The following is a 115343-nucleotide window of genomic DNA, read 5'->3' on the forward strand; positions in this document are numbered from 1 at the left end:
AGCCTCTCTTCATGAGCCCCGCAGTCCGCTCCGACTGCGGGGCTTTTGCTGTTGAGGTGACTGTTCATGAGGAGTGCCGCGCGCCGCACCCAAATCACGAGAGTGGATAATCTCCCACTTTGAGCCTGCATACAGGCCAAAAGTGGGAGATTATCCACTCTCATTCCGGGTAGTCATTGGGGACGTTCTTAAGCGACTAGTCAAACAAGAACGTCCCCAACGACTACTCATTTAAGTCTGTCCCCAATGACTGCACAATGGCTGGGAAGGCGCATCCCACACCGACGCATTGCCTTCGGGCCCTTTCCCCAGGCTCTCCATAGCTCAGCTGGACTCCCCGCAACCTGTTCCGAGTTGGCGGAACGAGCGCGACGTGGAGTGTCATTCTTTACCGCGTTAGACTAGACGCAGGGAAAGGAGGAGGACATGGATGCTCGCGTCAAGCAGCTTGTAAATATGATCGAGGACGCTCAGCCTGTCGCTGTCGCGGTACTTGCCAAGCGTCTCGAGGTAAGCGAGCGCGCCGTGAGAAACTATATCCATCGCGCAAACGACAACCTTGCAGGGGTTGCACGCATCGTTGGCAGCAAGGGGCAGTATCGTATCGATGTTGCACGTGCAGATGAGCTTGCTCGCTTGCTAGACGGTGCGGCTCTGGCCCATCCGGGCATTCCTGATACGCGCGACGGCCGTGTGTCCTTCCTTCTTAACGACCTCCTCATGCGGTCCCAGTGGGTGACGATTGAGGAGTATGCGGATTTACTCTACGTTTCGGCGCGAACTCTGTCCAATGACATGCGTCTGGTAGAGCAGAAACTCGCCCAATTTGACTTAACGCTCGAAAAGCGCCCACGCTACGGAATCCGCGTTGCGGGCGGGGAGTCACAACGGCGCCTGTGCCTGGCCTCGCTGGTGAGGCCCGTGTTGCCCGACACCGACGATGCAAAGCTCGCCGAGCGCCTGCGGGCCATCGCCGCATGTGTGGACGATGCCCTGACGGCCTCGCCCGTCACGGTGAGCTCGCTGGCATCCCGCAATCTCATCATGCATCTTTACATTGCTCTTGGCCGCATCGAGCAGGGCTGCTATGTCCCAGCTGCAGAATCGGACGTTCAAAAACTGGAGGGAACGCGCGAATACGCCGCGGCTTTCCAGATTGCCGCAAACATCAAGGATGCCCTGGGCGCGAGCATGCCCCGAGAAGAGGTTGCCTTTATCGCAATCCATTTGCTCGGCAGGGGCACGGGCGTGCCCGAGAAGGGCTCTGCCGTTATCTCGGACGAGATGTGGGAGATTGCTTCCGAGATGGTACGTGCGGTCAACGATGAGTTTAGGTTTGACTTTAGCGGCGATCTTGAACTTCGCATGAACCTTGCTCGGCATATCGGCCCTCTGGGCTATCGCCTTGAATATCACATGCATATGGATAACCCCATGCTGCCCGATATCAAGACGAGGTTTCCGTTGGCCTATTCGATGGCAGCTGGCACCTCGCAGGTACTCGAGCGTCATTTTGGCAGCCAGCCCTCTGATGAAGAGCTCGGCTACATCGCCATGGCATTTGCCCTGGCCCTCGAGCAGCAAGCCGACCAGCCGCGTCGCAAGCGCATCCTGATCGTGTGCGCCTCGGGAGCGGGAAGCGCCCGTATGCTCGAGCACCAGTACCGCAAGCAGTTTGGCATGTATATCGATTCGATTGAGACATGCGATGTCGCCCGCGTGGGAACGTTCGATTTTTCGCACATCGACTACGTGTTCACAACGGTGCCGCTCAACGTCAAGTTGCCCGTGCCCGTCCGCGAGGCCGATTTCTTCTTGGAGACGAGCGATGTCAACGCTATCCGCAAGGTGCTGAGCGACGACACTGCGCAATCGGACTCCGTAGGCTCTTTCTTTAGCCGTGCCCTGTTCTTCAACCGCGTTGAGGCGCCGTCGAAGCAGGCCGTTCTCCGATATCTCTCCGAGCGCGCCGTCGAGAGCGGCCGTGTCGATGCCCAGTTTGCCCAAGAGGTCGCCGAGCGCGAGAGCGCGAGTGCCACCTCGTTTGGCAATGGGGTAGCCATGCCCCATGGGATGCATCCCTTGAGCGCCGAGGCCTTTGTTACCGTGGGCCTGCTCGAACATCCCATTCTTTGGGACGAATACGGCCATGAGGTCGATATCGTCTTTATGGTGTCGTTTGCCCGGTCGGGCGGCGATGAGGCGCGGATCTTGAGCTCACTGCTCGCCGAGATCTTTATGGACCGCCAGGGGGTCGAGCGCCTACGCGAGCGCCGGTCCTGGCATGAGCTGATGGCGCTTGTGCAAGCGCATACGGCTTAAGACTTCTTTTGTCGATAACCCTGTCTGTCTACCTGCAATAAACCTCGAGGATTGCGGGCGGGAGATAGGCGTTTCGAATATTCAAGTACAAACCAAACATCACGGGAGAGGAGACCGTTATGGACGATCAGGGAACCGAGATGGTTTCGTTTCAGCTGGTCGCTGCAGCGGGAGAGGCACGCAGCCTTGCCTTCGAAGCCCTTGAAAAGGCAAAAGCGGGGGATTTTGACGCCGCCGCCAAACTCATGAAGCAGTCAAAGGATGCGGGAATCAAGGCTCACCACATCCAAACGCAGCTGCTTTCGACTGAGGCAGCGGGCGAGCATCTGTCGGTGGATGTGTTGCTGGTCCATGCTCAGGACCACCTCATGTGCTCCATGCTTGCTCAGGAGCTCGTGCAGGAGCTGATCTGCCTGTATGAGTGCACTGCAACCAAGAACGCCTAGCGGCGTGCGGTGACTATCCAACCAATCAATGCGAAGGGAATCCCTTATGAAGATCCTTCTTGTTTGCGCAGCTGGTCTGTCTACAAGCATTCTGATGAAGAAACTCGAGAAATATGCGGAGCAAAACGGCATCGAGCTCGATATCGATGCGGTGGGTATCGGCGAGTATCAGGAGACGTGCGCCAATTATGACGTGCTGCTCTTGGGGCCGCAGGTGTCCTACCAGCTCAACACCGTCAAGCAGGGGAGCGGTAAGCCGACCTCGGTCATCCCCGCACAGGACTACGGCATGGGCAACGCCGCCAACGTGCTGGCACTCGCCCAGTCGCTGTTGGGTTAGGAGGCAACCATGGAGAAGTTCATGACCCTGCTTCAGGAAAAACTGACCCCTATCGCCAATTTCTGCGGCACCGAGCGCCACTTTGCCTCCATGCAAAAGGGCTTTATGAGCGCGATCAGCTTCATCTTGGTATCTGCCGTCTTTATGATCCTCGCCAACCCGCCGGTCACGGCCGACCTGGTGGCGCAGGGCGGGTTCTGGTCCGTCTTTGGCCCTTGGCTCGATTTTGCGACGGCCAATAAGCTCACGCTGCTCATCCCCTTCAATATGACGATGGGCATACTGTCGGTGATCGTGACGTTCGCAATCGCCTATAACCTGGCGGGCACCTACAAGATGCCCAAGCTTAACGCCGGCATGACCTCGCTGGTGATGTTCCTGATCGCCGCGGCGCCGTCGTCCTACTACCAGCTTGCTGATGAGTCCGTGCTCCAGGCGGTCCCCTGCACCTATCTGGGTGCGCAGGGCCTGTTTACCGCCATCATCGTTGCCCTGGTCTCCGTCGAGGTCACGCGCTTCTGCCAGACCAAGGGCATCACCATCAAGATGCCCGATGGCGTGCCGCCGTTTTTGTCCGAAACCTTTGGCGCCATCGTGCCTATGCTCGTCAACATCCTCATCTTCTTTGGTGGCAACCTGCTGATCCAGATGATCGATCCCACGCTGTTCATCCCCTCGGTTATCGAGAAGCTGCTCGCTGCCCCGCTTTCCGTCGCAGTTGACTCTGTGCCCGGCGCACTGCTTATCTGCTTCATGACGCTGCTGTTTTGGTGCTTTGGCGTCCACGGCAACATGATCGTGATGCCCATCACCGCCCCGGTCACGCTTGCCGCCTTTGCTGCCAACGCCTCGCTCTACGCTGCTGGGCAGCCGCTTGAGTTCCACCCGGTACTCATGTCGATGGTCATCAACCTCATCGGCGGCACGGGCAATACGTTCTCTTTTGTGGCGCTCTGCGCGTTTAAGGCAAAGTCGCAGCAGCTCAAGGCATTTGGCAAGGCATCGATCGTGCCGAGCTTCTTCCGTATCTCCGAGCCCGCGATCTTTGGCGCACCCATCATCTTCAACCCGATCCTCATGATTCCGTTTGTGCTGGGCGGTATGATTTCGGCCCTGCTGTATTGGGGTGCAATCTCACTGGGTCTTGTCTCTAACTTCTACATCTTGGTGAGCGGCACGTTCCCCATCTTCGTTCAGGGCTTTATCCAGTGCCTCGACCCGCGTATCTGGGTATTTACGATCGTTTTGATCGTGGTCATGGCTGTGGTCTGGTACCCGTTCTTTAAGGTGTACGACAACCAGCTCCTGGCACAGGAGCAGGAGAACGCCGCGGCAGCTTCTGCCAAGGATACTGAGTAGCATGGGTTACTTTGACAGAACGTCTGCTGCCGGTATGCCCGAGGGCTTTTTGTGGGGTGGTGCCCTCGCCGCCAACCAGGCCGAAGGGGGCTGGAACGAGGGCGGCCGCGGTATGTCGCACTCCGACCTGATTCCACAGGGTCCCGACCGCTGGGATGTGATGTTTGGCAGGCAAAAGCCCGTGGATGATCCGGACAGGCTGTATCCATGCCGTTGGGGCAACGACTTCTTCCATCATTGGCGCGAGGACGTCGAGCTCTTTGCCGAGATGGGCTTTAAGTGCCTGCGTCTTTCAATTTGTTGGAGCCGTATTTTTCCCACAGGGATGGAGGCCGAGCCCAACGGTGAGGGCTTGGAGTTTTACCGTCAGGTATTCGAGGCGCTGCGCGAGCATGGAATCGAGCCGCTTGTGACGCTGTCGCACTACGACTATCCGTTGGCTCTGGTCGAGCGCTATGGTGGCTGGCAAAGCCGAGAGATGATCGAGCGGTATGCGCACTACGTCGAGACCGTCGGACGCGCGTACCAGGGCCTCGTGCGTTATTGGCTTACGTTCAACGAGATCAACAGCGTGGCGCTGTCCTATCTCAACGCGGGTGTCACGCTCGAGGATGAGCGTGACCGTGCAGCCGTGACCGCGGCGTTCTCGCACCATATGTTTATGGCGAGCGCTCGCGCTGTCGAGATTCTGCACAAGATCGATCCCGCAAACAAGGTGGGTTGCATGGTCGCTGCCGGTGCGACCTATCCGTACCGTTGTGCGCCCGAGGACGTATGGCTTGCGTATGAGGAGGACCGCGGCCGCTACTTCTACACAGACGTGATGGCTGCGGGCGCCTATCCTGCTTGGAAGCTGCGTGCACTCGAGAAAGAGGGGGTTCACGTGCCCTTTGAGCTGGGCGATACGGAGTATCTGGCAGAGCATACGGTCGACTTCATCTCGTTCTCGTACTATTGCTCGCGCTTGGTGTGCGCCGATGATCAGGTGGTCGCCGAGAAGGCGGAGGGCAACGTGTTCCCGACGTTGCGCAATCCGTACCTCAGGGATAAAGAGACTGCCTGGAAGTGGCAGATCGATGCGCTGGGTTTGCGCGTGACGCTTGCCGGCTACCACGATCGTTACCATCTTCCGCTCTTTATCGCCGAGAACGGTGTGGGCGGACTCGATGCGCTGGAAGACGGCAAAGTCCACGATGCGTATCATATTGATTACCTGCGAAGGCATATTCTTGCGCTGCGCGATGCAATTGTCGAGGACGGTGTTGACCTGATGGGATACACGCCGTGGGGCTGTATCGATTTGGTGTCGGCCTCGACGGGGCAGATGAAGAAGCGCTATGGCTTTGTTTATGTCGATGCCGATGATACGGGCAAAGGCACGTTCGATCGCTACCGAAAGGACAGCTTCTGCTGGTATCAAAAGGTCATTGCATCAAATGGCGAGGACTTGAGTTAACCCTTGCAAGCCTGCTGCCCCCGTGGCCGTTTCGGCCGCGGGGGCTTTTGCTATTTACCTAGTCCCCGATGAGACCCTCATTCTGTGGGTAGTCATTGGGGACGTTCTTAAAAGACTAGTCATTTAAGTCTGTCCCCAATGACTGCGGAAACCCGGCACTTGGGGACGTTCCTTTTCTGCTGGCAGCTTGGAACAGTCCTTAAAGCCCGCATCAATCAACTGCGGAAAGCGCATCCCAGAATGAGCGTCCAACATGGGACATAGTTTCCCTTGAGGGCCTCAACCGGAAAATGCATCCCGGAATGTTGCCGGAAAGTGGAACGTAGTTTCCCAAACGGGCCGCTAACGGAAAGTGCATCCCGCTATTGAGCTCCAAAATGGGATGCGCTTTCCGTGTCGGCAGTTCCTGGCAGCCTGGGGCTACTCATTTAAGTCTGTCCCCAATGAGTGCAATGAGTGCCCAATGACTAGTAGTAGGCCCACATGGCTTCGACTTCGTTGAGGACCTCTACGACGCCCCAGCGGCGGGCGCTGCGGCTGGCCGAGTTGGGATCGAAGACTTCAATCTGGTCGGCGTCGTCAATACCGTAAAGTACAATGTAGTGGCCCACGTTGGTAAAGGTGCCCGGCCGAACGGCGGCGATGACGGGCGCTCCCGAACGCAGCACCTGAGTCATCGAGTCGCGATCGTTATGAAGCTCCGTTCCGTTAAGTCCCAACTGCCACGCACCGCTCGTCATAAACGACCATTCGGTTGCACCGGTGGGGGCGTAATTGCCTGCCTCGGAAAGCGCGCACATATCGACGGGAGTCATATCGGTGCGTCCCGTCTTAAAGATATAGACCATGGTGAGGCACGTAGGCCCGCAAGCATTTTGGCGGATGGTACCGCCGGCGTAAGGCAGCTCCGACCATGCAGGGTCGATCTGATAGATATGGGGCATCGTGCCGGCTTGCCATTGCGAGCGCGGGGTCGAAAAGGCGAAAGAATAACCGGGCGCGACGGGGGCCTTGAGCAGCTTGTCCTCGGCGGTGGGCTCGAGACCGGCCGAGCCGTGGGACATACAGGAGCTCATAAGCACAAAGACCAGACAGATGAGGATAGAGCACAGTGCGAGGCAAAGCCGACGAGCCGGCAGGGCGGGGGCATTCACGAACGATGTCGAGCGGTAGGGCTTGCCGTCGCGTCCGCCTTGGGGATGCGAAAAGAAGCGGTTGATATGGCTTCCGGGCTGACGTGCGCCGTTGCGGCGCAGTTGCGGAACCTCGGCTTGGCGCTGTCGAGTGCGCGCGCCCAAGCGGCTATCTTGCTGTGCGCTTGTGCCCGTGCTCGGACGGCCACTCTGCCGTGTTCTGTTTGTCTGCTGCCGAGACGAAGGCTTGGGTTGCTCTTGAGGGCGTTGCGGATTGCTGCTCGTGGCACTTCTGGGCGTCGGCGTGGTGCGGCCAGCAAGGCGAACGCTTTGTCGCCGTTGATCACCGTCGTTGTATCCGTATGCCATTCGTACCGCCTTGTCTCATGTATAACCTGTCTATCCTACAAAAAGGATGTGCAACAAATGGGTCCGAGCGTCAAAAGCTCGGTAAACGGTACGAAAGGCGCAAAACACACGGCCTCAAAAACATTTCTATATGCGTCCAATGAGCGTACGCCCGTCGGACGGGCGACAACAATGAGCGGCAAACCGTGCCGTTCGTCCCAAAAACGGCGCCACTCATATGCGAGTTCGGCCTTCGGTCGAGCCATGGGCGGCCATGCTGCGCCAAGGCCGTATTGTAAAGCCACGAAATAAAAGCGCGCGGCAAAACAGACCGCGCAAAGGGTGACGTCAAAGAGGCGTCAATAAGGAAAGGAGGGGAACAATGGCGGACAAGAACGCAGAAGTTGCAGTCGAAGGTAACGGTGGCATGAAGAAAACGCTTTCGCTCTGGAACTTCTTCACCATCGGTTTCGGTGCCATCATCGGAACTGGCTGGGTTCTGCAGGTCGGCGACTGGATGGTCGTGGGCGGCGGTCCCGTTCCCGCTATGATCGCATTCCTCTTGGGTGCAATCTTCCTCGTGCCCGTCGGAGCTGTTTTCGGTGAGCTCACGGCTGCTATCCCCATCTCGGGCGGCATCGTCGAGTATGTCGATCGTAGCTTTGGCCGTACGCTGAGCTACATCACCGGTTGGCTCCTGGCCCTGGGCAACGGCATCCTGTGCCCGTGGGAGGCCATCGCCATTTCGACCCTCGTGTCCGAGATGTTCGGCAGCCTGCCCGGTCTTGAGTGGCTGCGCGCCGTCAAGCTCTACACCATCTTGGGCGCCGACGTTTACTTGTTCCCGACGCTAATCGCGCTCGGCTTTGCAGTCTACGTCATCTTCCTCAACTTCCGCGGTGCCAGCTCGGCCGCCAAGCTCCAGGCCTTCCTGACCAAGGCTCTGCTCTGCGGCATGCTGCTCGCCATGGGTGTCTCGCTGTTCACCGGTTCGCCGGAACACGCCATGCCCGTGTTCTCCCAGGTCACCGGTGCTGGCGGCGGCAAGCCCGCTACCGAGGGCACCAGCCTGTTCGCCGGCATCGTGTCGGTCCTGGTTTTGACCCCGTTCTTCTACGCCGGCTTCGATACCATTCCTCAGCAGGCTGAGGAAGCAGCCGAGGGCCTCAACTGGAACAAGTTCGGCAAGATCATCTCCCTGGCCCTGCTGGCCGCCGGCGGCTTCTACATGGTCTGCATCTACTCGTTCGGCACCATCCTCGACTGGCATGAGTTTGTTAAGAGCCCGGTTCCCGCGCTTGCCTGCCTCAAGGGCATCAACATGCTCCTGTACCTGGCCATGCTCGTCATCGCCACGCTTGGACCCATGGGCCCGATGAACTCCTTCTACGGCGCCACGAGCCGCATCATGCTCGCCATGGGCCGCAAGGGCCAGCTGCCCGAGAAGTTCGCCGAGGTCGATCCCAAGTCCGGCGCTCCCAAGCTCGCCTGCGCCGTTCTGGGCGTCATCACCGTCATCGGTCCGTTCCTGGGCAAGAACATGCTCATCCCTCTGACCAACGTGTCGGCTCTCGCCTTCATCTTCTCCTGCGGCATGGTCGCCCTCGCTTGCCTGCGCATGCGCTTCACCGAGCCCGACCTGCCTCGTCCCTACGAGGTGCCCGGCGGCAAGTTTGGCATCAGCCTCGCTGTCGCTGCCTGCGCCGTCATCATTGGCCTGCTCGTGGTCCCGTTCTCTCCCGCCTCCCTCAACATGGTGGAGTGGAGCATCGTGATCGGCTGGCTGGCCGTTGGCCTGGCCCTCATGGCCTTCACCAATTCCCGCAAAAAATAACGCCTAGCCGGGGCGGATCGGGTGCGCGGACCCCTCTCTTCCGCGCACCGAACCCGGCACCACTTGGGTAGCTTTGTGAGGCCTTAACCCAACATGGCCTCGCCCACTATATGGATCCATAAGGAGGAACCATGTCTACTAAGTACGCAATCGTTGGCGGCAAGCTCATCGACGGTACCGGTGCCGAGCCGGTCGAGAACTCCCTCGTTCTCGTCGACGACAACGGCAAGATCGAGTATGCCGGTGCTATGCAGGACCTTCCCGAGGGCGTTGAGGTTATCGACGCCGCCGGCAAGACCGTCCTTCCCGGCCTGATCGACACCCACCTGCACTTCTCGGGCAACCTGACCGACGATGACACCGATTGGGTTATGCAGCCGCTCCTCGAGAAGCAGGCCGTCGCCGTCAAGCAGGCCTACGACTGCCTCACCCACGGCCTCACCACCGTCTGCGAGATCGGCCGCTTTGGTATCCAGATCCGTGACTGCATCGACAAGGGCGTCTTTAAGGGCCCGCGCGTTCTGGCCACCGGACTCGGCTTCTGCCGTGTTGCCGGTCACGGTGACTCCCACCACTGCAGCCAGGAGCTCAACAAGGAATCGCACCCCTGGGGCGATCAGGTCGACGGTCCTTGGGATCTGCGCAAGGCCGTCCGTCGTCGCCTGCGCGAGAACCCCGATGCCATCAAGATCTGGGCTACCGGTGGCGGCATCTGGCGCTGGGACTCCGGTCGCGACCAGCACTACTGCTCCGAGGAGATCCAGGCCGTGATCGAAGAGGCCAAGTTGGTCGGCATCCCCGTGTGGAGCCACTGCTACAACAACCACGCCGCTGCCTACGATTCCGTCCGCTTTGGCTGCGAGCAGCTGATTCACGGCTTCGATATCGATGAGCGCACCATGGACCTCATGGCCGAGCAGGGCACCTTCTTCACCCCGACGATCGCCTTCCTGCCCACCTGGTACGCCACCTATCCGCCCGTCTACGTCCCCGAGCTGCACGACAAGTACGAGGGCACCCTGGTCGAGAAGGAGCTGCAGCGCAACTACGACTGCCTGCGCGAGGCCAAGAAGCGCGGCGTCGTCATGACGATCGGCTCCGACTCCTTCTCCTTCGTCACCCCGTACGGCACCTGCTCCATCGAGGAGATGTACGAGTTTGTCGACAAGATCGGCTTCACCCCGGTCGAGACCATCACCTGCGCCACCCTCAACGGTGCCAAGATGTGCCACATCGAGGACGAGACCGGTTCCATCGAGGCCGGCAAGTGCGCCGACCTGCTGGTCGTCAACGGTGACGTCGCCGCCGACATCCACGTGCTCAACACCGACAACATGGACGTCATCATGAAGGACGGCTGGATCGTCGAGGCTGGCACCTTTGGCGAGGCCAACAAATACAGCGCCTAAGATACCGTTTGTCGATGGCTGGATGTAAAACACAGTTTTTGATTGCATAATGCAATGGAGAGGGTCGCTTGCGGCCCTCTTTATTGCTGTGGGTGCGGTAGATAAAAGGGGATGACGGTGGACTTAAACAGGCTGATTCTAGGCAAGAGCTACAACTCGACCAAGGTCTTTCGTACGGCCCAGCATGTGGTTCAGGCCATCCTGCTCGGTGTTGTCGTTCCGGCGCTTATCCTGCTGCTTATCTGGGATTTAACCGATAATCCCAATCCCGTTCCGGGCGTTGTCGTTATTGCCGGCCTGGTCATGCTGTGCTTCTTTTTCTCGTATGTCTTTGTGGTCCCCGACGACCTCACATCGAGCGCAACCGACCGTACGCTCGCCATCGCATCAAAAATATTCGCCTACACGTCGCGCGGCCTTACGCCCGAAGCTGCCCTGGGCGCCTCCAAAATCATTCTGTCCGAAACTATCGCCTCGGCCATCTGCTTCACCGACGGCAAGCAGGTGTTGGCAAGTTGGGGCGAGGATTCGACAAAGTGTCCCGCCGGCACCCCGGTCGTGCTCAAGACCACGCTCAGTGTGATTGAGACGGGCGAGCAGAGCGTGTTTTCGCGTGACACCTCCAATGAGACGGGTGGCTATTTTCCCCGCCTGCGCGCCGGTATTGTCGCACCGCTTACCGTGCGCGGGCATTGCGTGGGTACGCTCGAGCTGTACTATCCCCGCCTGAGCAGCATCGATATGCGCCAGACGGCGTTGGCCTCGGGCTTTGCCGATCTCATTTCCACGCAGCTCGCCAGCTTTGAGCTCGAGCGCCAGGACGAGCTTACGGCCCGCGTGGAGCTGCGCGCCCTGCAGTCGCAGGTCGACCCGCATTTTCTGTTCAATACCATCAGCACTATCGTGTCGCTCGTGCGAACCGAGCCCGACAAGGCGCGATCGCTGCTGATCGACTTTTCCAATTACTATCGTCAGACGCTTTCTGACTCCGATACGCTCACCACGCTCGAGCATGAGGTGGAACAGGGCACTCGTTATATCAATCTTATGCAGGCCCGGTATGGCGACGGCCGTCTGCGCGTTTCGGTCGACATCGACTTTGAGGTGCGCGACAGCATGGTGCCGCCGTTTATCTTACAGCCGCTGCTCGAAAACTGCATCAAGCATGCCCAGCGCGAGACCGAGCCGCTTTCTATTCGTGTTGGGGCTTTTGAGACCGATGACGGTCTGGAGATCATCGTCGAAGATGACGGCATCGGTATGAGCGAAGAAGTCTGCGCGCACCTGTTTGAGCAGCATCGCCGAGAGGAGCCCGAGAGCATTACCGCCGACGGCTCCATCAAGCGAGGCTGCGGCCTGGCGCTCTTCAACGTGCTTCAGCGCATCCATTTCTTTTACGGGGAAGATTCTGGCATGCGCGTGAAGTCCCAGGAGGGCGTGGGGACGCAGGTCATCGTCGAGCTGAACGGCGAGCCGCATGAGCCGGCGCCGATGAAGGTGTAGCACGCGGTTGGATTGAGAGAAAAAGAGGGGAAGCACATATGTCCGAAGGCTGGAACATCTTGGTGGTTGATGACGAACCTCCCATTAGGGCTGAGCTACGCTATCTGTTGGAAAAGGATACGCGTGTGGGCCAGATTGCCGAGGCGGGCAATGTCACCGAAGCCGTAGAGTCGATTCTGTCGAACAAGCCCGACGTGCTGTTTTTAGACATTACCATGCCCGGTCGCTCGGGAATTGAGCTTGCCGAGACGCTGCAGAACCTAAAGACGCCGCCGGTGGTTGTGTTTGTGACGGCGTTTGCCGAGTATGCGGCTGATGCCTATAACCTCGATGCCGTCGATTATGTCGTCAAGCCGGTCGAGGACGCACGCCTGTCAAAGGCACTCGACAAGATCAAGGCAGCCTTGGGTGTCCGTCGTGTTATCCACGCTCCGCGCCAGCCTTTGCGTCTGACGGTGGACCGCGGGGGCAAAAAGGTGTTCATTCCCGCCGCAGACGTCTGCTACTTTGAGGCGCGTGCCGATTTTTGCAATGCGGTCTGTGCCGAGGGGACATACCTGATCAATGAGTCGATTTCCTCGCTCGAACGTCGCTTGGGCTCCGAGGGCTTTATCCGCGTTCATCGCAGCTATCTGGTCAATTTGGAAGACGTGCACAATGTTGAGATTGGCTCCACGGGGTTGATGGAGCTCAGGCTCGACCGCGTGAGCTCGACGGTGCCGGTGTCCCGTCGTCGTGCCGCCGAGGTCAAGTCGCACCTGGGGCTTGCGTAAGAGGCTTGCGTGCCGTCGTTTACCATCGCAGGTTTGGTATGGGCGCGCGGTGGGCATAATGGGTGGCATCGAATGAAATCGAAAGGATCATTATGCCCGCGCTTATCACCCATCATCTGTTTGGCGAGGAAAGCATCGACCGTCTTCCGCAGGGCGTCATCACGTCCGATGAAGAGCGCATTGCCTTTATCTTGGGCAACCAAGGCCCCGACCCGTTTTTCTTTCACATTCTGACACCGCGTGTTTCCGACTGCACGCTGCTGGCTCAGGTCATGCACCGCTCGCGCATGTCGCGCCAGTTCTCGTGCCTGCGCGATGGCGTGTCGCACCTGCAGCCGCGCGATGCCAATCTGGGTCGCGCGTTTGCGCTGGGCCTGCTGTCGCACTATGTGCTCGACCGCAATGCCCATCCCTTTGTCTACGAGCAGCAGTTTGGCATTGTTGAGTCCGACCCCGAGCTCGAGGCTTCGGGCAGTCAAGTTCACGCCGTGCTCGAAAGCGACCTGGACGTGCTGATGCTGCAGCTTAAACGTGACGGGGCCACGGTCGAGGATTATCCGCCGGCGGGCGAGATCGTCACGACCGACCGCATCAATCGCGTTGCCGGCGTGCTGATGAGCTACGTCGCCGGGCGCGTGTACGGTATCGACATCCCGGCGGGGGAGTACGCCGGCGCCGTAGCCGACATGCAGCTGCTCTACCGTACTATCGAGCCGGCCGGTTCGGCCAAGACGCGCGCGATTGCCCTGCTCGAGGGCTTGGTGCACGATTATTCGCTGCTCGACGGCCTTGCGCACCGCGTGACGACCGAGCTGCCCGAGCGTACCGGCAACCTGGGCCACTTGGCATGGAAGAACCCCTTTACTGATGAAGTCTCGACCGAGAGTTTCCCCGAGGTCTTTGACCGCGCGCTGGTCGATTACGAGTGCACGGTCGCCCGCTTTATCGAGACCGGCGATATGGAAGCCGTGACCAACCACGTCAATTACAGCGGCCGCGTGCTCGGCGCCGACGAGGAGTTCGACCGCGAGGAATAGGGTCCGTGCCTGTCCCTTTGCCGAATCCTTACCGGCGCCTCTGTGCAATTGGGGTACGATGAACTAACTGCATATCGGGCGAATACGAAGGGTCCCTGTCCATGAAATACACCAAGCTCGAGCGTAACTGGGTCATGTACGATGTGGGAAACTCGGCCCTCGTGCTGCTCAATACCTCGGTGGTGCCCATCTACTTTAACGCCATCAATACCGGTGCTTCCTCGGCAGACCTGGTGGTCGCTTGGGGCAACGCGCAGACGATTGCCTCGCTGGTCATTGCCATGCTCATGCCCATTCTGGGCGCGCTTGCCGATTACGCCGGCAACAAGATCAAGTTCTTCTTGGGCTTCTTCCTCACGGGCCTGGTGCTTTGCCTGGCGCAGGCTATCCCAATGTCCGCCATGGCATTTTTGACCGTGTACGTGCTGTGCACCATCGGCCTTAACTCTTCTATGACATTCTACGACGCCATGCTGCCCGACATTACCACCGACGAGCGCATGGACGCCGTGTCCAGCTCGGGTTATGCCTGGGGCTACATCGGTTCCACCGTGCCGTTCATCATCTGCTTGGCGCTTATCATGGGTGGCCCCGCTCTTGGCGTCCCCACCATGCTGGCAACGCGTCTGTCGTTTGTCATCACTGGTGCCTGGTGGCTCATCTTTACCCTGCCGCTCATTCGCACCTATAAGCAAAAGTACGGTCGCGAGCGCGGTCCCGAGGACACCATCGGCCACATCGTGGGCGGTGTGTTCTCCGAGGTCGGACACACCATGCGCGAGATCGCCCACAACAAGGCCGTGCTGGTCTACATGATCGCGTTCTTCTTCTACATCGACGGTGTGCACACGGTCATTTCCATGGCAACCAGCTACGGATCGGCCTTGGGCATCGATTCGACCCAGTTGGTCCTGGCGCTGCTCGTCACGCAGTTCGTGGCCTTTCCGTCCGCCATCATCTACGGCAAGCTCGCCGGCCGCGTGGGCACGCTCAACATGATCTTGGTGGCAGTCGCCGCCTATATGGGCATTGTGCTGTTCGCCGCGTTCTTCCTAAAGACCGCCTTTGAGTTTTGGGTGCTTGCCATTATGGTCGGCCTGTTCCAGGGCGGCGTGCAGGCGCTCAGCCGCAGCTACTTTGGCCGCATTATTCCCAAGGAAAAGTCCAACGAGTACTACGGCTTCTTTGACATCTTTGGCCGCTATGCAAGCGTTATGGGCACCTTCCTGGTGTCGATCGTCACCTCGCTGACCGGCAACCCGTCGCTGGGCGTCCTTTCCATTGGTGTGCTGCTGGTCGTTGGCTTTATGCTGCTGGTCCGCCTGTCCCGCATGACTCGGGCGGCAGAGCATGCCGCATAGGAGTGAGCGGCTATTGTGCCTGTCCACGGTACTCTTTTGGGGTTATCCGCAATAAACATTCTGACTTTCGAACAATGATTAGCCCAAGTGGGTATGATGGAGTCAGCTAGGTCGCGGGGCGTCGCCTGTGTTTGGCGGCGTCCCGTTTTTGTGTTGCAGGGAGGGTAAGGCATGAACGCCACGGTCGTGATTCCAACGTATTGGGCGGGCGATGACGCTCGCGCAAACGCCCCTGGCACCTATGACCATTCGACACGACTCAACGCCGACAATCCCGAACTCGACCGCTGCCTGGCCTCGCTTGAGCAGGTGCGCGACATCCCGCGCATCATCCTTTTGGTGGTCTGTCCCGTTTCTGCCACAGCCGATGTGTCGCTGCGCGTGCACGAGATTGTCGACGCGCATCCCACGCTCAAGGTCACCGTTGTCACCAACACCCAGGCCTCGCGCATCGCAGACCGGGTTGCTCAGATCGCGCCCAAGGGTTCGGGCGAGTGCGTGAGCCTGCGAGGTTACGGTGCCATCCGCAACATGGGGCTGGCCTGTGCCGCTGTGCTGGGGCATGACGCGGTTATCTTTTTGGATGACGATGAGACTGTCATCGACGCCGATTTTATGAAGCGCGCGACCTACGCGCTGGGTCAGCAGACGCGTCAGGGCCTGCCGATCTTGGTCAAGAGCGGCTATTTCTACGATCGCGACGGCTCGCCGTTGGCTCCCACGGACAAGGCGGGCATCTGCCATCGTTGGTGGACCAAGCGCATCGAGTTCAACCGTTGGATGAAAAAGGCGCTCTCGGGCACCCGCATCTCGCGCTCAAACTACGTGTGCGGCGGCCTGATGGCCCTGCACGCCCGCGCCTTTACGCGTGTGGCCTTTGACCCGTTTATCACCCGCGGCGAGGACTTGGATTACCTCTTTAACATGCGCATGTTTGGCTACGACGTGTGGTTCGATAACGAGTGGACCGTGCGCCATCTGCCTCCGGAGTCCGAAAAGCGCTCACCGCGCTTTATGCAGGATGTATACCGTTGGTACTACGAACGGGCCAAGTTGACGTTCGCCGCGCATCAAAAGGAGCTCATTCCCGTTACGGCGGCATCGCTCATGCCCTACCCGGGCCCGTGGATTTCGCGCGAGCTCGACGACCGCGTGCGCAAGACCGCTATGGTCCGCAGCGTGTTTACCCGCGAGCATGAGGGCTACCTGCGCATCTGGCGCCATGGTATCGACGAGGCAAAAGCCTATGCGCGCCAAAACGCTGCAAGCTACCTGCGTTTCCAGAGTTTTTGGCCCAAGATCATGGACGGGCTTTGGCGTGACGCACAACTGATCAGTATCCTGGAGGGGGCCGAATGATCGACCGCCGCGCCCAGCGCGATAGTTCAATATCAATCTTTCGCATCATTGCCGTTGCCTGCGCCATTTGCGTGCTGATGTACTTTATTTTTGCCTTGGCGACCGGTATCGAGCCGATTGCCACGGTGATTGCCTGCGCGCTGCTGTGCATCTTTCTGTGCATCTTTATCTTTTTGACGCTCAATCCCGATTCGGTGCGCTCCCAGTACACCGAGGAGACGCTCTCGGTGGCCTCGGCCATGCTCGAGGACATTAAGGGCGGTCTGACGCAGGAGTCGGCGCGTTTGGTGTGTCAGCGCATTTTGCCCGAGACGCGCGCCATGACGGTGGCCATCACCGACGAGGACAACGTGCTTGCCTGCGCGGGCGAGTTTGAGGAAAAACTACTGCCAGATTCTCCCATCCACACGCTTGCCACACGCTACGTTATCGAACATGGCATCGTGCAGTCGTTCAACCGTATGGTGGATGTCGTGGGCTCGGACGGCTCGCACAACCAAGTCCCCGCCGGCATTATCGCCCCCATCAAGGTGGGCGATCGTACCGTCGGCACGCTCAAGTTCTACTACAAGACCCCGCGCGCCGTCGACCGTACCCAGTACGCGCTTGCCTCGGGCTTTGCCGAGATCTTGTCCACGCAGCTCGCCATCCACGAGCTCGAGGTGCAAAAGGAACTCACAGCGCGCGCCGAGGTGCGTGCGCTGCAGGCGCAGATTAACCCGCATTTCCTGTTCAACACACTGAACACCATTGCATCGTTTACGCGCACCGACCCGCTGCGGGCCCGCGAACTGCTTCGTGAGTTCTCATCGTTCTATCGCGCCACGCTCGACAACTCGGGATCGCTTATTCCGGTCTCGCGCGAGGTCGCACAGACCAAGCGCTACCTTACCTTTGAGAAGGCCCGCTTTGGCGAGGACCGCGTGCTTGCGACGTTCGATGTGTCCGAGGATGTGGAAGATACGCTGGTGCCGGCGTTCGTGATCCAGCCGATTGTCGAGAACGCTGTGCGTCATGGTATGGGCGATGACGACGCCCTGAGGATCGACGTGACCGTTCACCAAGACGGCGAGGATGCAATCTTGATTGCCGTGGCCGATAATGGCGTGGGCATGGATGAGGGTACCGCCGCCAGACTGTTTGACGAGCGCTCTGCCCGTCCCGACGCCAGCTCTCCCCAGGGTGGCGGCGCCGGTGTGGCCATGCACAATATTTCGGAGCGCATCCATCGCTTTTTTGGGCCGCACTCCTATACGCGTGTCGAATCGGCGCCGGGCAAGGGCACCAAAGTGCTTCTTCATCTTGATTTGTCAGAGAGCATCTTTGACATTCAAGAGTAAAATAAAAGGCTACGGGCCCAACGTCATGCGACGGATGCCCGGCGTAGTTAGTTGACGAAAGGTTTTATCCCTATGCTGCGTGCGATGATTGTGGATGATGAGGCGCCGGCTCGCTCGGAGCTTCGCTTCCTGCTCGAGCAAACGGGCAAGATCGGCACGATCACGGAGGCGTCGAGCGTCCGCTCCGCCATCGAGATGCTTATGGAAAGTCGCGTGGATGTCGTGTTTCTCGATATCTCGATGCCCGGCGCCTCGGGCCTGCAACTTGCCGAGGCACTGCATAAGCTCAAAAATCCGCCGGCGATCGTATTTGTGACTGCGTATAGCGACCATGCGGTCGAGGCATTCGACGTCGATGCCGTCGATTATCTGATGAAGCCTGTCGAGGAAGCTCGCTTGGATCGCGCGATCGAGAAGGTCATGCAACGCGCCAAGCCGGTTACGGACAGCAAAGTGACCATCGAGCGTATCCCGGTGGAAAAGGGCGGCCGCAAGGTGCTCATTCCCGTGGACGACATCCGCTTTATCATGGCCAAGGACGATTACTCCTGCATCTATACCGTCGATGATCGCTTTTTGTCGACGACCTCGCTGGCGCAGTTTGAGGCCAAGCTCTGCGACTTTGGCTTCTTCCGTGTTCACCGCCGCTATATCGTCAATTTGGCGTGCGTTACGGACGTCGAGACGGTGCCCTCGGGCGCCATCCAGCTGGGCATTACGGGCGTCGACGAACGCGTGCCGGTTTCGCGCCGCCGCGTCGTGCCGCTCAAGAAGGCCTTGAGTCTCTAGCGCACTGGCCCCGCAGCCCTGTAGACCCATCGTCTGCGGAGCCGTGGGGCCTTTTTTGTATGTATCTGCCGAATCGTTTTTTGCGGAAGGGATCCCATGAACAGCGCAAGCGCCAAGCGTATCGACATCATCTCGGACACCCACGGCTATTTATCGCCTGCGCTCTTGGATGAGCTTGAGGGCGCAGACCTGATCATCCACGCCGGCGACCTCACGTCAGAGATGGACTACGAGCACCTGTGCACCATCGCCCCTGTACGGGCCGTATTGGGCAACAACGATTACTACCGCGACTACGGCCCCGATGTAGACCGTCTTGCGCTCTTTACCTACGAAGGCCTCAAATTTGCCGTAGCCCACTACCGCGAAGACCTTCCGGTGGGATCCGTAGACGTAGCCATCAACGGCCACACCCACGTAACCAAAGAAGCCCAAGTGGGCCGCTGCCTAGTCCTCAACCCGGGCAGCGCCAGCTACCCCAGAGGCAGCCGAGGCCCCACCATGGCCAGAATGCTCGTCAAAGACGGCAAGATACTGACCACTAAGTTTATTGACTTGGACTAACCGCAACAAAAACGGGGGATGCAGATGCGTCCCCCGTTTCCATTTGAGCCAAAGGCAGAGCTTCAACAAAAACAATCAGACCAACCCCGCCGAGGAGCACGCGGGCTAGCCGCGCAGCGGCGCACGCCCGCAAAACTGGTTGAATAATGTGACGGCAGGGAGGGCTTCCGGGGCTGAGGGCGGGGGTTAAGTTTGTCGCGAGTTCCGCACGCAAAGGAAAGCACTTAATGTGCTTTCCGTCTTGCGCAGGACTGTAGAGCAGCAAACTTAACCCCCGCCCTCAGCCCCGGAAGCCCTCCCGGATGGCCCCAAAAAATTTTTCAAAAAAGTTGTTGCGCGCCGGACAGACTTCTGTGTATACTAATCCCCGCAGCGCACGCGAGCGGAAACAAACGCGAACGACTGCCTGGGGAGTTAGCTCAGTTTGGTTAGAGCGCCGGCCTGTCACGTCGGAGGTCGCGGGTTCGAGCCCCGTACTTCCCGCCAACGCAATTAAAGCCACGTCTTCGGACGTGGCTTTTTGCGTTTGATGCACTTTGTTTCGATAGAACGATCGCCCTGGTGCATCTTCGCCCAGAATCCCCGCGCCTTCGGGAACGCAAGTAAAATCTAATAAGTATATTTGTCTGAACAACAGCTTTGTTGCGCAACACCTGTTCAACGAGACAGGGGGTTAGGTTATACTAAATTGCACTGTAGGCCGCATCTGATGCATTTCGCTCCGAGCGCGGCGTTCAGTGGATATCCGATTTACCATTTGGATGTCCTAGCGGTCATTTAGCGTCTCGACACAAGCTCGGCCCCGGAGCTCGTTCGAGCTGTTCATATTCCTTGAAAGGGGAAAAAATGGACATATCGAGGAAGACTGATTACGCCCTTCGTATGTTGGCGATGCTTGCCGAGGATCCGGAGCGTTTGCTTTCTGTTCGCACCGCTGCCGAAGAGGTCAATGTTCCGTATTCGTTTGCCCGCTCGATTCAGCACGGTTTGGTCCAGGCCGGTATTGTGGAGAGCCTGCGTGGCGTCCACGGTGGCATGCGTCTCAAGGTCAGTCCGGACGACGTTACCATTCGTCAGGTCGTCGAGGCCGTTCAGGGCCCTATGGTTATGAATGATTGCACCGCACCCGATGGCGACTGTGCGCGCATGGGCACGTGCTGCTATCATCCCCTGTGGGCCGGAGCTCAAGCATTGATGCGCGACTACCTCGATTCCGTTTCGCTCGGCGACATCGTCGCTCACCGCCAGTTCCCGGCCGTCGATCCCAAGTTCGCCGACCGCGAAGCGTTTCCCGAGTACGCCACCTGTGCGTATACATGCCGGGAGGAATAGCGCCGCATAAGGAGCATAGATATGATTCAGGACCCCTTTCGTTCGATGATTCGTTCGGAAGGGGTCCTGCGTTATCGCGACCTTCCGTGGCGCCGCACGCGCGATCCGTACATCATTTGGCTTTCCGAGGTCATGTTGCAGCAAACACAGGTGCCACGCGTGGAGACGCGTATGCCGGCGTGGCTCGATCGCTTTCCGACCGTGCAGGCGCTTGCCCAAGCCGCGCCTTCCGATGTTTTGGACGCTTGGCAGGGCATGGGCTACAACCGACGCGCTCTGGCGCTCCACAAGGCCGCTCAGCGCGTTGTGGAGGACTGGGACGGTGAGTTTCCGCGTGAGACGCGTGACTTGGTCGCTCTGCCTGGTATTGGCCCGGCAACGGCGCAAGGTATCCGGTCGTTTGCGTTTGACCTTCCAGGCGTGTATCTGGAGACCAACGTGCGCACGGTCTTTCTGCATCACTTCTTTCCCGATGTACCGGCTGTTCCCGACCGCGAGCTGGTGCCGCTGATTCAGGCGGCCTGTCCGGCGGTCCCCGGTGCGGCGACCGACGAGATCGCTCCCTTTGCCGTGCCGCTCGATGATGCCGACACGCCGCGCGCGTGGTATTACGCGTTGCTGGATTACGGCGCATATCTAAAAAAGACGTTGCCCAATCCGTCCAGGCGCTCGGCGGGCTATAGCCGTCAATCAAAGTTTGAGGGCTCACGTCGCCAAAAGCGCGCGCATATCGTGCGCATGTTGCTGGCAGCGCGCGATGGCCAACCGGCGGGGATTACGCTTGCTGATGCCGTGGTGGGCGTTAACGATATGGAAGCGGCGGCTGGGCGCGGGCCGGTCGAGCGCGAGCTTGTCGCGGGCATTCTGGCCGACCTGGAGCGTGAGGGCTTTTGCCGAGCCGAGGGCGATCGCTGGCTGAGCATTTAGCCCGTGGAAATCTGAAGAACAGGATTGTAAGGTTTAGATTTCCGACATGAGGGCATCCTAAAGACGAGGCCGCTCGAAGCCTACGGGCGGCATGCGTTGAAGGGAAGTACACCTATGGATTTTGAGAATTCCCAAACCAAGAAGAACCTCGAGACCGCTTTTGCCGGTGAGTCCCAGGCACACACCAAGTATCGCTACTATGCCTCCAAGGCAAAGAAGGACGGCTACGTTCAGATCTCGAACATCTTTGCCGAGACGGCTGGCAACGAGTCCGAGCACGCCAAACTGTGGTTTAAGTATCTGCACGATGGCGCCGTCCCCGATACCCTGGACAATCTGCGCGATGCCGCTGCGGGTGAGAACTACGAGTGGACCACGATGTACGACGAGTTTGCCAAGACCGCCGAGGAAGAGGGCTTTGCCGAGATTGCCGCAAAGTTCCGTGGTGTCGCCGCCGTCGAGAAGGCCCACGAGGAGCGCTACAACAAGCTCGTCGAGCGCATCGAGTCGGGCGAGGTGTTTGAGCGTGAGGGCGTAAAGGTGTGGAAGTGCCTGAACTGCGGGCACCTGCACGTTGGTGCCGAGGCGCCTGAGGTGTGCCCGGTTTGTAACCACCCGAAGGCGTACTTTGAGGAGCAGGTGGTGAACTACTAGCGCTTGGCGCTGGCTGCTGCGGAGCGCAGGGCGGGGAGATACCTTTCCCTCTCGCTCACGGCTCCGCAGGGTCGCGCGAGGGAAAGGTATCTCCCCGCCCCGCGCCCCGGCGTTGGGTCGTCACGTGCTCGCTACTGAAAAGCTGATTAGAAGTTTGTGTGCCGCCCCTTTTGGGGCGGCACGTTTTTGTATGGGGCCAGTTGGGGCGGTGATGTTGCTTAGGGGGTACACTGGGTAGCGTTGGCTATTCGTTTCCTCTTGTGAGGTGTTGGTTATGGGTAAGAAATCTCGGGCTCGGGTGGCTGCTGCTGGGACTCATAAGGATCCTGAGCGTCGGGTTGTTGAGGGCGGCAAGGCAGAGCGTGCCGATAAGAAGAAAGCCGGTGCGCATGCTCATTCTGAGTGGGCGCCTCATTTGAATTCGGCTAGTGAGGATTTGACTGCCAAGTTGTTTACTCTGGTCGAGGTCATCTTGGGCGTGGTGCCCGTGGTGGTCATTGGTCTGTTCCTGGCCTCTAAGGATGCCACGAGCGTGGATAAGCTCACCGATGCCTTTTCTCAGGACCCCTCGATGGTGGTTACGTTTATCTCTGCGTGCCTGCAGCCGTTTGTGGCATACATGTTGTACATGATTTATCGCAAATACTGCGAGGGCGATGCGGGCTTTGCCGCCGGCAACCTGATTGGCCTCTTGTGCTCCGAGATTTTGCTGCTCAATATTCCCGGCGTCATCGGCATGGGCATCTTGTTGTGGCGTGTTTGGCGCAACGTCGCTCCGCACTTTGAGAGCTGGCTGTTTGAGCGTCGCGCAATGGGCGTGCTGGTCGACATCGCGGGTTCGCTCGTGATCCTAGTCCTGGCGTTTATGTGTGCCACCGCAGCTCGAGGTCTCGCGGGCATGTAGCCTGTCTTCGCCGTCTTCGGAGCTCGGGGCGGGAGGCCGTGTTGCCTTCCCTCCCCGCTCACGGCTTCGCAGGGTCGCGTTGAGGGAAGGCAACACGGCCTCCCGCCCCGAGCTCCGGCGTTGGGTCGTCGCGTGCTCACTGCAGAAAAGCTGATAATTAAGTTTGTGTGCCGCCCTTTTGGGGCGGCACGTTTGTTTATGTGGGGTCCCTGTCTTCACAATTTCCGTCAAGCTTTTGGTTAGATTTTGGTCAGTTGGCGTAAGGGTGGAAGGCCAAAAGATTGCTGGCGAAAAAAGCTCAGAGAAAGTGCTGGTAGAGGAGTTGTTGAGCTTTTCGACAGCTTTTGAGCAAAAGAAACTTTGTGGCTATTGCCGGCGATTGCGTTGTCGCGGTCATGGCGGTGCGGGATGCTGGTCGTAAGCGTCGAATGCTCCGATTTTGGAGGCCAGCATGGATCTGTTTCTTGAGACTCCGCAGCAACAAGCTGAGCGCATGCTGCGTCAGCAGCAACGGCTCATGGAGATGCAAATGCAAGGGGCGGCAGCCCAGCCCTTTGCGCAAAATGTCGTGCCCGCTGCTGTACCTGCAGCTGTGCCCGGGTGTGAATCGGCGCCAGAGGCCTATTCCGTACAGCAGGATTCATATGCACAGGAGCTCGCGTTCGATAAACGTCGTGCGCGTCACCGTCGCTGGGCCCAGCGCCTGCGTACGCTGGCGATGATCGTGCTGATTCCGCTGGGGCTCGCGACAATCTTCTTGGCCTCATATGCCCTCACGTGCATCCTCAACGGCGCCTCGCCCAATGAGGTACTTCAGCACTTGGCAGCTCTTGGTCAGCGCTTGGGGGATGTCGCAGCAACCATCCGCGCCAGCTGGGAGAGCTAGCGGACCAGCACCCATAGCGCAAAGGTAACTTGTCTGCGCTCGATTGGACATGAGCTGCGTTTGACAGGGTAAGATTGATCGCGGTTTTGATTGGTGCTCGATTGGGTTTGTTGGGCGGAGTTTATGTCTGCTATTGATATTGTGCTTGTTGTGATCGCCTTGGTGGCGGTGGGGGTTGCTGTGGCTTGCGCCCTCCAGCTCAAGAGCCTGCGTGCCGAGCTGCGGGAGCGTGGCGACAGTAGCGCGGAAACGCTGGCAGCGCTCGAGCAGGCCAACAGCACGCTCGACACCCTGAACGTCGCGTTGGCCGAAACCCGCCGCACGGCAAATGCCATCGCGCAGCAGCAGACGACCGACGCCGCCGTAGAGCAGCAGCGCTACCTGACCATTGCGCGCGAGTTCTCGCAGGCCGGCGACCGTATGGATGACCTGCGCCGCGAGACGGCCCAACAGCTTGGCGCCAACCGCGAAGGCATCGAGCATCGCCTGGACAAGGTGCGCGAGACGGTCGATGCTCAGCTGGGCGCCATCCGCAAAGACAACAACGTGCAGCTCGACCAAATGCGCGCGACGGTGGACGAGAAGCTCTCCCGTACGCTCAACGACCGACTGTCGGCATCGTTTAAGCAGGTGAGCGACCAGCTCGAGGCCGTGTACAAGGGCCTGGGCGACATGCAGTCTATCGCCACCGGCGTGGGCGACCTTAAGCGCGTGCTGGGCAATGTCAAGGCGCGTGGCATTTTGGGCGAGGTGCAGCTGGGCGCGATCCTGGCGGACATCCTTACGCCCGACCAATATCTGGAAAACGTCGCCACCAAGCCCGGCGCCTCGGAACGCGTTGAGTTTGCTGTCAGGCTGCCGGTAGACGAGGGCGACCCCGTGCTGCTGCCGATCGACTCCAAGTTTCCGGGCGACGCGTACGAGCATCTGCTCGACGCCCAGGAGTCTGGTGACGCTGAGGCCGTCGCCGCAGCGCGCAAGACGCTCGATACGATGGTGAAACGCGAGGCCAAGGACATCTGCGAAAAGTACCTGAGTGTGCCGGCAACGACCAACTTTGGCATCATGTTCGTGCCGTTTGAGGGGCTGTACGCCGAGATCGTCAGCCGCCCCGGGCTTATCGAGACCCTGGGCCGCGACTATCACGTCAACGTAGCCGGTCCCAGCACCATGGCCGCCATTCTCAACAGCCTGCAGATGAGCTACCAGACGTTTAGGCTGCAAAAACGTACCGACGACGTACTGCGCGTGCTCTCCGCCGTCAAGGCCGAGCTGCCGCGCTATCAGGCGGCGCTGCGCCGCGCCCAGCAGCAGATCGAGACCGCGGGCAAAACGGTCGAGGGCATCATTACCACGCGCACCAACGTCATGGAACGCAAGCTCAAGGACATCGACGCGCTGGAGGATGCTGAGGAAGCCGACGCGATTTTGGGCTTGGAGTCCGCAGGCCTGCTCGCAGACCAAAAAGACGAGGACTAGTCGCAACGGACGGTGGGTCGCCGGCGTAAACGCGGGTGCCCCATCGCTTTTCGCATCGTGCTTGCCTGAAGTGCGCTTCAATGTGCAACAATGGCGTTTCGCCCTATCAGATGCGAAAGGAAGCCCATGTCTCAGAGAAGCACCAGTCCGCTCAGCCGCTCCACCGTGCGCCGCACGCTGCAGCGGTTTTGGGGTGTCACGCGCACACAGCCGCTGATTGTCTTTCTCTCGGTGCTCTCGTCGGCGGGCTACATCTTTTTGCTGACGTTTGCCAATACCTATGTGATGGCCCTCATTGTCGACCGCATTCAAGCCGGTCCCGTGGCGGGTGACCAGGTGTTTGAGGTCTTCGCCCCCTATATCCTGGCGCTCGTGCTCGTTAACCTGGTGGGTCAAATCCTCTCCAAGCTGCAGGACTACACCGTCTATAAGCTCGAGATTGCGGGCAACTATCACCTGGCGCGTCTGTGCTTCGACACGCTCTCCAACCAATCCATGACATTCCACACCAGCCGCTTTGGCGGATCGCTCGTGAGCCAGACGAGCCGTTTTATGAGCGGCTACACGGGTCTGGTGGACGTGACGGTGTATTCGCTCATCCCTACCATCACCTCGGTTGTCTGCACGGTGACGGCGCTCGCTCCGGTGGTGCCCACATTTACCGTGATCCTGGTGGGCATCATGGTCGTCTACATCGCGTTTGTCTGGCTTATGTACAAGCGCATCATGCCGCTTTCGGCCGCGACGTCCGCCGCACAAAACAAGCTCTCAGGTGTGCTGTCCGACGCGGTCACGAACATCTTGGCCGTCAAGACCTGCGGGCGAGAGGACTTTGAACGCGATCTGTTCGACACCGCCGATCGTGCCGCGCGCGATGCCGAAACGGTCTCGATGCACGCCATGATGCAGCGCAACTTTACGACCTCGGGCCTTATCGTCATCACCATGGCCGTGGTGAGTGTGTTCGTGGCGGGCGGCAACGCGTGGTTTGGCATCTCGGCCGGCTCGCTCGTCATGATCTTTACCTACACCTATAACCTCACCATGCGCCTGAACTACGTGAGTTCCATGATGCAGCGCATTAACCGTGCTTTGGGCGATGCGGTCGAGATGACGCGCGTGCTGGATGAGCCACGTTTGGTGGCAGACGACCCGGACGCCCCTGAGCTCAAAGTGACCGAGGGCGCGATCGATTTTGAGCACTTGAGCTTTGCATACCGTGACGCCGCGGCGGGCGATAGCGTGTTCGACGACCTGACGCTCCATGTGCCGGCGGGCCAGCGCGTGGGCCTGGTGGGTAAATCGGGCTCGGGCAAGACGACGCTCACCAAGCTGCTGCTGCGCTTGGACGATGTGCAGGGCGGCCGCGTGCTCGTGGACGACCAGGACGTCTCGCGCTGTACGCAGCAGAGCCTTCGCCGTCAGGTGGCCTACGTGCCACAGGAGGCGCTGCTGTTCCACCGCTCCATTCGCGAGAATATCGCCTACGGCCGCCCCGACGCCACCGACGAGCAGGTCCGCGAGGCCGCGCGCCTGGCCAATGCCCTGGAGTTTATCGACCGCCTGCCCCATGGCTTTGACACCATGGTGGGCGAGCGCGGCGTTAAGCTTTCGGGCGGCCAGCGCCAGCGCGTGGCCATTGCCCGTGCCATCCTCACCGACGCGCCGATTCTGGTGCTCGACGAGGCGACGTCTGCCCTCGATAGCGAGTCCGAGGCGTTGGTGCAGGAAGCTCTCGAGAACCTGATGCGCGGCCGCACCTCCATTGTGGTGGCGCATCGCCTGTCCACCGTGGCGGCGCTCGACCGCATCGTGGTGCTGGCGGATGGCGAGATCGTCGAGGACGGCACGCACGCGCAGCTCGTCGAGGCGGGCGGCGAGTACGCGAGCCTGTGGAGCCGTCAGACCGGCGCATTCTTGGAGGCGTAAACGTCTCGGACGTGGGACAATTGTGCCCATAAGTTTATTGTGCCGTTGAGCCGAGGAGTCGTTATGCCACGCGAGACCAATGCCGCCAAGCGCGAGCGCGCCATCGAGGTGTGTGAGCGCCTCAACCGTCGCTATGGCCCGGTCGAGTGCTTTTTGGACCACGAGAATCCCTTCCGCCTGCTGATCGCGGTGCTGCTTTCGGCGCAAACGACCGATGCGCAGGTCAACAAAGTGACGCCGCGGCTGTTTGCCCAGTGGCCCACGCCCGAGGCCATGGCCGGGGCGAGCGTAGCTGACGTGGCGGACACCATCAAGTCGCTCGGCTTCTACAAGAGCAAAGCCAAGCATGCCGTCGAGGCCGCGCAGATGATCGTCGCCGACTATGGCGGCGAGGTGCCGGCCGACATGAAGGAACTCGTGAAGCTGCCGGGCGTGGGACGCAAGACGGCGAACATCGTGCTCAACGTGGGGTATGGCATCGTGGAGGGTATTGCGGTGGACACGCACGTCAACCGCATTGCGCACCGCCTGATGCTGAGTCCCAAGACGCATGCCAAGGAACCGCTCAAGACCGAGCAGGATCTGCTCAAGATTTTGCCGCACGAGTATTGGGAGTCGGTCAACCATCAGTGGATCACCTTTGGTCGCGAGATCTGCGACGCCCGCAAACCCAAGTGTGACGAGTGTCCGCTGGCAGATTTGTGCCCCAGCGTGCGCGTGGCGGGGTAGGGCGGAACGCATCTTCGTCTGGCGTTTTTTGCGGGGCCGGGTTTGCCCTTGAGCCGGAGTCCTCTCCATGCGCTACCATGACAGACAATGTATTTGACGTACGACCCGCCGAGCTTGCCCCGGCGGGCTTTTGGCGTTGCGATGCCGGAGGAACAGCATGCTCATTCACCGTATAGCCGCGCAGCTCTACACTGCCGAGGCGCTGCAGGCCGTCGAGGCCGGACTCGATGCCGGCGAGGACGTGACGCTGGCCGTGTCGCAGTCGGGCCGCACGCTCATGGCGGCAGCTCAGTTTGCGCGCCGTCCGCGTCCCACGGTCTACATCGTGAGCGGCGAGGACGCGGCCGATCGCGCCGCGCGCAGCCTGGCCGCCTATGTGGGTCTGGCGCATGTGTGCCGCTTTCCCGAGCGCAAAGACTATCCATGGCGTGAGCAGGCGCCCGACGACGCCGTGGTGGCCCAACGCTGCGAGGCTTTAGGGCGCATCGTGCGCGGCGATAACTGCATCATGGTCGCCTCGGCCCGCGCGCTACTGCGTTGCGTGCCGCCGGTCGAGAGCCGCTATTGGGAGTCCACCACCTTTGCGGTGGGCGAGGAGATTCCCTTCGACGAGGTGCCGCAGCGCCTGGTGGGCATGGGCTACACCAATGCAGGTGCCGCCGACGCGCCCGGCCTGTTCCGTGTGCACGGCGATACCGTCGAGGTGTTCCCCGCGCAGGAAAAAGCACCCGTGCGCATTGAGTTCTTTGGCGACGAGATCGACCGCATCCGCCGCATGGTGAGCTCTACGGGTCAAACCATCGGCAACGAGGACAGCATCGAGATCTTCCCGTGCCGCGAGTTGGCGCTCACCGACGAGGCCGTTCACAACATGCACGTGGCGCTCTACCGTGCCAGCCAGGACGACAGTAAGCTGGCGGCGCTGCTCGAGATGGTGGATGCACGCATCGTCACGCCCGAGCTCGACCGCTTTTTGCCGGTGATGTACGGCCAGACCGTGAGCCCGCTGTCGCATGTGAGCGGCAAGGCGCTCGTGGTGCTGTCCGAGCCGCGCTCGCTGTTCGACGACTGCCTGCGCGCCTACGAGGATATCGAGGCGCGTGCCGGCGAGGCGGGGGTCGACCGTCTGGACGGCCTGTACGTGCGTGCCCAGCAACTCGACTTTGGTGCCCAGCAGCGCCTTAACTACGTGAGCTTGATTCGTGCCGGCGGTGCGGTGACGGCAGAGCTCAAGATTGAGCAGCCGGCCATCGCGGGCTCGGACAATCGCTTTATGACGCGCATCCAGGAGGTCGTGGGCAAGCGCTATGCCTGCGTGTTTGCCATCCCCGACCGCGGTGCGCGCGAGTCGATGGAGCTCACCTTTGGCGATGAGGGTATTACCTTTGAGGAGTCGCTGACGGCCGCGCCCGAAAACGCGGGCGTTATCGGCGACCGCGTGCGCGTGGCGGCGGCGGATTCTGCCGACCGTGCTGCTCGTCAGGCGGCCCATGCTTCGATTCGCGAGCGCCATGCCGATGCGCTCAACGCCCGCTCGCTCGAGGCGGGCGCGGCCCAGGCTGCCGCCGGTGCCGCTGTGCCCACCATCTCGCGCGGGCGCGTGACCTTTGTGGATGCCGCTCTGCCGCAGGGCGTGGTGGTGCCCGATGCCAATCTGGCCGTGTTCTCGATCGCCGACCTCAACGCTCGCATGGACGCCAACCGCGCCCGCAGCCGCCGCAAGGTCGATATTACGCAGATCACCTTCCCCTTTAAGCCAGGCGACTACGTAGTGCATGCAACGCATGGCATCGCGCTCTTTAGCGAGATCGCGCGCCAGGAAGTGGGCGGCAAGGAGCGCGACTACTTTTTGCTGGAATATGCCGACGGCGACAAGCTCTATGTGCCGCTTGAGCAGGTCGACCGCATCACGCGCTATGTTGGCCCCGACGGCGACAAGCCGCGCCTGACCAGGCTCAACACCGCCGACTGGACGCGTGCCACCAACAAGGCGCGCAAGAACGCCAAAAAGCTGGCGTTTGACCTGGTCGATCTGTATACGCGCCGCTCTTCGATTACCGGTATCGCTTGCCCGCCCGACACGCCCGAGCAGATCGAGATGGAGCAGAGCTTCCCCTACGACGAGACGCGCGATCAGCTGGAGGCCATCGCCGATATTAAGGCCGATATGGAGGCGCCCAAGCCCATGGACCGCCTGCTGTGCGGAGACGTGGGCTTTGGCAAGACCGAGGTCGCCCTGCGCGCGGCGTTTAAGTGCGTGGACTCCGGTCGCCAGGTCATGGTGCTCTGCCCCACGACCATTCTGGCCCAGCAGCACTACGAGACGTTCTTTGAACGCTTTGCCCCGTTTGGCCTTGAGGTCGAGGTGCTCAGCCGCTTTCGCACGCCGGCGCAGCAAAAGCGCGCACTCAAGGCGTTTGCCGAGGGCACGATTGATGTGCTCATCGGCACGCATCGCCTGCTTTCGGCCGATGTGAACCCCAAGAACCTGGGCCTGGTGATCATCGACGAGGAGCAGCGCTTTGGCGTGCAGCACAAGGAGCAGCTCAAGAACCTGCGCGAGCAGATCGACGTGCTCACGCTTTCGGCCACGCCCATCCCGCGTACCATGCAGATGGCCACGAGCGGCGTGCGCGATATGAGCCTGATTACCACGCCGCCGACTGGGCGCCGCCCCGTGATCGTGCACGTGGGGGAGTACGACCCCGACGTGGTGAGCGCGGCGATTCGCCTGGAGGTGGGTCGCGGCGGACAGGTGTACTACGTGTCCAACCGCGTCAAGACCATCGATGACGCTGTGGCACGCGTGCACGAGGCCGCGCCCGAGGCGCGCGTGGGCGTGGCGCACGGCAAGATGAGCCCGCGCGAGGTCGAGGACGTGATGATCGAGTTCGCGACCAAAAAGATCGATGTGCTCATCGCCACGACCATCGTGGAGAGCGGCATCGACAACGCGACCGCCAACACGCTCATCATCGAGGACTCGCAGCGCCTGGGTCTGGCACAGCTCTACCAGCTCAAGGGCCGTGTTGGCCGCTCGGCCACGCAGGCATACGCGTACTTTATGTTCCCGGGTGAGCTGCCGCTCACCGAGGAGGCCACGGCGCGTCTGACCGCACTTTCCGAGTTCCAGGACCTGGGCAGCGGCATGCGCATCGCCATGCGCGACCTGGAGATCCGCGGCGCCGGTTCGCTGATGGGTGCCGAGCAGCACGGCAACCTGTCGAGCGTGGGCTTTGACCTGTTTACGCAGATGTTGGGCCAGGCCGTGGCCGAGGCGCGCGGCGATGACGATGCCGGCGTGGAGGCGGCGAGCGTGGGCATCAACCTGCCGGCCGACTACTTCTTGTCCGAGGCGTACATGCCGGCGGTGGACCAGCGCGTGCTCGTGTACCGCAAGCTCGCGGCGGCTGAGGACCTGGAGAGTGTCGACGAGGTGCAGGAGGAGACCGAGGCCGCGCATGGTGAGCTGCCGCTGGCGGGACTCAACCTGTTCAACCGCGCGCGCATCCGCATTCGCGGCGAGCGCCTGGGGCTCGAGAGCGTCACGCTCAGCGGTGGGCGCATTACCTTCCTGGGGGTTGACGTTCCCAAGAAGGTAGCCTTTGAGTTCAAGAATCGCTATGGCGCGGTGAACTTCCCCAAGAGCCGCAAGCTGTCGGTGCCCTACAAGGCGGGCGCCGGTGCGGGCAGCGGCCTGGGCCGAGGTCTCGACGCCAACGACGGCACCGGCCCGGTGGCGGCCGCGCTCATGCTACTGCAGCAGCTGGGTGCGAGCGACGACGACTAATTGGGTCGACGCTGCAAACGCCCCATTTGGGCAATCTGACCCCATCGAAAGGAAAGCATGTTCGGATACATCTATAAGAAAGATGTCGCCATGATCGCGGTTGTCCTGTGCCTTTGTCTGGGCGTGGGCAGTTTCTTCGATTATCAGATCTCGAGCGCGCTGTTCAATATCGGCAGCATGTACGGTCGCTTTATCGAGGCCGCTGGCGAGCTGCCGTTTGAGCTGACGGCGAGCGTCGCGGGCGTTATGCTCGTGCGTTCGGCACGCCCCGATTCCAAGACGAGCAAGTGGCTTGCCGCGCTGGGCGTTCTGGTCAACGTGGGCCTGACCGGCTACGAGATCGTTTCGTCCCTGAGGGTTGGCGGCAAACTCATCGCGGCTCAGTTGGTGCTGACGTTTGTGCTGGTCATCGTCGCCAACCTTATCGTCTATCGCCTCACGCGCGCGACCGACCCCGACGAGCTCACACGCTGGGCGTTGATGGTGCTGGCCGTGTGGGTCGCTCAGGCCATCATCCTCAACGTGGTTGTCAAGCCGCTGTGGTCGCGCCCGCGCATGCGCGTGATCGAGGTCACGCCGGGGCTCAATTATCAGCCGTGGTGGGTGATTGGCAACCCCGACAAGTGGAGCTATATTGCGGCCGGCGTAATCAAGGACGGCTTTAAGTCGTTTGCGAGCGGACACACGGCGCACGCGGCGATCGGCCTTATGCTCGCCGGGCTTCCTGCGGCGTCCTTTAAGGAAAAGCCGTCGCGACGCCGCGTGGTCTTTTGGGTCGCTGCCGTGGTCGCGGCGCTCGTCGCCTTTGGCCGTATCGTGATCGGTGCACACTTTTTGACTGACGTGAGCTGCGGCTTTGCCCTGGTGTTGGCACTTGAGTGCCTTGCCGCACGCATTGCCTATCCGGGCGGCGTACAATAGCGGCGTTTAAATCATCGGGCCCATGCCCGGCTAGAGAGGATTGCCATGCTCGCGTTCAACAACGACTATTCCCACGGTGCTCATCCGGCAGTGCTGCAGGCGCTCGTCGATACCAACATGGAGCCGCAGCCCGGCTACGGTACCGATGCGCACACCGAGCGTGCCAAGCAGCTGATTCGCGAGGCCTGTCAGGCCCCCGATGCCGACGTGTTCTTGCTGGTGGGCGGCACGCAGGCCAACGCGACGGTGATTGACATGCTGCTCGCGCCCTACGAGGGCGTCGTTGCCGCCGAGACCGGCCATGTCGCTTGCCACGAGGCGGGCGCCATCGAGTTTGGCGGCCACAAGGTGCTCACCATCCCCGGCTACGAGGGCAAGATGCACGCCGAGGATCTCGAGAACTATATCCAGGTGTTCTACGAAAACGAGAGCTACGAGCACACGGTGTTCCCGGGCGCCGTGTACGTGAGTCTATCGACCGAGTACGGCACGCTGTACTCCAAGGCCGAGCTCGCGGCGATTCACGCGGTGTGCCAGAAGCGCGAGATTCCGCTGTTTGTGGACGGTGCTCGTCTGGCCTATGCACTGGCGGCCGATGAGTGCGACATTACCCTGCCCGAGCTGGCGCAGCTGTGCGACGTGTTCTACATCGGCGGCACCAAGTGCGGCGCGCTTTGCGGCGAGGCTGTGGTGTTCTGCGGCATGCACGCTCCGGCGCATCCCATTCCGCGTATTAAGCAGCACGGCGCGCTGTTGGCCAAGGGCCGCCTGACGGGCGTGCAGTTTGAGGCGCTCTTTACCGATGGCCTGTATTTTGAGATTGGTCGACAGGCGATTCAGGCGGCCCAGGCGCTGCGTCGTGTGCTGCACGAGCGCGGCTACCAGTTCTTTTTGGAGACGCCCACAAACCAGCAGTTCGTGATTCTGCCCAACGAGGACATGGCCCGCATTCGCGAGCATGCGGCGATCGAGTACTGGGAAAAGTACGACGATACCCACACGGTGGTGCGCTTTTGCACCAGCTGGGCCACGACGCAGGAGGACATCGACGCGCTGGCGGCTGTCCTGTAGCCTGATGTAATGACGAGGGGCCGCCTTGCGCTGGGTTTGGCGCAAGGCGGCCTTTGTTTTTGAGAGAGAAGGGTTGTATGACCGAGATGTCCGAGCCGGCGATTCGCCTGGCGACGCCCGAAGACGCGCCGGCGTTGCTTGCCATCTATGAGCCGTATGTGCGCCAGACGGCGATTACCTGCGAATACGAGGTGCCGAGCGTTGAGGAGTTCGCCGGGCGCATCGAGCGTACGCTCAAACGCTATCCGTATCTGGTGATGGAGCTGGACGGGCGTCCGGTAGGCTATGCCTATGCGAGTCCGCTCAACAGCCGCGAGGCATACGACTGGTCGGTCGAGACGTCGATTTACCTGGCACGCGACGTGCGCCACGGCGGGCTGGGCCGCAAGCTGCACGATGCGCTCAAGCAGTGCCTGATCGCGATGGGCATCACCAACATGTGCGCGCTCATTGCCGTGCCGCACGACAAGGACGACGAGTATCTAACGCACAACAGCCAGGACTTCCATGCCCATATGGGATATCGCTTGGTGGGTGCTTTCGACCGCTGTGCCCAAAAGTTCGGCCGCTGGTACGACATGTGCTGGATGGAGCTGGTCCTGGCCGAGCGCACCCCCAACCAGCCCAAACCAACCTGGTTCCCCGACCTTCCCGCCTAAAACCACCACGAAGGTGCCTGTCCCTTTGTGGTGGTTAGCCGATGGGCTCGGTGTATTTGGCGCGGTCGGTGCGCTGGATACGCTTGGAGATATGGAGCGGGCGGCCGTCGGCGTCGTAGACGTAGTCGGTGATCAGGATTAGCGCCTGCCCGCGCTCGACGTTGAGCAAAAACGCCTCGTTTTGCGATGCATAGCACACCTCAAAGGTCTTGTGCCCCTGCGCCGGCGCGCGATGGAACTCCTGGCGCAGCGTGGCGTAGAGCGATCCGTTGATATCGCGATCGATGAGCGGGGCAAAGCTCGGCGCCAGGTAGGTGGTCTCCAGGCACAGCGGGGCATCGTCCAGATAGCGCAGGCGGACAAGTTTGACGAGCTTGCTGCCCGCGGGCACATCAAAAAACTTGGCCACGTCGCCGGCGGCCTTGGCAAAGCCCGAGTCAACCGTGCGTGTGGTGGGCTTCATGCCCTGACCCTGGACCTGTGCCGTGTAGCTCGAAAACACCAGGTTGTTCTCGTGGAGCGCCGGCGTGTCGGCCACAAAGGCACCGCGCCCGCGTTCGGTGCGAAGCAGACCCTCATCAACGAGTACCTTAAGCGCGTGGCGCACGGTGCTGCGCGACAGGCCCGATTCGTCCATGAGTTCCATCTCGGACGGCAGTTTATCTCCGCGGGCGTAGGTGCCGGCGGCAATGCGGTCGCGAAGCGTTGCCGCCAGACGCTCGTATTGGGTCAAGTTCTTTTTCGACGAAGTGCTCATGCGAACAACCTGTATCTAACTTGTATGCTTACAGAACCAAGCATGTATCCAACATGACAACAAAACCGCTGGTAATGGCTTGCCGAAAACTTTACCAGCAAAATTTCTAAGACAAATATAGCATACAACTAGTCGACATAACCAAAACATGTATGTAACTTGTATGCCATCGAGAGCATCAAACGAGAAGAAAGGCTGATGCACGATGACTACTCAGGAACAGGTTAAGGACGTCGTCTCCCAGGTTTTGGCTGACAAGGCAGACAAGGGCGGCATCAAGCGCGTCGTGTGGATTGGCGCCGGTGGATCCAACGGCGGCAACTATCCTGCCCAGTACTTTATGGAGCACGAGGCCACGCAGGTCGTGAGCTCCAGCTACACCAGCAACGAGTTCGTGCACGCCACGCCTGCCTACGTCAACGAGAACACCCTGGCCGTCGTCGTGTCCATGCGCGGCACCAAGGAGACCATCGTCGCCGCCCAGGTCGCCAAGAACCACGGCGCCAGCACCATCGCCATCTATGTTGACGAGTCCGGCCTCACCGAGGTCTGCGACTACAAGATCCAGTACGACAGCCTGGCCATCGACGAGTCCTGCATGGGCCGCACCAACTCCGCCGTCGTGACCATGATTGCTATGGAGCTTACGCAGCAGACCGAGGGCTATGCCGAGTACGAGGCCGCTATGGCCGCCTTCGACTTGGTCGACCCCATCTATCGCAAGGCTGTCGAGTACACCCGTCCGCTCGCTGCCAAGTGGGCCGAGCAGAACGCCGACAAGCCCTGCATCAACGTGATGGCTCAGGGCCCGCTCTTTGGTGCCGCCTACGTCTTTAGCATCTGCAACGTGCAGGAGATGCTGCAGATCGACTCCTGCACCATCAACACCTGCGACTTCTTCCACGGCCCCTTCGAGATCCTGGACAAGCGTACCTCGCTGTTCCAGCTCATCAGCGTTGGCCGCAGCCGCTGCAACGACGAGCGCGGCATCCGCTTCGTCAACCAGTACGGTGGCGAGCGCGTCTATCAGCTCGACGCCAAGGAGCTCGGCCTCAACGACATCAAGGACAGCGTGAGCGAATACTTCAACCACCTGATCTTCGCCCCGATCCTCAACAACGTCTACATGCGTGCGCTCTCCGCCGTCACCCACAAGGACTACATGACGCGCCGCTACATGTGGAAGCTGGACTACTAGGGGATAGAGCGGCCTAACAGCTCGATGTCCTCATAAGTTGCGGTGGAATAGTTCCTGTTTGGGGGCTTGAAGCCTCTGTTTGAGAACTATTTCACCGCAACTGTTAGAGCGGCACTTGGGGACGTTCCCTTTCTGCCGGCAGTTAGGGACGTTCCTTTTGTGCTGGCAGTTGGGGACACTCCTTGTGTCGAGAGATTTCCCGCTCACCGATTTGTGCCTTGAAAAATGTATATAACGACTATAACGTAGTGTGAAACATATTGGAAACAATACCGAGGAGGCTGCGTTGAAGAGGAGCAATCTGGGCTATGTGCTGGTGCTGATCGCCGCGCTTATGTGGGGCAGCATCGGAATCTTTGTAAACGGCATCTCGGCCATGGGCGTTTCGTCCCAGAGCATGGCTGCCTTTCGCTTGTTGGTCGGAGCGCTTATCTTGGCGCCGGTCCTGATGTTTATGGGCTGCCGTCCGGGTGAGGGGTCTACCGTGGTTCAGGGTCCGCTGACCCTGTTCAAGGCAAGCCCTAAAGAGCTTGTTTCCTGCGCGCTTGTCGGTATCGTCGGTTTGGCTGCCGCCAACACCTGCTATTACGAGTGCATGCGCGAGGTGGGCATGTCCACGGCATCGGTGCTGCTCTACACGTCGCCGGTGTTTGGCGTCGCGCTCGGCCGCGTCCTTTATCGCGAGGACGTGACCCTCAACAAGCTCGTTGCCATTGTCTTTAACATCGTTGGCTGTGTGCTTGCGGTGACCAATGGTGACCTTTCCGGTTTTCATTTTTCGGTTTGGGGCGTCACGTCGGGCGTGATTGCAGGCCTTTGTGGTGCGTCGCTCGCGGTGTTTAGCCGGATAGCAACCAAGACGGTCCACCCGCTGGCTGTCACGTTTTGGGGCTTTGTTTTTGGCGGTGCGGTTATGGCAGCTATCGCGGCTCCGTGGCCGGATGTCGCCGCGGCAATGTCGCCACAGCTGCTGCTGCTGTTCCTTGGCTTTGGACTCATCCCCACAGCCGTGGCTTACATCTTATATATGCAGGGTCTGTCCATGGGGCTCGAGACGTCGAAAGTTCCCGTCGTAATGTCATTCGAGACAGTCGTCACCGTACTGCTGGGCATTGGTGTCTACGCCGAGCCCGCCGGCGCGATCAAAGTTCTGGGCATCGTTTTGGTGCTCGCGTCCATCGTGATTATGAACACCGACTTTTCCAAGCTGCGCAACAGTGTGTTTGTCGGCCATGTCGTTGAGAGCATGACCTTTAAGCCCAACGCGTGGTGGACGGAGAAATCGCAGGACATGGATCTCTTCCGCGAGCGCACGGGCATTGCGCTGGAGCCCACCGTGCAGGAAAGCCCCTGGTACTTCGTGCGATAGGGGATTGGCGGTGTGTTTGAGCAGGTAGCGCCCGGCGTTTGATCGGGCGGCGCCTAGCCAGCGCCGACCTACCCAAGACCATCGTTTCGATTGCGTTAAACCCGCCAACGGTCGTTTTTCACCCGCGAACGGTTTATATACTAATTATCAATATAAGCAACGTATAAGACGTTATAATGACCATAACGAAAAGGAGGAGGCAAGATGAATCAGATCATTCTCGCATCTCATGGCGGCCTGGCCGCAGGCGCCAAAGACACGCTCGAGATGGTTCTCGGCGACGTGTCGAACGTCCACGTCGTGTCGCTTGCTCGTGACGACAAGGAGCCCATCACCAATAAGGTTGAGGCTATGATCGCCACGTTCAACGCGGACGACACCGTGTATGTGCTAACCGATATGCTCGGTAGCTCGGTCAACAACAACATGGTCGAGCTTTCCAAGAACGGCACGAAGTTCACGGTTGTCAGCGGTTTCAACATCCCGCTGGCGCTCACGCTTGCTATGAGCCCCGCCCCCGTCAAGGGCACCGAGCTCGCGGCCCTCGTCAACGAGGCCCGCACCGGTCTGACCAACCCCAACGCACCGGTCGAGGTCGCCGCGGCTCCCGCCAAGAAGGCCAAGGCGTCCCGTCACAGCTCCGGTCCCGCCAAGATCGTCCTCGCACGTCTTGACTACCGTCTGCTGCACGGCCAGGTCGTCTTTACCTGGACCACCAAGGTTCAGGCCGAGCGTATCATCGTCGTCGACAACGCTGCTGCCAACGATGACATCAAGAAGGGCGCTCTTAAGCTGGCCAAGCCCCAGGGCGTGCGCCTGAACGTCTTCACCGTCGAGCGTGCCCTCGCCAAGATGGACAAGCTCAACACCCTCGGCGAGCGCGTCATGTTCGTCTTTGGCAACACTGCCGAGATGCTGCAGTTCTGCCAGGGCTACAAGCTCGACGCCATCAACCTGGGCGCCACCGCCAACCACGACGGTGCCGATCAGGTCGGCGGCAAGGACAGCTCCGTCTTCCTCGACGCCAACCAGAAGGCCGACGTCAACCAGCTGCTCGACATGGGCATCAAGCTCTATGTCCAGCAGACCCCTACGTATCAGAGCGTCGACATCGACGCCAAGCTGTAATCAACCAGGCTTTTGCCTGACTGAAAGGAGAAGGGTATGAATACGTTCATCAGTGCGGTGCTCGTCGGCCTCGTCGGCGTGTTCTGCATGTGGGACTCCCGCCTGCTCGGTCGTCTTAACTTCGAGCAGCCCCTCGTTGGCGCTACGCTCGTCGGTCTGCTGCTGGGCGATGTGCCCACCGGCCTTGCCGTCGGTGCCGCCGTCGAGCTCGTGTCCATGGGCCTGGTGCAGGTCGGCGCCGCCGTTCCGCCCGATATGGTCCTGGGCGGCATCGTGGCCGCTGCCTTCGCGTGCCTGACCGATGCTTCCGCCGAGACCGCCATGACGATCGCCATCCCGGTCGCCGTCCTGGGTCAGCTCCTCGGCATCGTGTTCCGTTCCATCATCGCCGCCCTCACCCATGTGGCCGATAGCGCGATTGATAACGGCAAGTTCAAGACCGCCTACCGCATGCACATCTGCGCCGGCTCCGGTCTGTACGCCATCATGTACTTCCTGCCGATCTTCCTGGCCGTCTTTGTCGGTACCGACCTGGTCCAAGCCATCGTCAACATGGTTCCCGAGTGGCTGTCCGTTGGTCTGAACGTCTCGACCAAGATCATGACCGCCTACGGTCTGGCCCTGCTGCTCACCATGATGATCAAGAAGGGTATGACCCCGTTCCTGTTCATCGGTTTCCTGCTCGCCGCCTACCTCAACCTGTCCGTCATCGCGGTCGCTCTGATCGGTGTGTGCCTGGCTATCGTCTTCATGGGCTTCAAGTTCAACGGTTCCCATGCAGCCGCCGGTGTCGATTCCGACTACGATCCGCTCGAAGACGACGAAGACTAAGGAGGAACACACTATGGCAACCGCAACCAAGGACGTGTCCCTGAACAAGAAGGTCAGCCAGTTCTTCTGGCGCTCCTGGGCCATCCAGGCCTCTTGGAACTACGAGCGTCAGATGAACATGGGCTTCCTCTACGGCATGGTCCCCACGCTCGATCGCCTCTATCCGGACGAGTCCGACCCCAAGCAGCTCGCTGCTAAGAAAGAGGCTTACCACCGTCACATGGCGTTCTACAACTGCACCCCGCAGACGAGCGCTTTTGTCCTAGGCCTCGCCGCCTCCATGGAGGAGGAGTACGCCAAGGATCCCGAGAACTTCGATCCCGATTCGATTAACGCGGTCAAGACCTCCCTCATGGGCCCGCTTTCCGGCATCGGTGACTCCTTCTTCCAGGGCACCATCCGCGTTATCGCCTTTGGCCTGGGCGTTCAGCTGGCTCAGCAGGGCTCCATCATGGGCCCGATCCTGGCCATGCTCATCTCCATCGTGCCCTCCGTGCTGATCACGTGGTTCGCTGCCAAGATCGGCTACCAGGGCGGCCACGAGTACCTGAGCAAGCTCCAGGGTGGCGACCTCATGGAGAAGCTCATGTATGTCTGCGGCATCGTGGGTCTTATGTCCGTGGGCGGCATGATCGCTACGCTGATCGGCGCCACCACCCCGCTGCAGTTCGCTGAGGGCACCGTCGTGATCCAGGACATCCTGGACGGCATGATGCCCCAGATGATCTCGCTTGGCCTCACCGGCCTTATGTACTGGCTCATCAAGAAGAACGTCAACACCGGTTGGCTTCTCGTGATCGCCATCGTGGGCGGCATCGCCCTCTCCGCGGCCGGCATCCTGGCCTAGTCGCGACCCAGTGCTTCCCCCGGGGGCCTGCCTGGCATCCCATACCCCAGGCAGGCTTCCATCCCTGAACGTGTCAAAGGGACAGTCCCTTTGACACATCCTCAACGGGCCGGCGACTCGGTCCAAACCACGGTAACCCTGCGAGCGTCCGGCAATGTGGCGCCGCAAAAAATCGAAAGGAATGTGTCAGATGTACGAGATCGACCTTAACCTCCCTAAGCAGATCGTCGCTGACGTCCTGTCCAACCACGAGATCCACAGCGTCGCCTTCGTCGGCTGCGGCGCTTCCATGTCCGACCTTTACCCCGCCAAGTACTTCCTGGCCAACAACACGGACAAGCTGAACGTTCAGATCTTCACCGCTAACGAGTTCAACTACGACACGCCTTCCTGGGTCAACGAGCACACCTTCGTAATCACCTGCTCCCTCGGTGGATCCACGCCCGAGACCGTCGAGGCCAACAAGACCGCCAAGAAGCACAACTGCCCGGTCGTCTCCCTCACCAACAAGGCCGGCTCCGCTCTGACCGTCGACGCCGACCACGTCATCGTTCACGGCTTCCACGCCAACTACGCTGCCAAGTGCGAGAAGCCCGGCTACGCCATCGCTCTTGCTGTCGAGATCCTTCAGCAGACCGAGGGCTATGACCACTACGAGGACATGATCACCGGCCTCACCAACGTCTTCGATCTCTGCGAGAACGCCGCTCAGCACTGCAAGAAGCTCGCCAAGAAGTTCGCCGAGGACTTCAAGGACGACAAGATGATCTACTTCATGGCTTCCGGTGCCTCCGAGAAGATGGCCTATTCTCACGCCGCCTTCCTGTTCACCGAGATGCAGTGGATCGACGCCGCCGCCTACAACACCGGCGAGTACTTCCACGGCCCGTTCGAGGTTTCCACCGAGGGTAAGCCCTACGTCTTCTTCATGTCCGATGGCGCCACCCGTCCGATGGACGCCCGCGCCCTCACCTTCCTTGAGCGTATGGGCGCCAAGGTCGCTCTGATCGACTCCAAGGACTACGGCCTGGCTGACGCCGTGCCCGCGAGTGTCATCACCTACTTCAACCCGCTGCTGCACCTCGCCGTTATGCGCGAGTACGGCAACCAGATCGCCGAGGCCCGTCAGCACCCGCTGACCATGCGTCGCTACATGTGGAAGCTTTCCTACTAATCACAAGTAAGTAGACCTTACGGGTTGATTGAGAGGGGATGGGGTTTGCGCCCCGTCCCCTTTTTGCTTTGGGGGCGTGTCTGTCGCGTCGCAAAACACCAGATAAAACCTACCAAAATAAACCTGTCCCTTTTTGGCAGGTGGGAGGAGATGCGTATGATCAAGGCAGTGCTGTTTGATATGGACGGCGTGCTGGTCGATACCGAGTGGTTCTACAACCGTCGCCGCGTGGCGTTTATGGAGGAAAAGGGGTTCCACTTTGACGAGATCCCCGATCTTTCGGGGTCTAACGAGCCTGCCATCTGGAAGTCGCTGGTGCCCGACGATGTTGAGCTGCGCGAGCGCTTGCGCGTTGAGTACAAGCAGGTCTACAGCCCGGTTCACCCTGTTCCGTATGCCGAGCTGCTCAACGAGCAGACGGAGCCGGTGATGCGCGAGCTGCACGAGCGCGGCGTCAAGTGTGCCATCGCGAGCTCGTCCTATCGCGAGCTCATTGACGAGCTGGTGGAGATTGCCGGTATCACCGACGTGCTGGACTACACCATCAGCGGTCACGAGTGCAGTGCATTTAAGCCCGACCCCGAGATCTACCTGCGTGCCATGGAGGCGCTGGGTGTGGAGCCTACCGAGTGCCTGGTTATCGAGGACTCGCCTTTGGGCATCGAGGCCGGCAAGCGCTCCGGCGCGCGCGTCCTGGCACTGCGTCCGCACGAGGGCGTTAACCTGGACCAAACGGGAGCCGACGCCGTCATCGACAACCTCGCCGACATTCTGACCGCTTTGTAGCGTCAATTCGCCGCAAGAAGTGCGGATTCACACGTCTCTTGCGGTGGATTGGCTCATTTTGGCTTCGATTTAGATCCGTTTGGCTTCGACTCGGACTAAGTGAGTAGACTTTTTGGCACATGCCGAGCACAAAGCGTATCTGCCTTAGTAAAACCGCAGGTCGGAGAGGTGGCTGTTTTGAGTGCGCTTGGTAGATCGCGAAAAGTCTACTCACTTAGAATTTGGCTCTTTGGTTGGGGAGCTGCTGGCTCGTTTTGGTTGTCGAGAGAGGGTGAATTGAAGCGCCCTCTCGCGCTCCATGCTACAATCGCCGGCATGCCCCACAATTACATCTGCCTTCGAAAGGAGCCTACGTGGCGAACGCCATCGATCAGCTCACGGACCGCGTGCTCGTGCTCGGCCGCCTTACCATCGTCCGCCGCGCCATTACTGCCGTGGCGGTCACGATTTCCGCCGTTCTCCAGACATTCCTGATCCAGGCGTTCATTCAGCCTGCCGACCTGCTTCCGAGCGGTCTCACCGGCGTCGCGGTCCTGCTCGATCGCGTTACCTCGCTTGGTGGCGTTCACATCGACATCTCGCTCGGCATGCTCGCGCTCAACATCCCCGTGGCGCTCCTTTGCTGGAGCGGCATCAGCAAGCGCTTCGTCATCTTCTCGATGATGCAGGTCATGCTCTCGTCGCTGTTCCTCAACATCTTTCACTTCGCCCCGTTTTTGGGCGACAAGATCATGCTCATCATCTTTGGCGGCGTGGTCTCGGGCCTGGGCGCCGCCATCGCGCTTAAGTCCGGCGCATCCACCGGCGGCACCGACTTTATCGCGCTGTGGGTTTCCAACCATACAGGCAAGACCATCTGGGGCGTCATCTTTGGCTTTAACTGCGCTATCCTGGCGATCTTTGGCTTTATGTTTGGCTGGGACAATGCGGCGTATTCCATCGTGTTCCAGTTTATTTCGACCAAGACCATCGACAGTTTCTACCGACGCTACGACCGTGTGACGCTGCAGATCACGACACGCAAGGCAGACGAGGTCATGACAGCCTATGTTGACCATTTTCAGCATGGCATTAGCTGCGCCGAGGTCATTGGCGGATACAGCCGCGAAAAGATGTATCTGCTGCACGCCGTTGTCTCGACCTACGAGAGCCAGGACATTATCAAGCTGGTGTGCGATATTGATCCCGGCGCCGTGATCAATGTGTTCCACACGCTCAACTTCGTGGGCGGCTGGTGGGGCGGTCATGTCGACGAGCCCATGCCCACGGCCGTACCCGATCCCGACAAGCCCGCGCGCATGGCCAGCAGGCAGGCGCGCCTCAGCGAGCAGGACAGTCTGCAGCAGGACGACGGCAAGTAAGGATTTGCTGTATGTGGTGTATCGTTTTATCAAACTTAGATAGCATATAAAAAGACGTTATATACGTATTAGTTATTTCGCTATTTTGATAAGAGTGATCAGATATGCCCGCACCCAAAAATGCACCGCTTTACCAGCAGATTTACGACGAAATCAAGGATGCGATCGAGAAAGGTGTTTATGCACCCAAGGAGCGTATTCCGTCCGAACTTGAGCTTGCCGAACAGTACGAGGTGAGCCGCATTACGGTGCGCCGCGCCGTCGAGGAACTGTGTTCCGACGGCTATCTGGTTAAGCAGCAGGGCCGCGGCACCTTTGTCTCCACGCCGCACATCAACCGCCAGTTCCACGCTTCGACGCTGCAGACGTTCACCGAGCTTTGCGCCGATAACGGCATGAAGGCGGGCGCGCATGTGATCGATCGCCAGATTGTGCCGGCACGTCAAAACGAGATGGAGTTCTTTGGCCTGCAGAAGGACGCGTTGCTGCTGCACATCAAGCGCGTACGTACAGCCGACGGCGAGCCCATCTTTGAGGAGAACATCTTTGTGCCGTTTGACGCCTACCGTGAGCTGTTGACGGCCGATCTTGAGGACAAGTCGATTTTTGCCGAGGTCGAGCGTGTTAGCGGAACGCCGATTGTCTCGGTTGGCTACCGCACGGTCGAGGCCGTTCGCGCCAACGCCGAACAGGCCGCCGAGCTGGGCATTGCCCCGCACGACCCGCTGCTCAACCTGCGCGCCGGCTTTATCGGCCCCAATGGCGAGCCGGTCCTGATGGGTAAGCAGTACTACGTGGGATCGCGCTACGTCATGGTTATGTAAGTTACGCGGTTTTACCAAACCGCGTAACGGCTCGACGCTGCAAGCCCACCAGAGCGGCAATCTGCCTTTCAACTTCGGCGGCATGACCAGAAGGTCAATGCCGCCTTGTTTCAAGGCACCTTGCTCGCTCTGGCGGGCTTTCGCTGACATTGCCAAAACATCGACTACCCGCAGAACGAGCGTGGATAATCTCCCGTTTTTGGCTCCATATCGGGTCCAAAGTGGGAGATTATCCACGCTCGTTTGGCAAGTGTCCGAAAATCCACGCTCGTTCCCTTCGGATTGCATCGCCCGTGGCCGGCAGCCGTGCGGCACCGGTCCGCGTGGCGGCGTATAATCGGCGGCAGATGACTTGGACGTTAGGAAACCATGACCGATAGCATGCAGCAGACGGCGCTCGACACGCTCGGCGCCTATTTTGGCTACACCTCGTTTCGCCCGGGGCAGGACCGTATGGTCGATGCGATCCTTGCCGGCCGCGACGCGCTGGGCGTTATGCCCACGGGCGCCGGCAAGTCCATTTGCTACCAGGTGCCCGCGCTCATGCTGCCCGGTATCACCTTTGTGGTGAGCCCGCTGCTGTCGCTTATGGAGGACCAAACCCGTGCGTTGCTCGCGGCGGGTGCGCGGCCCAGCTATCTCAACTCCAGCCTTACTCCGGCCCAGCAAAATACCGTGCTCAAGCGGGCGCGCGAGGGCCGCTACCAGCTTATGTACGTGGCGCCCGAGCGCCTGCTCGAGCCGCGCTTTCTGGCCTTTGCGCAGGAAGCTGCGGCCGAAGGCGGCATCGGCGTTCCGCTCGTGGCCATTGACGAGGCCCACTGCGTGAGCCAATGGGGCCAGGATTTCCGCCCCGCCTATCTGCAGATTCGTGAGTTCATCGATTCCCTGCCGCAACGCCCTATCGTGGCGGCCTTTACCGCCACGGCGACCGAGCGCGTACGCGCGGACATTCAGCAGATGCTCGGCCTGCAAAACCCGGCGACGGTGGTGACGGGCTTCGATCGCAAGAACCTCTACTTTGGTTGCGAAGAGATGGGCGACAAGGCCAAGACCGCCTGGGTGCGCGACTACGTGATCGCGCATTCGAGCGAGAGCGGCATCGTGTATTGCTCGACCCGCAAGACGGTCGATGCGCTGGCAGGCGATCTTGCCGAAGCGCTGGGCCCCAGCGGCATTCGCGTTGGCCGCTACCATGCCGGCACGGGCAATGACGCCCGCCGCCAAAGCCAGCGCGCCTTTATCGACGACGACATCCAGGTGATGGTTGCCACCAACGCCTTTGGTATGGGCATCGACAAGCCCAACGTGCGCTACGTGATTCACAACAATGTGCCCGAGAGCATCGAGGCCTACTACCAGGAGGCGGGCCGCGCCGGCCGCGATGGCGACCCGGCCAGCTGCCACCTGCTGTGGAACGGCAACGATTTTCGCATGCGCCGCTTTTTGATCGACCGCGGAGATGCTGCCGACGAGGCACTTGACGACGAGCAACGCGCGTGGGCGCTCCAGAATCGATATCGTCTGCTCAGCCAGATGGAGGGCTACTGCAATACCACCGGCTGCCTGCGCGAATACATGTTGCGCTACTTTGGCGACGAGGCCGCGGCCGAGCATGCGGCAGCCGCCGCGGGCGGCACCGCCACGGACGAAGCCGAGGGCTGCGGCAACTGCAGCAACTGCCTCACGCAGTTCGAGGTCGAGGACGTCACCGATATGGCCCGCGCTGCCGTGCGCTATGTGGCCACGCGTCCCATGCGTTTTGGCAAGTCGCTCATCGCCGACGTGCTCCACGGCGGCAACACCGAGCGCATTCGCCAGATGCATCTGGACGAGGACCGCGGCTACGGTGAGCTGTCGAGCGAATCGGTCGGGCGCATCAAGGACATCATCGGCCAGCTGTGCGGCCGCGGTTATCTGGCCACCTCGCAGGGGCAGTACCCGGTCGTTGGGCTGGGCCCGCGTGCCGGCGAGGTCGAGGATGAGGCGTTCGCCTTTACCGTTAAGCGTCGCGCGTCCAAGCGCAAGGCCTCGGCCCGCGCCCGCCGCGCGGTGGATCTGCTGCGCGAGGAGGCTGAGCTGGATCAGCGCCCGCGCGTGGGCGACGATGCCGAGCTGTTCGAGCGCCTGCGTGCCTTGCGCAAGGAGATCTCGACCGAGCTGGAGATGGCGCCGTATATGGTCTTTTCCGACAAGGCTCTGCGCGGCCTGTGCCGCCTGCGCCCTCAAACGCGCGAGGAGCTGATCCGGGTCAACGGCATTGGCGAGAAAAAGGCCGACGCCTTTGGCGAGCAGTTTATGGCGGCGATTGAAGAATTTGAGTCCGAGCATGCGCGGGATGGAGCGTAATGATGGCAGCCGATAGCAAGACCGAACGTTCCGAGCGCGCCGAGGTGTCCGCCGTGCCGCTGTACCAGCAGGTTATGGACGACCTAAAGGGCGAGATCGCGCGCGGCGTGTACGCGGCCGCCTCGCGTATTCCTTCCGAGATGGAACTCGCGAAGTCCTACGGCGTGGGTCGCGTCACCGTGCGCCGCGCCATCGAGGAACTGTCGCGCGCGGGCTACCTCAACCGCCAACAGGGGAGGGGCACCTTTGTGTGCGCTCCCAAGCTCAAGCGCAAGATTGTCCAGAAAGGCGACGTCCAGAGCTTTTCCGAGGGTTGCGCCGCCAACGACATGGTGGCCGGAGCGCGCCTGGTGTCGCGCACGGTGGTTGCGGCGACGCACGAGGACGCGGCGTTTCTTGGCGTGGAACCCGGCTGCGAGCTCATTGTGGTCGAGCGCGTGCGCACGGCAGACGGCGTGCCCGTCATGCTCGAGAACAACGCCTTTGTGCTCGCCGACCATCCCTACCTGCAGACGCTTGCCGATAAGGACCTCGCCGACAACTCGATCTTCTCGCTCGTTGCCGAGCATTCGGGTCGCGCGCCGCTCAAGTCCGACCCCTGCACCGTGGAGATTGCGCTGGCGGATGCCCACGCGGCCCCGCTGCTGGAGGTGCCGGTCGGCGAGCCGCTCTTCTATATGGAGGCCTACTTTACCGACGCCGGCGGACGCCCTCTACTGCTCGGACGTCAAAAGATCGTGGGCTCGCGCTACGTGTTCGACATTTAACGTCCACAGATAGAACAACATAGAACAAATTTGCCGGGATGACTTCACGGGCGTTATTACACGTGTTATAAATAGGACAACATAGAACGACCGCAGGTACGAGCTGCCGTCGCTCAAAGCCGCCACACAAGGAGGAGCGTCACCGTGAACGCACACGATCTGATTCAGGAAATTATCGAGCGCAAGGGTAAGATCGAGAACGTCTTTTGGATCGCCTGCGGCGGTTCGATGATCGACCTGATGCCGGCTAACGAGCTGCTCAAGCGCGAGGCCACCACGTTTGCCTCGACGGTCTACACGGCACGCGAGTTTTGCCTGATGGCGCCCAAGAGCCTGGGGCCGAAGTCGCTCGTCGTCGCCTGCAGCCACAGCGGCAATACGCAGGAGGTCGTCGATGCCTGCGAGATGGCGCTGGCTGCCGGCGCCGAGGTCGTGACCATGACCGACTACGCGGGCTCCAAGATCGACAACGGCAAGTGGACCACCTGGGTCTATCCGTGGGGCAAGGGCGAGTCGCAGGCCGAGGTCCCGCAGGGCATCGGCGTGCTGATGGCTGCCGAGCTGCTCGACCAGCAGGAGGGCTACGAGGCGCTCGCCGACATGTACACCGGCCTTAAGCAGATGGACGCGCTGCTGCCCGCCGCCCGCGAGAAGGTTAACGCCGAGCTGGGCGATCGCTTTGCCGAGCTCTGCCAGCAGCACAAGTTCTTCTATATCCTGGGCTCCGGCCCCAACTTTAGCCAGACCTATGCCATGGCGATCTGCTCGCTCATGGAGATGCAGTGGCAGCACTGCTGCTACATCCACTCTGGCGAGTACTTCCACGGCCCGTTCGAGGCTACCGAGCCCGGCGTGTTCTACTTTGTGCAGCTCGGCTCGGGCGAGTGCCGCCCCATGGAGGAGCGCGCACTTGCGTTCCTCAACACGCACACCGATATGGTTATGGTTCTCGACGCGCTCGAGTACGGCGTGGGCGAGGTGCCCGCCAGCGTTCGTTCGTTCTTGGAGCCGATCTTCTTCTATGCGATGAGCTGCGAGCTGCGCGCCGCCCGCGGCAAGGTGTTCGACCACAGTCCCGAGATTCGTCGCTACATGGGCATCGAGCAGTACTAAGTAACGGGAAAACCATTCACCTTCGATTCGCAAGGGCGCAGCGCGAGTCAAAAAAGCGGGCCGCGCCGGGGATTTCCGGCGCGGCCCGCTTGGTATTGCGCTTAGATTCGCGAGGTGTCGCGGCAACCGACGCTTACTTGGCGTCGTAGGCCTCGGCATCCCACCAGTCGAGCTGGGCGATGTTGTCACGGATGTGCTGGCAGCTCTTGTGGAAGCCCTCGAGCTCGTACTCGGACAGGTCGAGCGTGTAGACCTCCTCGACGCCCTCGGCGCCGATCACGCACGGCAGGGACGTGAAGATGCCCTCCTCGCCATACTGGCCGGTCATGAGCGTGGAGGCGGAAAGCACGGCGTGCTCGTGGTGCAGAACGGCAGCGCAGACGCGCGCGGCGGAGTTGGCGACGGCGTACTCGGTGCACTGTTTGCCCTGGTAGGTTACGTAGCCGCCCTTGCGCGCGAGCTCCTCGACCTCCATGTGGTCAAAGGCGTACTTGTCGGGATTCTCGGCCTGAAGCTCGTTGAGGCTCTTGCCGGCGATGGTCGCGGCCTTAAAGGCGGCCAGTTGGCTAAAGCCATGCTCGCCAATCATGTAGGCGTCGATGGACTTGGGGCTCACGCCGACCTTCTTGGAGATCTCGGTGCGCAGGCGGGCGGAGTCCAGGCCGCAGCCCGAGCCGATGATCTTCTTGGGATCGTAGCCGGTCAGGTGCCACAGCTCGGTGCACACGACGTCGCAGGGGTTGGAGATGCTCACGAAGATGCCGTCGAAGCCGGCGTCGACGATGCGCTTGGCAAAGGTGCGGGCGGCGTCGGTGGTAAAGAACAGCTCGCCGTCGCGGTTGCTGGCGGCCAGCGCGACCTTGCCGGCGGCGTTGACGATGACGTCGCAGCAGGCCAGCTCCTCGTAGTGGTCGTAGCAGTTGACGATCTTGGTGTTGTACGGGACAAACGAAAGGGAGTCGCGCAGGTCCTGGACCTCGGACGTCACCTTGGCCTCGTTGATATCGCATAGGTACAGCTCATCGGCAATGCCCTGCATGAGCAGGCTGTTGGCGACATGTGCTCCTACGTGGCCCTGGCCGACCACCCCGATCTTACGCGTCTGGTACATATATGTATCCTTTCGGCCGAGTTTTTCGCGTCGAACCATTGTAGCGTCCTGTTGCCACTTTGCTAGGCTAAAGCGCCACAGATTTTGGGACATGCCGTAATCTCTACTTTTGGAGTGATTTGGGCCGCTGACGGCATCGCTGGGCGATGTGCTCGCGCGGATGGGGCCGGTCGTTGTACCATAGCTGCAACTGACTCGTAAGGAGCATCCATGCCCATTCGCATCCCCGACGCCCTCCCTGCCGCCGCGCAGCTCGAGAGCGAGAACATCTTTGTCATGACCGAGTACCGCGCGCTGCACCAGGACATCCGTCCGCTGCGCGTGCTCATCCTCAACCTCATGCCCACCAAGATCGCCACCGAGACGCAGATCATGCGCAAGCTCTCCAACACGCCGCTGCAGGTGGAGGTGGACCTGCTGCGCACCAAAACGCACGAGGCCACGCACGTGAGCGCCGGCCACCTGGAGACGTTCTACCGCACGTTCGACGACATCCGCGACATCCACTACGACGGCCTGATTATCACGGGCGCGCCCGTGGAGCAGATGCCGTTCGAGGAGGTCGACTACTGGCCCGAGCTCTGCCAGATCATGGATTGGTCCACCACGCACGTGCACTCTACGCTGCACATTTGTTGGGGCGCGCAGGCGGGGCTCTACCATCATTACGGTATCCAGAAGTACGATCTGCCGGCAAAGGCGAGCGGCGTGTTCGAGCATTATCTGGTGAAGCCGCAAAGCCCGCTGGTCCGCGGCTTTGACGACCGTTTCTATGCCGTGCATTCGCGCAACACCGATGTGCGCCGCGAGGACGTGGAGGCCGAGCCGCAGCTTGAGGTCGTGGCCGTGTCCGACGAGGTGGGCCTGTACATCGTCAAGTCGACCGACAGCCGTCGCTTCTTTGTCTTTGGCCATCCCGAGTACGATACCGACACGCTGCGTCTGGAGTACGAGCGCGACGTGAAGCGCGGGCTCAACCCTCAGGTGCCGGCGCATTACTTCCCGGGCGACGATCCCGCTGCCGAGCCGCGCAACGTCTGGCGCAGCCAGGCTCAGCTGCTCTACACCAACTGGCTCAACTACTACGTCTACCAGACCACACCCTACGACCTGGCCCGCGCCGGCGAGGAGCACTAGGCCGCTGTCGTGGCTGTGGCTGCGGCGGTTACCGTGGCCGCTACGCGACGAGCGTGGATAATCGGACACACGGGCGTGGATAATCGGACGCATGTTGAATGAGCGTGGATAATCTCCCGTTTTTAGCTCGTAAGGGGGCCCAAAGCGGGAGATTTTCCACGCTCGATTTTTCTGCAGCTGTTGTACCGGCGGCAGCATCATGCGTCGAGTACATACGGGCCGCATCGCAAACTAGGTAGTTTTGATCCACGGCATATTTTCTTTCAATGAAGTCGGTGGCTTTTGAGGCTCAAAATGTGGAGACAGGGACCTCTCGACAACCGTTCTACCTGCAGATATAAGCCATTAACCTAAAGCGTTCAAAACCGTCAAGCATTTGGTCAGCTTTTGGTTGGCATTTGGTCAGACTTCGCATGAAACCGCCTGGTACGTTGGCGCCGTTCCAAGAGTTGGGAGGCGACATGGCAAACATGACGGCGAATCAAAGACTCACAAGCCACATTAAAGCTTGCGAGCAGCAGATGAGCTGCGTGTACGCGCGCACGACGGCGGAGGCAAAGCAGATTGAGCGGCGGGTGGTGGCGGGAAGTCTCGAGGTGGTCATGCCGGGGTTGTATGCGCGTCCGGAATACTGGTCCGAGCTCAAGTTTCGGCAACGTTATCTGCATCGGGTGCGGGCGCTTGCGCAAAAGCACCCCGACTGGACGTTTTGCTCCTATACGGCGGCTGTTATCTATGGTCTTTCGGTTTCGCATGCCAATTTGACGCACATCCATATCGCCGCGATGCCGGCGCAATCGACGACGCCGGGCTCTCAGGTCATTCGCCATCGTTATGCTTATCGAACGCGGGCCAGTCAAATGGATATTGCCATGACCGATATCGATCAAACGATTACGGATTGCCTGGTCGACGCGTCGTTTGTCGAGGGGCTGATCATTGCGGACTCGGCGCTCCATGAGCAGCTTTTGTCGAAGGAGCACCTTGTTGAGGCAGTCAACAAGCTTGGTTTGAATCGTCGCGGTGTTGTGACGGCGCGCAGGGTTGCGCGGTGTGCCGACGGCTTGTCGGAAAGCGGCGGCGAGTCCAAGGCGCGTGCGCTGATGATCGAGCGCGGCTGGCAGGTTCCGGAGCTGCAAGTTGAGCTGTTCGACCCGGTTGAGCCGGGAAAGCCGTATCGCGTTGACTATCTGTGGCGCGTGGGTGACCGGTTGATTATTGGGGAGTTCGACGGATTCGTTAAAAGCGAGAAGGCGGCGGAGGAGGGCAAGCTCGCAAAGGCGCAATTTGACGAGCGCCAGCGCGAGTCGAGGCTTTCGATGCTCGATAACTGTAAGATTGTGCGCTTGTGCTGGGATGATCTAAGGGACCCGACAAAGCTCGATCGCAAGCTCAAGGTTGCCGGCGTGCCGCGTGCCTGCTGAGACGGTTACAGGACGTTAGGCTGCACGAGCGTGGATAATCGGACACACGAGCGCGGAAATCTGGACGCGTATTGGTTGAGCGTGGATTTTCAGACATACGAGCGTGGATTATCGGACGTTTGAATAATGAGCGTGGATAATCTCCCGTTTTTTGCCCCCGAACAGTCCCAAAGTGGGAGATTTTCCACGCTTATCTTGCGGGTGCGATACAACGACATTTAGGCGCTGACGATGTTGGGCAGCGGCAGGTCGTGGACGTCGGTGGGGACGTGGTCGATGCGCTGTTCGTCAAAGGCGATGCCGACGATTTGACATGCGGGCGAGAGCATGGACAGGTAACGGTCGTAGCAGCCGCCGCCGTAGCCCAGGCGCGCGCCGGTTTGGTCGAAGGCCACGAGCGGCACAACAATCATGTCGAGTGCTTCGGCAGGCACGATGGGGAAGCGGTTGCTGCCGATGTCCGCGGCAGCGAAGGCTCGCGTGGGATGAGTGATAAACGGAGCCGCGGACGCATCGTCGGCGGCAACTGCCCGCATGCACATACGCTGGCCACAAGCTGCGGCTTCGGCTGCCGAGAGCATGCACGGATAGGCTGCGCGCCAGCCGCGCGCGGCGGCCGCAGCGGCAAACGCGGCAGGGTCTGCCTCGGAACCCATCGCGGCATAGACGGCAACGGTGCGCGGCGCCGCGGCATCCAAGCGGCCCAGCAGCTCAACCAGCCGTGCACAGATATCAGCAGACTTCGCTGCCCGCAAGTCCAAATCAAGAGCATCGCGCCGAGCAATCACCGCCCGCCGCAACTCAGCCTTATCCATTCCAGCCCCCTCTCCCAAACCTACCAAAAAGGGACAGGTTTATTTTGGCAGGTTTTATCTGGGCAAATGTCGAAACCACCACAAAGGTGCCTGTCCCCTTTGTGGTGGTTTTGCTTGCTGTGGCTAGCTCAGCAGGTCGATGACGTTAAAGCCGGCGTTGCTCTTTGCGATGACGTCGCGGCCGCCAAAGACGCAGGTGGGCGACTCGGCTGCGATGCGCGTCACGTCGGTGCCGAGCGAGCGCAGCTCACCGGGCGTGGCGGCGAGCATCTGGGCGCGACGCTCCTCGCGCGCATGCGGATCGAGCCCGGCCAGGTAGGTCGTGTTGCGGCGCTTGGTGAGCGCGTACGGCTTCACCGGCGCGTCCATGCCGCTCACGCAGCTCACGATAAAGCCCTCAAAGGCGGCTTCGTCGGGCTCAAAGCTGCCGAGCCATTCGCCTGCGCGCGCCACGCGCTCAATCGAAGGATCGATCGCCGGGTCGCGGTAGGTGTAGAACGCCGCCTGACGCTCACCTGCCGCGCGGAATCCGCAGCCGTACGCCCCGCCCTTCACGCGGATCTCGTTCCACAGGTAGTCGTAGGAGAGCGCGTTGGCGGCAACCGCCCAGGCGCCCGTTACGTCGATGGCCAGACGGCGCGGATCGCACGCGCGTGCCGCAAAGCAGATGTCGCTGGGGATGACAAAGGCCTCGTGGCGGTCGCGCGGCGTCGGCACCACGAGCACGTCGTTGCCGGCAACGCCCGCCGCACCCGCACCCAGCCCCAGGCTGCCCGCGGCATCCCAGTACGCGTCAAAGTCCTCATCGCTGCCGGTAAAGCTCGCCATGCAGCCATCGGCCACAAAGATGCGGCCTGCCAGCTCGGCAAGCTTGGCGCGCAGGTCGTCCAGGCGCTCGTCAAAGTGGTCGAGCAGATCGCGCAGGAACAGGTAGAAGTCCACGCCCGAAAGCTGCTCGCGCACCACGGCCGAAGGCGAGCTGTAGCTCATCGCGCGACCGAGCGCCGCCGAGTGACCGTTGTTGATAAAGCCCTGCTCAAGCCCAATGCGAATCTGCGTGAGCACGTCGCGCACGCGGTCGGCGTCGGCATCTGCCAAAAGCGTGCTCGACCACACCTCGCGCGGCAGGCTCGCCAGCGCACCGATCTTCTCGGACAGGGCACCGGCGCTCACCAGCAGGTAGGGGTGCGCGCCGTTTACGTCGGGCTGGGTCATGACCTCGGTCGTAAAGCTCAAAAAGCCTAGCTTGCCGGCGAGCAAGTTGTCGAGTTCCTCGGCCGAGTGCTCGCTCGTGGGCAGCTGCTTGAGCAGGCGGCAGAGCAGCGTTACATAGGGCAGGTCCTCAAACGCGACGCAGCTCAGGTCGAAATACTGCATGGCGTAGGCCAAACGGTTGGTAGGGATGCCGTGGCGCAGGCAGGGGATGGGCGCGGTCGTGTCTACGACCAGCGGCGGCTCGGGGCGCGCCTCGCCAATGTCGGACACGCGCAGGCGCGGCAGCGTGGCCTTGGCCTCGGGCGTGTCCTCCGCCTCCTGCGCGGCACGCAGCGCGGCCGTGCGCTCGACCACGTCGGCCAGCTCGGCATCGGTCATGGCGTCGCGTTTGGCTGCCAGCTCGGCGGCTCCGGCGCCCTCCGAACCCTCGGCGGCATCCACCGGTACCAGCTCGACCAGCGCCATGTGGTCGTTTTCCAGCACGAGCTCGCGCAGCAGGTCCTCAAAATAGCTGCCGTCCAGCTCGCCGCGCAGTTCCTCGTACACCGGACCGTACTTGAGCGCCAGCGTTGCAGCATCGTCATCGTAGAGCCAGGTGCTCAGCGCGTCGCACGCAATGGCCACGCCGTCAGCGATACCGTAGTCGCGCTGGCGCAGGTCGTATTCGTTGCTACTGATGATAGCTTCCAGGCGCTCGCGCGGAACGCCGTGCTCGCACAGGTCGCGGCAGGCGTCCTGGAACACGCGACGCAGCTCGCGCGCCACGCCGGGCTGCGCGTTTTGCAGCATGATGAGCTCGTAGGGCTGCAGGCTCTCGGCCGCGGTATAGCTCACCACGTTGCCGCCCAGGCCGGCGGCCAGAATGGCCTTCTTAACTGGCGCCTCGTTAGAACCCAGCAGTGCCTCGAACAGGATATCCGCCGCGATCGTACGCTTGCGGTCGAGCGCGCTGCCCAGCACAAGGCCCAGGCCCACCAAGGCGTTCTCGGGCGTGGTGGACATCTCGATGCGTTTGTACTCGCAGGTCACGGGCGCCTGCACGCCCAGCGGATTGGGCGCCAGCGCGGACGGGTCCTCGCCGGCGGCAACGGCTGCGTCCATGCGGCGGCTTGCGGCACTCGGCTGCGACAGATAGCGCTCGTCCAAAAAGGCCAGTGCGCGGTCCACGTCCAGGTCGCCGTAGAGCGTGATGTAGGAGTTGGAAGGATTGTAGTGGCGCGCATGCGTGTCCAGGAACTGCTCGTAGGTGAGCGCGGGAATCGCGCGCGGGTCGCCGCCGCTTTCGTGCGCATAGGCGGTGTCGGGATAGAGCGCGGCGTTGACGGCGTCGTCCAGCACGCTCATGGGGTCGGACAGCGCGCCCTTCATCTCGTTGAACACCACGCCGTTATAGCGCAGCGTGCCCTCGCGCAGGCTCGCGGAGCTGCTGTCGCCTTCGCCCTCGGCGCTCTCCGGCAGGTCCAGCTCGTAGTGCCAGCCCTCCTGCTCAAAAATGGTGGGCTTGGTATAGATGGCCGGGTTGAACACCGCGTCCAGGTACACGTCCATCAGGTTGTACAGGTCCTGCTCGTTGGTGGTGGCAACGGGGTAGATGGTCTTGTCGGGGTAGGTCATGGCGTTGAGAAACGTCTGCATGGAGCTCTTGATCAGGTCGACAAACGGCTCCTTGACGGGAAACTTGGCCGACCCGCACAGTACCGAGTGCTCAAGAATATGGAACACGCCGGTGGAATCGGCCGGCGGCGTCTTAAAGCCAATGGCAAAGGCCTTGTTCTCGTCATCGCATGCCAGGTACAGCAGGCGAGCGCCCGAGGCGGTGTGGCGCAGCACATAGGCGTCCGAGTCGAGCTCGGGCACGGTCTCGCAGCGCTCGACGGCAAAGCCGTGGCAGGTAGTGCCGGGCACTAGCAGCGCGGCGGCAGCGGCGCGCGGGTCGGTTGAGGTGGTGGGCATATGCAGTCTCCTTTGACGCCCCAGCGGGGGCGAATCGAGTCGAATCCCCGAGAGTATACCCATATGGGGCCTTCGACCAATCTGCCGCACGAGCGTGGATTTTCGGACACACGAGCGTGGATTTCCGGACGCATGCCGAATGAGCGTGGATTTTCGGACGAAATCGGCCGCCAAAAGCCCAAAAACCGTCCAAATATCCACTCTCGATATCCGACCGTTCATAATCCACGCTCATCCGCCGCCCGCACAACTCTCATATCTCATTCGTCTCTAATACGAGAGATAACAGATAGATGAGAGATAAATATGAGAGATAACAATGCTGCAAAGAGACGGGCAACCATGGTATTGTCTCAATATAGATTGTTTTACCAGCAACAACATGTTTAAATGAAACAGATGACAGACATCTTATCTTTCATCTCTCACTCATCTCTAATATGAGAGATAACAGAAAGATGAGAGATAATTACGAGAGATAACTGAGAGACGAGGGAAATCTATCCGCGGCATTCTTCGCAGAACCGAGCGAAAGGACGTGCAGATGAACGAAAACGAACTAACCGGTCTGCTCGAGTCTTTAAGGCGCATGGGCTCGGACGATCTTAACGTCGAGGTCAAGGAGAGCGCCACGACACTTTCCCGCGACGTATGGGAAACGGTCAGCGCTTTCGCAAACACCGCCGGCGGCATCATCGTACTCGGAGTGAGCGAGCACGCGGGTTTTGTCCCAGTTACAAACTTTGAGACCGAGAAAGTGCTCAACCAATTCGTGGCGGGCATGGGCGATGCCGGCGGTCGTGGAAAGCTGGCCAATCCGCCCAAATACACCATTGAGCGCGTGGAGCTCCAGGGCACCGTGGTTCTGGTCATCACGATTGAGGAGCTCGACCCGTCGAGCAAGCCTTGCTATGTCATAGAGCGGGGCGCTCAAGGTGGCAGCTACAAACGCATCGATGACAAAGATGTCCCGCTTTCGTCGACCGAGGTTTTGGCACTGTCGTCATATGAACGGACGAGTCCTAGCGATCGCGATGCGGTGCCCGGTACGAGTGTGGGCGATCTCGACGAGTCGATGGTCGACCGCACGATAGAGCGTGCCTATTCGCTGACGCCTCGAGCGATGCGCGGTGCGGCGGACAAGAAGACAAAGATGGAGCGTCTGAATTTCCTCGACTTCCAGGGCAATGTTACCAAGGCCGGCCTCCTTGCCGCGGGCGTTTACCCTCAGCAGTTCTATCCCAAGCTCTTCATTGATGTGGCTGTCCACGTGGGAACTCAAAAGGGAGCTGCGGGGCCACTAAGGTTTATGGACCGCACAGTCTGCGAGGGCACCCTAGGCGAGATGATTTCGGATGCCGTCGCAGCTGTCGCCAAAAACCTGCGCCGCATCTCGACCGTCCAAGGCGTCTCGCGTATCGACTCGCTGGAGATTCCCGAGGAGGTTCTGCGCGAGGCAATCGCCAACGCCGTAATCCATCGAGAATACGGGGATCGGTTCTGTGGACAATCGATTGCCGTCGACGTCTTTGACGATCGTGTCGAGGTGACGAATCCTGGCGGCCTTTACGGGGGAAAGACTCGCGAGAACTTGTTTGACGGCAGCTCCCGATGCCGTAACGCGACGCTCGTGAAACTCATGTCGATTGTCCCGCTGCCGGATGGCGCAGGTTCGCCGGCTGAGGGCAATGGCTCGGGCATCCCGATGATGATCGATGCCATGCGCGCGCATGGTCTGGCCGAGCCCCTGTTCTGCCCGGGGTTCGATCGGTTCAAGGTCGTACTTTACCGTCCAAAGATCGAGCCGGTCGATCATGGCGGGGACTTGATTATGACGGCACTCAAGCGCTACGGCGAATTGGGGACGCGCGAACTGGCGGAGCGCACGGGACTCACGGTTTCCCAGGTTAGGGCACGCGTCAATGCGCTCATTGAGCAGGGTGAGCTTGAGCCGACGGCGCCGTCGACAAGCCGCAACCGCAAATATAGACTGTCAGAGCGCGTGGAATAAATGCGTTAGTGGACGAGGCGACCCAATAATCGACCCTCGATTGGCGCCCACTAAGGTAAAGCGGTTGTTGCCCAGTCGACGGTGATGCTAAAGACTCGGCTTACGCCGGCATGGCCCCGAACCCGTCCATCAAGAACAGCCTAAGAACCAGCTTGATGACATATCCCGGTTTGATTTCTGCCGTGCCAAAGACGCTGCGCTCGGCGAGCTCGCTGCAGTATGCGTAGATGTCGCGGATAAGGTCCGCGCCCGAAAGCGTAAACATGTAGCCTGCGTCCGAAAGCGCATTGGGCGCGGCGGGCAACTTGGCCATGTGGCAGAACGTTTGCAGGTCGGGCGCCATGGCGTTCTGGTAGTCAAGGTGGCTGCCGTCTTCTTGCGCGGCGAATTCCAGCTGGCGTACTCGATCAAGCGCCGCTGCCAGCACAAAGCTCGGTGTGGGAGCATTGACGTCCTCCGTGCTCGCCACAAGCCTGCCCGCCGCCTGCGTGACAAGCCAAGCGACCTCGCGCTGGCAACGCACGGCCTTGCGCGTAACCGGCTTGATGGACGAAGAAGAAACGCTCCCCTTAGGCGGATTCGAAGCAGCCATAAGACCCTCCCATGAACGACCCGGTCCAACAAGCCCGGATGAAACACGTGCTACATCAGTATACAGGGGAGTGGGGTAGCGGGGTACAAGCGCGCCAGCGGCAAACCGAGAGCATCAACAATGTGCCTCCGCTCTATTTGGACGATGGTACGTGGGTCATTAAGTACTCGGTTCAAGCGTCGGGTACCGTTGGTTTTCGAGACCAGAATTACAACCGTAAAATGCTCAACTGCATGGAATGTGACGTCCCAGTCGGAGTCATATTTGCAACCGAGGTGGGCTATAAGGTGCTCGGCCTTGCGTTTGTTGAGCGGTCCGAGCCCGAAAACGGATGGTTTGTTCTGCACGGTCCTGTTCATAAAGGCGGACCGGACCCTCGTTTTGCGCCCGACATGAGTTATCTGAAGCACATACCCGTCGATATTGAGTTTGCCGGACAGGGTGCGACCGACGATGAAATTTGGCTTTGGCGGTCTTTTACGATCGTGCTGTTTGATCGGATCGCGTGGCGATGCAATCTCGCGCACGCCTGCCGGTGCATGCTCTTCCTGATTTGTATAGCGAGAGGGGAGCGAACGTGAGCTGGCGAGGCGATATTGCGATGGGGAAGTACGGAAAACTGCCGTGCGCCCTTATAGACAACAAAATGTTTCCGAGCGTAGAAGTTGATTGCGGGTCGTTTGTCGTCGCCTGTCCTTGCTGCGGCTCGCAAATACCGTGCCTCGACATTCGGTTCATCGATGCGTGCGACAGACTTAGCGACGAAGTGAGAAAACGGACAGGCGTTCATATGCCGGTGTATCAGGAGAAATGCCCTGTTTGTGGCCTCGATATCGTGTATGACGCCGGCGACGAGGGATAGGTGACGCGGAGGAGCTGGCTGTGAAGACATCTCTGTCCCTATAAATAAACCCCCTCACCGAGCTGCTTGTGGAACTCGGCGTGATGGTCGCGTGCCCAGGTAAAGAGCGCCTGGTCAAAGTCGGTGCGCGTGGTCGGGACGCCAAAAACGCCGGCAACTTCGACGCGCACAAACTCCAGTGCCGGCAGCTTGTTGATGGCAGTGAGGGCAAACGGGGACGAGGGCTCCTCGAACAGATAGCGGCTGCCTTGCAGCGCGTCGCAACTGGTGCACGTGTTGCCGAGCGACGGGGTTTTGGAGGCTCGCGCGCCTACGGGCTTGTAGCCGCAGCGCTTATGAAGGTAGTCGCGGATCTCGCCCGGCGCGCAGCCAAGAGCGGGCACGATGGCGAGTGCGTTGGCGTTGGCCGTGTCGATGGCAATGTGCCCGGCCTTGTTGGGCGCGTGCGCGATGGCGATGCTCTGGTCGTTATCGGTTCGATAGGGAATGCCGAAGGCCGCGACCGAGGTCTCTTTGTGACACTTCCAGCACTCGCGCTTGCCCAGTACTAGATATATATACGGCGCTGAGGGGTCGGATCGGTCAACACCGGGCAGCCACTCGGCAAAGGGCTCGGGGTTGACGCCGCTGGGTACATACCAGATCTTCTTGGTCCGGTCCCATTTGGCGCCCAGCGCCTTGGCTTCTTCTTTGTGCGAAAAGGGGACATCGAGCTCGGTGCGCATGGCGGCTCCTTGGTGCTGCAGGTGCAAGTGGCTCAAGGATACCGCAGGGCGCAGACATCGCGGCGTTTTGCTTAGAAGTTGCGGTGCGGACTGATTGGTTATGCCGATGGATAGATCGGCAAGTAGATGGTCGGCTTTTGGCCAGTTGGGCGGTTGGAGCAGCTTGCGGCGCAGTTTTGTGCCTGGCTATTGTTGATGTTGGGGTATTGAATTTGTTTGGCAGCCATTCGTCAGGTGAATTGATGCTACGTTGCGATGACGGTTGGAACTGCCAGCGGATTTGGCGACATAAAACAAAACAGCCCAGAGGACATAGTCTCTGAGCTGCGAACATATGGTGGGCGTTAGAAGATTTGAACTTCTGACCTCTTCCGTGTCAGGGAAGCGCTCTCCCCCTGAGCTAAACGCCCGATCAAGGGTGCGCAAGCGCGCAAGGGATAATATAACGGAGCCTGAACTCGGTGGCAAGAACATTTTTAAAAATCGCTTACATTGTGGAATTCGGGGGCTTTGTCATATCCATTTCAAAAGAGCCTGCTGCCGCGATTTGACTGTCGCATAATGCAAGGCCATTGCGGTATCGAGCTATGGAAAGACGTCTGCGGAATTGTCCTACCGATAAGCGGACAAGCCTCCAGCTGGTGCCTTCGCCGTGGTAAGGTAAGCCGAATTGTTTCCAGGCTGCTTCGAGGGAATGGAATGAGCAAAGAGCGTGTCGAGCAGGTCGAAGGCGCAGGGGCTTCGGTGCCGATGACCGATATATCGAACATTGATGTGCCCGAGGGCACCGATGAGCTCAGCCGTAGCACCCGCCGCGCTTGGCGCGAGCGCCTGAACAGCGCTTCGACGCGCAAGATGATCACGGGCGTCTTGGCTACGCTGGTGGGCGGTTCGTTTTGGGGCTTCTCGGGCACCAGCGCGAGCTTTCTGTTCGATACCTACCACGTCGACACCTTGTGGCTTATGAGCGTGCGTCAGATTCTCGCCGGTCTACTCTTTATGGCCGTGGTTGTTACGCGCGACCGCGAGCGCCTGATTAAGCTCTGGACCACACCCGCCGATCGCAAGCAGCTGCTGCTCTTTACCGCCTTTGGTCTGCTGTTCAACCAGTTTTGCTATCTTTCGGCCGTGCGCCTGACGAACGCCGGAACCGCGACGGTGCTCCAGTGCCTGCAACTGGTCATCATTATGGGCTACACCTGCGTGATCGACCATCGCATGCCTCGCGTGCGTGAGGCCGTTGGCATTGGGTTGGCCCTGGGCGGCACCTTTTTAATCGCTACCGGCGGCGACCCTACCAGTCTGAGCATATCGCCGCTTGGCCTGGTCGCAGGCCTTATGTGTGCGGTCAGCGCCACGTGTATGGCGGTGATTCCCGCCAAGATCCTGCCCGAATACGGCAGCCCCATCGTCACGGGCTCGGCAATGCTCACGGCGGGCGTGGTCTCGTGCGTCTTCGTGCAGCCTTGGGCGCATATGCCGGCACTCGACGCTGCCGGCGTCGAGGCGCTCGCGGTATTCGTGGTTATCGGCTCGTTTTTTGCTTACATGCTCTATATGCAGGGCGTTAAGGACATCGGCTCGGTGCGTGCGAGCCTCATCGGAACTGTGGAGCCGGTTTCGGCGACCATCACCAGCGCCGTTATGCTGGGCACGGTGTTTTTGCCGACCGACCTTATCGGCTTTTCCATGATCATCGTGATGATGTTCCTCACGGTGTAGCTGGCGCCGCCGCCAAGACAGAAAAGGTGTTGTGCCGCATTTTCGCCAATTGATGTCCGTGTCTGGAGTTTAGCTGTCGATGCTCAAAATGCCATAGACTAGTAACGTTATGGACTTTTTCATTGCGACTCAATTGCGAGGATTTCTTTATGGCTGGTAATCACTTTAAGGGCAGCGATAGCGGCCGTCCTGCAGTTCCGCCGCGTCCGAACGGGGCTGGTAAGGCCGGCACGCCGGGCGGCGCTGGACAGGGCGGTTCCGGTAAGCGCGTGTCCCCGGGCGAGACGGCGATGTTTACCGCTCTGTACGAGCAGTCACAAAAGGCAAAAAAGACCGGCCGTGCAAGAGGGAATGTCTTTGCGGACGGTGCAACCTCCGCGTCGCAGCCGAGCGGGGCTCCTTCGGTACCTGCGAACAACGCAGGTGCTACCAACGCCGCAAATGCCGCCGGCAACGTTAATGCCGGCAAGGCCGCCAACAATACTCCCTCTGCCGGTGGCGCGGGGCTTACGGGTAACCTTGGCACGATTTACACCGGTGCCTCCGAGACTGGCACGTTCGCCCGCCTGGATGATAGCGGTGCCGAGTTTGCGGGCTCGGGTTCCAAGGAAGATTATTACGATTTTGGCTTGAACTACGGTAGCGACGCTTCGTCGAGTTCGACCTCTGACGGTCTGGTCCGTCATCGCCATCGCAAGGGCGAACGCAAAAAGCGTCACACCGGTGCCATTATTGCCGCTGTAGTCGCGGTGCTTCTCGTTGCGCTTGGCGCAAGCGGCTTTATGCTGCTTAACTCGGCAAAGACCGTAAAGAGTGAAGCGAAGGAGGCCGTCGAGATTGTCGGTGGCCTTAAGGACAAGGTCACGTCGGGCGATTTTTCGACGCTGCCTGACGACGCGAAGAAGATTGATGAGCTTTGCGACAGCATGAAGGCGGAGACCTCGAGCCCGCTGTGGACGGCGGCTTCGTTTATCCCGGTGTATGGCAGCGACATCAATGCGGCCCGCACCATGATCGACGCCCTGTCCGATGTCTCGAGCAATGCGCTGGTTCCCATGGCCGATAACCTTTCGCAGGCCACGCCCGGCAAGCTGTTTCAGGACGGCATGATTAACGTGTCCGCGCTGCAGGCGGTCGCCGATTCGCTTTCCAGCAGCTCGAAGGTGTTCAAGAGCGCCAACGAGAAGATCCAGGGCATTGGCGATACTCATATTTCCCAGGTGACCGAGCTGGTCGATAAGGCCAAGGACGGCTTTGCCACCCTCAACGGCGCGGTTGACGCGGCGGAGAAGGTCGCCCCCGTCCTTCCCCAGATGCTCGGCGCCAACGGCCAGACGCGCAACTACCTTGTGTATGCCATGAACAACGTCGAGATTCGTGCCTGCGGCGGCTTTGGCGGTTCGCAGGGCCTGATTTCGGTCACCGACGGCCAGATGTCGATTGGCGAGTTTGTTCCCCGCATTGGACTCAGCGAGGATGAGGCAGTCGAGAGCGTCGACGAAGAGGATGAGGCGCTGTTCGGCAACCACAGTAACCTGTACAACTCGGGCAATACCTATTCGCCTGATTGGCCCCGCAACTCGCAGCGTGTCGCAGCCCTGTGGAAATCTCAATATGGCCAGGACGTCGATGGCGTCATTGGTATCGACCCGGTGTTCCTGCAGTATCTGCTGGGCCTGGTCGGTAACGTGTCGCTGCCCGACGGAACGGTTGTCGACGGCACCAACGCCGCAAAGGTCCTCATGCACGATGTGTACTGGAACTATCCGGTCGAGGAGTCGGACGGCATCTTTGCATCCGTCGCCAGCGCTGCCTTCGACAAGATCCTTGGCGGTATCGGCGATGTCGATGTTACGAAGCTTGTCAGCGCCGTTGAGCGCGGTGCCGAAGAGGGCCGCCTGATCGCGTGGATGAAAAACGATGACGAGCAGAACGCTATCAAGGAGATAAACATCGACGCCTCGCTGCCCGATCCGGATGACCCGAGTGAAGATCCCGTTGCTGGTGTCTACTTTAACAACCTGAGCTTCTCCAAGCTCGACTGGTACCTGAATGCCGATACGCAGATTGGCCAGGGCATCAAGAACGGTGACGGCACATGCTCGTATCGCATCGCCGTTACCCTGACGAACATCATGACGCAGGAGGAGGCCGGCAAGCTGCCCGACTACGTCGCGGCGAGCGCGCCCGATGCCGCGCGCGACGACGAGCGTCTGAATGTCTCGTTGTTTGCCCCGACGGGCGGCAACATTACTGATCTGACCGTCGAGGGCACCCAGTTTGGTCTTGGCGCCGCTACGTGGCATGGAATCCCCTTCTATTCGGGCACCGTTGACCTGCATGCTGGCGAGACGACGACGATCACATATACGCTGACCACGTCAGCCGAGGCGGGGGACAAGCCGCTTACGCTGCGTCAGACTCCTACATGCCAGGCGGCTCGCGACAGCGCGTCGGCGTAGGGTTTTTCTGGTAGCGCAGATAATCGAGTACCATTTTGGGGCGGACAGGCAATCTGTTCGCCCCTATTTTGTAAGGAGAGCGCATGAAGTACTTTGGCACCGACGGCTTTCGCGGTGAGGCTAACGTTGGGCTGACGGTAGAGCACGCTTATAAGATTGGCCGTTTTGTGGGCTGGTATTACGGCGCCAACCGCGAGCGCAAGGCGCGCGTCATCGTGGGTAAGGACACGCGTCGCTCGAGTTATATGTTTGAGGCGGCGCTGGTGAGCGGCTTGGTCGCGAGCGGCGCGGACGCCTATATGCTGCACGTGATCCCCACGCCGGGCGTAGCGCATCAGACCGTGGAAGGCTGCTTCGATTGCGGCATCATGATCAGCGCGAGCCACAACCCGTTTTGCGATAACGGCATTAAGCTCGTCAATAGCGACGGTTTTAAGATGGACGAGGACGTACTGGAGCTCATCGAGGACTACGTCGATGGCAAGAGCGAGGTGCCGCTGGCCACGGGCAACCACATCGGCGCCACGGTGGACTACATGCAGGGCCGCAACCGCTACATTGCCTCGCTCATCGCCAGCGCGAACTTTTCGTTACAGGGCGTCAAGATCGGCATCGACTGCGCCAACGGCTCGGCGTCCTCGGTGGCCAAGCCGGTGTTCGACGCGCTGGGCGCCGACGTGCGCGTGATCAATGCCGCGCCTGATGGTTTTAACATCAACGTCGACTGCGGCTCCACGCATATGGAGCGTCTGCAGCGCCACGTGGTGGAGCAGGGCCTGGACGTGGGCTTTGCCTACGACGGCGATGCCGACCGCTGCCTGGCCGTGGACGAGCGCGGCCGCGTGGTCGATGGCGACCAGATCCTGTACGTGTGCGGCGTGTACCTGAACAAGCACGGTCGCCTTTCGGGCGGTACCGTGGTTCCGACGATTGCCAGCAACTTTGGCCTGATCAAGTCGTTGGAGCTTGCCGGCCTAAGTGCCGTGACCAGCGGTGTGGGCGACCGTCACGTGTATGCCAAGATGCGCGAGGGCGGTTACAGCCTAGGCGGCGAGCAGACGGGCCATACGATCTTTGGCGATATCGAGCGCACGGGCGACGGCATTATGACCTCGCTGCGCGTGATGGAAGTGATCCGCGCCGAGCGCGAGACGCTCTCGCAGCTCACGGCTCCGTGCAAGCTGCTGCCGCAGGCGCAGGTGGCCGTGCGCGTGGCGGACAAGGACGCCGCGCTCGAGAACATGGGCGTGCAGAACGCCATCGCCGAGGCCGAGGCTGCGCTGGCAGGCGAGGGCCGCGTGCTCGTACGCAAGAGCGGAACCGAGTCGGTTATCCGCGTGCTGGCCGAGGCGCCCGACCAAGCATCCGCCGATGCCGCCATGAAGCGCATCGCCAACGCACTCGAGGCTCTGTAGTTACGCGGTTTTACCAAACCGCGTAACTGCTCGACGCTGCAAACGCCCCTAAGCGGCAATCTGACGTTCAATTTCAAGGGCGCGACCAGAAGGTCAGCGCCCTTTCATTTCACGTCGCCTTGCTCGCTTAGGGTCGTTTTCGCTGACGTTGCCAAGACATTGGCGTCAACATGGTTGGCGTTGGCGATGGCGTGCTGGTCAATCCTTACAACTCGTACAGCGTGGTGAACTTGTCCTGCAGGTAGCTGCAGTAGTAGCGGGCGTCAAAGGCCATGCCGCAGGCGCCCTTGATGAGCTCCGGCGCGTCTTTGGCGCGACCCCACTGCCAAATGTGCTCGCCCAGCCACGCGCGAACGGGTGACAGATCGCCACTCGCGCAGGCACCGGTAAGGTCGACGCCGTCGCGGCACATGGCCGGCACAAACATGGCGTCGTAGGCGCTGCCCAGCGCATAGGTGGGGAAGTAGCCAAACGAGCCGCCGCTCCAGTGCGTGTCCTGCAGACAACCGCGCGTGTCGTCGGGAACGGGAAGGCCCAGGTACTCGTCCATAAAGCGGTTCCAAAGCGCGGGGATGTCCTTGGCCGTGGCCTCGCCGGCAAACAGCATGCGCTCAATCTGGTAGCGCACCATAATATGCAGCGGGTAGGTGAGCTCGTCGGCTTCGGTGCGGATCAGCGACGGCTGCGCAATGTTCACGGCGCAGTAGAGCGTGTCCTCGTCCACGTCGCCGTAGACCTCGGGCGCGTGACGGCGCAGTACCTGCAGCAGCGGTCCCATAAAGGCGCGGCTGCGGCCCACGGTGTTCTCAAAGAAGCGGCTCTGGCTCTCGTGGATGCCCATGGAAGTGCCGCCCTCCAGGCACGTGCGCGCATAAGCCGGATTGACGCCCAGCTCGTACATGGCATGTCCCGCCTCGTGGATGATGCTGTAGACGTTGGAGATGCAGTCGTCTTCGTAGATGTGCGTCGCGATGCGCGCATCACCCACGGCAAAGCCCTCGCTAAACGGGTGCTCAGTAAAGGCAAGCGTGGTGTCGTTCAGGTCCAGGCCGACGAGCTTCATAAGGTCGAAGCTCATGGCGCGCTGGGCAGCCTCGGGCACGCGGGCGTGCAAAAAGTCGGCAGCTGGCTGCTGGCCGCGCTCGCCGATGGCGTGCACGAGCGGAACGACCGTGGCCTTGACCTCATCGCAAAACGCGTCGAAGCTCTTGGCGGAAAGGCCACGCTCGTACTGGTCGAGCCAAACATCGTATGGGTCGCGCTTGGGGTCCATGAGCTCGGCCTGATGCTTAAGCTGGCCGACGATTCTATCCACATAGGGCTCAAAGCTCGCCCAGTCATTGGCCGTCTTGGCCTTGTGCCACACGGCGTCGGCCTCGCAGGTGAGCCTGGTCCAGGCCTCGGCCTCCTCGGTGGGAATGGCGCTTGCCTCGCGCTGGTCGCGGCCGAGCACACGGATCTCGTCGAGCAGCTGCGGGTCGTCGATCTTGCCTCCGGAGACGGTCTCGCGTGCCAGCGAGCGCACAAGTTCGACAGACTTTTCGCTGGTCAGCAGCTTGTGATGCTCGCCGGCAAGGGTGCCCATGGCATCGGCGCGGGCCGCGGCGCCGTTGGCGGGGGCAATGGTCGCGCCATCGAACTCGGCAATCTTGAGCAGGTACTCGCGGGTCCACAGTTTGCCCTCGAGCTTGCGGAATTTTTTGACGGCCTTATCGACCTTCATGCCTTTGGATGTCTTGCCCGCTGCGGGCTCGGCCTTCTTATCGAGTTTCTTTCCCATACCATATCCTTGATCTCGTGAGCCGGGCGCTTCGGGTGGGCGCGCGGCCAGTTTGCACAGCTACCTGCCTTGTACCCAGCACGAACAAAACGGAACGCGGCGATACGCCCACACAATGTGGTATCCTGTAGCCCAATGCGTTGACGGAGAGGGTTTTGCCCGCCGCGTCGCCGGCAAGAGAGGGAAGGTCATGGGCTGCAAGCCTTCCTGCGGTGACAAGGGCCAAGCGTTCACTCCCGAGCAGCGACCTCAACGGGCACGCGGCCAGCGGCGGCGAAGCCCCAGTAGGGAAGCCGTGAGCCTCGCGATAAGGGGCGCAGAGTGGGCACGGCGGGCCAGACATCCGCCGCGTCAAACAAGGTGGTACCGCGGAATTCAACCGTCCTTGGGCAATGCACATGCCCGAGGGCGGTTTTTTGTTACCGAACCGGGCCGCGTTTTCGCAACGTCAGGCGGCGGTAGTCGCCTCGGCAAGCGGGGAGCGCGAGAGACGAAAGGGAAGACATGAGTCTGATTGATGATCTGGTCAAACTCGAGGAAGAGGCCAAGGAGCTCGTCGCAGGCGCCGACGACGCCGAGAAGCTCGAGGCCGCGCGCGTCGCGCTGCTCGGCCGCAAGGGCCGCATCACCGGCCTGATGCGCATGATGGGCAAGCTCGCTCCCGAGGATCGCCCCGTCATGGGCAAGCGCGCCAACGAGATGCGTCAGCTGATCGAGGGCATGCTCGACGAGCGCAACACCGAGATGAAGGCCGCCGCCCTCAAGCGCGCACTGGAGCACGACGCCGTCGACATCACGCTGCCGGGCATCCGTCCGCAGATCGGCCACCAGCACCTGATCAAGCAGATTATCGAGGAGGCCGAGGACATCTTCTGCGGCATCGGCTACACCGTCGAGTCCGGTCCCATGGTCGACACCTCCTACTACAACTTCACCGCGCTCAACGCCCCCATGGATCACCCGAGCCGCTCGGCCCGCGATACCTTCTACGTGGTCGACAATAACCCCGGCAGCGTCGCGCACCCCGAGGCCCACGCCCACGGCGAGTCCGACGTGCTGCTGCGCACCCAGACTTCGGGCGTGCAGATCCACACCATGGAGTCGCAAAAGCCGCCCATCTACATGATTTGCCCGGGCACCGTCTACCGTCCCGACACGGCCGATGCCTGCCACCTTCCGCAGTTCAACCAGATCGAGGGTCTGGTCGTCGACGAGGGCATTACCTTTGGCGACCTTAAGGGCACGCTCGACTACTTTGTTAAGTGCATGTTTGGCGAGGATCGCAAGACGCGTTACCGCCCGCACTTCTTCCCCTTCACCGAGCCCAGCTGCGAGGTGGACGTGAGCTGCCACGTGTGCGGCGGCAAGGGCTGCAACTTCTGCAAGCACAGCGGCTGGATCGAGATCTTGGGCTGCGGCATGGTCGACCCCAACGTCCTGATCAACTGCGGCATCGACCCCGAGAAGTACACCGGCTTCGCCTTTGGTATTGGCGCCGAGCGCGTCGCGGCCCTGCGCTACGACCTGCCGGACCTCAGAACGCTCATGACGGGCGATATGCGCTTCCTGAACCAATTTTAGGCTTGCCCAGGCACCCCATCTTGGCGTTCAAACCGTCGCTCGCGTACCTTTAGTACGCGTCGCTCCTCTTTCACGCCAACCTGGGGCACCTGGACAACCCTAAGGCGAACGTCTTCATTTGATATTTCCTCCCTATGCGGAGATTAAGAACTAGGAGAGCTACATGCGCGTTTCTTACGACTGGCTCAAGACCATGATCGATATTCCGGAGGATCCCAAGACCCTTTCGGACGAATATATCCGTACCGGCACCGAGGTCGAGGCGATCGACACCGTGGGCGAGTCCTTCGACCACGTGGTGACTGCCAAGGTGCTCACCAAGACCCCGCACCCCGATAGCGACCATATGTATGTGTGCTCGGTCGACGTGGGTGACAAGAATCTCGACGCCGACGGCAACCCCGCTCCGCTGCTGATCGTCTGTGGCGCGCAGAACTTCGAGGCCGGCGACCACATCGTCACGGCCATGATCGGCGCCGTGCTTCCCGGCGACGTCAAAATCAAGAAGAGCAAGCTCCGCGGCGTCGTGTCCATGGGCATGAACTGCTCCGCACGCGAGCTCGGCCTGGGCGGCGACCACTCCGGCATTATGATCCTGCCCGAGGATACGCCCTGCGGCATGCCGTTTGCCGAGTACGTGGGTTCGAGCGACACTGTGCTCGACTGCGAGATCACGCCCAACCGCCCCGACTGCCTGTCCATGATCGGCATGGCCCGCGAGACCGGCGCCATCTTCGACCGCGATTTCCACGTTGAGCTGCCCGCCATCAAGGCCGAGACCGGCCGCGCGACCGACGACGAGCTTTCCGTCGAGATTGCCGACGAGGGCCTGTGCGACCGCTACGTCGCCCGCATCGTACGTAACGTGAAGGTCGGCCCCTCGCCCGACTGGATGGTCAAGCGCCTTAACGCCCTGGGCGTGCGCCCGCACAACAACATCGTCGACATCACCAACTATGTGATGATGCTCACCGGTCAGCCGCTGCACGCCTTTGATCTGGACACCTTTGCCGAGCGCGATGGCCACCGTCGCGTGGTGGTTCGCGCCGCCCAGCAGGACGAGAAGTTTACGACGCTCGATGGCGAGGAGCGCGTGCTCGACGCCGGCATGGGCCTCATCACCGACGGCGAGCGCCCCGTGGCGCTGGCCGGCGTTATGGGCGGCATGGATTCCGAGATCGAGGACGACACCGTCGACGTGATGGTCGAGAGCGCCTGCTTTAACGCCGGCCGCACCTCGCACACCAGCCGTGACCTGTCGCTGATCTCCGACGCCTCCATTCGCTTTGAGCGCCAGGTTGACGAGACTGGCTGCGTGGATGTCGCCAACGTTACCTGCGCGCTCATCGAGGAGATCGCCGGCGGCGAGGTTGCTCCCGGCTATGTCGATGTTTTCCCCGCGCCCAAGACCATCGACAGCATCAAGCTGCGCCTGGCCCGCGTGCATGCCATCTGCGGTGCCGACATCGAGCCCGATTTTATCGAGCGTTCGCTTACCCGTCTGGGCTGCACCGTCGAGCGCGACGGCGAGGACTTTATGGTTACCCCGCCGAGCTTCCGTCCCGACCTGCCGCGCGAGATTGACCTGATCGAGGAGGTCCTGCGCCTATGGGGCATGGGCCGTGTGACGGCGACCATCCCGGCTGCCAAGAACCACATCGGCGGCCTGACCCGCGAGCAGAAGCTCACCCGCAAGGTCGGCGAGATCCTGCGCGCCTGCGGCCTCAACGAGACCACGACCTTTGGCTTTGCCGCCCCGGGCGACCTGGAGAAGATCGGCATGCCCACCGAGGGTCGCGGCTGCCCCGTGGTGCTCATGAACCCGCTGGTGGCCGAGCAGACCGAGATGCGTCGTTCGCTGCTGCCGGGCCTGCTGCAGTCCGTGGCCTACAACGAGGCGCACGGTACGCCCAACGTGCACCTGTACGAGGTCGGCAGCCTGTTCCACGGTCGCGAGAACGCCAGCCTGCCCAAGGAGACCAAGTCCGTCGCGGGTGTGCTCTCGGGCCAGTGGAGCGAGCAGTCTTGGAACATGAAGTACCGTAAACTGCGTTTCTTCTTTGGCAAGGGTATCGTCGAGGAGCTGCTCGCCCAGCTGCGCATCGAGAAGGTTCGCTTCCGTCCCGTCGAGGGCGAGGGCTATGCCTTTTTGCAGCCGGGTCGTGCGGCCGAGGTTCTGTCCGGCGGCACCGTGCTGGGTTGGGTCGGCGAGATCCACCCCGAGGCGCGCGAGGCCTGCGGCATCGACGAGGTTGTCGTTGCCTTTGAGCTTGACCTGGACAAGCTGATCAAGGGCGCCCGCAACCAGGAGAACTACCGCGAGTTCTCGCAGTACCCGGCCGTTGAGCACGACCTTGCCATTGTGGTCGACAATGCCGTGACCTGCGAGGATCTTGAGCGCCGTATTACCAGCGCCGGCGGCAAGCTGCTCGAGGGCGTGCGCCTGTTCGATGTCTACCGCGATCCGGTTCGTATCGGCAAGGGCAAGAAGTCCATGGCCTTTGCGCTCACGTATCGCTCGGACGACCACACGCTTACTAGCGAAGAGGTCGAGAAGGCGCACCAGAAGATCGTCACCAAGGTGTGCAAGGGCGTAAACGGCGAAGTCCGCTCGTAATCTTTGCTGTTCGGAACCCGCCCCCTGCGGGGTTTTCACGGCAACGTCCTCGCCACTTCGCGGCTGCGGGATGTTGCCTTAGAAAACCCCTCTCGGGGGCGGGTTCCTGCGTTAACCTTGTTGCGAGCGGATCGCACCTTCTTCCGGGTGACCGGAAAGTTGGGAGTGCATGGGCCCTTTATTGGGCGGTGCGTGGACCTGGGCTAATAACGTACGTATTGCAAGGGCGTGCTGCGTTGTGGGCGGTGCGCCTTTTTGTTAGTATGCAGAGTCGGTGTTACGGATTGTTGGAAACGTAACACACAACGTTCTGATTGAGAGGGCTCATGCATATTCCCGATAATTATCTGTCCCCGCAGACCGATGCCGTTATGGCGGTGGCGATGGTGCCCGTATGGGTTCACTGCATCAAAAAGGTGCGCGCCACGCTCGATCGCGAGCATATGGCGTTCCTGGGCATCTGCGCCGCATTCTCCTTCTTGCTCATGATGTTCAACGTTCCGCTGCCCGGCGGTACCACTGGTCACGCCGTCGGCGGCGCACTCATCGCGCTGCTGCTGGGCCCCGAGGCCGCGGCTATCGCTGTCTCGGTCGCTCTGGCGCTGCAGGCGCTGCTGTTTGGCGACGGCGGCGTTCTGTCGTTTGGCGCCAACTGCTTTAACATGGCCTTTGTGCTGCCGTTTGTCGCTGCTATCGTGTTCCGTGCGCTCAACAGCCGTCTGCACGACAAGAGCTGGGGCACCTCGGTTTCTGCCATCGTGAGCGGTTGGGTCGGCCTGTGCCTGGCGGCCCTGTGCGCGGCAATCGAGTTTGGTATTCAGCCGATGCTCTTCACCAACGCTTCGGGCGCCCCTCTGTACTGCCCCTTCCCGCTGTCCGTGGCTATTCCGGCCATGTTGATCCCGCATATGCTGGTTGCCGGCGTGATCGAGGGCGTGGCGACGGCCGCCATCTACGGCTTCATTAAGAAGACGGCGCCGAGCATTATCGTCGGCCCCGAAGCCGCCGATGGCCAGCTTGCCGCCGATGGTACCGCCAAGAAGACTTCCCTGATTCCCACGCTCATTCTGGTCGCCGTGCTTGTCGTGGCTACGCCGCTCGGCTTGCTCGCCACCGGTGACGCCTGGGGTGAGTGGGACGCCGAGGGCGCCGCGACCGCCGTTCAGGAGGCTGGCGACGACAGCCTGCAGGCTTCGGTCGGCCTCGACACCCCGACCTTTGCCGACGCCCTGCCCACGGGCGATTATCTGCAGGCCTATTCCGAGGAGCAGGGCCTTGGCTTTGCCGGCCAGGCTGCGATGTATATTCTTTCGGGCGTGATTGGCGTGGCGGTGCTCACCATCACATTCCGCCTGGTCTCGCTGACGGTCAAGGAAAGCGGTGCTCATGGCAATAGCCGAGCTGCCTAGTTGGCTTGCGGCCGAGGAGCGATATGAGCCCGTGGGGGCTCGGCATCGTGTGATGCAAAAGAATGTCCTGCACCTGGCGAGCCTGCTTGAGCGGGTTCGCCTGGGTGGAGGCGCGAACGAGGGCGGGTCGATGGTCGACCGCGCCCTTTCTTGCGTTTCGGCTCCGGTGCGCCTGGTGGGGATGTTCGTCTGCGTTCTGTGCGTGTGTCTGACGCAAAGCCCGCTGTACCTGATGTTGATGGCGGCGATCGCGTTGGTGCTGGTCGCGGTGCGCCCCGTACGCGGGCTGCGCGCTACCTTTGTGCCGGCGTTGGCTGCCGCGGGGTTTGCCGTGGTTCTGGCGCTGCCTGCCCTGCTGCTGGGTGCTTCTGCCACGGGCGCCATGCTCAAGATTGCACTCAAGACGTTCATTAACGTGTCGCTGGTGCTGGGTGTTTCGTGGACGCTCACCTGGAGCCGCATGTCGGCGGCGCTTAAGATGCTGCACCTGCCCGACGAGGTCATCTTTACTATCGATATGGCGCTCAAGCATATCGAGGTGCTGGGACGCACGGCGCACGATCTGTGCGAATCGGTCATGCTGCGCAGCGTCGGTTCCGCGCCTGCGGGTTTTTCGCGCACCGACTCGCTGGCGGGTATCATGGGCATGACGTTTATCAAGGCGATGGAGTGCAGCCGCGCGATGGACGAGGCTATGCTTTGCCGCGGCTTTGCCGGCGTGTATCCGGCGCCTGCACGCGCCGGGTTTGGCTGGCGCGATGCGGTCTATGCGGCCGGCGTGGTTCTGCTCGCCGTGTTGTGCGCGGTGCTGTAGGCGCTGCTGGTTCCGGCTGGGGATGCAACTAGGGAAGGGCGACGTTTTGACGATCGATATGAATAGTGCGGCGGGCACGAACGGTGCGGGCGGCGCCGAGGCCACGCCGCTCATCGAGCTGCGCGACGTGGTGTTCTCCTATGCGGGCCATACGGTTGTCGATGGTGTGTCGCTGCAGGTCGATCGTGGTGAACTCGTTGCCCTGCTCGGTCCCAACGGCTGCGGTAAGACGACGATTATGCGCCTTATTAACGGCCTTGAACTCGCGGACGCAGGGGCATACCTGTTTGACGGGCACGCGATCGACGCGGCGTTTCTAAAGGATTCCGCGGCCGCTCAGCGTTTTCATCAGCGCGTAGGTTTTGTGTTTCAAAATGCCGACGCCCAGCTGTTCTGCGCTACGGTGGGCGAGGAAGTTGCTTTTGGTCCCGCGCAGATGGGGCTGCCGGCAGACGAGCTCGAGCGCCGCGTGCGCGATGCCATGGAGCTGTTCCAGGTTGCCGATCTGGTCGATGCCTCGCCCTATCAGCTTTCGGGCGGGCAAAAGAAGCGCGTGGCGCTGGCTGCCGTCGTGTCGATGAACCCCGATATCCTGGTGCTCGACGAGCCTACCAACGGACTTGACGAGGACTCGTGCGACATCGTGGTCAACTTTCTACTGGCCTATGTTGCTGCCGGTAAGACGGTCTTGATGAGCACGCACCATCAGGATTTGGTACGACGCCTGGGTGCCCGCGCCATCTATATCGATCGATATCACCATGTGGTCGAGGCGCCGGTGTCTTCGTATGGAACCGAGAGCGGCGCTGCGGAATAGTTGCTGCGTAGAGCGTGCGTAGCGGCCCGCGCGGCTTTGCCGTGATGGTATAGTTATCCAGGTTTTTATGGGGGTGGCTATGCCAAGCTGGAACATTCATATCGCTCAGACGGAGCGTTTGCTGGAGTGCACCGGCGCGCTTGCCAATAGCGTGCGCGACCGCAATGCCTTTTTGTTTGGCTGCGTGGTTCCGGATATCTTCGTGGGCTATATGGTCCCTGGTATCGCTGATCCCATTCCGTATCGCATTACGCACTTTGCAAACCCCGAGCCTATCCCTAAGCCGCGCGAGCACGAGTTCTGGGATACCTATGTGGCGCCGCTGCTCAAAGGGGCGTCTGTTGGTACGCCGGCTGCCGCGACCTCGATCGCCGAGGAGCGCGAGCGACTCAATCGGGTGCATTATCCCCAACGCTACAAGGACGCCGAGCCGGTTGCTGGTCCCGGTGCTAGCGAGCTTTCGCTCGCGCCCGGTGACGTGGCGCAGTCGCTGCTCGATTTGACGCTGGGCGTCTGGTCGCATCTGGTGGCGGATACCGTATGGAATACGCGCGTGAATCAGTACCTGGAGGCGCACGGCGGCAAGCCGTGCGAGGAATTCCGCATTAAAAAGCAAGGCGACTTTGACTGGTTTGGCAAGACGCTGGGCATCGTTTCCATTCCGCGTGCGACCGATCGCCTCTATACCGCTGCGACGCGTTTTGGGCAGTATCCCATCCATAAAGAATATGTGCTCAAGACTATCGGCGTCATGCACGAGATTGTACGCGAAAACCCCGGCGAGCCCGATCATCCGCCGTATCGCCTGCTAACCGAGGAGTTTTTCGATGCAACGTTTACCGAGGTCATCGAGCTAACCGAGGCGGGATTTGCGGTTCGCGTTGCTGCTTCTGACGTTCCCGCAGTCCCCCTGATCGCTAGCTGCTAGCCGGCCGGCTTAACGGTGAACAGTTCATCCCAATTGACCAACAGCTCCCGTCGCAGGGCATATTCGGTGGTACGCTCGACATCGGAAAGGTTCGCGACTGAACACAAATCGATGATGCGGCATACGAAGAAGGTCTAAAAAAGGGCCCGGAAGGCAATGCCTTCCGGGCCCTTTGCAATGCAAATCTGCTTGCAAGTGCGATTTAGCGCACCTGAGCGACGTAAGCGACGTTGGTCGAGGAGACCTTGTCCTCGAGCTGGACGCTCATGCGGGGATCGCCGGCGGTGGCGACGGTCAGGTCGCCGGCCTCGACGTAGCCGAGCTCCTTAGCGGTCTCAATCGCCTTGACGATCGTGCCGTTGACGGTACCCTGGGTAATCTCGGCTTGGTGCGGGATAACGCCCCAGTACATGATCATCTGCTGGACGGCCCACTCGTGGCGGGAGAACGCGCAGATCGGCATGTTGGGACGGAAGTGCGAGATCAGGCGAGCGGTACGACCGGTGGTCGTCGGCACGGTGATGCACTTGGCGCCAACGGTGGTGGCCATGTTCACAGCGGACATACCCACAACGTTGTTGACGACGCGGGTGCCGTGAGCATCGGCCGGAACCTCGAGCGGAGCGTGGGCCGGGAGGTACTTCTCGGTCTCGAGAGCAATGCTGGCCTGCATCTTGACGGCCTCGACCGGGTACTTACCGGCAGCGGACTCGCCGGACAGCATGACGGCGTCGGTGCCGTCATAAATGGCGTTAGCAACGTCGGCAACCTCGGCGCGCGTCGGGCGCGGGTTCTGCTGCATGGAGTCGAGCATCTGCGTAGCGGTGATAACGGGCTTGTAGGCCGCGTTGCACTTGGCGATGATCTCCTTCTGGATGTGCGGAACGAGCTCGGGCTTGATCTCGATGCCCAGGTCGCCACGGGCGACCATGATGCCGTCGGAAGCCTCGAGAATCTCGTCGAAGTTCTCGACGCCCAAGGCGCACTCGATCTTCGGGAAGATCGTCACGTGCTCGCCGCCGTTCTCGCGGCAAAGCTCGCGGATGCCGCGGACGGACTCGCCGTCACGGATGAAGGAAGCGGCGATGTAGTCGATGTTCTCGGTCAGGCCAAAGAGGATGTCCTGACGATCGCGCTCGGTGATGGCGGGCAGCGAGATGTTGACGTTGGGCATGTTGACGCCCTTGCGCTCGCCGATCAGGCCGTCGTTCTTAACGACGCAGGTCATGTCCTGGCCACTGACGGACTCGACCTCGAGGGCAACCAGGCCGTCATCGATCAGGATGAGGGAGCCCTTCTCGACCTCGGAAGGCAGAGCCAGGTAGTCGAGGGAGATGTGCTCAGCGGTGCCGTGGAAATCCTCGGACGTGGGCTGAGCGGTGACGACGATCTTATCGCCGGTCTTGACGGCAACCTTCTTGCCGTCGACCAGAAGGCCGGTGCGGACCTCGGGGCCCTTGGTGTCGAGCAGGATGCCGACAGGCAGACCGAGCTCCTTGGAAATACGGCGGACGCGCTCGATGCGACCGTGGTGCTCGTCGTAGGAGCCGTGCGAGAAGTTAAAACGGGCGACGTTCATGCCCGCCTTGATCATCTCGCGGATGGTCTCGTCGCTATCGCAGGCGGGACCCATGGTGCATACAATCTTAGTGCGCTTGTACATTCAGACCTCCATCTGACATCGTCTTGCGCTGATAGATAAACCATAAGAAATAAAACCGAGATGATTATAACGAAATGCCGACCGAATACCCCAAAAAATCGACCGTATGCCGAAATGGAAGTTCATTTTTTGCGGGAAAAACGGTATATGAAAAATCTTTACCAACCACTCCAAGCGCTGCTATCTGGGCGATATGTCAGTTTGGCGATGTGCCGAAGAAAAAACGTTTTACCAATGTTGAGCATCACACGGTCTGCACCGTTGCGTGCGGACCATATTTCCAAACCGATTGTTTTGGCTAGACGCGTCGCTTTGGGGTACCATAGCTCCACTATCAACTGCCGCTCAGCACGGCAGCCTTGATGAGCCCTTGCCCTTCTCCTGGGAATTATGATCGGGCATCAATCTGCTGAGTGGCCCGAATCCCAGGAGGGGACTCTATATGCAAAAGGAATACCTGTCCGCCGCGGCGGAGGTGCTCAGCGACCAAGGCGTCGATGAGAACCTCGGCCTGAGCAACGACGAGGCGTCGTCGCGCCTCGCCAAGACAGGCCCTAACAAGCTCGAGGAAGCCGAGAAGACGCCGCTGTGGAAGCGTTTCTTTGAGCAGATGGCCGACCCCATGGTCATCATGCTGATCGTTGCCGCCGTCATCAGCGCCCTCACGGGCATGGTCAAGGGCGAGCCCGACTTTGCCGATGTCGCCATCATCATGTTCGTCGTTATCGTCAACTCGGTGCTGGGCGTGGTCCAGGAAGCCAAGAGCGAGGAGGCCCTCGAGGCCCTGCAGGAGATGAGCGCGGCGCAGTCCAAGGTGCTGCGCGACGGCAAGCTCGTGCACCTGCCGAGCGCCGAGCTCGTGCCCGGCGACGTGATCATGCTCGAGGCGGGCGACTCCGTCCCGGCTGACTGCCGCGTGCTCGAGAGCGCCACGATGAAGATCGAAGAGGCCGCACTCACCGGCGAGTCTGTGCCCGTAGAGAAGCACGCCAACGTGATCGAGCTTGCTGCGGGCACCGATGACGTGCCGCTCGGCGACCGCAAGAACATGTGCTACATGGGCTCCACCGTCGTGTACGGCCGTGGTCGCGCCGTCGTGGTCGGCACCGGCATGGATACCGAGATGGGCAAGATCGCCGGCGCCCTGGCCGAGGCCAAGGAAGAGCTCACGCCGCTGCAGGTGAAGCTCGCCGAGCTCAGCCGCATCCTCACCATTATGGTGATCGTCATCTGCGTCGTGATCTTTGGCGTTGACATCCTCCGCCACGGCGTGGGCAACGTCCTTACCGATCCGACCGCCTTGCTCGACACCTTTATGGTCGCGGTCTCGCTCGCCGTCGCCGCCATTCCCGAGGGCCTGGTCGCCGTCGTGACCATCGTGCTTTCGCTCGGCGTGACCAAGATGGCCAAGCGCCAGGCGATTATCCGCAAGCTCTCTGCCGTCGAGACCCTCGGCTGCACGCAGACTATCTGCTCCGACAAGACCGGCACCCTTACCCAGAATAAGATGACCGTCGTCAAGCACGAGCTCGCCGCGCCCAAGGAGAAGTTCCTGGCCGGTATGGCCCTGTGCTCCGATGCCCAGTGGGACGAGGAGCTGGGCGAGGCCGTGGGCGAGCCGACTGAGTGTGCGCTTGTCAACGACGCCGGCAAGGCAGGCCTCACCGGCCTGACTGCCGAGCATCCGCGCGTGGGCGAGGCCCCGTTTGACTCGGGGCGCAAGATGATGTCCGTGGTCGTCGAGACCCTGGACGGCGAGTACGAGCAGTACACCAAGGGCGCGCCTGACGTGGTGATCGGCCTGTGCACCCACATCTACGAGGGCGATAAGGTCGTCCCCCTGACCGAGGAGCGCCGCGCCGAGCTCGTGGCCGCCAATAAGGCCATGGCCGACGAGGCTCTGCGCGTGCTGGCGCTGGCAAGCCGCACTTACACCGAGGTCCCGAGCGACTGCAGCCCCGCTGCGCTCGAGCACGACCTGGTCTTCTGCGGCCTGTCCGGCATGATTGACCCTGTCCGCCCCGAGGTCGCCGACGCCATCCGCGAGGCCCACGACGCCGGTATCCGCACCGTCATGATCACGGGTGACCATATCGACACCGCCGTGGCCATTGCCAAGCAGCTGGGAATCGTCACCGATCGCAGCCATGCCATCACCGGTGCCGACCTCGATCGCATGAGCGACGAGGAGCTCGACGCGCACATCGAGGACTACGGCGTGTACGCCCGCGTCCAGCCCGAGCACAAGACCCGCATCGTCGAGGCCTGGAAGTCGCGCGATCAGATCGTGGCCATGACGGGCGACGGCGTCAACGACGCCCCGTCCATCAAGCGCGCCGACATCGGCGTGGGCATGGGCATCACCGGTACCGACGTCACCAAGAACGTTGCCGACATGGTGCTTGCCGACGACAACTTCGCCACCATCATCGGTGCCTGCGAAGAGGGTCGTCGCATCTATGACAACATCCGCAAGGTCATCCAGTTCCTGCTTTCGGCCAACCTTGCCGAGGTGTTCTCGGTGTTTATCGCCACGCTCATCGGCTTTACCATCTTCCAGCCGGTGCAGCTGCTGTGGGTGAACCTGGTCACCGACTGCTTCCCCGCGCTCGCGCTTGGCATGGAGGATGCCGAGGGCGACATCATGAAGCGCAAGCCGCGCAACGCCAAGGACGGCGTCTTTGCCGGACATATGGGTCTGGACTGCGTGGTCCAGGGCCTAATCATCACCGTGCTGGTGCTGGCGAGCTTCTTTGTGGGCGTGTACTTTGACATGGGCTACATCCACATCGCCGATATGATCGCCGGCAATGCCGACGAGGAAGGCGTGATGATGGCGTTCATCACGCTCAACATGGTCGAGATTTTCCACTGCTTCAATATGCGCAGCCGTCGTGCGTCGCTGTTCACCATGAAGAAGCAGAACAAGTGGCTGTGGGCTTCCGCCGCGCTGGCGCTGGTGCTGACGGTGATCGTAACCGTGCAGCCGACGCTTGCCGAGATGTTCTTTGGCCCCGTGACGCTTGAGCTCAAGGGTGTTCTTGCCGCGCTGGGCCTGGCCTTCCTGATCATCCCGCTGATGGAGATCTACAAGGCGATCATGCGCGCGGTCGAGAAGGAGTAAGTTAACCTGTCCGGGCCCGCCCCTGCGTGTTTTCTTCTTCGCTGGTCCTCGCGCTTCGCGCTGCGGGATCGCTCAGAAGAAAACACTCCCGGGGTGGGCCCTACGGTATCCTTACTGGCTTTTCTCCCGCGCGGATGAAAAAGGGCTGAGGGAAAGAAGGTGAGCGGCCGAGCAATTGCTCGGCCGCTCGTTTTGAATAAAGGATGTGCCCTTTGGAAACCCCTCTCGGCGGGCGGGCCCTGCGGTGACGTTGCTGACTTTTCTCCCGTGTGGATGATAAAGGCTGAGGGAAAGTGTGTGAGTCGGTCGAGCATTTGCTCGACCGACTCTTTTTTGTGGGAAAATACCTGCTCAGTTGTGATTTGTGGTGCTGGGAGGCGCTTGTGGGCAAGGCTAAGGCTAAAGCGAAGAAAAAGACGACGGGGGCGCGGGCTAAGCGCGATCGTCGTCGGAAGCTCGCGACCGAGGCTCCCGCATCTGCTGAGGAGTTGCTGGCGAGTGTACCGGGGCTTGACGCGCTGCGGGACGTTCCGGCGTTTGATGACCTGCCGGTCGATGAAGCCCAGCAGGCTGCCTTTGATGATTTCTGCGCGCATGCCGAGGAGCCCGAGCAGATGCAGCTTGGCGCCGTGGTGCGCTTGGATCGTGGGTTTCCGCTGGTGGCGACTGCCGACGATACCTTCCGCGCCGAGCATGCCGTGGGATTTGCCAAGTCGCGCGGTGGGGACGAGGTCCTGCTGCCTGCCGTGGGCGATCGTGTGGCGGTGCGCCGCGCTCCCGGGCACGATATGGGCGTGATTGAATGCGTACTGCCGCGCCGTACGAGCTTTGAGCGTTGGCGCGGCCGTGCCCGCGGTGAGCGCCAGGTGCTCTGCTCCAACGTTGACAGCGTGCTGATCGTGCAGGCGCTCGGCGCCGGCGAGGTGCTGCTCGATCGCGTGGCGCGCTCACTGGTGTTGGCGCTCGATTGCGATGCCGAGCCGGTGGTGGTGCTCACCAAGGCCGACCGCTGCGAGGCCGATGAGCTCGAGCGCGATCTGGACCGCGTGCGTCGTCTGGTGGGTCCGGACGTGCGCGTGATCGTGACGTCTTCTGCCGAGGGCCGCGGTCTGGATGAGGTCCGTGCCTGCGTGCCTGCCGGGAGCTGCGCCATGATTCTGGGCGAGTCGGGTGCCGGCAAGTCGACGCTGCTCAATGCACTGCTGGGCCACGATACGTTGGCGACCGGCGGTGTGCGCGAACGCGACGACCAGGGCCGTCACACTACCGTCGCGCGCGTGATGGTGGCGCTGCCGGGCGACGCCGGCGTGATCGCCGATGCCCCGGGTCTGCGCAGTTTGCCGCTCGTGGGTCACGAGCGGGGTCTGGCACGCGCCTTCCCCGAGATTGTCGAGGCATCGCGTGCGTGCCGGTTTGGCGACTGCACGCATACCCACGAACCGGGTTGCGCCGTTCGCGAGGCCGAGGACGCCGGGCAGATCGACGGCCTGCGTCTGGAAACGTTCCAAAATCTGGCGTCATCCATGCGCGTGAGCGCTCAAATGCTCGATCCCGATGTCCATCTGTAATTGAATTTATCTATGACAGCCGTCTCCCAACTGTTCGGGAGACGGCTTTTTTGCTGCGGAAAAGCCTCGAAACATGCAGTTTGCTGACGTGCTGACCAAAACCTTGCCACGAGCTTGACGGGCTGGTCAGCTTTTGGTCAGCGATTGGTTTGACATCGAAAACCAAGATCGCGATTGCGCCGCTTTGCACTCTGACCGCTCAGACAATGGTGGTACGGGCATTCGCCCGGCACTGCCATGAGAGGAGCGGCTGTGAACAAGAGCAAGCGCATCGCCATCAGTCTGGTCGCGGGCGTGCTCGCTGCTCTGCTCTGCATGGTTTACGGCTCGTCGATCCGCTCGCAAGCCGAACAGGTCCAGGCTGAGACCTTGGCCAAGTACGGTGGCGATCGCGTCGAGGTATGCGTCGCGGCGCGCGATATCGATGTGGGCGAGACCCTCGATGAGACCAATGTCATAACCCAGGAATGGCTGACGAGCCTGCTGCCGCGTGACGCGGCGACCGAGCTGCGCCAGGTGCGCGGCGACGTGACGACTTCGCGTATTCCCAAAAACGCCGTGATCTGCAATGTCTACACCAAGGCCGAGAGCCACAAGCTCGAGGTGCCTAAAGGCAAGGTCGCCGTTTCGGTGGCGGTCGATGCCGAGCACTCGGTCGGCGGCGCCACGGGCGTGGGCAGCTACGTGGATGTGTATGTGCAAAAAGACGGCGTAACCGATCGGCTGTGCGGCGCGTACGTGATCGATACCAGTGAGGATTCCGGTGCCACGCGCGAGGGCAAGATCGAATGGGTGACGCTGGCGGCTGACCCCGAAGACGTCAAGGAACTGCTGGGCGCCTCGGGCAAGGGAACGGTCAGCTTGACGATTCCCGCCACGGCGCGCGGCAAAAAGAGCGGAGGCGACGAGTGATGAAGGCGATCTGGCTTGCGTGCTGCGCGTGCGGCGATTACGGGCTGTTGCAGCGGGAAGTCGAGGGCCGTGACGCGGGTGCACAGGTGCTTCGCGTGGGTGACCTGGACGGGCTGGTTTCCATGGCGCGGGCGTTTCCGTCGCGCCGCGGGGCTGCCATCATCGCGGCGTCTCTGTTTGATACCGAAGATGTGCGCAGGACTGTTGCGCGCCTGACGGCCGAAGGCCGCGTGAGTCGCGTGGTCGTGTTGATAGAAGCGCTCGATCCGTCGGATATCGAGGGGCTGTTTCGCGCGGGGGCGACCGAGGTCATCGCTGCGCACAGTATATGCGGCAACAGGCGCGCGGGCGAGGGAGCGGTTGATTCCGATCGGCGCATGACGATTGAGCCCGATGCTTTTGTTGATAGGGAACCCGGGGCGCCTCGCGCTACAAGAGGCCCGCGTGTTGATGATTATGGAAAAGCGGAAGCCGAGCATGGTCGGCGCCCCCGGAACCCCCTTGTATACGATGACGCTGGAGGGCCGGCGCAGCATGCTGGCGACTCCCCGGCTGTAGATATGGGATACGTGCACGGCGTGAATCTGGCGGATGAACTCGACGAAGTTGAGGGCTTTGCCGGGTGCGGCGAGTTGTCGCTGATGCAGCATGAGCAGATTGTACAGAACGAGCCTGCCTCGCAGACCGAACAAGCTGCCATGCCGGCTTGGATGCAGCGTGTGGTTGCGGCGGGGGGGACGGGGGCGCTGCCACCGACGCCCGCCCCGCCGCCTCCGATGCCGCCGGCAGACGCTACCGCTCCGCCGCATCGAGCTCCAGTCATCTGCGCTATTTCGGGTTCGGGCGGTTGCGGCAAGTCGACGATCGTTGCCACCATGGCACACACATCGTCGCTGTTGGGCTTGCGTGCCGCCGTGCTCGACCTGGACCTGATGTTTGGAAACCTTTACGACTTGTTAGGCGTCGATGCTCCGCGCGATATGGCGGCACTTATCGAGCCGTCGGCGGCGGGCACGCTCACCGAGCCGGATATCGTAGCCACATCGATGCGCGTGGCGCCGGGCGTTACGCTCTGGGGTCCCGTCGCGGCGCCCGAGCAAGCCGAGCTCATGGCGCGTCCGGTGGAGCTACTGCTTGATGTTCTGCGTCGCGAATCCGACGTGGTCTTTATCGATACCTCGGTCTTTTGGGGCGACGCCGTGGCGGCTGCGGTGGCGGCGAGCGACCGTTGCCTGGTCGTTGGCGATGCGGCGGTGTCGTCCGCGACATCGGCGTCGCGCGTCATCGAACTGGCAAGTCGAGTAGGTGTGCCGCGCACGCGCATGAGCGCCGTGTTCAACCGGTTCGGTGCGCGCGGGGCAGACGAGGACGTCGCCATGCGCTTTGAGATTGCCTGTGCGTTGAGCTCCAAGATTCGTATCGCCGATGGCGGGCAGGATCTCGCCGCGCTCATGGCGTTTGGGCGCGCTGACGAGGCGGTGGGGCAGACCAGCGCTTTTGCGACTAGCATGCGCGAGGCCACGCGCGAGATGCTCGTGGAACTGGGGTGCGCCGTCGGCCCTTGGAGCGATATGGTCGCCGACCGTGCAACGCGTACCGAACGCCCGCGTATCCGCCTTCCCTGGTCGCGCGAGGGTCATCAGCGATGAGCCTGCAAACGAGGATTAAGGCTGCCGGCGCTGCAGCGGCGGCAGCGCCTGTAGATGCGGGGCGTCGCCGCGCGGTGAAACGACGCACCAAGCGCGCCGTGATGGACCGCATGGGTTACGACGAAGTGGCGCGTATCAGCGCCTATATCGACCCGGCACTTGCCCGCTCGGAATTGCGTCCTGCGGTGGAGGCGGCGCTCAATGTTGAGGAGTCGACCGATCTCGCGACGCCCGAGCGCGAGACCATCATCGACGAGATCTTGGATGACGTGGTGGGCTTGGGGCCGTTGCAGCCGCTCATCGAGGACGACACCGTTACCGAGATCATGATCAACGGCTGCCGCTCGGCTTTCTTTGAACGCGGCGGCGTCTTGTACCCCATCGAGCATGCGTTTGAGGATGATGAGCAGATCCGTGTGCTTATCGACCGCATTATCTCGCCACTTGGCCGCCGTATCGACGAGCGCAGCCCCATCGTCAACGCCCGCCTCAAAACGGGTTATCGCGTCAACGCGGTGATTCCGCCTGTGGCGATTGACGGACCGATTCTCACCATCCGAAAGTTCTCGGACCGTATCTGCTCGCTGGACGAGCTCGTGGGGTTGGGATCGCTGCCGCTTTGGTATGCGCAGCTGCTGTCGTGTGCGGTGTCGCTGCGACAGGACCTGGCGGTTGCGGGAGGCACGGGATCTGGTAAGACCACCCTGCTCAACGCGTTGTCATGTGAGATTTCCACCGGCGAGCGCATCGTGACGATCGAGGACTCTGCCGAGCTCAAGTTTGCGCATCATCCGCACGTGGTGCGCTTAGAGGCGCGCGAGGCTTCAATTGAGGGCGAGGGCGCGGTGACGATCCGCGACCTGGTAACTAATGCCCTACGCATGCGCCCCGACCGCATCGTGGTGGGCGAGGTGCGCGGTGCCGAGTGCTGCGACATGTTGCAGGCCATGAACACGGGCCACGACGGGTCGCTCACCACACTTCATGCGGGTTCAGAACAGGAGACCGTGGTGCGTCTGACGTTGCTTGCACGTTATGGCATCGATCTGCCGAGCGAGCTCATCGAGGAGCAGATTGCCATGGCGCTCGACGGCATCGTGATGTCCGAGCGCCACGCCGATGGCAGGCGTTTCGTCTCCTCGTATTCGGGGGTGCGACGCGCCGCATCGGGTGGCGTAGAGCTCGAGCGCTATGTGACGTTCGATGCCGCCGAGCGCACCTGGACGCTTGACCGCGAGCCGCCGTTTATCGCAGAAGGCCTGCGGTCGGGGACGCTCACACAAGAGGAGGTGGACGAATGGAGATCACTGTGCCCCTCGTCGTAGGGGGCTTGGCAGGGCTTTCTGTCGCGACGGCGTGCGGAGTGGAACCTCGTGTGCCGCAGGTACCGCCGGCGGAGCTGGCACGTCAGGCGCTCGAGACGGTGGCAGAGAAGCTGCCGCGTGAGCTGGTGGAAAACGATCTGCTGAAAAAGATCGCCCGTTCGTGGGCATCGCTGGCTCCGGCGCATCGCCTTGGCCTCGTGATCGAAGATGCTTCGGGACGTTTGGCGTTTCTGCTGCTATCGAGCGGTGTCTGCTGCGTTTTACTAACGATGGTGTCGTTATCGCCCCTCGGATTTGCCACGGGACTTGTTGCTCCGTTTGCCGTTGGTGCCGCTTGGGATGGCTTTGAGAGCCGGCGCGAGCAACACGATGCAGAAGAGGCAATGCCCGAGGCGTTTACCGCACTTTCCATGTCGCTTGCCTCGGGACATTCGCTGGCCCAGGGCATGCGCTTTGTGGGCGCTCATGCGCAAGAGCCAGTGCATACCGAGTTTTTGCGGGTGGCGGCGGCGATCGATTGCGGCATCTCGGCGACCGACGCGCTCGATGACTTGCTCGTACGTATCGACGCCCCCGGTCTTTCGCTTGTGACCTTGGCGCTTAAGGTGTCTCAGCGCACCGGCGCTCCGCTTGCCGACTTACTGTCCGAGGCGTCGAGCATGGTGGGGGAGCGCATTGAGCTCAAGCGCCGCCTGGATGTTAAGACGTCGCAGGCCCGCATGTCTGCGCATATGGTCGCGGCGATGCCGGCGGGCATGTGCGCGGTGTTGGCGCTGCTTTCGGCAGATTTTCGTCGCGGTCTTGCGACGCCCGCCGGCGCGGGCGCTGTGGTGCTGGGTCTTGCCCTCAACGCCGTTGCCCTGGTGGTTATCCGGCGCATTATGCGGGTGGAGCTATGAGCGCCCCGGTTGCAGTTGCGGCTTGCCTGTGCGCCCTGAGTGTATTTGTCGCGACGGGTTTGGATCGGGCGGATGCACGCAAGATCGCAGGGGCCTGCAAGCGCGAGGCGGTGCTGGTCGCTGCCGCGGGTCGCTCGGTGGTCGATGCTCTGACCGCGCGAGTGAAGGGCGCGGTTGGAGCGGGCGGCCCGGCGCGAGTGTCGCTCGGCGAAGTTTCCGAGATGATCGATGTTGTGCGCTTGGGTCTTTCGGCCGGTCTTTCGTTTGATGCGGCGCTTGAGATTTTCTGCGCCAACCGCCGGTCAGTGCTGGCTCTTCGCCTTGAGCGCGCCTGCATGGCGTGGCAGGTGGGCGTGGGCACGCGTGAGGACGAGTTGTTGGCCGCCGCGCGCGACCTGGACGTGCGAGCGCTCGAGACCTTTGCCATCACGGTGGGGCAGGCGCTCGCCCTGGGTGCCCCACTTGCCGAGACGCTGGCCGCTCAAAGTCGCGAGATCCGTGCGGCTCATCGCGCCGCGGTCGAGCGCGAGATCGAGCGTGCGCCCGTCAAGCTGCTGATTCCCACCGGCACGCTCATCTTGCCGGCGTTGCTTCTGTCCATATTGGGCCCGCTGCTGGGAGCAGGCGGGATGATGTAGGGAGGAATACATGAACACGATGACTGACACTGCTGGCAAGGTGCAGGGCTGGGCGTTTTGCCGGGCGGCACATGTTCGTCAGCGCGCCAAGGAACTATTGCAGGAGGAGAGTGCGCAGGGTACCACCGAGTATGCCATCTTGGTCGGCGTGCTCGTGGTGATCGCGATTATCGCCATCGTCGCATTTAAGGGCAAGGTCCAAGATCTATGGAACGCTATCAGCGAGGGCATCAACAGCCTGTAGAGGGCGAGCGCCCCGTCGGGGTGCTGCTGGTGTTTGCTTGCCTGACCGTGGCGATAGCGGCGGTGCTTTGGGGGCTTAACGCCGCGCGGCAGCAGCGTCCTGGGACCGCCTCCGATTTGGGCTCAGATTCGGCGGTGGCGTCTCAAAAAGATGAGATGCGAGATGCGGACGATTCGGATGTCGCTGTCACGGCGCAAACCTTTCTGCGGACGCTCGACAAGCGGTCTGGCACTGCGACGGATTCGCCTGGGGGCAACGCGATTGTGGTCCGGCTTGCATGGTCCGAGGACCGACCGATGACCGAAGCGGCGGCGGATATGCTGCGTTCCTATCGCGAGGTACCCACGGCGCAACTTGCTCTGAGCGGCTATCTCGACATCAAGGGAAACGTGTGGGGCGCCATCGTGCGTGACGGACGCGGCTGGGTCGATATGGTGACGGTTGCTGCGGATACTGGCGATGCTTCGTGTCGTCTGCGCGCCGTGCGCCTGGTCCCGCAAACAATAAGCTCAAAGGAGGGGTCGTGAAATGCATGGCGTTCTGCGTGAGGAGGTTGCCCAAGCGACTGTGGAATACGCCATCGTCACGGTGGCGCTGTTATCGATCGTGCTGGCGATTGCGGGACTTTGGCGTGCTGGCACCGATGGGCGCTTGGCGGCGCTGGTTGAGCGGGCGGCATCCCATGGCGTTGCCTCGACGTCGGTTATCGACGCCGCTGCGGGTGCTGAGGACATCGCGCTGTATTGATATCGCGCGCGAGGACCGGGCGCAGTCTACGGTCGAGGCCGCTTTTTTGCTGCCGACGTTTCTGGCACTCATCCTTCTCGCGCTGCAACCGGTGTGCCTGCTCTATACGCGCGCGGTCATGGAGTCTGCCGCCGCCGAGACCGCGCGGCTCATGACCACGACGACGGCGGAGGACGACGATCTTAAGGAGTTCACCCGCCGCCGACTTGCCGCAGTGCCCAACGTTTCGATCTTTCATGCCGGCGGGCCGTTGTCGTGGGATATCGAGCTTGGCCGGGCCGGTGCGGGTGGCGTCTCGTCCGTGTCCGTTTCCGGCGAGGTCAAGCCGTTGCCTGTGATCGGTGCGTTTGCGCAGGCTATGGGTGGTACCGCCGAGGGCGGCTACGTTGAGCTCAAGGTCGATGTCTCGTATCAATCGCGTCCCGAATGGCTGGAGGGAGATTATGATTCGTGGATTGCTGCATGGGATTAGGCGCTGCCTGTTGCGGGTGACGCAAGGGTTTGCGGCCCGCCGTCGACCAGGCGCTCTCCGCAAACGAGGCGGCTTTATGGGTCGAGCCGGTGTCGATCTGTTTATCGAAGACGGTGCCTATACCACGCTTTCTTCTGCCGTGGTCATCCTAGTGGTGCTCACATTGTTGTTTTCGTCGACCGCGGCGATATGGAGCATGTCGCGTGCCGGGGACACCCAGGTGGCGGCTGATAGCGGCGCGCTGGCGGGTGCCAACGTGGTGTCGTCCTATCACACGGCTGCCACGGTGGTTGATGCGAGTATCTTGAGTCTGGGGCTGGCGGGGTTTGCCACGATCGGGACGGGCCTGGTCGCCATCCTCATCCCGGGTGCCGAGCCGGTTGCCGGCAATATGGTCGACACCGGGATCGAGATCATTAAAACGCGCAACAAGTTTGCCAAAAGCGCATCGGAAGGCTTACAGAAAATCGAGACGGCTCTGCCGTATCTGATCGCCGCGCGTGCCACGCAGGCGGTGTCGGCGCAGGATACCGATAGTGTGACCTATACCGGTACGGCGCTTGCCGTGCCCAGGACATCCGAGTCGGACTTTGCTGCGCTCAAAGGGTCAGAGATCTCGACCGATACCATTAAAGACACATCAGATGATTTAGAGCGTGCGGCCGAGGAGCTGCGGAAGGCCTCGGAGGAGACGGCGAAGGCAAAGGAGCGCGCTTGGCTGGCGGATTGTGGTGGGTCTGACAAGGGCTCGGTCGGCAGCTGTTCTTGTATGTGGGAGCGCGCAAAAAGCCTAACGGATCTCTCCGGTGTTCAAAATCCGCATTACTCATCGAGCGTTACGTGGGAGCCTCAAGTTGCCCTTGATCGCGCGAAGGACTACTACCATTGGCGTCTGACAAATGAGAAGCCCCAGGGCTCGAGTGTCGAGATGAAGGCAGAGTCTGCGGCGCGTAAGGCGTTTTATACCTATGCGAACGCGGAGGTCGATCGGGCATATATAACCGAGAACGGAGACAGGGTTTCCTCCTATATTCCGCTGCTGCCGCGCAACTCTGATGAGGTTCGGGCGACGGAACTCTATACCGATGCGGTGTGGCCGACTAGCGTGAACGATGACAAGGCGTATCTGCATTACGGGACGACCTGCCCTAACTATAAGAAAGGGACGCCGAGCGGATTTGCTTCGGTTGCCGATTACGATGGACAGGATAAATGCAGCAAATGCCATTTTGGCGTTTTGTCGCTTGGTGCTGTTGCGGCGCCTTCAACCTCTATCGAAAACGGCTTCGAGTATCACTTTGACAAGTTTAAAGACGCCCTGGAGGACTACGTCGACTGTCGCAACAAGGAGCTCGAGCTCGAGCGTCAGACCGAGGACGAAGCCGACCGTGCGGGCAATGCGTTCGATACCGCCATCAAAGAACTTTCCGGTGAGCGCCCGCGTATCGCTCCGCCCGGTCGCAACGGCGTGGTTGCCTTTGCGGTTTCGGGTGCCATCTCGAGCTCCGATGAACTCAACTCTTCGTTTAACACGGCAGTTAGGCTTGGCGATCGCGGTGCCATCTCTGCCGCGGTGCTGGCGCCCGATGGGGCGACGGCGCAAAACAACGTGCTTTCGCGATTTTTCTCGACATTGAAGGAACGCTCGGGCGGCGTTGCCGGCGTGCTCGACGGCGTCATGGATGTCTGGGGACGGCTGCTTGTGGGATACGGAGACATCCAAGGTTCGGCCGACGAACTTATGGACGAGATGATTAAAGGCCTAGGAGGGGGCAGCGGCGCGTTGGGCTCCATTGCATCGTGGCTCGGCGATACCGTTTCGGCGTCCGTGGCGGCGCTGGGTTTGGAACCGTGCGACTTGCGCCTGCGAAAGCCGGTGCTGACTGATTCCGCCAACGTCATTAAGAGCCCGGGGTCTGACATTGCTGGTCTCTCTCAAGCGCAAGACAAACTGCGAAGTATTCCGTTGGGCGTGACCGATCCCAAGGCGCTTTGCGAGGCGTTGGAATATCAAGTCGAACGCACCATCAGCGGTACGGTGTTCACGCTTGCGGAGATTCCTCTGCCCGGCGGCGGCTCCATCCCGCTCACCGTCGATGTCGCCACGCTGGTTGGCGCTCTGGGCGGTGGGTCGTAATGAGTATCCGCATGCGTCTGCGCGAGGAGCGCGCCCAAGCGACGGTGGAGATAGCAGTGGTTACGCCCGTTTTGCTGGTGCTGGCACTCATCGTATACAACGTCATGATCTATGCCAGCGCTGTCGCGCGCTTCGACCGCGTGGTGCCCGACATCGTGTTGGCGCACGCCGTGGCGCCGAGCGGGGAGGGCGACGAAAGCTCTGTCGATGCCTCGGCGACGGTCCGGACTCAAATTCTGAATGCCATGGAAGGCTATGACTTGCAGATCGAAGTGTCGAGCGAGCAAGGCGCGGAGGCATCGGATGGTGGCCTGCTCTCCCTATCCGGTACGTTTAGGACCTACACCTGCACCATGCACTATGAGCCGTGGCCGACTTCTCTCAGCATCGCTGGCGTTCCGCTGGGGGCGCCGACAACGTTGTCGCACGAGCGCGCGGTGACGGTCGATCCATGGCGTCCGGGGGTGGTCATGTGACCGCGGTCTCGTCCTACATCGCCTACGCGCGGGCACTCAACAGGCTGGGTTGGACGCCGGCCGAGTTTGCGGTGGCGGAGTCGTTTGTCGTGCGCCTGCGCGGCATGCTGGGACGGCGTCCGGTTGCCGCCAACGGCTTGCCGCTCGTCATGGCGTTTCCACGCTGCTCTTCGGTCCATACGTGTTTTATGGCCTATCCCATCGACATCGCCTTCATCGATCGCGACGGCAATATCCTCGCGCGCTACGAAAACGTATGTCCCTGGCGTATGTGCTCCTGCCCCGGCGCCTGGGCCGCACTAGAGCGCTCTTCAATCATTGTTTCGACCCCTGCTCTCCAACGCGTGCCGGCTTAAGAATTGGCGACAGCGGACTTTCGTCATACGAAATTGGGTAAGATGGAGGAGAAGATGCATGGATGTTGAGATCCATCCCAACGCTAAAAAGCACCTGACGGAAAAGCAGGTGCTAAGCGCTTGGCTTGCGGTTACTGAGTGCATTCGTCGCGAGTCGAAGGACGAGCCGCCGAGATGGCTTGCGATTGGATGGCTCCCAGACGGACGAAGCGTGGAGCTTGTCGCGGTCGAGCTTGTCCGTGGGTGGCTTATCATTCATGCCTTGTCTCCAGTCCAGAAGAAATTTTGGCAGGAGATTGAACAGGCTCGGCAAAGGGGTCGATGATGGGCAAGACGTATACGGCCGCTAATGGTCAGGTTGTAACGGATGAAATGATTGACGCGTGGTGCGAGTCGTACGAGCGCGGAGAGTTTCCGGATGGCGAACACACCGTTGGTGGGATCGTGCATGGACGGCCCCCACTCTCAGGTGAGGGGACGGCAACGCTGTCGGTCAAGATTCCTCTGGGAATGAAGGAGGCCATTCGTCGACGGGCGGCTGCCGAGGGGATGACGCCAAGTGAGTTTGCCCGTGCGGCTCTGAGCGAAAAACTTCTTGCTGCCGGCTGATGCCTCTGACGTGCCGATTTATAGAACCGAGGCTGTGCTCAAAAACTTTTTTAAAATTCTCGGTTGACCGGAACGCGTCCTTGGTTATACTAATCAAGCCTTGAAACAAGGCACACCTCAAATGGCTGGGTAGCTCAGTTGGTAGAGCAGAGGACTGAAAATCCTCGTGTCAGGGGTTCGATTCCCTTCCCCGCCACCTTGAATTGACTAGGACCTCTGCAAAGGGGTCCTTTTCTTTTATGCAGCCCCCACATGGAATCGAGCCCCGTGAGGGCGCGGAGCTGAGTAAACGCGTAAGCGTTTGCCAGCGCAGCTCGCAAGGCGCGTAAGCGCCGCAGCGGTCCGTCCGCGCAGCGCGCGGACGCGATTCCCTTCCCCGCCACCTTGAATTGACTAGGACCTCTGCAAAGGGGTCCTTTTCTTTTATGTAGGGTTCTGCGGAAACTGCGTCCCAGAATAAGGGCTCAGAACGGGACATGCTTTCCGGTGCCTGCCTCTGGCGCGCGTACACACCTCATCGCACCATCCCGAGCCCGCCTGTTCCCAGACATTCCTCCCACTTTCGCGTCACTTTACAGACCGTTCGGTCGCCTGTCCGCACACGCGGGTATACTCAAAACGATACTTATCCTATGCAATACGATGCGGGTTCGACCTGCATGATCCGAAGGGGGCAGTGATGGAGAGGATACTCGGCGTTAATCTCTCTGGCTGGTTTATTCCCGAGCCTTGGGTGACCCCGTCGCTGTACGCGGCGACCGGTGCATCCAACGCGGCCGAGCTACAGGAGGCCATGGGTACCGCCGCCTATAACGAGCGCATGCGCCGCCATTACGAGACGTTTGTGAGCGAGGACGATTTTCGTCGCATGGCGCAGATCGGTCTCAATGCCGTGCGTCTGCCGGTGCCTTGGTATGCCTTTGGCTCACAGGAGTCCGATGCCTCCTACATATCGGTTGTCGATTACATCGACCGCGCGATTGAGTGGGCTGCCAAGTACGACATCCGCGTGCTGCTCGATCTGGCAACTGTGCCCGGTGGCCAGGGCGATTCCAACGATTCGCCCACCACGCCGGAGGCTGTTGCCGAGTGGCATTCGTCCACTAACGGCCGCCATGTCGCACTCGACGTGCTCGAGCGCTTGGCCGATCGCTACGGCGAGGCCGAGAGCCTGCTGGGCATTGAGCTGCTGGACACGCCGCAGATGAGCGTTCGCAAGAGCCTCTTCACCATGACGGATGGCATTCCCGCTCACTACCTGCGCAATTTCTATCGCGATGCCTACGAGCTCGTCCGTTCGTATATGCCCGAGGATAAGATCGTCGTCTTCTCGTCGTCGGGGCATCCCAGCGAGTGGAAGCATTTTATGCGCGGCGCCAAGTACAAGAACGTCTACATGGACCTTCACCTGTACCATTACCGCGACGAGTATGCGCTCGACATCACGAGCCCTCGCGGGCTGACGACGGCGATTTCGCGTAACAAGCGCGAGCTTAAAGAAGCGATTTCGACTGGGTTCCCCGTGCTGGTGGGCGAATGGTCGGGCGCGGCGATCTTTGCCAACTCGTCGGTTACGCCCGAGGGCCGCAATGCCTACGAGCGCGTGTTTATCGCCAACCAGCTGGCTTCGTTTGCGCCGGCTGCCGGTTGGTTCTTCCAAACGTGGAAGACCGAGAAGCGCATTGCAGCATGGGACGCCCGCGCGGCGCTCGGTACGCTCGAGCGCGGCATGATTGAATAGGTTGATATGACGCAAAACAGCGCCCATACGGGCAAACTCTATGTGGTCGGCACGCCCATCGGCAACCTGGGTGACCTGTCCCCGCGCGTTGGCGAGGCCTTTGCCGCTGCCGATGTCATCTGCTGCGAAGACACGCGTGTGACGTCAAAGCTGCTGATGCACCTGGGCATTTCCAAGCCGCTTGTCCGTTGCGACGAGAATGTGATCGCTAGCCGCGCTGCCGGCCTGGTCGACCGTCTGCTGGCGGGGGAGACCCTCGCCTTTGCCTCGGACGCCGGCATGCCGAGCGTGTCCGATCCCGGCCAGGCGCTGGTCGAGGCGGCGCGTGAGGCCGATTTGCCCGTCGAAGTTATTCCCGGGCCCTCTGCTTGCGTCACGGCGCTTGTTTCGTCCGGCATTCCCTGCGAGCATTTTTTCTTCGAGGGCTTTTTGGGCCGAAAGCACGGCGACCGTGTGCGCCGTTTGCAGCGCCTTGCCGTGGTGCCCGGCGCACTCATCTTCTACGAGTCTCCACATCGCATCGTGGCGACGCTCGAGGCCGTGGCGGAGGTCTTTCCCCAGCGTGAGGTTGCCGTCTGCCGCGAACTCACCAAGCTGCACGAGGAGGTCTTGCGCGGGCCCGCTGACCAGCTTGCCGAGGAGCTGCGTGCTCGCGGCGAGGTAAAGGGCGAGATTGCGCTGGTCATCGCGCCGCCGAGCGAGGATGAGGAGGCCGGCATCGCGCCGGTTGGCGCTGCGGTAGCGGATCCCGACGAGGCCCTGCGCGAGGATGTCCGCGCCGCGCTCGAGGAGGGGGAGCCCGCGTCTGCGGTGGCCAAGCGCCTGTCTCAGAAGTATTCGCGCCGCAAGCGCGATGTCTATGCCATGGTGCTCGATATGCAATAGATGGAGGATATCCAGCCCTTGCGCTAGAATCATCCTCTGTATGCAACGTTTTTCTGGAGGACAAACCCCATGGATCAAAGCAAGCCTTCGTTCTTTATCACGACGCCCATCTACTACGTCAACGCCGATCCGCACCTGGGCACGGCTTATTCCACCATCATCGCCGACGTTCAGGCTCGCTATCGCCGTTCCGCCGGCTATAACGTCAAGTTCCTGACCGGCATGGACGAGCACGGCGAGAAGGTCGCCGAGGCCGCAGCCAAGCATGGTATGACGCCGCAGGAGTGGACCGATAGCCAGGCCCCGCACTTCAAGGAGCTTTGGAGCAAGCTCGAGATTTCCAACGACGACTTCATCCGCACCACCGAGCCGCGCCAGCATCATGCCGTGCAGTATCTGTGGGAGCGCATGAAGGAGTCCGGTTACCTGTATAAGGGCAGCTACGACGGTTGGTATTGCGTGCCTGACGAGACCTACTTCACTGATACGCAGGTCCAGAAGGGCGACGAGGAGTACGGCAGCGTCGGCCAGCATCTATGCCCCGACTGCCACCGTCCGCTTGAGCGCGTGCAGGAGGAGTCCTACTTCTTTAAGCTTTCCGCCTTCCAGGACAAGCTTCTCAAGCTCTATGACGAGCACCCCGACTTTGTCGAGCCTGCGTTCCGCATGAACGAGGTACGTAGCTTTGTCGAGGGCGGCCTTAACGACCTTTCCGTGAGCCGCACGAGCTTTGACTGGGGCATTCAGGTCCCGTTTGACGAGGGTCACGTGACCTACGTGTGGTTCGATGCGCTGCTCAACTATATGACGGCCGTCGGCTACGGTGTCGACACCGACGAGGCGCGTGCCGAGCTGGCCTATCGCTGGCCCGCGCAGTTCCACATCGTGGGTAAGGACATCATCCGCTTCCACTGCGTCATTTGGCCCGCCATGCTCATGGCCATCGGCGAGGCCCTGCCCGAGCACGTCTTTGCCCACGGCTTCCTGACCGTGCGCAATGCCGAGACAGGCAAGGCCGAGAAGATGTCCAAGAGCCGCGGTAACGCCATCGCTCCGCAGGACGTTATCGACATGCTGGGCGTCGAGGGCTATCGCTATTACTTTATGACCGACGTGGTCCCCGGCACCGACGGCGCCATCAGCTTCGATCGCATGGAGCAGGTCTACAACGCCGATCTGGCCAACAGCTGGGGCAACCTCATTTCGCGCTCGCTCAACATGAGCGCAAAGTACTTTGACGGCTGCGCCCCGGCTAAACCGGCGTCTGCCGACGCGTTCGATAACCCGCTGGCAAAGATTGCCGACGGTTTGGTCGAGCGCTACATGGCCAAGATGGACATGCTCGATTACGGCGGAGCCAAGGATGAGGTCATGGAGCTCATCCATGCCGCCAACCACTACATCGAGGACTCCGAGCCCTGGGCGCTTGCCAAGGACGAGGCCAAGGCTGACGAGCTGGCATTTGTGATTTACAACCTGCTCGAGGCCATCCGCATCGCCGCCCACCTGCTGATGCCGCTCATGCCCCAGACTTCTGTCGAGGCTCTGCGCCGCCTGTCCTGTGAGGGCGAGGCCGCGAGCGACGACCTCAAGGGCATTTGCGCTTGGGGCCTGCTTGCTGGTGGTCAGCCCGTCGAGAAGGGCGATCCGCTGTTCCCGCGTCTGGCGTAGAGACCGCGCGAGCGCCATATCGGCAATTTGCTGTTTAGCTGTAAGGGCATGGCCGCCACGGTCCATGCCCTTTTGTTTCAAGACGCCGCCATCATGCTAAGGAGGCAACCATGACAACTTCGCCTTTGGCAAACCCCACGGCCACCAGGGAGCTGCTGGAGGAGTTTGGCCTTGCGACCAAGCATCGCCTGGGCCAGAACTTTCTAATCGACAATCATGTGATCGAGCGTATCTGCGAGCTTGCCGAGCTTGCAGGTGACGAGCGCGTACTCGAGGTGGGTCCGGGTTGTGGAACGTTGACACTTGCGTTACTGCAGGAAGCGGCGTGCGTTACGTCCATTGAGGCCGATCCCGAGCTTGAGCCGGTGCTCGATGCCCACGCCGCCGACTATGCCAACTTCCGCTTTATCATGGGCGATGCGCTCAAGGTGACGCCGGAGCAGATTGAGCAGGCCGCCGGTGGTGAACCCACGGTGTTTGTCGCGAATCTGCCCTATAACGTGGCGGCGACGATCATTCTTCAGTTCTTCCAGACGATGCCCACGCTTAAGCGCGCTGTCGTCATGGTGCAAAAGGAGGTTGCCGATCGCATTGCCGCAGTGCCGGGCAACAAGACCTATGGCGGCTATACGGCAAAGCTCGGCCTGTATGCGCAGGTGACGGGTCGCTTTGAGGTGCCGCCGCGTTGCTTTATGCCGGCGCCGCACGTGGACTCGGCCGTCGTGCGTATCGACCGTGTTGACGGTGTGGTGCCCGAAGAACTCGATCGCGAATTTGTGGCCCGCGTGATTGACGCTGCATTTGCTCAGCGTCGCAAGACCATCCGCAATTCCATGAGCGCCAACGGTTTTGCCAAGGACGTGCTCGATGCCGCCTTTGAGGCTTGCGGTATCGCACCCACCACGCGCGCCGAGACGCTTGATGTTGCCGACTTTGTCCGTCTGGCCCAGGAGCTAATCCATGATGCCTAATGCCGAACGCGTGACGTTTACCAAGAAAAAGAAGACGGTTGCTTGTCCCGTGCCCTTGGCACCGCTTGCTGACACGCATGCGCATCTGCTTTCGTTTTGGGGCAAAGAAGTGCCCGAGACACTCGTGCGCGCCAAAGCCGCGGGCATCGACCTGTTGGTGACGGTCTTCGATCCCATTGCCGATAAGCGCAGCGTGACGGACTATAGCGACTGGCTGACGCGCGAGATTCTGCCGATGCAGGATATCCCGCAGATCAAGTATCTTGCCGGCGTGCATCCGTATGGCGCGCCGGACTATACCGACGACGTTCACGCACAGGTCGTTGCCGCACTCGATGACCCCTTATGCGCCGGTATTGGCGAAATCGGCCTGGACTACCACATGGACTATGACGACGACATTGCGCCGGCACCCCATAACGTGCAGATTGACTGCATGGCGCGCCAGCTCGAGCTTGCCGTGTGCCATAACGTGCCGGTGGAGCTGCATCTGCGTCACGAGGACACGGACCAGGAGCGTACCTCGCACGTGGACGCCTACAACGTGCTTCGTGAGGTGGGCGTGCCCCAGGCCGGTTGTGTGCTGCACTGCTTTGGCGAGGACCGCGCCACGATGGAGCGCTTTGTGGAGCTGGGCTGCTATATCGCCTATGGTGGTGCGGCCACCTTTAAGCGCAACGACGACGTGCGCGAGGCATTTGCGGCAACCCCACTCGATCGAATTTTGTTCGAGACGGATTGCCCGTATATGGCTCCGGAGCCCATCCGCGGTCTTGAATGCGAGCCCGCAATGATCTCCATTACGGCAAACGCGCTGGTTAACGACCGTGTCGATCGCACAGGTGAGGACCCCGAAACAATCGCGCAAGCCGCTTGGGAAAATGCCTGCAAACTTTTTCAAAAATAGTTCTTGCGTTCGCGGTGGCGCTCCGTTATTCTAATTCCTGCACGCGGGCGTGGCGGAATTGGCAGACGCGTACGGTTCAGGTCCGTATGGGGGCAACCCCATGAAGGTTCAAGTCCTTTCGCCCGCACCATTAAATGAAAGAGCTCCCAGCAATGGGAGCTTTTTTGTTATGGGCCCATCGCGGGGACTTGAACCTGCGAAGGAGCGAGCGTAAAGAAAACGCGGAGCGTTTTTAGCGAGTTGACGAGTCCGCCGGCAGGCGGTCGAAGCCGGTGCGGATCCGCGAAGCGGATACGCGGACGTCCTTTCGCCCGCACCATTGATTGAAAGAGCTCCCAGCAATGGGAGCTTTTTTGTTATGCACGATCTCCTTGGACGGGTATCCTAATGCCAACGTGTGCCTATCAGAGGAGAGACCATGCTATTTTCCGGTATCATCGCCGCCCTTACCAGCCTTTTGATTCCCATCATCATCCTGTTGCTGCTGCTCCCCAACGCCTGTTATGTCGTTGAACAGCAGCACGCCGTAATCATCGAGCGCTTGGGTAAGTTCAACCGTATCGTCAACGCGGGCTTCCACATGAAGGTACCCGTGATCGACCGCAAGGCCGCCACGGTGAGTCTGCGCACCATGAAAAACGGTTTTGGCATCGACGTTAAGACCCAGGACAACGTGACCATCGGTCTTGAGGTCTCCGCTCAGTACCACGTGAGCTACGACATGGGCGCCGGCCCGGCAGATTCGGGCATCTACAAGAGCTACTACATGCTGCAGGAGCCCGTCGACCAGATGCGCGACTTCATCACCGACGCCCTGCGCTCCTCCATCCCCGTCTACACACTCGATGAGGTCTTTGCCAAGAAGGATGACATCGCCAAGGATGTCAACGCTACCGTTTCCGAGCAGATGGCCGCCTACGGCTTCACCCTCGTGTCGACGCTCATCACCAAAATCGCACTGCCGACCGAGGTTGAGAACTCCATGAACGACATCAACGCTGCCCAGCGCAAGCGCGCTGCCGCGCAGGAGCTCGCCGAGGCCGACCGCATCAAGCGCGTCACCGAGGCGACCGCCGAGGCCGAGGCTATGGAAAAGGCGGGCGAGGGCATCGCCAACCAGCGCAAGGCCATCGCGCTGGGTATCAAAGATTCGCTCGAGATCATCCAGGAGACGGGTGTCGGCAATGACGAGGCCAACCAACTGTTCATGTTTACGCAGTGGTCCGAGATGATGACGGAGTTCGCTCGCACGGGTAAAACCTCGACGGTCGTGCTGCCGAGCGACTTTTCGCAGTCGGCCTCGATGTTCGAGCAGATGCTGGCCGCCGGCAAAGTTCAAAACGATTCGAAGGAGTAGACGCGCGTGAAATACACCGTCGTTTGCGTCGGTAAGCTCAAGGAGCGCTTTTGGAAGGACGCGTGCGCTGAGTACACCAAGCGCCTAGGTGCCTATGCCAAGGTGGATATCCGCGAGGTGGCCGATATCGACCCGGCTAAGGCGGGCGGCGTGGATGCCGCGCGCGACAAGGAGGGGGCGGCGATTCTTGCCGCCTTGCCATCTCGAGCGCATGTGATCCTGCTGGCTATCGAGGGCAAGGAGCGCTCGAGCGAGGAGTTTTCGGCGAGGCTCGACGATCTTATGCTGCGAGGCAGCAGCGACATTGCCTTTGTAATCGGCGGTTCGGACGGCGTGAGCGATGACGTGCGCGCACGAGCCGACGAGATGCTCAGCTTTGGACGCATTACCTTGCCGCATAACCTGGCGCGTGTGGTGCTGCTGGAGCAGATTTACCGTGCCTGCAAGATCAGTCGTGGCGAGCCGTATCACAAATAGGTCGGCAATACGAAACAATGGCGTGGGACAATACCTTTCGTTTTGAGGAATGTGTCTGAAAGGACTATGCGATATGAAGATTGGATTTGTCGGTTTTGGCAATATGGCGAGCGCTATGGCCGATGGCTGGATCGCTGCCGGTGTAGCTGCGAGCGACATGTGCGCCTGCGCGGGTCGCTACGACGCACTGGTTGAGCGCTGCGAGGCGCGCGGCATGGTCGCCTGCCACGATGCCGCCGAGGTTGTCGCCGCATCCGATATCGTGGTCGCTGCGGTCAAACCGTACATGATCGAGAAGGTATTCGCCCCGCTCAAGGATGCTCTTGCCAAAAAGGTCGTTCTGTCGGTTGCCTGGACCTGGGACAGTGCCAAGTGGGAGCAGGTCCTGCCGGGCGTCGCGCATATCTCGACGGTGCCCAACACGCCGGTTTCGGTGGGCGAGGGCGTCATCGCCTGCGAGAAGGCTTCGACGCTTAACGACGAGCAGCGTGCTGTGGTGCTCGACCTGCTCGGTAAGCTTGGCGCTGTCGTCGAGCTCGACACAAGCCTGCTGTTTGTGGGCGGCACGGTGGGTGGTTGCGCTCCGGCGTTTGTCGCCATGGCAATCGAGGCCCTGGGCGATGCGGCGGTCAAGCACGGTATCCCGCGTGCGGATGCTTATCGCATTGTGAGCCAGATGGTGCTGGGTACGGCAAAGCTGCAGCTTGCAACTGGCCAGCATCCTGCGGCGATGAAGGATGCCGTATGCTCGCCCGGTGGTGCCACCATCAAGGGCGTCGTTGCGCTCGAGGACGCCGGCATGCGCAGCGCCCTGGTCAAGGCAATCGACGCAACCCTCCAGTAAAACCGACCAAAAAAGGGACAGGTTTATGTTGGCAGGTTTTTCCTGCGGTTTTGTCCTTTTAGCGAAAAGTGCCCCGCAACTGGCTCAATTCCAGTTGCGAGGCACTTGCGTTTGCCCAGATAAAACCGACCAAAATAAACCTGTCCCTTTTTGGCAGGTTAGTCCCAGAAGCTGTCTTCTTCGTCCTCGGACTTGGGGCCGCGGTCGACATACATCTTATGGGTGCGCTTCTCCATTACAAAGGCAATAATCGCAAACAGCAGGATGCCGCCGGCGAAAAGGATGGCAAAACCGGTGCGGGTGCCAAACAAAAAGGAAAAAACTGCGTCCATTGGGTGCCTTCTTGCGTAGTTGAGTTGGGTCGTAAACGCTCATAAGTATATACTTGCCCATACATGTACAAGGTTGCAACCTAAATGGAATGTATATCGCCGGAGGATCTAATGCTTGATATCAAGTTTGTTCGCGAGAACCCCGATGCCATCGATGTCGCCATGGCTAACCGCCAGACGTCTTGGGATCGCGAGAAGTTCTTTGAGCTCGACGACGAGCGTCGTGCCGTCATCACCGAGGTCGAGGAACTTCAAGCCACGCGCAATGCCGAGTCCAAGAAGATCGGCGCCCTGATGAAGGAGGGCAAGAAGGACGAGGCCGAGGCCGCCAAAGAGGCCGTGCGCGCCGTCAACGAGAAAATTGACGGTCTGGCCGAGCGCCGCACCGCCCTCGAGCAGGAGCAGTACGACTTCATGGCTCACCTGCCCAACATTCCTTGCGAGGCCACGCCGTACGGCAAGGACGAGGACGAGAACATCGAACGCCGTCGTTGGGGCACCCCGCGCGAGTTCGACTTCGACTTTAAGCCGCACTGGGATCTGGGCACCGACCTCGACATCCTTGACTTCGAGCGCGGCAACAAGCTCTCCGGCAGCCGCTTCACCGTTCTCGGTGGCGCCGGCGCCCGTCTTGAGCGCGCCCTCATCAACTTCTTCCTCGATACGCACACCAGCCGTGGTTTTAAGGAGTGGTGGCCGCCCATCGTCGTCAAGCGTCAGACCATGTTCGGCACGGGCCAGCTGCCCAAGTTCGAGGACGACGCCTATCACGTCTCGGGCGACAACTTCCTGATCCCCACCGCCGAGGTCGTGCTCACCAACCTGCACGCCGGTGAGGTCCTCGACGCCGATACCCTGCCGCGCCGCTACACCGCCTTCACCCCCTGCTTCCGCGAGGAGGCCGGCTCCGCTGGTCGCGATACCCGCGGCATCATTCGCCAGCACGAGTTCGACAAGGTCGAGATGGTCAAGTTTGCCAAGCCGGAGGAGTCCGACAAGGAGCTCGAGAGCATGACCGCCGAGGCCGAGTTCCTGCTGCAGCAGCTGGGTCTTCCGTATCGCGTGATTAGCCTGTGCACCGGCGACCTGGGCTTCTCTGCCCGTCAGACCTACGACGTCGAGGTCTGGCTGCCGAGCTACAACGCCTACAAGGAGATCAGCTCCTGCTCCAACTGCGGTGACTTCCAGGCCCGTCGCGCCAACATCAAGTATCGCGACCCCGAGAACTTCAAGGGTTCGCGCTACCTGCACACCCTTAACGGTTCCGGCCTGCCGGCTGGCCGTACCATGGCTGCCATTCTGGAGAACTACCAGAACGCCGACGGCACCATCACGATCCCCGAGGTCCTGCGTCCCTACATGGGCGGCCTCGAGAAGATCGAGCCGGTCGCGTAACTTGGCTGCATAGGCGATATGCAAGGGCGCTCCTTCGGGGGCGCCCTATTTCGTGCGCAGGTCCATACCATGTCGTGCGGACAGCTCAATAGAAAACACACGAACAACTGTTCTGTATACAGCAATCTACCTGCTATGCTTTTGCTAAATAAGAGCGAGAGAAAGGGGACGCGATGGAGCTGTTTGATGATCGGGTGGTTTTGTTTGAGAGCGACGAGGGCGGAGAGTACCTGCTTGTGACGTGTGAGCCGTCTGGCATGGGTGGCCTGGTGGTTCGACAGACGAGTGAGGGTCCGTTGACCCAATGGTGCTACGAGGAGTCGCCGCATGTGGTTGAGACGTTTGTGGCGCACGAGGGGCTTGTGGCCCTGGAGCATTTCTATGGGGTCCGGACATCTAACCAGGTTGCTCGCATGTTGAGTATCTCGTTTGCCGATTATGATTGTGCCCAGCGGGTGAGATCGCTCCTGAGGGAACTTGATGCTAAGTTTGACGTGATCGAAAAGCCAATCGATCGTACGGGGAATGGCGGTATATGCGGAGCAGCATGACAAGACTGCGTTCCACAAAAAAGTTTGAAATTGTGCTTGACTCCAATAAGCTAAAGTGGTTTTATATGTCTTGCGCTGCGGCGTTACCTCAGCTGGATAGAGGGTCTGACTACGAATCAGAACGTCATAGGTTCGAATCCTATACGCCGCACCAATTGAAATTGAAAGCCTCCGGCAACGGGGGCTTTTCTTTTAGGCGGACGCCGCATGGATTCGAACCTCGGTCGAGGCGCGGGCGTCAAGAAAACGCGGAGCGTTTTTAGCCCGCGGGCGAGTCCGCCGGCAGGCGGGCGAAGCCGGTGCGGATCCGCGAAGCGGATGCGCGGAATCCTATACGCCGCACCAATTGAAATTGAAAGCCTCCGGCAACGGGGGCTTTTCTTTTATGGCAACACCGCATGGATTCGAACCTCGGTCGAGGCACGAACAACTTAATTATCACTCCGTAAAATTTTTTCTAATTGTCGCTTGACCCATCGGGGGCTCGCGTGCATAATAATCCGTGCGTTGCGGCGTTACCTCAGCTGGATAGAGGGTCTGACTACGAATCAGAACGTCATAGGTTCGAATCCTATACGCCGCACCAACTGAACTTTAAAGCCTCCGGTAACGGAGGCTTTTCTTATATGTCGACATACTTGAGGAGTTGCTTTCGCCGTGTTTGAAAGTATCGATTCGATCGACTGCATCAAATGAGTAAAAATCAAATTCGATAACTTTTTTTGAAAAAATGCTTGACCATTATTCAGTCCATGTGCATAATAATCAACAAGTCGCGGCGTTACCTCAGCTGGATAGAGGGTCTGACTACGAATCAGAACGTCATAGGTTCGAATCCTATACGCCGCACCATTTGAGATTAAAGCTCCCGGCAACGGGGGCTTTTCTTTTACGTAAACACTGCATTGATTCGAACCTCGGTCGAGGCGCGGGCGTAAAGAAAACGCGAAGCGTTTTTAGCCCGCGGGCGAGCACGCCGGCAGGCGGGCGAAGCCGGTGCGGATCCGCGCAGCGGATGCGCGGAATCCTATACGCCGCACCATTTGAGATTAAAGCTCCCGGCAACGGGGGCTTTTCTTTTACGTAAACACTGCATTGATTCGAACCTCGGTCGAGGCGCGGGCGTAAAGAAAACGCGAAGCGTTTTTAGCCCGCGGGCGAGCACGCCGGCAGGCGGGCGAAGCCGGTGCGGATCCGCGCAGCGGATGCGCGGAATCCTATACGCCGCACCATTTGAGATTAAAGCTCCCGGCAACGGGGGCTTTTCTTTTGCGTCAGCTTGAGTGCTTTCGTCCAAAGGGACGATTTCCTGTCGACTCGTGTAAGATTCCGAGTAGATGTCGCGACTTATTCGCGACCACTCCTTCTTCAAGCGACCGATCAGGGTGATATTTCGTGGCAGAGCGTCCGACATACAAGCTCAGGTTTCTCGATCCCAAGAAGCGCTTTCCGGCGATGCCCGAGCAGCCTGCGGGACGCTCATATGGCGTAGTCTGGAAACTCTTTGGCGAGGATCAGCATGAATCTTGCTATGTCGTCGAATTCGTTGGCAAAAGTCATGTGTCGCTTTTGGGCTACGTAAGCGTTTCGGGCGAGGTGTACAAGGTGGACCGCCCCGTTAGCGAGACTCCGCTGCCCAACGATCCCGACATGGAACTGGTCCTTGACGAGTCGGACTCCGGTATTGGTGAGATTGTGGTTCGGGGAGCCAACGGCACAATGCGCGCGTGCGCGCGAACCGTCGGCTCTCCCGAAGGCCCCATGCGCGAGCAGTCCGACCACGAGACATGGAATTCGACCCGCTCCCTTCCTTACGGTGAGTTCATGGCATCGATGTTCCTGCGCTACGTGATATTCGCTGACTCCGAAAATACCATTGCGAGCACGGCGGACGCCGACGGACTCGACGAGGGTATGCAAAACGTTGTCGACAAGATCAAGCTCGTAAAGTTGCCCGAGCCGGTCGAGGTGTTTTTGGGCTTTAACACGGCACCGCTCCCTGATGCTATCGAGACGCTGCTTTACCGCATTGACCATGCCGAGAATCCGAGCGGTATCGAGCGCTATGCCGCCGCCCTTATGAGTGAAATTGACTTGCCCCGCTTGCGCACCATCGCCGCTAAGTCCGAGATGAGCCTGGCTCGCATCGATCGCTCAAAGCTTTTCTATCTCAATTTTGATCGCAGCCTGCTGGACCAGGACGAGATTGACATGCTGCTTGCCATCGAGTGCCGTCTTAACCGTCTCTCCGCCATCCTTGAGCACATCGGGGCCGGATTGGTCCCTGCGGCATCCTCGCCGAGCCTTGAGGGCTGCGCGCTCTTTGATGCGTGGCATATCGCCAAGACGACCAACGATGTTCCCCGACTGCTCGATACGGCCTCGAGCGATAACCCGTGGGGCAAACCGGGTACGGTGGCTTGCCAGCCGGGCGGTGAGTGGGATGTGCGTACCCGCTTCGCGCGTATTGTCGAGGCACTTAACGTGGTCACGCGGCTCGACTATACCTATCGGGCAAACGTTGCCGAGGGGATCATGCTCGTTCGGTTTGGGCAGTCTGTCGTTGATGCTATGCCACAACGTGAATACGACGCTCAAGATGACGCCTGGCGCGAGTTGGACGAGGACACGCGCGCGATCTGGGCTGCGGAGCACGATGCGCGCGTGGCGCTCACGCTTGCGGCAGCGTGTTTTGCCGCGGGCACCTGCATCACGCGCTGCTATGTGCAGATTGCTGCTCCCGACAGTGAGCAGGGCGAGTGCGTTGTCGCAACGTATTTCTTTGGGCGCGCGGCCTATCTGGCCGATTGCGTGCCTGTCGCCAAGGATCTTGAGAGCATGGACATGGACGATATGCCGTGCAAGCGTGTGCTTGAGGCATATGAGTCAACCGCTCCGGAGACGATTGAACCTGCGGAGGTTCATGCTCGTCCGCGTGATGACCATCGCATGCTGCCGCGGGCGCTGCGCGATCTACTGCTTGCCGATACGGCTGACGAGCTGGAGGTCATGGAAGAGGACGACGACCCATACGTGGCCCGTGTTGTTGAATTGCGCGAGCAGGCAAAAGTCGACCGTACAGGTGCTTTTGAAGGCTTTTCTCGTCTTGTTGAGGAGTTGGAGGCTAAGTGCGCCGTCGCCGAGCTTTTGGCGACAGGTCCGGCTCAAACGCAGTTTTGCGATAACCAGCTGGTGCGCATGGTGCTACCGGTGTTGGAAGAAGACCGCTCTGTGCGAATCCTTCGTGCGCCCGATGCGCTGTACTTTGCCCAGCACGAGATCTGCAGCTTTTACGCCGAGCAAGAGGACTTTGAACGAGCACTGCCCGAGGTGCGCCATCTTTACGATCTGGCGCGCTCGTCCATGCAGTCGCACTTTGCGCTCATCAACGTGCTTGCGCGTCTGGAGCGCTTTGACGAGATTATCGAGGTGGCGCGCCACGGCCTACGTATTGCCAGCGATCGTTCTGCAATCGGCTACCTGTTCTATCGCTTGGCGTTTGCCTATTGGAATTGCGATCAGCTCGACCTGGCGCTGGCTTGTTACCGTCTGGTGCCGCGCGGCGAGGAGTCGGGCAGCAGCGCGCTGGAAGAAATGCAGGGCCTTATGAACGAGATGGGCGTCAGCGAGCCTCCGACGTTCGAGGAAGCGGTCGAGACCATCCACAAGGCTGGACTAGAGCTGCCGCCAGTGTCCGCCGTGACGAATCAGTTGGCAGATGCCGCTGTGCAACTGGTCGACAACGGTTTCTTTTTCCTGGCGCGCGGTTGTATCTTCCAAATGTGGCGCACCATGGGCAACGACGAGCTCGGCTCCCTCAACCGCTCGCTGGGGTAGGCGAAGCTTTCAAGAAGGAAAGGCTGCTAGGCAATTAGAAAATTTCCTCTTGCTCATCCTTGGCTGTTTGGTTACTATAGAACGGCTGTTACGGAGAGCTGACCGAGAGGCCGAAGGTGCTCGCCTGCTAAGCGAGTATGCCCCAAAAGGGCATCTGGGGTTCGAATCCCCAGCTCTCCGCCAGTATGACTTGAAAGAAGGGTCCCATTTGGGGCCCTTTTTTGTGCGGAGAAAGGAGGCTGGGGATTCGAACCCGAGAGGGCACGGGCGTTAAGCAAACGCGAAAGCGTTTGTAGCCCGTGGGCGAAAAGCCGCCAGGCTTTGAAGCCGGAGGGCATGCGCAGCATGCCCGGACATCCCCAGCTCTCCGCCAGTAAGACTTTAAAGAAGGGTTCCGAAAGGGACCCTTTTTTAGTTGAACCACGTTAGCTGGGGATTCGAACCTCAAAAAAGGAGGCATCCTTTCGGACGCCTCCTTTCAGCGGACTTATTATTCTTGCGCCCTACACCTCGGGCGCCTTGGCGACGGTCTCGCTTTCTGCCGTGAGTGGGCGGTTGTCGATGCGACGGCCCAAGCGATCGAGCTTCACGAGTAGCCATTCAATGGGATTCGGCCCTGCGCCTTCCTCGTCGGCAACTAGGTCCATGACGGCGATCTTGGTGCCGTCCTGCTTGAGCGTGACGCTGCCCACCTTGTCGCCCACATGCACCGTGCCCGAAAGATCGTCGTAGCTAACCTTTTCGGTCACCTCGCCGGCAAGGGAAAACACGGTCGCTTGCGCCGTAGGATCGGCGAGTGTGGCGTCGATCGTCTTATCCGTCCAGTCGGTTTGGCCAATGCGCGCCATAAGCGGGTTGCCGTTGGCAGTCTTTTCCTGCGTGTTGGCGATTGCGACCGTCACCTTGTGACCGTAGTACCAATTGGCAAGGGTTGCGGTATCGGTAAAGCGCTGGTCGGTGGTGGTGGAGTTCAAAACGACGGTGTAGATCTCGTCGCCATCGCGGTTGTAGGCACCCGCAAAGCAGTAGCCCGCGTCGTCGGTGGTGCCGGTCTTGCCACCGATGTTGCCATCTTGGCCCAGCAAATAGTTATGCGTGTCCATGGAATGCGAATGGTCGGTGCCGTCGGCGCCCGTGACCTCGATCCAGGAATCCTCGCTCGCTACGACCTCGCGGATCGTGTCGTTTTTCATGGCCACCTGCATCATCAGCGCCACGTCATGTGCGGTTGAGTGCATGTCGCCGGCCCATTCATCAAAGTCCAGACCGTGTGGGTTCTCAAAGACCGTGCCGGTGCAGCCGAGCTTTTTGGCGCGCTCGTTCATGGCCTTCACAAAGGTTGCCTCGGCGTCTTTGGTCTTAGGGTCGATCTTCTTGCCCACATATTCGGCGAGCACGACGGCGGCGTCGTTGCCCGAGGGAATCATCAGGCCGCGCAGTGCCTGCTCCACGGTAAGCTCGTCACCTTCGAGCAAGCCGGCGGTCGAATTACCCACGGTGGCTGCGGCGTTGCTCACCGTGACCTTCTCGTCCATCTTGCAATTCTCGACGGTTAGGATTGCGGTCATGACCTTGGTGATCGAGGCAATCTTGACCTGCTCATCGGCGCCGCGGGCATAGTAGACGGTGCCGTCTTTGCCCATGACGAGGGCATTGGTCGCATCGATATCGGGCAGGTTTTCGGCCGTGATGCCGCGCGCATCGGCGGTTTTGCCGCAAACATTGTCGGTCGTGAGCGCTTGGGCGCCGGCGACGGTGGGCACGCCAGCGGCAAGGGCGATGGCGCAGACAAAGCCGGCGGCAAGCTGGGCTGAGCGCTTTGCAAAAGAGGTGAGGGACTTCACGGATTTCGCTTTCGACGGGATGGTCTCTTCTGGAACTAGAGTATATCGTTTGCCGGCGTCGGCGATCATCGCGTGCGTGCGTGGCCCACATCCGCGCCTGAACGGGCACAAGGGTGCTTAAGGCCGACTTAATCACCCACGCTTGTTGTGTGTGGCGTGCGTCGCCTCGGGCATAATGGAGCGCGAGAGGAGCACGCATGAACGAGCGCATTTTGGTAGTTGATGACGAGAAGGCCATCGCCGACTTGGTTGGTATCTACCTTACAAAAGAAGGCTTTGACGTACAGGTCGCCTATAGCGGGGCCGATGCTGCCAAGGCAATCTTGGGGCAGGAGTTCGATCTGGCGCTGCTGGATGTCATGCTGCCCGATATCGATGGCTTTGAGCTGCTGCGTACGATCCGTTCCAGCCATACCTATCCCGTGATCATGCTGACGGCGCGCGATGCCCAGCAAGACAAGATCGAGGGCCTTTCGCTTGGCGCGGACGATTACGTGGTTAAGCCGTTCCGTCCGCTGGAGCTCATCGCGCGCGTGCACGCTCAGCTTCGCCGCTACACCAGCTACGGTAGCCGCTCGCAGGCGGCCGAGTCGCCGACCATCCAGCTCGACGGACTGGAGATCAACCGCGATGCTCGTTCCGTAACGGTGGACGGTGCACCGGTGCGCCTCACGCCCATCGAGTATTCCATCTTGCTGTATCTGGTCGAGCATCGCGGCAGCGTGGTAGCCGTGGAGGACCTGTTCCGCGCGGTGTGGAACGAGGATTTTATGCCCGGCTCCAACAATACGGTGATGGTGCACATTCGCCACCTGCGCGAAAAGATTGGCGACGACGCTCAAAAGCCGCGCTTTATCAAAAACGTCTGGGGCGTCGGCTACATAATTGAATAGCGCCTTTGATGGTGGGGAAGTGGATATGACAAAAGACGATAGGCAGGCATTCGAGGTGCCCGATCGACTCTTTGAATACGTACGGGCAGTCGTCGACAACCGTGCACTTGCGACGGTGCTGCTCTTTTTGCTGAGCCTGCTGCTGATTGGCATCGACAACATCGCCGGAATCTTAGCGGTGCTGCTTGTCGGCTTTTTGCTGATCGATCGATTTGAAATCGTACGCCGCTGCGTGGTGATTGGCGGTGCCGCGTGGGCCATGACGTTGGCGATTGGCGCCATGGCACTCGGCGGCATCGAAGGGCCGGTGCTGTTCGATGCCGGCTTTGTATTCAACATGCTTGGCTTTGTGCTGGCGCTTGCCGTGTGCGTGCTGTTCTTTTGCGGCCGCGCCCTGTACTACCAGGGCTATGAGCAAGGCGAGCAGCATGCCGATTGTGTGCTGGCCGCTCGTATTCAAGATCGCCTGATCGATCACCCCGACACCTGGGACAACATCGACGGCGACTTCCTGGAGGTCGAGGGCGCACTCAACCGTGTGCGCGATCGCGAGCGCAAGGTGCAACAGGCCTTGCGTGACGAGTCTCATCGCAAGGACGATCTGGTCACGTACTTGGCACATGACCTACGCACCCCGCTTGCCAGTGTGGTGGGCTATCTTTCGCTGCTTCAAGAGGCTCCTGAGCTGCCGGTTGAGCAACGTGCGCACTTTACGGGCGTGGCGCTCGACAAGGCGCACCGGCTCGATGCGCTCATCGAAGAGTTCTTCGATATCACGCGCTTTGACTTCCACGATATCGTGCTCACGCGCGGCTATGTTGATCTGGGGTTGCTGCTGGCTCAGGTGGCTGACGAGTTCTATCCCATCCTTAACGAGCAGCATAAGGAAGCCCAGGTTGATATTCGCGAGGACCTGACGGTGCTCGTGGATGGCGATAAGATGGCCCGCGTGTTTAACAACATCATGAAAAACGCCGTCGCCTATAGCTATGAGGGCTCGACTATCACGATTGAGGCCAGGCGCCAAGACGATGGCGGCGTGCGCGTGCGCTTTATCAATCAGGGCGATCCTATCCCTGCGGCTAAGCTCAAGGTGATCTTTGAGAAGTTCTATCGCCTGGATGCGGCGCGTGCGACCAATCGCGGTGGTGCCGGTTTGGGCCTTGCTATTGCCAAGGAGATCATCGCGGCACACGGCGGTACCGTTGCATGTGAATCGACGCCCGAACACACGATATTCACCATCGAGCTGCCCGCCGCATAGCTAGCGTGCCCTTACAAACACTTGACAATGTGCTCACGTGCGTATGAGCCGCGATTCCTACTATCGATACTGCTGAATTGATATCGATATGGAGGTGTGCGGTATGACGGCTGCTGCGGCTGTGGAGCCCACGGAGCTTGAAGAACTCATGGAAGCGCAGGCCGAGGCCGCGCATGAGCGCGAGGTTGGGGATGCGACTCGCCCCACGGCAGAGGATCTTGCCGCCTCGCCGACGCGCATCGACGTCGAGGGCCTCGACCTGTTCTACGGCGACCACCATGCGCTCAAGGACGTGAATATCAAGATCCGCGACAAGCAGATCACCTCGTTCATCGGGCCTTCGGGCTGCGGAAAGTCCACGTTGCTGCGCTGCTTTAACCGCATGAACGACGGCATCAAGGATTGCCGCATCGAGGGCAAGATTGCGCTCGATGGTCAAGATATCCTGGGCGATTACGACATCTGCCGCCTTCGCCAGCGCGTGGGCATGGTGTTCCAACGCCCCAACCCATTTCCCATGAGCATCTACGACAACGTCGCCTACGGTCCTCGCGGTATGGGTGTGCGCGACCGCGCCGTGCTCGATGAGCTGGTCGAGGACTCCCTGCGTCGCGCTGCCCTGTGGGACGAGGTCAAGGACAAGCTCAAAGAGTCGGGCCTGGGTCTTTCGGGTGGACAGCAGCAGCGCCTGTGCATCGCCCGCGCACTTGCCGTGCAGCCCGACATTCTGCTGATGGACGAGCCGACCTCGGCGCTCGACCCCGTGTCGACGCTGGTGGTGGAGCAGCTTGCCTGCGAGCTCAAGGAGATCTGCACGTTGGTGGTCGTTACGCACAATATGCAGCAGGCGGCGCGCATCTCCGACTCGGTCGCGTTTTTCTTGCTGGGCGAGCTGGTGGAGCACGCGCCCACCGCTCAGCTCTTCAAAAAACCGACCGATTCGCGCACAGCGGATTATTTGACGGGACGTTTTGGCTGATACCATCTCGTAAAGGTACCTTTAGGGTTAAGATGCGGTCATGCCGGCCGCAAAGGGGTTCAACATGATCTACTACGTCGAGGACGATGACAACATCAGGGATTTGACGGTCTATGCGCTGCGCAAGCAGGGAATCGAGGCCGAGGGCTTTTCGTGCGATGGCGAGTTTAAGGCTGCCGTGGCGCGACGGGTGCCCGATGCTGTGCTGCTCGATATCATGCTGCCCGACACCGATGGCCTGGCGATTATGCGTCGCCTGCGTGCCGATCGCCTGACGGCGACGGTGCCCATCATGATGCTTACCGCCAAGGACACTGAGCTCGACAAGGTGATGGCGCTCGATGGCGGTGCCGACGATTACCTGACTAAGCCGTTTTCGCTCATGGAGCTTGCGAGCCGCTGCCGCGCACTGCTGCGTCGCGGCGGCATGGTCAAGCAGGCGAGCGATGTGCTCAGCGTAGGCGACATCGTGCTTTCGCCCAGCCATCGCGAGGTGACCGTTGCCGGCGAGCCGCTTAAGCTCACCCTGCGCGAGTTCGACCTGCTCGAGTACCTCATGCGCAAGCCCGGCGTGGTCTTTACCCGCGAGTCGTTGCTGCAGAGCGTGTGGGGCTGGGACTTCGACGGCGGTTCGCGCACCGTTGACGTGCACGTGCAGACGCTTCGCCAAAAACTGGGCGAGCATGCCAGCGCCATCGAGACCGTGCGCGGCGTGGGTTATCGCCTGGCCGAGCCTTCTGCCGGTGATGGTGCCGAAGGCGACGACACCGCGGCCACCGCATCGGAGGAGTAACCCGTGGTCTTCGCCCCCCAGGGAAAACATACGCTGTCGCACCGCGTTTTTGTGACGATCTTTGTCTGCGCCATGGCGGTTATCGTGGCGTTTACGGTGCTGGGTGCGTTCTTTGTGCAAAACACTTTGGCGGATGCCACGAGTGCCAATCTGGCGCAGGAAACCGAGCTCATTGCTGCCGCCCTCGACGAGCAGCAGGAGCCCATCCCGTTCTTGCGTAGCCTCGATCGCGAGGACTTGCGCATCACGCTGATTAACAAAGATGGATCGGTTGCCTACGACAACGAGGCGTCGCCTTCCACACTGCCCAACCATGGCGATCGCCCCGAGGTCATCGAGGCCTTTGAGAGTGGTTCGGGTTCCGCGGAGCGCGCAAGCTCTACACTCGACGAGATTATGCTGTATCGCGCCGTCACCCTTGATAACGGCCAGGTCGTTCGCTTGGCGCAGGCCCAGCCTGGCGTTGCGGCGATTTTGCTGTCGATGCTGGCGCCGATGCTGCTTATCGCAGCAGCGGGTGCAGTACTCTCGTTTTTTATGGCGCGCCGTGAGTCCCGTGCCATCATCGCGCCGTTGCAAGAGGTGGATTTGGATCACCCACGCCGTAGCTATGAGCACGCCTATGCCGAGATGGTCCCCATGCTTGAGCGCATCGAGTCGCAGCGCCAGGAACTCAAGCGCCAAATGGCGGTGCTAGCGGACAACGACCGTATGCGCCGCGAGTTCACGGCGAATATCACCCATGAGCTCAAGACGCCGCTTACGGCGATTTCGGGCTATGCCGAGCTCATCGCAAATGGCATGGTCGAGGGCGAGGACGACCTGCGCAACTTTGGCGGTCGCATCTATCGTGAGGCGGGCCGCTTGGCAGCGCTTGTCAACGACATCCTTACGCTGTCTAACTTGGACGAGGCCGAACGTGCAACTGAAGGCGAGGCAGTGCCCATTGGGTCCACGGAGCCTATTGAGCTCTCGCGTGCGATCTACGCTGTTGAGCAGCGTCTTGAACAGGTTGCCCGTCAGGCGAATGTGACGATAAGTCATGAGACCAAGCCTGTGGTCATCGAAGGCGTGTCGCGCTTGGTCGACGAGCTCATCTATAATCTGGCAAGCAACGCCATCCGCTACAATCGGCCCGGCGGTACGGTTACGCTGCAGTGCGGCACCAACGACGAAGGCCATCCGTTCCTCGCTGTCGCCGACACGGGAATCGGTATCGCGCCTGAAGAACAGGG

At 60.8% G+C, this 115343-nt stretch carries 95 protein-coding genes and 8 tRNA genes (1 of these 103 running past the window's edge); 91 read left to right on the top strand and 12 right to left on the bottom strand.

Going from position 1 to position 115343, the window contains the following annotated elements; translation table 11 throughout:
- The first annotated feature begins 426 nt into the window (after nt 1-426).
- The 5 genes from DWW73_RS03575 (at nt 427) to DWW73_RS03595 (ending at nt 5923) form a co-directional block, all read left to right on the top strand.
- Nucleotides 427-2322, top strand: a complete 1896-nt coding sequence (locus tag DWW73_RS03575; protein ID WP_117778779.1) for a BglG family transcription antiterminator — start codon at nt 427-429, stop codon at nt 2320-2322.
- A gap of 119 nt (nt 2323-2441) precedes the next feature.
- The gene (locus DWW73_RS03580; RefSeq protein WP_117648559.1) at nt 2442-2768 is read left to right on the top strand and encodes a PTS lactose/cellobiose transporter subunit IIA; all 327 of its coding nucleotides are present in this window, start codon (nt 2442-2444) and stop codon (nt 2766-2768) included.
- Nucleotides 2769-2814: 46 nt separating this feature from the next.
- Nucleotides 2815-3108, top strand: coding sequence for a PTS sugar transporter subunit IIB (locus DWW73_RS03585; protein ID WP_117778780.1), 294 nt, complete (start codon nt 2815-2817; stop codon nt 3106-3108).
- 9 nt (nt 3109-3117) lie between these two features.
- On the top strand, nt 3118-4467 hold the full coding sequence (locus DWW73_RS03590; RefSeq protein ID WP_117778781.1) for a PTS sugar transporter subunit IIC: 1350 nt from the start codon (nt 3118-3120) through the stop codon (nt 4465-4467).
- Between the two features lies 1 nt (nt 4468).
- Nucleotides 4469-5923: a family 1 glycosylhydrolase gene (locus tag DWW73_RS03595; RefSeq protein WP_255413118.1), complete on the top strand. Its 1455-nt coding sequence runs from the start codon at nt 4469-4471 to the stop codon at nt 5921-5923.
- Between the two features lie 467 nt (nt 5924-6390).
- On the opposite strand, the gene DWW73_RS10270 is transcribed toward DWW73_RS03595, so the two are convergent.
- Nucleotides 6391-7221 carry a C39 family peptidase gene (locus DWW73_RS10270; RefSeq protein ID WP_233509111.1) on the bottom strand — a complete coding sequence of 277 codons (831 nt, stop codon included), beginning with the start codon at nt 7219-7221 and terminating at the stop codon, nt 6391-6393.
- 565 nt (nt 7222-7786) lie between these two features.
- Between DWW73_RS10270 and DWW73_RS03605 the strand changes: the two genes are divergently transcribed.
- The 23 genes from DWW73_RS03605 (at nt 7787) to DWW73_RS03715 (ending at nt 34654) form a co-directional block, all read left to right on the top strand.
- Entirely contained in the window at nt 7787-9238 is a 1452-nt protein-coding gene (locus DWW73_RS03605; RefSeq protein ID WP_117646630.1) for an APC family permease, read from the top strand.
- Between the two features lie 131 nt (nt 9239-9369).
- Nucleotides 9370-10647: an amidohydrolase family protein gene (locus DWW73_RS03610; protein WP_117648122.1), complete on the top strand. Its 1278-nt coding sequence runs from the start codon at nt 9370-9372 to the stop codon at nt 10645-10647.
- 117 nt (nt 10648-10764) lie between these two features.
- Complete coding sequence (locus DWW73_RS03615; protein WP_233509112.1) at nt 10765-12150, top strand: histidine kinase; 1386 nt, start codon at nt 10765-10767, stop codon at nt 12148-12150.
- A 38-nt stretch (nt 12151-12188) separates the two neighbouring features.
- On the top strand, nt 12189-12923 hold the full coding sequence (locus DWW73_RS03620; protein ID WP_117778783.1) for a LytTR family DNA-binding domain-containing protein: 735 nt from the start codon (nt 12189-12191) through the stop codon (nt 12921-12923).
- 92 nt (nt 12924-13015) lie between these two features.
- Nucleotides 13016-13960, top strand: coding sequence for a zinc dependent phospholipase C family protein (locus tag DWW73_RS03625; protein WP_089573246.1), 945 nt, complete (start codon nt 13016-13018; stop codon nt 13958-13960).
- A 101-nt stretch (nt 13961-14061) separates the two neighbouring features.
- Entirely contained in the window at nt 14062-15321 is a 1260-nt protein-coding gene (locus DWW73_RS03630; protein ID WP_117778784.1) for an MFS transporter, read from the top strand.
- A 171-nt stretch (nt 15322-15492) separates the two neighbouring features.
- The gene (locus tag DWW73_RS03635) at nt 15493-16680 is read left to right on the top strand and encodes a glycosyltransferase (RefSeq protein WP_117743936.1); all 1188 of its coding nucleotides are present in this window, start codon (nt 15493-15495) and stop codon (nt 16678-16680) included.
- On the top strand, nt 16677-18020 hold the full coding sequence (locus DWW73_RS03640) for a histidine kinase (RefSeq protein WP_117778785.1): 1344 nt from the start codon (nt 16677-16679) through the stop codon (nt 18018-18020). The genes DWW73_RS03635 and DWW73_RS03640 overlap by 4 nt, the downstream gene beginning before the upstream one ends.
- A gap of 72 nt (nt 18021-18092) precedes the next feature.
- A complete protein-coding gene (locus DWW73_RS03645; protein WP_006235156.1) occupies nt 18093-18809 on the top strand; it encodes a LytTR family DNA-binding domain-containing protein in 717 nt (238 codons plus the stop codon).
- Between the two features lie 96 nt (nt 18810-18905).
- Nucleotides 18906-19373: a YfcE family phosphodiesterase gene (locus DWW73_RS03650; protein ID WP_117640999.1), complete on the top strand. Its 468-nt coding sequence runs from the start codon at nt 18906-18908 to the stop codon at nt 19371-19373.
- A gap of 408 nt (nt 19374-19781) precedes the next feature.
- Nucleotides 19782-19859: transfer RNA gene (locus DWW73_RS03655), tRNA-Asp, on the top strand.
- A 360-nt stretch (nt 19860-20219) separates the two neighbouring features.
- Nucleotides 20220-20705, top strand: a complete 486-nt coding sequence (locus tag DWW73_RS03660; protein ID WP_117564951.1) for an Rrf2 family transcriptional regulator — start codon at nt 20220-20222, stop codon at nt 20703-20705.
- Nucleotides 20706-20726: 21 nt separating this feature from the next.
- The gene (locus DWW73_RS03665) at nt 20727-21632 is read left to right on the top strand and encodes an adenine glycosylase (protein ID WP_117564952.1); all 906 of its coding nucleotides are present in this window, start codon (nt 20727-20729) and stop codon (nt 21630-21632) included.
- Nucleotides 21633-21746: 114 nt separating this feature from the next.
- Nucleotides 21747-22286 (top strand): rubrerythrin, encoded by a 540-nt coding sequence (gene rbr, locus DWW73_RS03670; protein ID WP_055252097.1) that lies wholly within the window; start codon nt 21747-21749, stop codon nt 22284-22286.
- A 274-nt stretch (nt 22287-22560) separates the two neighbouring features.
- Nucleotides 22561-23190 (top strand): hypothetical protein, encoded by a 630-nt coding sequence (locus DWW73_RS03675; protein WP_147343544.1) that lies wholly within the window; start codon nt 22561-22563, stop codon nt 23188-23190.
- 451 nt (nt 23191-23641) lie between these two features.
- Nucleotides 23642-24076, top strand: a complete 435-nt coding sequence (locus DWW73_RS03680; protein WP_117646626.1) for a hypothetical protein — start codon at nt 23642-23644, stop codon at nt 24074-24076.
- Between the two features lie 123 nt (nt 24077-24199).
- Nucleotides 24200-25555, top strand: a complete 1356-nt coding sequence (locus DWW73_RS03685; RefSeq protein WP_117778787.1) for a DNA recombination protein RmuC — start codon at nt 24200-24202, stop codon at nt 25553-25555.
- Between the two features lie 126 nt (nt 25556-25681).
- Nucleotides 25682-27484, top strand: a complete 1803-nt coding sequence (locus DWW73_RS03690) for an ABC transporter ATP-binding protein (protein ID WP_117778788.1) — start codon at nt 25682-25684, stop codon at nt 27482-27484.
- A gap of 63 nt (nt 27485-27547) precedes the next feature.
- Nucleotides 27548-28213 carry an endonuclease III gene (gene nth, locus DWW73_RS03695; RefSeq protein WP_035136768.1) on the top strand — a complete coding sequence of 222 codons (666 nt, stop codon included), beginning with the start codon at nt 27548-27550 and terminating at the stop codon, nt 28211-28213.
- Nucleotides 28214-28370: 157 nt separating this feature from the next.
- Nucleotides 28371-32003: a transcription-repair coupling factor gene (mfd, locus tag DWW73_RS03700; RefSeq protein ID WP_117778789.1), complete on the top strand. Its 3633-nt coding sequence runs from the start codon at nt 28371-28373 to the stop codon at nt 32001-32003.
- Nucleotides 32004-32060: 57 nt separating this feature from the next.
- Complete coding sequence (locus tag DWW73_RS03705; RefSeq protein WP_117778790.1) at nt 32061-32924, top strand: phosphatase PAP2 family protein; 864 nt, start codon at nt 32061-32063, stop codon at nt 32922-32924.
- A gap of 45 nt (nt 32925-32969) precedes the next feature.
- Complete coding sequence (locus DWW73_RS03710; protein WP_117778791.1) at nt 32970-33995, top strand: low specificity L-threonine aldolase; 1026 nt, start codon at nt 32970-32972, stop codon at nt 33993-33995.
- Between the two features lie 77 nt (nt 33996-34072).
- On the top strand, nt 34073-34654 hold the full coding sequence (locus tag DWW73_RS03715; protein WP_117773282.1) for a GNAT family N-acetyltransferase: 582 nt from the start codon (nt 34073-34075) through the stop codon (nt 34652-34654).
- 34 nt (nt 34655-34688) lie between these two features.
- Here the strand turns inward: DWW73_RS03715 and DWW73_RS03720 are convergent, their stop codons facing one another.
- Complete coding sequence (locus tag DWW73_RS03720) at nt 34689-35411, bottom strand: GntR family transcriptional regulator (protein WP_117778792.1); 723 nt, start codon at nt 35409-35411, stop codon at nt 34689-34691.
- A 205-nt stretch (nt 35412-35616) separates the two neighbouring features.
- Between DWW73_RS03720 and DWW73_RS03725 the strand changes: the two genes are divergently transcribed.
- From DWW73_RS03725 to DWW73_RS03780, 12 genes are all read left to right on the top strand, one after another.
- Nucleotides 35617-36609 carry an SIS domain-containing protein gene (locus DWW73_RS03725; protein ID WP_117564961.1) on the top strand — a complete coding sequence of 331 codons (993 nt, stop codon included), beginning with the start codon at nt 35617-35619 and terminating at the stop codon, nt 36607-36609.
- Between the two features lie 286 nt (nt 36610-36895).
- A complete protein-coding gene (locus DWW73_RS03730; protein ID WP_117778793.1) occupies nt 36896-37978 on the top strand; it encodes a DMT family transporter in 1083 nt (360 codons plus the stop codon).
- A gap of 204 nt (nt 37979-38182) precedes the next feature.
- Nucleotides 38183-39106, top strand: coding sequence for a PTS mannose/fructose/sorbose transporter subunit IIAB (locus tag DWW73_RS03735; protein WP_117778794.1), 924 nt, complete (start codon nt 38183-38185; stop codon nt 39104-39106).
- Nucleotides 39107-39142: 36 nt separating this feature from the next.
- Nucleotides 39143-39937 carry a PTS sugar transporter subunit IIC gene (locus tag DWW73_RS03740; protein WP_117629035.1) on the top strand — a complete coding sequence of 265 codons (795 nt, stop codon included), beginning with the start codon at nt 39143-39145 and terminating at the stop codon, nt 39935-39937.
- Between the two features lie 13 nt (nt 39938-39950).
- Nucleotides 39951-40784 carry a PTS system mannose/fructose/sorbose family transporter subunit IID gene (locus DWW73_RS03745; RefSeq protein WP_055252122.1) on the top strand — a complete coding sequence of 278 codons (834 nt, stop codon included), beginning with the start codon at nt 39951-39953 and terminating at the stop codon, nt 40782-40784.
- A gap of 190 nt (nt 40785-40974) precedes the next feature.
- Nucleotides 40975-41958, top strand: coding sequence for an SIS domain-containing protein (locus DWW73_RS03750; protein ID WP_233509114.1), 984 nt, complete (start codon nt 40975-40977; stop codon nt 41956-41958).
- A gap of 156 nt (nt 41959-42114) precedes the next feature.
- Nucleotides 42115-42744: an HAD family phosphatase gene (locus DWW73_RS03755; protein ID WP_158558606.1), complete on the top strand. Its 630-nt coding sequence runs from the start codon at nt 42115-42117 to the stop codon at nt 42742-42744.
- Nucleotides 42745-43097: 353 nt separating this feature from the next.
- Nucleotides 43098-44105 (top strand): YitT family protein, encoded by a 1008-nt coding sequence (locus tag DWW73_RS03760; RefSeq protein ID WP_117778796.1) that lies wholly within the window; start codon nt 43098-43100, stop codon nt 44103-44105.
- 104 nt (nt 44106-44209) lie between these two features.
- On the top strand, nt 44210-44929 hold the full coding sequence (locus DWW73_RS03765) for a GntR family transcriptional regulator (protein ID WP_117758493.1): 720 nt from the start codon (nt 44210-44212) through the stop codon (nt 44927-44929).
- A 369-nt stretch (nt 44930-45298) separates the two neighbouring features.
- The gene (locus DWW73_RS03770) at nt 45299-47278 is read left to right on the top strand and encodes an ATP-dependent DNA helicase RecQ (RefSeq protein WP_117778797.1); all 1980 of its coding nucleotides are present in this window, start codon (nt 45299-45301) and stop codon (nt 47276-47278) included.
- A 2-nt stretch (nt 47279-47280) separates the two neighbouring features.
- Nucleotides 47281-48045: a GntR family transcriptional regulator gene (locus DWW73_RS03775; protein WP_117778868.1), complete on the top strand. Its 765-nt coding sequence runs from the start codon at nt 47281-47283 to the stop codon at nt 48043-48045.
- Between the two features lie 144 nt (nt 48046-48189).
- The gene (locus tag DWW73_RS03780) at nt 48190-49158 is read left to right on the top strand and encodes an SIS domain-containing protein (RefSeq protein ID WP_117778798.1); all 969 of its coding nucleotides are present in this window, start codon (nt 48190-48192) and stop codon (nt 49156-49158) included.
- A gap of 133 nt (nt 49159-49291) precedes the next feature.
- On the opposite strand, the gene DWW73_RS03785 is transcribed toward DWW73_RS03780, so the two are convergent.
- Entirely contained in the window at nt 49292-50269 is a 978-nt protein-coding gene (locus tag DWW73_RS03785; RefSeq protein WP_117778799.1) for an L-lactate dehydrogenase, read from the bottom strand.
- A gap of 210 nt (nt 50270-50479) precedes the next feature.
- Here DWW73_RS03785 and metA point away from each other — a divergent pair, with 210 nt between their 5' ends.
- Together metA and DWW73_RS03795 are read left to right on the top strand one after the other, a co-directional pair.
- Nucleotides 50480-51406, top strand: coding sequence for a homoserine O-succinyltransferase (metA, locus tag DWW73_RS03790; protein WP_117655848.1), 927 nt, complete (start codon nt 50480-50482; stop codon nt 51404-51406).
- A 461-nt stretch (nt 51407-51867) separates the two neighbouring features.
- Nucleotides 51868-52830, top strand: a complete 963-nt coding sequence (locus tag DWW73_RS03795) for a hypothetical protein (RefSeq protein WP_117778800.1) — start codon at nt 51868-51870, stop codon at nt 52828-52830.
- Between the two features lie 218 nt (nt 52831-53048).
- Here DWW73_RS03795 and DWW73_RS03800 read toward each other — a convergent pair whose 3' ends face one another.
- Entirely contained in the window at nt 53049-53645 is a 597-nt protein-coding gene (locus tag DWW73_RS03800; RefSeq protein ID WP_055250581.1) for a 5-formyltetrahydrofolate cyclo-ligase, read from the bottom strand.
- 123 nt (nt 53646-53768) lie between these two features.
- Nucleotides 53769-56813, bottom strand: coding sequence for an insulinase family protein (locus tag DWW73_RS03805; RefSeq protein WP_117778801.1), 3045 nt, complete (start codon nt 56811-56813; stop codon nt 53769-53771).
- A 544-nt stretch (nt 56814-57357) separates the two neighbouring features.
- On the opposite strand from DWW73_RS03805, the gene DWW73_RS03810 reads away from it, so the two are divergent.
- Entirely contained in the window at nt 57358-58824 is a 1467-nt protein-coding gene (locus DWW73_RS03810; protein WP_117778802.1) for an ATP-binding protein, read from the top strand.
- Nucleotides 58825-58924: 100 nt separating this feature from the next.
- Here DWW73_RS03810 and DWW73_RS03815 read toward each other — a convergent pair whose 3' ends face one another.
- The gene (locus DWW73_RS03815) at nt 58925-59416 is read right to left on the bottom strand and encodes a hypothetical protein (protein ID WP_117648206.1); all 492 of its coding nucleotides are present in this window, start codon (nt 59414-59416) and stop codon (nt 58925-58927) included.
- Between the two features lie 11 nt (nt 59417-59427).
- Between DWW73_RS03815 and DWW73_RS03820 the strand changes: the two genes are divergently transcribed.
- Entirely contained in the window at nt 59428-59997 is a 570-nt protein-coding gene (locus DWW73_RS03820; protein WP_117778803.1) for a hypothetical protein, read from the top strand.
- A 319-nt stretch (nt 59998-60316) separates the two neighbouring features.
- Here DWW73_RS03820 and DWW73_RS03830 read toward each other — a convergent pair whose 3' ends face one another.
- Nucleotides 60317-61003, bottom strand: coding sequence for a DUF5710 domain-containing protein (locus DWW73_RS03830; RefSeq protein ID WP_117778804.1), 687 nt, complete (start codon nt 61001-61003; stop codon nt 60317-60319).
- A 335-nt stretch (nt 61004-61338) separates the two neighbouring features.
- Nucleotides 61339-61413: transfer RNA gene (locus tag DWW73_RS03835), tRNA-Val, on the bottom strand.
- Between the two features lie 289 nt (nt 61414-61702).
- Here DWW73_RS03835 and DWW73_RS03840 point away from each other — a divergent pair.
- The 3 genes from DWW73_RS03840 to glmM all read left to right on the top strand — a co-directional run bounded on the left by DWW73_RS03840 (nt 61703) and on the right by glmM (nt 66602).
- Nucleotides 61703-62725 (top strand): DMT family transporter, encoded by a 1023-nt coding sequence (locus DWW73_RS03840; protein ID WP_199413459.1) that lies wholly within the window; start codon nt 61703-61705, stop codon nt 62723-62725.
- Between the two features lie 149 nt (nt 62726-62874).
- The gene (locus tag DWW73_RS03845; protein WP_117778805.1) at nt 62875-65187 is read left to right on the top strand and encodes a DUF4012 domain-containing protein; all 2313 of its coding nucleotides are present in this window, start codon (nt 62875-62877) and stop codon (nt 65185-65187) included.
- 83 nt (nt 65188-65270) lie between these two features.
- A complete protein-coding gene (gene glmM, locus DWW73_RS03850) occupies nt 65271-66602 on the top strand; it encodes a phosphoglucosamine mutase (RefSeq protein WP_117637400.1) in 1332 nt (443 codons plus the stop codon).
- A 205-nt stretch (nt 66603-66807) separates the two neighbouring features.
- On the opposite strand, the gene DWW73_RS03855 is transcribed toward glmM, so the two are convergent.
- Nucleotides 66808-68382 (bottom strand): carboxypeptidase M32, encoded by a 1575-nt coding sequence (locus tag DWW73_RS03855; protein WP_117736242.1) that lies wholly within the window; start codon nt 68380-68382, stop codon nt 66808-66810.
- A 504-nt stretch (nt 68383-68886) separates the two neighbouring features.
- On the opposite strand from DWW73_RS03855, the gene pheS reads away from it, so the two are divergent.
- The 6 genes from pheS (at nt 68887) to DWW73_RS03885 (ending at nt 76548) form a co-directional block, all read left to right on the top strand.
- Nucleotides 68887-69963: a phenylalanine--tRNA ligase subunit alpha gene (gene pheS, locus DWW73_RS03860; protein WP_117778806.1), complete on the top strand. Its 1077-nt coding sequence runs from the start codon at nt 68887-68889 to the stop codon at nt 69961-69963.
- A 163-nt stretch (nt 69964-70126) separates the two neighbouring features.
- Complete coding sequence (pheT, locus tag DWW73_RS03865; RefSeq protein WP_117778807.1) at nt 70127-72580, top strand: phenylalanine--tRNA ligase subunit beta; 2454 nt, start codon at nt 70127-70129, stop codon at nt 72578-72580.
- A 326-nt stretch (nt 72581-72906) separates the two neighbouring features.
- Nucleotides 72907-73989 (top strand): cobalt transporter CbiM, encoded by a 1083-nt coding sequence (gene cbiM, locus DWW73_RS03870; protein WP_117563716.1) that lies wholly within the window; start codon nt 72907-72909, stop codon nt 73987-73989.
- Complete coding sequence (locus DWW73_RS03875; RefSeq protein ID WP_117778870.1) at nt 73967-74803, top strand: energy-coupling factor transporter transmembrane protein EcfT; 837 nt, start codon at nt 73967-73969, stop codon at nt 74801-74803. Before cbiM ends, DWW73_RS03875 begins: the two co-directional genes overlap by 23 nt.
- Before the next feature lie 46 nt (nt 74804-74849).
- Nucleotides 74850-75620: an energy-coupling factor ABC transporter ATP-binding protein gene (locus tag DWW73_RS03880; RefSeq protein WP_233509116.1), complete on the top strand. Its 771-nt coding sequence runs from the start codon at nt 74850-74852 to the stop codon at nt 75618-75620.
- Between the two features lie 79 nt (nt 75621-75699).
- Nucleotides 75700-76548: a hypothetical protein gene (locus DWW73_RS03885; protein ID WP_117778808.1), complete on the top strand. Its 849-nt coding sequence runs from the start codon at nt 75700-75702 to the stop codon at nt 76546-76548.
- A gap of 202 nt (nt 76549-76750) precedes the next feature.
- Here DWW73_RS03885 and pyk read toward each other — a convergent pair whose 3' ends face one another.
- On the bottom strand, nt 76751-78211 hold the full coding sequence (pyk, locus tag DWW73_RS03890) for a pyruvate kinase (RefSeq protein WP_117634311.1): 1461 nt from the start codon (nt 78209-78211) through the stop codon (nt 76751-76753).
- A gap of 442 nt (nt 78212-78653) precedes the next feature.
- Here pyk and DWW73_RS03895 point away from each other — a divergent pair, with 442 nt between their 5' ends.
- The 26 genes from DWW73_RS03895 (at nt 78654) to proC (ending at nt 102220) form a co-directional block, all read left to right on the top strand.
- Nucleotides 78654-81335: a cation-translocating P-type ATPase gene (locus tag DWW73_RS03895; RefSeq protein ID WP_117778809.1), complete on the top strand. Its 2682-nt coding sequence runs from the start codon at nt 78654-78656 to the stop codon at nt 81333-81335.
- Between the two features lie 614 nt (nt 81336-81949).
- Nucleotides 81950-82903, top strand: a complete 954-nt coding sequence (rsgA, locus tag DWW73_RS03900) for a ribosome small subunit-dependent GTPase A (protein ID WP_199413466.1) — start codon at nt 81950-81952, stop codon at nt 82901-82903.
- Nucleotides 82904-83155: 252 nt separating this feature from the next.
- Complete coding sequence (cpaB, locus tag DWW73_RS03905; protein WP_022094089.1) at nt 83156-83815, top strand: Flp pilus assembly protein CpaB; 660 nt, start codon at nt 83156-83158, stop codon at nt 83813-83815.
- Complete coding sequence (locus tag DWW73_RS03910) at nt 83815-85464, top strand: P-loop NTPase (RefSeq protein ID WP_117778810.1); 1650 nt, start codon at nt 83815-83817, stop codon at nt 85462-85464. The genes cpaB and DWW73_RS03910 overlap by 1 nt, the downstream gene beginning before the upstream one ends.
- Nucleotides 85461-86789: a CpaF family protein gene (locus DWW73_RS03915; RefSeq protein WP_117655487.1), complete on the top strand. Its 1329-nt coding sequence runs from the start codon at nt 85461-85463 to the stop codon at nt 86787-86789. The genes DWW73_RS03910 and DWW73_RS03915 overlap by 4 nt, the downstream gene beginning before the upstream one ends.
- Nucleotides 86762-87688 (top strand): type II secretion system F family protein, encoded by a 927-nt coding sequence (locus DWW73_RS03920; protein WP_117778811.1) that lies wholly within the window; start codon nt 86762-86764, stop codon nt 87686-87688. The genes DWW73_RS03915 and DWW73_RS03920 overlap by 28 nt, the downstream gene beginning before the upstream one ends.
- Complete coding sequence (locus DWW73_RS03925; RefSeq protein ID WP_055250542.1) at nt 87685-88326, top strand: type II secretion system F family protein; 642 nt, start codon at nt 87685-87687, stop codon at nt 88324-88326. The genes DWW73_RS03920 and DWW73_RS03925 overlap by 4 nt, the downstream gene beginning before the upstream one ends.
- Nucleotides 88327-88336: 10 nt before the next feature.
- Nucleotides 88337-88570 carry a hypothetical protein gene (locus tag DWW73_RS03930; protein ID WP_117628991.1) on the top strand — a complete coding sequence of 78 codons (234 nt, stop codon included), beginning with the start codon at nt 88337-88339 and terminating at the stop codon, nt 88568-88570.
- The gene (locus tag DWW73_RS10060; RefSeq protein WP_147326459.1) at nt 88534-89097 is read left to right on the top strand and encodes a hypothetical protein; all 564 of its coding nucleotides are present in this window, start codon (nt 88534-88536) and stop codon (nt 89095-89097) included. The genes DWW73_RS03930 and DWW73_RS10060 overlap by 37 nt, the downstream gene beginning before the upstream one ends.
- 1 nt (nt 89098) lies before the next feature.
- Nucleotides 89099-89317: a hypothetical protein gene (locus DWW73_RS03940; protein WP_117778812.1), complete on the top strand. Its 219-nt coding sequence runs from the start codon at nt 89099-89101 to the stop codon at nt 89315-89317.
- A complete protein-coding gene (locus DWW73_RS03945; RefSeq protein ID WP_233509117.1) occupies nt 89292-89789 on the top strand; it encodes a TadE/TadG family type IV pilus assembly protein in 498 nt (165 codons plus the stop codon). Before DWW73_RS03940 ends, DWW73_RS03945 begins: the two co-directional genes overlap by 26 nt.
- A gap of 76 nt (nt 89790-89865) precedes the next feature.
- The gene (locus DWW73_RS03950) at nt 89866-91926 is read left to right on the top strand and encodes a hypothetical protein (protein WP_117778814.1); all 2061 of its coding nucleotides are present in this window, start codon (nt 89866-89868) and stop codon (nt 91924-91926) included.
- The gene (locus tag DWW73_RS03955; RefSeq protein ID WP_117563701.1) at nt 91926-92402 is read left to right on the top strand and encodes a TadE/TadG family type IV pilus assembly protein; all 477 of its coding nucleotides are present in this window, start codon (nt 91926-91928) and stop codon (nt 92400-92402) included. The genes DWW73_RS03950 and DWW73_RS03955 overlap by 1 nt, the downstream gene beginning before the upstream one ends.
- Entirely contained in the window at nt 92399-92758 is a 360-nt protein-coding gene (locus DWW73_RS03960; RefSeq protein WP_233504137.1) for a DUF192 domain-containing protein, read from the top strand. Before DWW73_RS03955 ends, DWW73_RS03960 begins: the two co-directional genes overlap by 4 nt.
- Nucleotides 92759-92816: 58 nt before the next feature.
- A complete protein-coding gene (locus tag DWW73_RS03965) occupies nt 92817-93083 on the top strand; it encodes a hypothetical protein (RefSeq protein ID WP_117736226.1) in 267 nt (88 codons plus the stop codon).
- Nucleotides 93083-93367 (top strand): ribbon-helix-helix domain-containing protein, encoded by a 285-nt coding sequence (locus DWW73_RS03970; RefSeq protein ID WP_035137167.1) that lies wholly within the window; start codon nt 93083-93085, stop codon nt 93365-93367. The genes DWW73_RS03965 and DWW73_RS03970 overlap by 1 nt, the downstream gene beginning before the upstream one ends.
- 123 nt (nt 93368-93490) lie before the next feature.
- Nucleotides 93491-93563: transfer RNA gene (locus tag DWW73_RS03975), tRNA-Phe, on the top strand.
- Nucleotides 93564-94046: 483 nt separating this feature from the next.
- A complete protein-coding gene (locus tag DWW73_RS03980; RefSeq protein ID WP_055309641.1) occupies nt 94047-95108 on the top strand; it encodes a glycoside hydrolase family 5 protein in 1062 nt (353 codons plus the stop codon).
- Nucleotides 95109-95114: 6 nt separating this feature from the next.
- Nucleotides 95115-95993, top strand: a complete 879-nt coding sequence (gene rsmI, locus DWW73_RS03985; protein ID WP_117778815.1) for a 16S rRNA (cytidine(1402)-2'-O)-methyltransferase — start codon at nt 95115-95117, stop codon at nt 95991-95993.
- Between the two features lie 69 nt (nt 95994-96062).
- Nucleotides 96063-97664 carry a methionine--tRNA ligase gene (gene metG / locus DWW73_RS03990; protein WP_117563697.1) on the top strand — a complete coding sequence of 534 codons (1602 nt, stop codon included), beginning with the start codon at nt 96063-96065 and terminating at the stop codon, nt 97662-97664.
- A gap of 110 nt (nt 97665-97774) precedes the next feature.
- A complete protein-coding gene (rsmA, locus tag DWW73_RS03995; RefSeq protein ID WP_117778816.1) occupies nt 97775-98635 on the top strand; it encodes a 16S rRNA (adenine(1518)-N(6)/adenine(1519)-N(6))-dimethyltransferase RsmA in 861 nt (286 codons plus the stop codon).
- Entirely contained in the window at nt 98625-99542 is a 918-nt protein-coding gene (locus DWW73_RS04000) for a TatD family hydrolase (protein WP_117778817.1), read from the top strand. The genes rsmA and DWW73_RS04000 overlap by 11 nt, the downstream gene beginning before the upstream one ends.
- A gap of 43 nt (nt 99543-99585) precedes the next feature.
- Nucleotides 99586-99672 (top strand) — tRNA-Leu (locus DWW73_RS04005).
- 288 nt (nt 99673-99960) lie between these two features.
- Complete coding sequence (locus DWW73_RS04010; protein ID WP_117778818.1) at nt 99961-100899, top strand: SPFH domain-containing protein; 939 nt, start codon at nt 99961-99963, stop codon at nt 100897-100899.
- 6 nt (nt 100900-100905) lie between these two features.
- Nucleotides 100906-101376, top strand: a complete 471-nt coding sequence (rlmH, locus tag DWW73_RS04015) for a 23S rRNA (pseudouridine(1915)-N(3))-methyltransferase RlmH (RefSeq protein ID WP_117563694.1) — start codon at nt 100906-100908, stop codon at nt 101374-101376.
- 73 nt (nt 101377-101449) lie between these two features.
- Nucleotides 101450-102220, top strand: a complete 771-nt coding sequence (gene proC, locus DWW73_RS04020) for a pyrroline-5-carboxylate reductase (RefSeq protein ID WP_089572672.1) — start codon at nt 101450-101452, stop codon at nt 102218-102220.
- Between the two features lie 158 nt (nt 102221-102378).
- Here the strand turns inward: proC and DWW73_RS10190 are convergent, their stop codons facing one another.
- Nucleotides 102379-102552, bottom strand: coding sequence for a DUF6724 family protein (locus tag DWW73_RS10190; RefSeq protein ID WP_168170424.1), 174 nt, complete (start codon nt 102550-102552; stop codon nt 102379-102381).
- 111 nt (nt 102553-102663) lie between these two features.
- On the opposite strand from DWW73_RS10190, the gene serS reads away from it, so the two are divergent.
- The 7 genes from serS (at nt 102664) to DWW73_RS04055 (ending at nt 108518) form a co-directional block, all read left to right on the top strand.
- Nucleotides 102664-103947 (top strand): serine--tRNA ligase, encoded by a 1284-nt coding sequence (gene serS, locus DWW73_RS04025; RefSeq protein ID WP_117563693.1) that lies wholly within the window; start codon nt 102664-102666, stop codon nt 103945-103947.
- 173 nt (nt 103948-104120) lie between these two features.
- Nucleotides 104121-104498 (top strand): hypothetical protein, encoded by a 378-nt coding sequence (locus DWW73_RS04030; protein WP_117778819.1) that lies wholly within the window; start codon nt 104121-104123, stop codon nt 104496-104498.
- 77 nt (nt 104499-104575) lie between these two features.
- Nucleotides 104576-104652: transfer RNA gene (locus tag DWW73_RS04035), tRNA-Arg, on the top strand.
- A gap of 355 nt (nt 104653-105007) precedes the next feature.
- A tRNA-Arg gene (locus tag DWW73_RS04040) sits at nt 105008-105084 on the top strand.
- 189 nt (nt 105085-105273) lie between these two features.
- Nucleotides 105274-105350, top strand: a tRNA-Arg gene (locus DWW73_RS04045).
- Between the two features lie 543 nt (nt 105351-105893).
- Nucleotides 105894-108335: a lipopolysaccharide assembly protein LapB gene (locus DWW73_RS04050; RefSeq protein WP_117778820.1), complete on the top strand. Its 2442-nt coding sequence runs from the start codon at nt 105894-105896 to the stop codon at nt 108333-108335.
- A gap of 92 nt (nt 108336-108427) precedes the next feature.
- Nucleotides 108428-108518: transfer RNA gene (locus DWW73_RS04055), tRNA-Ser, on the top strand.
- A 320-nt stretch (nt 108519-108838) separates the two neighbouring features.
- Here DWW73_RS04055 and DWW73_RS04060 read toward each other — a convergent pair.
- Complete coding sequence (locus DWW73_RS04060) at nt 108839-110179, bottom strand: D-alanyl-D-alanine carboxypeptidase family protein (protein ID WP_158563778.1); 1341 nt, start codon at nt 110177-110179, stop codon at nt 108839-108841.
- 197 nt (nt 110180-110376) lie between these two features.
- Here DWW73_RS04060 and DWW73_RS04065 point away from each other — a divergent pair, with 197 nt between their 5' ends.
- From DWW73_RS04065 to DWW73_RS04085, 5 genes are all read left to right on the top strand, one after another.
- Nucleotides 110377-111072, top strand: coding sequence for a response regulator transcription factor (locus DWW73_RS04065; RefSeq protein WP_117778822.1), 696 nt, complete (start codon nt 110377-110379; stop codon nt 111070-111072).
- A gap of 25 nt (nt 111073-111097) precedes the next feature.
- Nucleotides 111098-112336: a sensor histidine kinase KdpD gene (locus DWW73_RS04070; protein WP_117778823.1), complete on the top strand. Its 1239-nt coding sequence runs from the start codon at nt 111098-111100 to the stop codon at nt 112334-112336.
- Nucleotides 112337-112439: 103 nt separating this feature from the next.
- Nucleotides 112440-113315, top strand: coding sequence for a phosphate ABC transporter ATP-binding protein PstB (pstB, locus tag DWW73_RS04075; protein ID WP_199413461.1), 876 nt, complete (start codon nt 112440-112442; stop codon nt 113313-113315).
- Nucleotides 113316-113379: 64 nt separating this feature from the next.
- Nucleotides 113380-114108, top strand: a complete 729-nt coding sequence (locus DWW73_RS04080) for a response regulator transcription factor (RefSeq protein WP_089572665.1) — start codon at nt 113380-113382, stop codon at nt 114106-114108.
- A 3-nt stretch (nt 114109-114111) separates the two neighbouring features.
- Nucleotides 114112-115343, top strand: partial view of a cell wall metabolism sensor histidine kinase WalK gene (locus tag DWW73_RS04085; RefSeq protein WP_117634258.1) — the 5' portion only. The gene runs 193 nt beyond the window's last position; only the first 1232 of its 1425 coding nucleotides appear in the window; it begins with the start codon at nt 114112-114114; its stop codon lies off the right edge, out of view.

The organism is Collinsella sp. AF16-8 (assembly GCF_003462695.1).
Classification (GTDB): domain Bacteria; phylum Actinomycetota; class Coriobacteriia; order Coriobacteriales; family Coriobacteriaceae; genus Collinsella.

What these genes read in the sequence shown, in the direction of transcription:
- DWW73_RS04000 (WP_117778817.1), top strand. Translation starts at nt 98,625, where the DNA reads ATGATGCCTAATGCCGAACGCGTGACGTTTACCAAGAAAAAGAAGACG.
- DWW73_RS03585 (WP_117778780.1), top strand. Translation starts at nt 2,815, where the DNA reads ATGAAGATCCTTCTTGTTTGCGCAGCTGGTCTGTCTACAAGCATTCTG.
- DWW73_RS03725 (WP_117564961.1), top strand. Translation starts at nt 35,617, where the DNA reads ATGACTACTCAGGAACAGGTTAAGGACGTCGTCTCCCAGGTTTTGGCT.
- DWW73_RS03635 (WP_117743936.1), top strand. Translation starts at nt 15,493, where the DNA reads ATGAACGCCACGGTCGTGATTCCAACGTATTGGGCGGGCGATGACGCT.
- DWW73_RS03595 (WP_255413118.1), top strand. Translation starts at nt 4,469, where the DNA reads ATGGGTTACTTTGACAGAACGTCTGCTGCCGGTATGCCCGAGGGCTTT.
- DWW73_RS03845 (WP_117778805.1), top strand. Translation starts at nt 62,875, where the DNA reads ATGGCTGGTAATCACTTTAAGGGCAGCGATAGCGGCCGTCCTGCAGTT.
- DWW73_RS03680 (WP_117646626.1), top strand. Translation starts at nt 23,642, where the DNA reads ATGGATCTGTTTCTTGAGACTCCGCAGCAACAAGCTGAGCGCATGCTG.
- DWW73_RS03705 (WP_117778790.1), top strand. Translation starts at nt 32,061, where the DNA reads ATGTTCGGATACATCTATAAGAAAGATGTCGCCATGATCGCGGTTGTC.
- serS (WP_117563693.1), top strand. Translation starts at nt 102,664, where the DNA reads ATGCTTGATATCAAGTTTGTTCGCGAGAACCCCGATGCCATCGATGTC.
- DWW73_RS03630 (WP_117778784.1), top strand. Translation starts at nt 14,062, where the DNA reads ATGAAATACACCAAGCTCGAGCGTAACTGGGTCATGTACGATGTGGGA.
- DWW73_RS03810 (WP_117778802.1), top strand. Translation starts at nt 57,358, where the DNA reads ATGAACGAAAACGAACTAACCGGTCTGCTCGAGTCTTTAAGGCGCATG.
- metG (WP_117563697.1), top strand. Translation starts at nt 96,063, where the DNA reads ATGGATCAAAGCAAGCCTTCGTTCTTTATCACGACGCCCATCTACTAC.
- DWW73_RS03715 (WP_117773282.1), top strand. Translation starts at nt 34,073, where the DNA reads ATGACCGAGATGTCCGAGCCGGCGATTCGCCTGGCGACGCCCGAAGAC.
- DWW73_RS03940 (WP_117778812.1), top strand. Translation starts at nt 89,099, where the DNA reads ATGCATGGCGTTCTGCGTGAGGAGGTTGCCCAAGCGACTGTGGAATAC.
- metA (WP_117655848.1), top strand. Translation starts at nt 50,480, where the DNA reads ATGCCCATTCGCATCCCCGACGCCCTCCCTGCCGCCGCGCAGCTCGAG.
- proC (WP_089572672.1), top strand. Translation starts at nt 101,450, where the DNA reads ATGAAGATTGGATTTGTCGGTTTTGGCAATATGGCGAGCGCTATGGCC.
- DWW73_RS03720 (WP_117778792.1), bottom strand. Translation starts at nt 35,411, where the DNA reads ATGAGCACTTCGTCGAAAAAGAACTTGACCCAATACGAGCGTCTGGCG.
- DWW73_RS03580 (WP_117648559.1), top strand. Translation starts at nt 2,442, where the DNA reads ATGGACGATCAGGGAACCGAGATGGTTTCGTTTCAGCTGGTCGCTGCA.
- DWW73_RS03575 (WP_117778779.1), top strand. Translation starts at nt 427, where the DNA reads ATGGATGCTCGCGTCAAGCAGCTTGTAAATATGATCGAGGACGCTCAG.
- DWW73_RS04065 (WP_117778822.1), top strand. Translation starts at nt 110,377, where the DNA reads ATGAACGAGCGCATTTTGGTAGTTGATGACGAGAAGGCCATCGCCGAC.
- DWW73_RS03980 (WP_055309641.1), top strand. Translation starts at nt 94,047, where the DNA reads ATGGAGAGGATACTCGGCGTTAATCTCTCTGGCTGGTTTATTCCCGAG.
- DWW73_RS03885 (WP_117778808.1), top strand. Translation starts at nt 75,700, where the DNA reads ATGCCAAGCTGGAACATTCATATCGCTCAGACGGAGCGTTTGCTGGAG.
- DWW73_RS03930 (WP_117628991.1), top strand. Translation starts at nt 88,337, where the DNA reads ATGAACACGATGACTGACACTGCTGGCAAGGTGCAGGGCTGGGCGTTT.
- DWW73_RS03795 (WP_117778800.1), top strand. Translation starts at nt 51,868, where the DNA reads ATGGCAAACATGACGGCGAATCAAAGACTCACAAGCCACATTAAAGCT.
- DWW73_RS03775 (WP_117778868.1), top strand. Translation starts at nt 47,281, where the DNA reads ATGGCAGCCGATAGCAAGACCGAACGTTCCGAGCGCGCCGAGGTGTCC.
- DWW73_RS03605 (WP_117646630.1), top strand. Translation starts at nt 7,787, where the DNA reads ATGGCGGACAAGAACGCAGAAGTTGCAGTCGAAGGTAACGGTGGCATG.
- DWW73_RS03910 (WP_117778810.1), top strand. Translation starts at nt 83,815, where the DNA reads ATGAAGGCGATCTGGCTTGCGTGCTGCGCGTGCGGCGATTACGGGCTG.
- DWW73_RS03815 (WP_117648206.1), bottom strand. Translation starts at nt 59,416, where the DNA reads ATGGCTGCTTCGAATCCGCCTAAGGGGAGCGTTTCTTCTTCGTCCATC.
- pheS (WP_117778806.1), top strand. Translation starts at nt 68,887, where the DNA reads ATGAGTCTGATTGATGATCTGGTCAAACTCGAGGAAGAGGCCAAGGAG.
- mfd (WP_117778789.1), top strand. Translation starts at nt 28,371, where the DNA reads ATGCTCATTCACCGTATAGCCGCGCAGCTCTACACTGCCGAGGCGCTG.
- DWW73_RS03920 (WP_117778811.1), top strand. Translation starts at nt 86,762, where the DNA reads ATGGAGATCACTGTGCCCCTCGTCGTAGGGGGCTTGGCAGGGCTTTCT.
- glmM (WP_117637400.1), top strand. Translation starts at nt 65,271, where the DNA reads ATGAAGTACTTTGGCACCGACGGCTTTCGCGGTGAGGCTAACGTTGGG.
- DWW73_RS03970 (WP_035137167.1), top strand. Translation starts at nt 93,083, where the DNA reads ATGGGCAAGACGTATACGGCCGCTAATGGTCAGGTTGTAACGGATGAA.
- DWW73_RS03645 (WP_006235156.1), top strand. Translation starts at nt 18,093, where the DNA reads ATGCTGCGTGCGATGATTGTGGATGATGAGGCGCCGGCTCGCTCGGAG.
- DWW73_RS03740 (WP_117629035.1), top strand. Translation starts at nt 39,143, where the DNA reads ATGAATACGTTCATCAGTGCGGTGCTCGTCGGCCTCGTCGGCGTGTTC.
- DWW73_RS03735 (WP_117778794.1), top strand. Translation starts at nt 38,183, where the DNA reads ATGAATCAGATCATTCTCGCATCTCATGGCGGCCTGGCCGCAGGCGCC.
- DWW73_RS03965 (WP_117736226.1), top strand. Translation starts at nt 92,817, where the DNA reads ATGGATGTTGAGATCCATCCCAACGCTAAAAAGCACCTGACGGAAAAG.
- rbr (WP_055252097.1), top strand. Translation starts at nt 21,747, where the DNA reads ATGGATTTTGAGAATTCCCAAACCAAGAAGAACCTCGAGACCGCTTTT.
- DWW73_RS03755 (WP_158558606.1), top strand. Translation starts at nt 42,115, where the DNA reads ATGATCAAGGCAGTGCTGTTTGATATGGACGGCGTGCTGGTCGATACC.
- DWW73_RS03925 (WP_055250542.1), top strand. Translation starts at nt 87,685, where the DNA reads ATGAGCGCCCCGGTTGCAGTTGCGGCTTGCCTGTGCGCCCTGAGTGTA.
- DWW73_RS04030 (WP_117778819.1), top strand. Translation starts at nt 104,121, where the DNA reads ATGGAGCTGTTTGATGATCGGGTGGTTTTGTTTGAGAGCGACGAGGGC.
- pyk (WP_117634311.1), bottom strand. Translation starts at nt 78,211, where the DNA reads ATGTACAAGCGCACTAAGATTGTATGCACCATGGGTCCCGCCTGCGAT.
- DWW73_RS03620 (WP_117778783.1), top strand. Translation starts at nt 12,189, where the DNA reads ATGTCCGAAGGCTGGAACATCTTGGTGGTTGATGACGAACCTCCCATT.
- pheT (WP_117778807.1), top strand. Translation starts at nt 70,127, where the DNA reads ATGCGCGTTTCTTACGACTGGCTCAAGACCATGATCGATATTCCGGAG.
- DWW73_RS03915 (WP_117655487.1), top strand. Translation starts at nt 85,461, where the DNA reads ATGAGCCTGCAAACGAGGATTAAGGCTGCCGGCGCTGCAGCGGCGGCA.
- DWW73_RS03805 (WP_117778801.1), bottom strand. Translation starts at nt 56,813, where the DNA reads ATGCCCACCACCTCAACCGACCCGCGCGCCGCTGCCGCCGCGCTGCTA.
- DWW73_RS04010 (WP_117778818.1), top strand. Translation starts at nt 99,961, where the DNA reads ATGCTATTTTCCGGTATCATCGCCGCCCTTACCAGCCTTTTGATTCCC.
- DWW73_RS03640 (WP_117778785.1), top strand. Translation starts at nt 16,677, where the DNA reads ATGATCGACCGCCGCGCCCAGCGCGATAGTTCAATATCAATCTTTCGC.
- pstB (WP_199413461.1), top strand. Translation starts at nt 112,440, where the DNA reads ATGACGGCTGCTGCGGCTGTGGAGCCCACGGAGCTTGAAGAACTCATG.
- nth (WP_035136768.1), top strand. Translation starts at nt 27,548, where the DNA reads ATGCCACGCGAGACCAATGCCGCCAAGCGCGAGCGCGCCATCGAGGTG.
- DWW73_RS03955 (WP_117563701.1), top strand. Translation starts at nt 91,926, where the DNA reads ATGAGTATCCGCATGCGTCTGCGCGAGGAGCGCGCCCAAGCGACGGTG.
- DWW73_RS03665 (WP_117564952.1), top strand. Translation starts at nt 20,727, where the DNA reads ATGATTCAGGACCCCTTTCGTTCGATGATTCGTTCGGAAGGGGTCCTG.
- DWW73_RS03625 (WP_089573246.1), top strand. Translation starts at nt 13,016, where the DNA reads ATGCCCGCGCTTATCACCCATCATCTGTTTGGCGAGGAAAGCATCGAC.
- DWW73_RS03650 (WP_117640999.1), top strand. Translation starts at nt 18,906, where the DNA reads ATGAACAGCGCAAGCGCCAAGCGTATCGACATCATCTCGGACACCCAC.
- DWW73_RS03840 (WP_199413459.1), top strand. Translation starts at nt 61,703, where the DNA reads ATGAGCAAAGAGCGTGTCGAGCAGGTCGAAGGCGCAGGGGCTTCGGTG.
- DWW73_RS03750 (WP_233509114.1), top strand. Translation starts at nt 40,975, where the DNA reads ATGTACGAGATCGACCTTAACCTCCCTAAGCAGATCGTCGCTGACGTC.
- DWW73_RS03895 (WP_117778809.1), top strand. Translation starts at nt 78,654, where the DNA reads ATGCAAAAGGAATACCTGTCCGCCGCGGCGGAGGTGCTCAGCGACCAA.
- DWW73_RS03800 (WP_055250581.1), bottom strand. Translation starts at nt 53,645, where the DNA reads ATGGATAAGGCTGAGTTGCGGCGGGCGGTGATTGCTCGGCGCGATGCT.
- DWW73_RS03855 (WP_117736242.1), bottom strand. Translation starts at nt 68,382, where the DNA reads ATGGGAAAGAAACTCGATAAGAAGGCCGAGCCCGCAGCGGGCAAGACA.
- DWW73_RS03610 (WP_117648122.1), top strand. Translation starts at nt 9,370, where the DNA reads ATGTCTACTAAGTACGCAATCGTTGGCGGCAAGCTCATCGACGGTACC.
- DWW73_RS03875 (WP_117778870.1), top strand. Translation starts at nt 73,967, where the DNA reads ATGGCAATAGCCGAGCTGCCTAGTTGGCTTGCGGCCGAGGAGCGATAT.
- rsgA (WP_199413466.1), top strand. Translation starts at nt 81,950, where the DNA reads ATGCAGCTTGGCGCCGTGGTGCGCTTGGATCGTGGGTTTCCGCTGGTG.
- DWW73_RS03820 (WP_117778803.1), top strand. Translation starts at nt 59,428, where the DNA reads ATGAACGACCCGGTCCAACAAGCCCGGATGAAACACGTGCTACATCAG.
- DWW73_RS03765 (WP_117758493.1), top strand. Translation starts at nt 44,210, where the DNA reads ATGCCCGCACCCAAAAATGCACCGCTTTACCAGCAGATTTACGACGAA.
- DWW73_RS03770 (WP_117778797.1), top strand. Translation starts at nt 45,299, where the DNA reads ATGACCGATAGCATGCAGCAGACGGCGCTCGACACGCTCGGCGCCTAT.
- DWW73_RS03785 (WP_117778799.1), bottom strand. Translation starts at nt 50,269, where the DNA reads ATGTACCAGACGCGTAAGATCGGGGTGGTCGGCCAGGGCCACGTAGGA.
- DWW73_RS03685 (WP_117778787.1), top strand. Translation starts at nt 24,200, where the DNA reads ATGTCTGCTATTGATATTGTGCTTGTTGTGATCGCCTTGGTGGCGGTG.
- cbiM (WP_117563716.1), top strand. Translation starts at nt 72,907, where the DNA reads ATGCATATTCCCGATAATTATCTGTCCCCGCAGACCGATGCCGTTATG.
- DWW73_RS03660 (WP_117564951.1), top strand. Translation starts at nt 20,220, where the DNA reads ATGGACATATCGAGGAAGACTGATTACGCCCTTCGTATGTTGGCGATG.
- rsmA (WP_117778816.1), top strand. Translation starts at nt 97,775, where the DNA reads ATGACAACTTCGCCTTTGGCAAACCCCACGGCCACCAGGGAGCTGCTG.
- DWW73_RS10190 (WP_168170424.1), bottom strand. Translation starts at nt 102,552, where the DNA reads ATGGACGCAGTTTTTTCCTTTTTGTTTGGCACCCGCACCGGTTTTGCC.
- DWW73_RS03830 (WP_117778804.1), bottom strand. Translation starts at nt 61,003, where the DNA reads ATGCGCACCGAGCTCGATGTCCCCTTTTCGCACAAAGAAGAAGCCAAG.
- DWW73_RS10060 (WP_147326459.1), top strand. Translation starts at nt 88,534, where the DNA reads ATGGAACGCTATCAGCGAGGGCATCAACAGCCTGTAGAGGGCGAGCGC.
- DWW73_RS04080 (WP_089572665.1), top strand. Translation starts at nt 113,380, where the DNA reads ATGATCTACTACGTCGAGGACGATGACAACATCAGGGATTTGACGGTC.
- rsmI (WP_117778815.1), top strand. Translation starts at nt 95,115, where the DNA reads ATGACGCAAAACAGCGCCCATACGGGCAAACTCTATGTGGTCGGCACG.
- DWW73_RS03710 (WP_117778791.1), top strand. Translation starts at nt 32,970, where the DNA reads ATGCTCGCGTTCAACAACGACTATTCCCACGGTGCTCATCCGGCAGTG.
- DWW73_RS03950 (WP_117778814.1), top strand. Translation starts at nt 89,866, where the DNA reads ATGGGTCGAGCCGGTGTCGATCTGTTTATCGAAGACGGTGCCTATACC.
- DWW73_RS03745 (WP_055252122.1), top strand. Translation starts at nt 39,951, where the DNA reads ATGGCAACCGCAACCAAGGACGTGTCCCTGAACAAGAAGGTCAGCCAG.
- DWW73_RS04070 (WP_117778823.1), top strand. Translation starts at nt 111,098, where the DNA reads ATGACAAAAGACGATAGGCAGGCATTCGAGGTGCCCGATCGACTCTTT.
- DWW73_RS03690 (WP_117778788.1), top strand. Translation starts at nt 25,682, where the DNA reads ATGTCTCAGAGAAGCACCAGTCCGCTCAGCCGCTCCACCGTGCGCCGC.
- DWW73_RS03675 (WP_147343544.1), top strand. Translation starts at nt 22,561, where the DNA reads ATGGGTAAGAAATCTCGGGCTCGGGTGGCTGCTGCTGGGACTCATAAG.
- DWW73_RS03590 (WP_117778781.1), top strand. Translation starts at nt 3,118, where the DNA reads ATGGAGAAGTTCATGACCCTGCTTCAGGAAAAACTGACCCCTATCGCC.